Source organism: Qaidamihabitans albus (genome assembly GCF_016464705.1).
Classification (GTDB): Bacteria; Actinomycetota; Actinomycetes; order Mycobacteriales; family Pseudonocardiaceae; genus Qaidamihabitans; species Qaidamihabitans albus.
Genome location: NZ_JAEHOB010000020.1, coordinates 1 through 100,132, shown reverse-complemented (window position 1 = coordinate 100,132; position 100,132 = coordinate 1). Strand labels below are relative to the sequence as shown.

Annotated in this window: 99 protein-coding genes, 4 tRNA genes and 1 pseudogene; 82 read left to right on the top strand and 22 right to left on the bottom strand. The window is 71.6% G+C overall.

Annotation, left to right across the window (positions count from 1 at the left end; genetic code table 11):
• Nucleotides 1-132 precede the first annotated feature (132 nt).
• From JAP66_RS28315 to recN, 6 genes are all read left to right on the top strand, one after another.
• Nucleotides 133-1,248, top strand: coding sequence for a tetratricopeptide repeat protein (locus JAP66_RS28315; RefSeq protein ID WP_268963328.1), 1,116 nt, complete (start codon nt 133-135; stop codon nt 1,246-1,248).
• A complete protein-coding gene (locus JAP66_RS28310; RefSeq protein ID WP_199434909.1) occupies nt 1,241-2,242 on the top strand; it encodes an HAD-IIA family hydrolase in 1,002 nt (333 codons plus the stop codon). Before JAP66_RS28315 ends, JAP66_RS28310 begins: the two co-directional genes overlap by 8 nt.
• Nucleotides 2,243-2,283: 41 nt before the next feature.
• Entirely contained in the window at nt 2,284-2,457 is a 174-nt protein-coding gene (locus JAP66_RS28305; RefSeq protein ID WP_199434908.1) for a hypothetical protein, read from the top strand.
• A gap of 2 nt (nt 2,458-2,459) precedes the next feature.
• Nucleotides 2,460-3,275, top strand: coding sequence for a TlyA family RNA methyltransferase (locus JAP66_RS28300; protein ID WP_199434907.1), 816 nt, complete (start codon nt 2,460-2,462; stop codon nt 3,273-3,275).
• A complete protein-coding gene (locus JAP66_RS28295) occupies nt 3,272-4,201 on the top strand; it encodes an NAD kinase (RefSeq protein WP_199434906.1) in 930 nt (309 codons plus the stop codon). Before JAP66_RS28300 ends, JAP66_RS28295 begins: the two co-directional genes overlap by 4 nt.
• A 98-nt stretch (nt 4,202-4,299) precedes the next feature.
• The gene (gene recN / locus JAP66_RS28290; RefSeq protein ID WP_199434905.1) at nt 4,300-6,111 is read left to right on the top strand and encodes a DNA repair protein RecN; all 1,812 of its coding nucleotides are present in this window, start codon (nt 4,300-4,302) and stop codon (nt 6,109-6,111) included.
• A gap of 66 nt (nt 6,112-6,177) precedes the next feature.
• On the opposite strand, the gene JAP66_RS28285 is transcribed toward recN, so the two are convergent.
• Nucleotides 6,178-7,002: a putative protein N(5)-glutamine methyltransferase gene (locus JAP66_RS28285; RefSeq protein WP_199434904.1), complete on the bottom strand. Its 825-nt coding sequence runs from the start codon at nt 7,000-7,002 to the stop codon at nt 6,178-6,180.
• Between the two features lie 182 nt (nt 7,003-7,184).
• Here JAP66_RS28285 and steA point away from each other — a divergent pair, with 182 nt between their 5' ends.
• Both steA and JAP66_RS28275 read left to right on the top strand, forming a co-directional pair.
• Nucleotides 7,185-8,369, top strand: coding sequence for a putative cytokinetic ring protein SteA (gene steA, locus JAP66_RS28280; protein ID WP_199434903.1), 1,185 nt, complete (start codon nt 7,185-7,187; stop codon nt 8,367-8,369).
• Nucleotides 8,366-9,313 (top strand): copper transporter, encoded by a 948-nt coding sequence (locus JAP66_RS28275; RefSeq protein ID WP_199434902.1) that lies wholly within the window; start codon nt 8,366-8,368, stop codon nt 9,311-9,313. The genes steA and JAP66_RS28275 overlap by 4 nt, the downstream gene beginning before the upstream one ends.
• A gap of 42 nt (nt 9,314-9,355) precedes the next feature.
• Here JAP66_RS28275 and aroA read toward each other — a convergent pair whose 3' ends face one another.
• A complete protein-coding gene (aroA, locus tag JAP66_RS28270; protein WP_199434915.1) occupies nt 9,356-10,648 on the bottom strand; it encodes a 3-phosphoshikimate 1-carboxyvinyltransferase in 1,293 nt (430 codons plus the stop codon).
• An 85-nt stretch (nt 10,649-10,733) separates the two neighbouring features.
• Here aroA and pyrG point away from each other — a divergent pair, with 85 nt between their 5' ends.
• Together pyrG and JAP66_RS28260 are read left to right on the top strand one after the other, a co-directional pair.
• Nucleotides 10,734-12,434, top strand: a complete 1,701-nt coding sequence (pyrG, locus tag JAP66_RS28265; protein WP_199434901.1) for a CTP synthase — start codon at nt 10,734-10,736, stop codon at nt 12,432-12,434.
• Nucleotides 12,431-13,057, top strand: coding sequence for an NUDIX domain-containing protein (locus JAP66_RS28260; RefSeq protein ID WP_199434900.1), 627 nt, complete (start codon nt 12,431-12,433; stop codon nt 13,055-13,057). The genes pyrG and JAP66_RS28260 overlap by 4 nt, the downstream gene beginning before the upstream one ends.
• A 9-nt stretch (nt 13,058-13,066) precedes the next feature.
• Here JAP66_RS28260 and JAP66_RS28255 read toward each other — a convergent pair whose 3' ends face one another.
• On the bottom strand, nt 13,067-13,579 hold the full coding sequence (locus JAP66_RS28255; protein ID WP_199434899.1) for a DUF1707 domain-containing protein: 513 nt from the start codon (nt 13,577-13,579) through the stop codon (nt 13,067-13,069).
• A 91-nt stretch (nt 13,580-13,670) separates the two neighbouring features.
• Between JAP66_RS28255 and JAP66_RS28250 the strand changes: the two genes are divergently transcribed.
• From JAP66_RS28250 to JAP66_RS28215, 7 genes are all read left to right on the top strand, one after another.
• A complete protein-coding gene (locus JAP66_RS28250) occupies nt 13,671-14,393 on the top strand; it encodes an OBAP family protein (RefSeq protein ID WP_199434898.1) in 723 nt (240 codons plus the stop codon).
• An 88-nt stretch (nt 14,394-14,481) separates the two neighbouring features.
• Complete coding sequence (gene xerD / locus JAP66_RS28245; RefSeq protein WP_199434914.1) at nt 14,482-15,384, top strand: site-specific tyrosine recombinase XerD; 903 nt, start codon at nt 14,482-14,484, stop codon at nt 15,382-15,384.
• Between the two features lie 105 nt (nt 15,385-15,489).
• Nucleotides 15,490-16,476 (top strand): ParA family protein, encoded by a 987-nt coding sequence (locus JAP66_RS28240; protein WP_199434897.1) that lies wholly within the window; start codon nt 15,490-15,492, stop codon nt 16,474-16,476.
• Nucleotides 16,473-17,003, top strand: coding sequence for a cobyrinic acid a,c-diamide synthase (locus tag JAP66_RS32505; RefSeq protein WP_307849751.1), 531 nt, complete (start codon nt 16,473-16,475; stop codon nt 17,001-17,003). The genes JAP66_RS28240 and JAP66_RS32505 overlap by 4 nt, the downstream gene beginning before the upstream one ends.
• Nucleotides 17,003-17,875 carry a segregation and condensation protein A gene (locus JAP66_RS28225; RefSeq protein ID WP_199434896.1) on the top strand — a complete coding sequence of 291 codons (873 nt, stop codon included), beginning with the start codon at nt 17,003-17,005 and terminating at the stop codon, nt 17,873-17,875. The genes JAP66_RS32505 and JAP66_RS28225 overlap by 1 nt, the downstream gene beginning before the upstream one ends.
• Entirely contained in the window at nt 17,872-18,651 is a 780-nt protein-coding gene (gene scpB, locus JAP66_RS28220; protein WP_307849750.1) for an SMC-Scp complex subunit ScpB, read from the top strand. The genes JAP66_RS28225 and scpB overlap by 4 nt, the downstream gene beginning before the upstream one ends.
• Nucleotides 18,641-19,381, top strand: a complete 741-nt coding sequence (locus JAP66_RS28215) for a pseudouridine synthase (RefSeq protein WP_199434895.1) — start codon at nt 18,641-18,643, stop codon at nt 19,379-19,381. Before scpB ends, JAP66_RS28215 begins: the two co-directional genes overlap by 11 nt.
• Before the next feature lie 108 nt (nt 19,382-19,489).
• On the opposite strand, the gene JAP66_RS28210 is transcribed toward JAP66_RS28215, so the two are convergent.
• Complete coding sequence (locus tag JAP66_RS28210) at nt 19,490-20,686, bottom strand: cation:proton antiporter (protein ID WP_199434894.1); 1,197 nt, start codon at nt 20,684-20,686, stop codon at nt 19,490-19,492.
• Nucleotides 20,687-20,703: 17 nt separating this feature from the next.
• On the bottom strand, nt 20,704-21,186 hold the full coding sequence (locus tag JAP66_RS28205) for a cation:proton antiporter regulatory subunit (protein WP_199434893.1): 483 nt from the start codon (nt 21,184-21,186) through the stop codon (nt 20,704-20,706).
• A gap of 121 nt (nt 21,187-21,307) precedes the next feature.
• On the opposite strand from JAP66_RS28205, the gene mbhE reads away from it, so the two are divergent.
• From mbhE to JAP66_RS28145, 12 genes are all read left to right on the top strand, one after another.
• Nucleotides 21,308-23,680, top strand: coding sequence for a hydrogen gas-evolving membrane-bound hydrogenase subunit E (mbhE, locus tag JAP66_RS28200; protein ID WP_199434892.1), 2,373 nt, complete (start codon nt 21,308-21,310; stop codon nt 23,678-23,680).
• Nucleotides 23,677-24,234 (top strand): MnhB domain-containing protein, encoded by a 558-nt coding sequence (locus tag JAP66_RS28195; protein ID WP_199434891.1) that lies wholly within the window; start codon nt 23,677-23,679, stop codon nt 24,232-24,234. Before mbhE ends, JAP66_RS28195 begins: the two co-directional genes overlap by 4 nt.
• Nucleotides 24,231-24,614 (top strand): Na(+)/H(+) antiporter subunit C, encoded by a 384-nt coding sequence (locus JAP66_RS28190; RefSeq protein ID WP_199434890.1) that lies wholly within the window; start codon nt 24,231-24,233, stop codon nt 24,612-24,614. The genes JAP66_RS28195 and JAP66_RS28190 overlap by 4 nt, the downstream gene beginning before the upstream one ends.
• On the top strand, nt 24,611-26,149 hold the full coding sequence (locus JAP66_RS28185) for a Na+/H+ antiporter subunit D (protein WP_199434889.1): 1,539 nt from the start codon (nt 24,611-24,613) through the stop codon (nt 26,147-26,149). The genes JAP66_RS28190 and JAP66_RS28185 overlap by 4 nt, the downstream gene beginning before the upstream one ends.
• 4 nt (nt 26,150-26,153) lie before the next feature.
• A complete protein-coding gene (locus JAP66_RS28180) occupies nt 26,154-26,732 on the top strand; it encodes a Na+/H+ antiporter subunit E (protein ID WP_199434888.1) in 579 nt (192 codons plus the stop codon).
• On the top strand, nt 26,729-26,995 hold the full coding sequence (locus JAP66_RS28175; RefSeq protein WP_199434887.1) for an MrpF/PhaF family protein: 267 nt from the start codon (nt 26,729-26,731) through the stop codon (nt 26,993-26,995). The genes JAP66_RS28180 and JAP66_RS28175 overlap by 4 nt, the downstream gene beginning before the upstream one ends.
• Complete coding sequence (gene mnhG / locus JAP66_RS28170; RefSeq protein WP_199434886.1) at nt 26,992-27,354, top strand: monovalent cation/H(+) antiporter subunit G; 363 nt, start codon at nt 26,992-26,994, stop codon at nt 27,352-27,354. Before JAP66_RS28175 ends, mnhG begins: the two co-directional genes overlap by 4 nt.
• A 77-nt stretch (nt 27,355-27,431) precedes the next feature.
• Nucleotides 27,432-28,136, top strand: a complete 705-nt coding sequence (gene cmk / locus JAP66_RS28165; RefSeq protein WP_199434912.1) for a (d)CMP kinase — start codon at nt 27,432-27,434, stop codon at nt 28,134-28,136.
• Nucleotides 28,133-28,819, top strand: coding sequence for a lysophospholipid acyltransferase family protein (locus JAP66_RS28160; protein ID WP_199434885.1), 687 nt, complete (start codon nt 28,133-28,135; stop codon nt 28,817-28,819). Before cmk ends, JAP66_RS28160 begins: the two co-directional genes overlap by 4 nt.
• A complete protein-coding gene (gene der / locus JAP66_RS28155) occupies nt 28,806-30,239 on the top strand; it encodes a ribosome biogenesis GTPase Der (protein ID WP_199434884.1) in 1,434 nt (477 codons plus the stop codon). Before JAP66_RS28160 ends, der begins: the two co-directional genes overlap by 14 nt.
• Before the next feature lie 66 nt (nt 30,240-30,305).
• Complete coding sequence (locus tag JAP66_RS28150) at nt 30,306-34,211, top strand: Pls/PosA family non-ribosomal peptide synthetase (RefSeq protein WP_199434883.1); 3,906 nt, start codon at nt 30,306-30,308, stop codon at nt 34,209-34,211.
• Entirely contained in the window at nt 34,178-35,527 is a 1,350-nt protein-coding gene (locus JAP66_RS28145) for a M1 family metallopeptidase (protein WP_199434882.1), read from the top strand. The genes JAP66_RS28150 and JAP66_RS28145 overlap by 34 nt, the downstream gene beginning before the upstream one ends.
• 151 nt (nt 35,528-35,678) lie before the next feature.
• On the opposite strand, the gene JAP66_RS28140 is transcribed toward JAP66_RS28145, so the two are convergent.
• Nucleotides 35,679-37,007 (bottom strand): ROK family protein, encoded by a 1,329-nt coding sequence (locus JAP66_RS28140; protein WP_199434881.1) that lies wholly within the window; start codon nt 37,005-37,007, stop codon nt 35,679-35,681.
• A 134-nt stretch (nt 37,008-37,141) separates the two neighbouring features.
• Between JAP66_RS28140 and JAP66_RS28135 the strand changes: the two genes are divergently transcribed.
• The 4 genes from JAP66_RS28135 to JAP66_RS28120 all read left to right on the top strand — a co-directional run bounded on the left by JAP66_RS28135 (nt 37,142) and on the right by JAP66_RS28120 (nt 39,864).
• Complete coding sequence (locus JAP66_RS28135) at nt 37,142-38,062, top strand: proteasome assembly chaperone family protein (protein ID WP_199434880.1); 921 nt, start codon at nt 37,142-37,144, stop codon at nt 38,060-38,062.
• 275 nt (nt 38,063-38,337) lie between these two features.
• On the top strand, nt 38,338-38,895 hold the full coding sequence (locus JAP66_RS28130; protein WP_199434879.1) for an SRPBCC domain-containing protein: 558 nt from the start codon (nt 38,338-38,340) through the stop codon (nt 38,893-38,895).
• A gap of 84 nt (nt 38,896-38,979) precedes the next feature.
• Nucleotides 38,980-39,558: a dihydrofolate reductase family protein gene (locus JAP66_RS28125; protein ID WP_199434878.1), complete on the top strand. Its 579-nt coding sequence runs from the start codon at nt 38,980-38,982 to the stop codon at nt 39,556-39,558.
• Nucleotides 39,559-39,624: 66 nt separating this feature from the next.
• Nucleotides 39,625-39,864, top strand: a complete 240-nt coding sequence (locus JAP66_RS28120; RefSeq protein WP_199434917.1) for a hypothetical protein — start codon at nt 39,625-39,627, stop codon at nt 39,862-39,864.
• Between the two features lie 691 nt (nt 39,865-40,555).
• On the opposite strand, the gene JAP66_RS28115 is transcribed toward JAP66_RS28120, so the two are convergent.
• The 5 genes from JAP66_RS28115 to JAP66_RS28095 form a co-directional block, all read right to left on the bottom strand.
• Nucleotides 40,556-40,942, bottom strand: a complete 387-nt coding sequence (locus tag JAP66_RS28115; RefSeq protein WP_199434877.1) for a hypothetical protein — start codon at nt 40,940-40,942, stop codon at nt 40,556-40,558.
• Between the two features lie 41 nt (nt 40,943-40,983).
• A tRNA-Val gene (locus JAP66_RS28110) sits at nt 40,984-41,058 on the bottom strand.
• A 1-nt stretch (nt 41,059) separates the two neighbouring features.
• Nucleotides 41,060-41,131: transfer RNA gene (locus JAP66_RS28105), tRNA-Cys, on the bottom strand.
• A 182-nt stretch (nt 41,132-41,313) separates the two neighbouring features.
• Nucleotides 41,314-41,386: transfer RNA gene (locus tag JAP66_RS28100), tRNA-Gly, on the bottom strand.
• A gap of 112 nt (nt 41,387-41,498) precedes the next feature.
• Nucleotides 41,499-41,924: an SsgA family sporulation/cell division regulator gene (locus JAP66_RS28095; RefSeq protein WP_199434876.1), complete on the bottom strand. Its 426-nt coding sequence runs from the start codon at nt 41,922-41,924 to the stop codon at nt 41,499-41,501.
• A 403-nt stretch (nt 41,925-42,327) separates the two neighbouring features.
• On the opposite strand from JAP66_RS28095, the gene JAP66_RS28090 reads away from it, so the two are divergent.
• The 4 genes from JAP66_RS28090 to JAP66_RS28075 all read left to right on the top strand — a co-directional run bounded on the left by JAP66_RS28090 (nt 42,328) and on the right by JAP66_RS28075 (nt 47,100).
• Nucleotides 42,328-42,399: transfer RNA gene (locus JAP66_RS28090), tRNA-Val, on the top strand.
• A gap of 438 nt (nt 42,400-42,837) precedes the next feature.
• Nucleotides 42,838-44,337 carry a sugar transferase gene (locus tag JAP66_RS28085; RefSeq protein WP_199434875.1) on the top strand — a complete coding sequence of 500 codons (1,500 nt, stop codon included), beginning with the start codon at nt 42,838-42,840 and terminating at the stop codon, nt 44,335-44,337.
• A 155-nt stretch (nt 44,338-44,492) separates the two neighbouring features.
• A complete protein-coding gene (gene thrS / locus JAP66_RS28080; protein ID WP_199434874.1) occupies nt 44,493-46,541 on the top strand; it encodes a threonine--tRNA ligase in 2,049 nt (682 codons plus the stop codon).
• A complete protein-coding gene (locus JAP66_RS28075) occupies nt 46,531-47,100 on the top strand; it encodes an HIT family protein (RefSeq protein WP_199434873.1) in 570 nt (189 codons plus the stop codon). The genes thrS and JAP66_RS28075 overlap by 11 nt, the downstream gene beginning before the upstream one ends.
• A gap of 11 nt (nt 47,101-47,111) precedes the next feature.
• On the opposite strand, the gene JAP66_RS28070 is transcribed toward JAP66_RS28075, so the two are convergent.
• Nucleotides 47,112-47,666, bottom strand: a complete 555-nt coding sequence (locus JAP66_RS28070) for a YceI family protein (protein ID WP_199434872.1) — start codon at nt 47,664-47,666, stop codon at nt 47,112-47,114.
• A gap of 102 nt (nt 47,667-47,768) precedes the next feature.
• Here JAP66_RS28070 and JAP66_RS28065 point away from each other — a divergent pair, with 102 nt between their 5' ends.
• The 6 genes from JAP66_RS28065 to JAP66_RS28040 all read left to right on the top strand — a co-directional run bounded on the left by JAP66_RS28065 (nt 47,769) and on the right by JAP66_RS28040 (nt 52,616).
• The gene (locus JAP66_RS28065) at nt 47,769-48,287 is read left to right on the top strand and encodes a MarR family winged helix-turn-helix transcriptional regulator (RefSeq protein WP_199434871.1); all 519 of its coding nucleotides are present in this window, start codon (nt 47,769-47,771) and stop codon (nt 48,285-48,287) included.
• Nucleotides 48,288-48,391: 104 nt separating this feature from the next.
• Complete coding sequence (gene pgsA / locus JAP66_RS28060) at nt 48,392-49,003, top strand: phosphatidylinositol phosphate synthase (protein WP_199434870.1); 612 nt, start codon at nt 48,392-48,394, stop codon at nt 49,001-49,003.
• Nucleotides 49,000-49,914 (top strand): phosphatidylinositol mannoside acyltransferase, encoded by a 915-nt coding sequence (locus JAP66_RS28055; RefSeq protein WP_199434869.1) that lies wholly within the window; start codon nt 49,000-49,002, stop codon nt 49,912-49,914. Before pgsA ends, JAP66_RS28055 begins: the two co-directional genes overlap by 4 nt.
• A 3-nt stretch (nt 49,915-49,917) precedes the next feature.
• Nucleotides 49,918-51,060 carry a glycosyltransferase family 4 protein gene (locus JAP66_RS28050; protein ID WP_199434868.1) on the top strand — a complete coding sequence of 381 codons (1,143 nt, stop codon included), beginning with the start codon at nt 49,918-49,920 and terminating at the stop codon, nt 51,058-51,060.
• A complete protein-coding gene (locus JAP66_RS28045) occupies nt 51,057-52,055 on the top strand; it encodes an NUDIX hydrolase (protein ID WP_199434867.1) in 999 nt (332 codons plus the stop codon). Before JAP66_RS28050 ends, JAP66_RS28045 begins: the two co-directional genes overlap by 4 nt.
• Before the next feature lie 27 nt (nt 52,056-52,082).
• Nucleotides 52,083-52,616 (top strand): XdhC family protein, encoded by a 534-nt coding sequence (locus JAP66_RS28040; RefSeq protein WP_199434866.1) that lies wholly within the window; start codon nt 52,083-52,085, stop codon nt 52,614-52,616.
• A gap of 50 nt (nt 52,617-52,666) precedes the next feature.
• On the opposite strand, the gene JAP66_RS28035 is transcribed toward JAP66_RS28040, so the two are convergent.
• Nucleotides 52,667-54,784, bottom strand: coding sequence for an elongation factor G-like protein EF-G2 (locus tag JAP66_RS28035; RefSeq protein ID WP_199434865.1), 2,118 nt, complete (start codon nt 54,782-54,784; stop codon nt 52,667-52,669).
• A gap of 207 nt (nt 54,785-54,991) precedes the next feature.
• On the opposite strand from JAP66_RS28035, the gene pdxS reads away from it, so the two are divergent.
• On the top strand, nt 54,992-55,906 hold the full coding sequence (gene pdxS / locus JAP66_RS28030; RefSeq protein WP_199434864.1) for a pyridoxal 5'-phosphate synthase lyase subunit PdxS: 915 nt from the start codon (nt 54,992-54,994) through the stop codon (nt 55,904-55,906).
• Nucleotides 55,907-55,951: 45 nt separating this feature from the next.
• Here the strand turns inward: pdxS and JAP66_RS28025 are convergent, their stop codons facing one another.
• Nucleotides 55,952-56,608 carry a TetR/AcrR family transcriptional regulator gene (locus JAP66_RS28025; protein ID WP_199434863.1) on the bottom strand — a complete coding sequence of 219 codons (657 nt, stop codon included), beginning with the start codon at nt 56,606-56,608 and terminating at the stop codon, nt 55,952-55,954.
• A 61-nt stretch (nt 56,609-56,669) separates the two neighbouring features.
• Here JAP66_RS28025 and JAP66_RS28020 point away from each other — a divergent pair, with 61 nt between their 5' ends.
• Nucleotides 56,670-58,217, top strand: coding sequence for an MFS transporter (locus JAP66_RS28020; protein WP_199434862.1), 1,548 nt, complete (start codon nt 56,670-56,672; stop codon nt 58,215-58,217).
• Nucleotides 58,218-58,293: 76 nt separating this feature from the next.
• Here the strand turns inward: JAP66_RS28020 and JAP66_RS28015 are convergent, their stop codons facing one another.
• Together JAP66_RS28015 and JAP66_RS28010 are read right to left on the bottom strand one after the other, a co-directional pair.
• Nucleotides 58,294-58,521 (bottom strand): hypothetical protein, encoded by a 228-nt coding sequence (locus tag JAP66_RS28015; protein WP_199434861.1) that lies wholly within the window; start codon nt 58,519-58,521, stop codon nt 58,294-58,296.
• Nucleotides 58,522-58,562: 41 nt separating this feature from the next.
• Nucleotides 58,563-59,129, bottom strand: coding sequence for a helix-turn-helix domain-containing protein (locus JAP66_RS28010; RefSeq protein ID WP_199434911.1), 567 nt, complete (start codon nt 59,127-59,129; stop codon nt 58,563-58,565).
• Nucleotides 59,130-59,197: 68 nt separating this feature from the next.
• Between JAP66_RS28010 and JAP66_RS28005 the strand changes: the two genes are divergently transcribed.
• The 15 genes from JAP66_RS28005 (at nt 59,198) to JAP66_RS27935 (ending at nt 73,223) form a co-directional block, all read left to right on the top strand.
• Nucleotides 59,198-59,899, top strand: a complete 702-nt coding sequence (locus tag JAP66_RS28005) for an AzlC family ABC transporter permease (protein WP_199434860.1) — start codon at nt 59,198-59,200, stop codon at nt 59,897-59,899.
• A complete protein-coding gene (locus tag JAP66_RS28000) occupies nt 59,896-60,219 on the top strand; it encodes an AzlD domain-containing protein (RefSeq protein ID WP_199434859.1) in 324 nt (107 codons plus the stop codon). The genes JAP66_RS28005 and JAP66_RS28000 overlap by 4 nt, the downstream gene beginning before the upstream one ends.
• Nucleotides 60,220-60,313: 94 nt before the next feature.
• Entirely contained in the window at nt 60,314-60,934 is a 621-nt protein-coding gene (gene pdxT / locus JAP66_RS27995) for a pyridoxal 5'-phosphate synthase glutaminase subunit PdxT (protein WP_199434858.1), read from the top strand.
• A 45-nt stretch (nt 60,935-60,979) separates the two neighbouring features.
• A complete protein-coding gene (locus JAP66_RS27990) occupies nt 60,980-61,729 on the top strand; it encodes a YebC/PmpR family DNA-binding transcriptional regulator (RefSeq protein WP_199434857.1) in 750 nt (249 codons plus the stop codon).
• A gap of 55 nt (nt 61,730-61,784) precedes the next feature.
• Nucleotides 61,785-62,303 carry a DUF4262 domain-containing protein gene (locus JAP66_RS27985; RefSeq protein WP_199434856.1) on the top strand — a complete coding sequence of 173 codons (519 nt, stop codon included), beginning with the start codon at nt 61,785-61,787 and terminating at the stop codon, nt 62,301-62,303.
• Nucleotides 62,304-62,427: 124 nt separating this feature from the next.
• Nucleotides 62,428-63,348 (top strand): endonuclease/exonuclease/phosphatase family protein, encoded by a 921-nt coding sequence (locus tag JAP66_RS27980; protein ID WP_199434855.1) that lies wholly within the window; start codon nt 62,428-62,430, stop codon nt 63,346-63,348.
• 94 nt (nt 63,349-63,442) lie between these two features.
• Nucleotides 63,443-64,033 (top strand): crossover junction endodeoxyribonuclease RuvC, encoded by a 591-nt coding sequence (ruvC, locus tag JAP66_RS27975; protein ID WP_199434854.1) that lies wholly within the window; start codon nt 63,443-63,445, stop codon nt 64,031-64,033.
• A complete protein-coding gene (gene ruvA / locus JAP66_RS27970) occupies nt 64,030-64,629 on the top strand; it encodes a Holliday junction branch migration protein RuvA (RefSeq protein ID WP_199434853.1) in 600 nt (199 codons plus the stop codon). The genes ruvC and ruvA overlap by 4 nt, the downstream gene beginning before the upstream one ends.
• Before the next feature lie 9 nt (nt 64,630-64,638).
• Entirely contained in the window at nt 64,639-65,703 is a 1,065-nt protein-coding gene (gene ruvB, locus JAP66_RS27965) for a Holliday junction branch migration DNA helicase RuvB (RefSeq protein WP_199434852.1), read from the top strand.
• A 145-nt stretch (nt 65,704-65,848) separates the two neighbouring features.
• A complete protein-coding gene (gene yajC, locus JAP66_RS27960; protein WP_199434851.1) occupies nt 65,849-66,244 on the top strand; it encodes a preprotein translocase subunit YajC in 396 nt (131 codons plus the stop codon).
• A 179-nt stretch (nt 66,245-66,423) separates the two neighbouring features.
• The gene (secD, locus tag JAP66_RS27955) at nt 66,424-68,133 is read left to right on the top strand and encodes a protein translocase subunit SecD (protein WP_199434850.1); all 1,710 of its coding nucleotides are present in this window, start codon (nt 66,424-66,426) and stop codon (nt 68,131-68,133) included.
• A gap of 1 nt (nt 68,134) precedes the next feature.
• Nucleotides 68,135-69,394 (top strand): protein translocase subunit SecF, encoded by a 1,260-nt coding sequence (gene secF / locus JAP66_RS27950; protein WP_199434849.1) that lies wholly within the window; start codon nt 68,135-68,137, stop codon nt 69,392-69,394.
• A 31-nt stretch (nt 69,395-69,425) separates the two neighbouring features.
• The gene (locus JAP66_RS27945; protein WP_443706216.1) at nt 69,426-69,944 is read left to right on the top strand and encodes an adenine phosphoribosyltransferase; all 519 of its coding nucleotides are present in this window, start codon (nt 69,426-69,428) and stop codon (nt 69,942-69,944) included.
• An 88-nt stretch (nt 69,945-70,032) separates the two neighbouring features.
• Nucleotides 70,033-72,399 (top strand): RelA/SpoT family protein, encoded by a 2,367-nt coding sequence (locus JAP66_RS27940; protein WP_199434847.1) that lies wholly within the window; start codon nt 70,033-70,035, stop codon nt 72,397-72,399.
• 35 nt (nt 72,400-72,434) lie between these two features.
• Entirely contained in the window at nt 72,435-73,223 is a 789-nt protein-coding gene (locus JAP66_RS27935) for an enoyl-CoA hydratase/isomerase family protein (protein WP_199434846.1), read from the top strand.
• Nucleotides 73,224-73,279: 56 nt separating this feature from the next.
• Here the strand turns inward: JAP66_RS27935 and JAP66_RS27930 are convergent, their stop codons facing one another.
• Together JAP66_RS27930 and JAP66_RS27925 are read right to left on the bottom strand one after the other, a co-directional pair.
• Nucleotides 73,280-74,074, bottom strand: a complete 795-nt coding sequence (locus JAP66_RS27930) for an aminotransferase class IV family protein (RefSeq protein WP_199434845.1) — start codon at nt 74,072-74,074, stop codon at nt 73,280-73,282.
• The gene (locus JAP66_RS27925; protein ID WP_199434844.1) at nt 74,074-74,925 is read right to left on the bottom strand and encodes a peptidylprolyl isomerase; all 852 of its coding nucleotides are present in this window, start codon (nt 74,923-74,925) and stop codon (nt 74,074-74,076) included. Before JAP66_RS27925 ends, JAP66_RS27930 begins: the two co-directional genes overlap by 1 nt.
• 125 nt (nt 74,926-75,050) lie before the next feature.
• Here JAP66_RS27925 and JAP66_RS27920 point away from each other — a divergent pair, with 125 nt between their 5' ends.
• Nucleotides 75,051-75,719, top strand: coding sequence for an MBL fold metallo-hydrolase (locus JAP66_RS27920; protein WP_199434843.1), 669 nt, complete (start codon nt 75,051-75,053; stop codon nt 75,717-75,719).
• Complete coding sequence (locus JAP66_RS27915; RefSeq protein WP_199434842.1) at nt 75,716-76,384, top strand: hypothetical protein; 669 nt, start codon at nt 75,716-75,718, stop codon at nt 76,382-76,384. Before JAP66_RS27920 ends, JAP66_RS27915 begins: the two co-directional genes overlap by 4 nt.
• Before the next feature lie 15 nt (nt 76,385-76,399).
• Here the strand turns inward: JAP66_RS27915 and JAP66_RS27910 are convergent, their stop codons facing one another.
• A complete protein-coding gene (locus JAP66_RS27910) occupies nt 76,400-76,687 on the bottom strand; it encodes a hypothetical protein (RefSeq protein WP_199434841.1) in 288 nt (95 codons plus the stop codon).
• Nucleotides 76,688-76,783: 96 nt separating this feature from the next.
• The gene (locus JAP66_RS27905) at nt 76,784-78,160 is read right to left on the bottom strand and encodes a YibE/F family protein (protein WP_199434840.1); all 1,377 of its coding nucleotides are present in this window, start codon (nt 78,158-78,160) and stop codon (nt 76,784-76,786) included.
• A 304-nt stretch (nt 78,161-78,464) separates the two neighbouring features.
• Between JAP66_RS27905 and JAP66_RS27900 the strand changes: the two genes are divergently transcribed.
• Together JAP66_RS27900 and JAP66_RS27895 are read left to right on the top strand one after the other, a co-directional pair.
• The gene (locus JAP66_RS27900; RefSeq protein WP_199434839.1) at nt 78,465-80,183 is read left to right on the top strand and encodes a thiamine pyrophosphate-requiring protein; all 1,719 of its coding nucleotides are present in this window, start codon (nt 78,465-78,467) and stop codon (nt 80,181-80,183) included.
• A gap of 60 nt (nt 80,184-80,243) precedes the next feature.
• Nucleotides 80,244-81,029 (top strand): IclR family transcriptional regulator, encoded by a 786-nt coding sequence (locus tag JAP66_RS27895; RefSeq protein WP_199434838.1) that lies wholly within the window; start codon nt 80,244-80,246, stop codon nt 81,027-81,029.
• A 132-nt stretch (nt 81,030-81,161) separates the two neighbouring features.
• Here the strand turns inward: JAP66_RS27895 and JAP66_RS27890 are convergent, their stop codons facing one another.
• Entirely contained in the window at nt 81,162-82,622 is a 1,461-nt protein-coding gene (locus tag JAP66_RS27890; protein WP_199434837.1) for a benzaldehyde dehydrogenase, read from the bottom strand.
• A gap of 143 nt (nt 82,623-82,765) precedes the next feature.
• Between JAP66_RS27890 and JAP66_RS27885 the strand changes: the two genes are divergently transcribed.
• The 14 genes from JAP66_RS27885 (at nt 82,766) to JAP66_RS27820 (ending at nt 98,173) form a co-directional block, all read left to right on the top strand.
• Nucleotides 82,766-83,161: an ArsR/SmtB family transcription factor gene (locus tag JAP66_RS27885; protein WP_199434836.1), complete on the top strand. Its 396-nt coding sequence runs from the start codon at nt 82,766-82,768 to the stop codon at nt 83,159-83,161.
• A complete protein-coding gene (locus tag JAP66_RS27880) occupies nt 83,158-83,844 on the top strand; it encodes an SRPBCC family protein (protein ID WP_199434835.1) in 687 nt (228 codons plus the stop codon). The genes JAP66_RS27885 and JAP66_RS27880 overlap by 4 nt, the downstream gene beginning before the upstream one ends.
• Nucleotides 83,845-83,903: 59 nt before the next feature.
• Nucleotides 83,904-84,977, top strand: coding sequence for an Rv2578c family radical SAM protein (locus JAP66_RS27875; protein ID WP_199434834.1), 1,074 nt, complete (start codon nt 83,904-83,906; stop codon nt 84,975-84,977).
• Between the two features lie 201 nt (nt 84,978-85,178).
• Entirely contained in the window at nt 85,179-86,945 is a 1,767-nt protein-coding gene (gene aspS / locus JAP66_RS27870; RefSeq protein ID WP_199434833.1) for an aspartate--tRNA ligase, read from the top strand.
• Nucleotides 86,946-87,215: 270 nt separating this feature from the next.
• Nucleotides 87,216-88,442, top strand: a complete 1,227-nt coding sequence (locus JAP66_RS27865; protein ID WP_199434832.1) for a phosphotransferase — start codon at nt 87,216-87,218, stop codon at nt 88,440-88,442.
• A gap of 174 nt (nt 88,443-88,616) precedes the next feature.
• Nucleotides 88,617-89,483: an SGNH/GDSL hydrolase family protein gene (locus JAP66_RS27860; protein ID WP_307849752.1), complete on the top strand. Its 867-nt coding sequence runs from the start codon at nt 88,617-88,619 to the stop codon at nt 89,481-89,483.
• Nucleotides 89,484-89,534: 51 nt separating this feature from the next.
• Nucleotides 89,535-90,914, top strand: coding sequence for a replication-associated recombination protein A (locus JAP66_RS27855; RefSeq protein ID WP_199434830.1), 1,380 nt, complete (start codon nt 89,535-89,537; stop codon nt 90,912-90,914).
• Nucleotides 90,915-91,241: 327 nt separating this feature from the next.
• Nucleotides 91,242-91,652: a DUF948 domain-containing protein gene (locus tag JAP66_RS27850; RefSeq protein ID WP_199434829.1), complete on the top strand. Its 411-nt coding sequence runs from the start codon at nt 91,242-91,244 to the stop codon at nt 91,650-91,652.
• Nucleotides 91,649-91,966, top strand: coding sequence for a hypothetical protein (locus tag JAP66_RS27845; RefSeq protein WP_199434828.1), 318 nt, complete (start codon nt 91,649-91,651; stop codon nt 91,964-91,966). Before JAP66_RS27850 ends, JAP66_RS27845 begins: the two co-directional genes overlap by 4 nt.
• Nucleotides 91,967-92,119: 153 nt before the next feature.
• Nucleotides 92,120-94,789: an alanine--tRNA ligase gene (gene alaS / locus JAP66_RS27840; protein WP_199434827.1), complete on the top strand. Its 2,670-nt coding sequence runs from the start codon at nt 92,120-92,122 to the stop codon at nt 94,787-94,789.
• The gene (gene ruvX / locus JAP66_RS27835) at nt 94,786-95,280 is read left to right on the top strand and encodes a Holliday junction resolvase RuvX (RefSeq protein ID WP_199434826.1); all 495 of its coding nucleotides are present in this window, start codon (nt 94,786-94,788) and stop codon (nt 95,278-95,280) included. The genes alaS and ruvX overlap by 4 nt, the downstream gene beginning before the upstream one ends.
• A complete protein-coding gene (gene mltG, locus JAP66_RS27830; protein WP_307849749.1) occupies nt 95,277-96,869 on the top strand; it encodes an endolytic transglycosylase MltG in 1,593 nt (530 codons plus the stop codon). The genes ruvX and mltG overlap by 4 nt, the downstream gene beginning before the upstream one ends.
• Before the next feature lie 4 nt (nt 96,870-96,873).
• Nucleotides 96,874-97,737 (top strand): shikimate dehydrogenase, encoded by an 864-nt coding sequence (locus JAP66_RS27825; RefSeq protein ID WP_307849748.1) that lies wholly within the window; start codon nt 96,874-96,876, stop codon nt 97,735-97,737.
• A gap of 88 nt (nt 97,738-97,825) precedes the next feature.
• Complete coding sequence (locus JAP66_RS27820) at nt 97,826-98,173, top strand: mycothiol transferase (RefSeq protein ID WP_307849747.1); 348 nt, start codon at nt 97,826-97,828, stop codon at nt 98,171-98,173.
• A 62-nt stretch (nt 98,174-98,235) separates the two neighbouring features.
• Here the strand turns inward: JAP66_RS27820 and JAP66_RS27815 are convergent, their stop codons facing one another.
• Complete coding sequence (locus JAP66_RS27815) at nt 98,236-98,640, bottom strand: MerR family transcriptional regulator (protein WP_199434824.1); 405 nt, start codon at nt 98,638-98,640, stop codon at nt 98,236-98,238.
• Nucleotides 98,641-98,687: 47 nt separating this feature from the next.
• Here JAP66_RS27815 and JAP66_RS33085 point away from each other — a divergent pair, with 47 nt between their 5' ends.
• From JAP66_RS33085 to JAP66_RS32490, 4 genes and pseudogenes are all read left to right on the top strand, one after another.
• Nucleotides 98,688-98,888 (top strand): NAD(P)-binding domain-containing protein, encoded by a 201-nt coding sequence (locus JAP66_RS33085; RefSeq protein ID WP_307849746.1) that lies wholly within the window; start codon nt 98,688-98,690, stop codon nt 98,886-98,888.
• Between the two features lie 171 nt (nt 98,889-99,059).
• Entirely contained in the window at nt 99,060-99,581 is a 522-nt protein-coding gene (locus JAP66_RS33080) for an imine reductase family protein (protein WP_307849745.1), read from the top strand.
• On the top strand, nt 99,578-99,706 hold the full coding sequence (locus JAP66_RS32800; RefSeq protein ID WP_268963327.1) for a hypothetical protein: 129 nt from the start codon (nt 99,578-99,580) through the stop codon (nt 99,704-99,706). Before JAP66_RS33080 ends, JAP66_RS32800 begins: the two co-directional genes overlap by 4 nt.
• Nucleotides 99,707-99,768: 62 nt before the next feature.
• Nucleotides 99,769-99,969, top strand: a pseudogene (locus JAP66_RS32490) (hypothetical protein); the annotation flags it as partial.
• Nucleotides 99,970-100,132: the final 163 nt, after the last annotated feature.

The window sequence follows — 100,132 nt, the reverse complement described above, 5'->3', positions numbered from 1 at the left end:
TGCACCCGAAGGGGTGTGGGAGAGTAGGACACCGCCGTACATTACTTTGCGAAGGCCCGTTAGGGTGGCCAGGTTGGCCTTCCCTAACGGGCCTTTCGCATGTCCAAGGCAAGACAGGAAACAGGAGGACAGGTGTCCGAGTTCGGTCGACGCGGCTCAGGGGACAATGGCGAGTCCGATCGACCGCACCGGCGCGACCGTGGAAGCTCGGGTGCCCGTGGCGGCCGGCCCGAACGTCAGGGACGCCCTTCCCAGGACCGCGGTCAGAAACGTGGCGACGGCCCGAAACGCGATCAGGGCGAAGGCCGCTCGCCACGTGGCGGCAGGTTCGAACGCCGCGACGATCGGCGCAGCGCGCCCGGTGACGACCGGCGCGGATTCGGGGACAGGCGTTCCGGAACCGGCTCCCGCGGGAGCGGCCGTCCGGACCGGAGCGAAGACGACCGCTCGCGCGACAGGCGGCCGGATCGCGAGCGCAAGCCTGTCGACCGGCGCGATGACCGGCCGCGCCGCGACACCCGCCCGTCCCGGGCCGCCGCCGACCGCCCCCGCGATGACGAGGAGGTCGCCAAGGACCTGCTCGCCGCGCCGGAACTGCCGGAGGACGTCGAGTTCTCGGAGCTCGACGAGGAGGCCCGCCGCGAGCTGCGGACATTGCCGAGAGACCTGGCCGAGCGCATCGGCCGCCATCTCGTCGCCGCGGGTCGCCTCGTGGACAGCGACCCGGAAGCCGCCCTCGCGCACGCCAGGTACGCGAAGTCGAAGGTATCGAGGGTGCCGATCGTGCGGGAGGCCGTCGGCCTGGCCGCGTACCACGCCGGAAACTGGTCGGAGGCGTTGTCCGAGCTCCGCGCGGTACGCCGGATGACCCGTACCGATACGCACGTCGCCGTCATCGCCGACGCGGAGCGCGCTCTCGGCAGGCCCGAGCGGGCGCTCGACCTCGCGAAAGAGGTCGATCCCAGCACGCTCACCAAGGACGTCGCGGTCGAACTGCGCATCGTCGCGGCCGGCGCGCGCCGCGACCTCGGCCAGGTGGACGCATCGGTCGTCGCCCTGCAGGGGGCGGACCTGGACCCCGCCCGGCGGGAGCCCTGGAGCGCGCGGTTGTTCTACGCCTACGCCGACAATCTCGCGGCCGCCGGGCGCCGCGACGAGGCGGTGCGCTGGTTCATGCACGCCGCCGACGCCGATCTGGAGGAGGAGACCGACGCGGCCGAACGGGCGGCGGAGCTGGGTGATGAGTAGCGCGGCGCTGCTGAACGGCCACGACGCCCTGCTGCTCGACCTCGACGGCACCGTCTACCACGGAGCGCGCCCTATCCCCGGCGCCGCCGACGCGATCCGCCGGGTGCGCGAGCACGGCACATCGATCCGGTTCGTCACCAACAACGCGGCCAAGGCACCGGAAGCCGTCGCCGAGCACCTCCGCTCGCTCGGCGTCGGCGCGGAAGCGGCCGAGGTGAACACGAGCGCGCAGGCGGCCGCGCGGGTGCTGCGGGACCGCCTGCCCGCCGGTGCCGAGGTACTCGTGGTCGGCACCGACTCACTCACCGCGCAGCTGGACGACGCCGGCCTTCGGCCCGTCCGGAAGGCGGGGGCCACGGTCGCCGCGGTCGTCCAGGGACACTCGCCGGACACGGCCTGGCCCGACCTCGCGGAGGCGTGCCTCTGTATCCGCGCCGGGGCCGTCTGGATCGCCTGCAACATGGACGCCACCCTGCCTGCCGAGCGTGGTGAGCTGCCCGGCAACGGATCGATGGTCGCCGCGCTGCGCACCGCCACGGGCCGGGAACCGGTGGTGGCCGGCAAACCGCGGCCGCCGCTGTTCCACACCGCCGCGGAGTCCGCCGGCGCGGGCAACCCGCTGGTCGTCGGTGACCGGCTGGACACCGACATCGCTGGGGCCGTCGCCGCCGGACTCGATGCGCTTCTCGTACTCAGCGGTGTCGACACTCCGGCCGGCCTGCTCGCGGCAGGCCCGCGGGAGCGCCCGCGCTATCTCGCGGCGGATCTGGCCGCCCTGCCCGGCGGCGACGCCGGTGAGCTGGAGATCGGCCCGCGTCCTGGCTGGCGGGTGGCCGCGGACGGCGCGACGCTGACCGCGCGCAGCGAAGGCGGCCGCGACAGCGCCGATCTGCTGCGCGCACTGTGTGCCGGGGCGTGGAAGCACGGTGTCACCAGCGTTCGGGGCACCGACGAGCATGCCCGTGCCGCGCTCGCCGAGCTCGGTCTGACCTGATCCGCGCACCGTCCGCCGCCGGGATCGGTTAGCGTTGGGGAGTGCACGAAGAGACGACCCCGGCACCGCAGGAAACCGACCCTCGCGCCGGTATCGACGAGGCTGTCGCCGCGCTCGACGAGCTCGGCGACCTACCGTTGACAGAACACGTCGAGCGCTTCGACGCGGTGCACACCGAGCTCACCGTGGCGCTTTCCAGCATCGACAAGGTGTAGCCATGCCGCGCAAGGCGCGCCTGGACGCCGAGCTGGTGCGTCGGGGCCTGGCCCGTTCGAGGGAACATGCGGGCACGCTGATCCATGAGGGACGGGTGACCGTCCGTGGTCTCGTCGCGGGCAAGTCCGCCACCGGTGTCGACACCGACGCGCCCATCGTCGTACGCGCGGACGACGATCCGGGCTGGGCCTCCCGGGGGGCGCACAAGCTCCTCGGTGCCCTGCGCTCCTTCGAGGCCCGCGGGCTCGTGGTCGAGGGTAAGCGTTGCCTCGACGCCGGGGCGTCCACCGGCGGCTTCACCGACGTCCTGCTGCGGGCTGGCGCGCGCACGGTCGTCGCCGCCGATGTCGGGCGCGGCCTGCTCGACTGGCGGCTGCGCACGGACGAGCGGGTCGTCGTGCTCGACAGGACGAACGTCCGCCACCTCACCCCGGAACTGATCGGCGGCCAGGTCGAGCTGGTGGTCGCCGACCTTTCCTTCATCTCGTTGCGGCTGGTGCTGCCGGCACTGGCCGCGTGCGCGGCACCGGGTGCGGACCTGCTGCCGATGGTGAAGCCACAGTTCGAGGTGGGCAGGCAGCGGCTGGGCAGCGGCGGCGTGGTGCGCGACCCGGCTCTGCGTGGGCTCGCGGTGCGGGACGTGCTCACGGAGGCGGCGGCGCTCGGCCTGCGGACGCTCGGCGTCGTGGCCAGCCAGCTGCCGGGGCCGTCCGGCAACGTCGAGTACTTCGCGTGGTTGCGCCGTGCTGCCGGCGAGGCACCAATGGAGGACGTGGAAGAGCTCGTCCGGATCGCAGTTCGGGAAGGGCCGGTGTGACTACAGACAGCGGACGGCGCGAGGTGCTCCTCGTCGTGCACCCGGACCGGGAAGCCACCCGCGGCGCGGCTCGCGATGTCGCCGTGCGCCTGGCGGCGGCCGGTGTCCTGCTGCGGGTGATCGGCGAGGAGGTCCGCGAGCTGGTCGAGATCAGCGGCGACGGCGCGCCGTGCATCGTCGTGGCTCCGGAGGACGATCCGGCGGCCGGCACGGAGCTCGTGCTCGTGCTCGGCGGCGACGGCACGCTGCTGCGCGCGGCCGAGCTGGCCCGGCCCGCGGGCGTGCCGGTGCTGGGCATCAACCTGGGCCGGGTCGGGTTCCTCACCGAGGCCGACTCCGACGCCCTCGCCGACACGGTGCAGCGCGTCGTCGACCGGCGCTACCGGATCGAGGAGCGGATGACGGTCGACGTCACCGTGACGATCAGCGGCCAGGTCGTGGCGCACACCTGGGCGCTCAACGAGGCGAGCGTCGAGAAGAGCACCCGGGAGCGGATCCTCGACGCGCTCATCGAGGTCGACGGCAGGCCGGTGTCCTCCTTCGGCTGCGACGGGGTGCTGTGCGCGACCCCGACCGGGTCCACCGCGTACGCGTTCTCGGCGGGCGGGCCGGTGATCTGGCCGGACGTGGAGGCACTGCTCGTGGTTCCCAGCAACGCGCACGCCATGTTCTCCCGGCCGCTGGTCGTGTCGCGGGCGTCGGTGATCACCGTGCAGGTCGATCCGGACGGGTCCCCGGCCGTGCTGACCTGCGACGGGCTTCGACACATCGAGCTGGCGCCGGGTGCGCGGGTGCAGGTCGTTGCGGGGCGCGTGCCGGTGCGGCTGGCCCGCCTGTGGGAGGACCCCTTCACCGACCGGCTCGTGCACAAGTTCTCGCTGCCGGTCAAGAGCTGGCGCGAGCGACACGCCCGCTCCGGCCCGTAGTGCTATGAACGACCCGTTACTGGCGAAAAGTGCCAGTAACGAGTCTTTCATGGCAATGGCGGGCGGGGGATGTCGGCGGCAGCCGCTACGGTGGTGGCGTGCTGGCCGAGATGCGAATCCAGGGCCTGGGCGTGATCGAGGACGCCCTGCTCGAACTGCACCCAGGGTTCACCGTGGTCACCGGTGAGACCGGGGCGGGGAAGACGATGGTCGTCAGCGGCCTCCACCTGCTCTCCGGTGGCCGCTCGGAGGCGTCCAAGGTGCGCACGGGGACGGCGAAGGCGACCGTCGAGGGGCGGTTCGAGGGAATCACCGGCGAACAGGCCGTGCGGATCATCACCGACGCCGGTGGTGACACCGACGAGGACGGCAGCGTCATCGCGCTGCGCTCGGTGGGCGGCGACGGCCGTTCCCGAGCGCACCTCGGCGGCCGCTCGGTCCCCGTCGGCGTGCTGGCGGAGCTTTCCGAGCAGCTGCTCGCCGTGCACGGGCAGAACGACCAGCTCCGCCTCCTGCGCTCGGCCGAGCAGCGTGCCGTCATCGACCGTTTCGCCGGCGACGCGGTGGCGGCGCCCCTCGCCGAGTACCGCAGGGTCCGGGAGGAATGGCTCGCGGTCGCCGCGGAGCTGGCGGAGCGCTCCAGCCGTTCGCGGGAACTGGCGCAGCAGGCCGACCTGCTGCGGCACGGGCTCACGGAGATCGAATCCGTCGATCCGGCCCCGGGCGAGGACGCCGAGCTCAGCGAGCAGATCAAACGCCTCGCGGCGGTGGACGAGCTGCGGGAGGCCGCGAGTGCGGCGCACGCGGCGGTGGCCGGTTCCGCGGAGGGCGACCCCGACCTGCCCGGCGCGCTGGGCATGGTCGCCGAGGCCAGACGCCGGCTCTCCGGTACCGAGGACGCCGTCCTTCGCGAGCTCGAGCCGCGGCTCGGCGAGGCCGCTGTCCTGCTCACCGACGTGGGTGGCGAGCTGGCCGGCTACCTGGAGACGCTGGACGCCGATCCCGAGCGGCTCGAGCAGATCCTCGGCCGCCAGGCCGACCTGAAGAAGCTCACCCGCAAGTACGCCGCCGACGTGGACGGCGTACTGGCCTGGGCCGACGACGCCCGGGAGCGCCTGTCGACGATGGACACCTCCGACGAGGCGCTGGCGAAGCTCGCCGCCCGCCGCGACGAGCTGGCGGCCGAGCTGAGCGACCACGCCGGGCGGGTGTCGGCAGCCCGGAGCACCGCCGCCGCCGAGCTCGCGGGCGAGATCACGGCCGAGCTCACCGGGCTCGCGATGGGCCAGGCAGAGATCGAGGTTGTCGTGCGCGGCCGGCCAGCCGAGGCCGGAGACTCACACGCGCTGCGTGTCGACGGCGCGCTCCTGCACGCCGGTGCCGACGGGGTGGACGAGGTGGAGCTGCTGCTGCGCGCCCACGCCGGCGCGCCGGCGCTGCCGGTGCACAAGGCAGCCTCCGGCGGTGAGCTGTCCCGCGTCATGCTCGCGATCGAGGTGGTGCTCGCGCACGCCGACACCGTGCAGACACTCGTGTTCGACGAGGTCGACGCCGGAGTCGGTGGCAGGGCCGCGGTCGAGATCGGCAGGCGGCTCGCCCGGCTCGCACGCAGTCATCAGGTCCTCGTCGTCACCCACCTTCCGCAGGTCGCCGCGTTCGCCGACCGTCATCTCGTCGTGGACAAGGGCACCGCGGAGGGCGTCACCCGCAGCGACGTGCGGGTCCTCGCGCAGTCCGACCGCGTGGTGGAGCTGGCCAGGATGCTCGCAGGCCTGGAGGGAACGGAGACCGGGCGTGCGCACGCCGAGGAGCTGCTCGCGGCGGCCGCGGCGGACAAGAGCGCGCCGGAGCCCGCGCCCCGGTCGGCCCGTCCGGCCAAGAAGAAGGCGCCCGCCAGGAAGAAGTCCTGAGAAGCTGTCCTCGACCCTGCTGGACCGGTCGTGAGTGCGTAACAGTGTTCTCACTCGCGTGCGCACTCACGAGGTGACCGCAGCCCCTTCGGGCCAGGTGCCGGTGACGACGGTGGCGCCCAGCTCCCCGGAGCGGCTCACCCGGGGCTCCAGCCCGCCGCGGGCGAGCGCGTCCGCCGTCCACGGTGCCTGCCGTTCGCTCGTCTCGATCAGCAGGTGCCCGCCCGGTGCGAGCCAGCGCGGTGCCGCGGAGATGACCCGCCGCTGGATGTCCAGGCCGTCCGGGCCACCGTCGAGCGCCACCTTCGGCTCGTGGAGACGGGCCTCGGGCGGCATCGTCGCGATCGCGTCGGTCGGTACGTACGGAGCGTTGACGACCAGGATGCCGACCCGGCCCCGCAACGGGGCGGGCAGCGCGTCGTAGAGGTCGCCCTGGTACACCCGGCCACCGGCCGCGGCGACGTTGCGGCGGGCGCATCGCACCGCGGCGGGGTCGACGTCGGCGGCGGACAGCTCGATCCCGCCCGTGAACGACGCCAGGGCGGCGCCCACCGCGCCCGTGCCGCAGCACAGGTCGACGACGACGGCTCGCGGGTGCGCGAGCGCGGCGGCCTCGTGCACGAGGAACTCGGTGCGGCGGCGGGGCACGAAGACGCCGGGGTCCACGGCTATCCGCAGGCCGCAGAACTCCGCCCAGCCGAGGACGTGCTCGAGTGGCTCTCCGGCGACCCGCCGGTCCACCATCGCGGCGAGCTCGGCCGGCATCCGTGCCGCGGCGAGGAGTAGCCGGGCCTCGTCCTCGGCGAAGACGCAGCCCGCGGTCCGGAGCGTGGTGACGATCCCGGACGGTGCGTCGGCTGGCTCGGCTGGCTCGGCTGGCTCGGCTGACATCGGAGCGCCTCCCGGACGCTGATGGGGCGCTCACTCGGTCCACGCGCGCGCGGACCGAACGGCCTTTGTCCATGCCGACATTACCGGATCTCGGGCGGCGCCCACCCTGACAGGTATTTCAGCCGTCGGAGTTTCGGCGTGGCGGCCACGTTTTCGCGTGTCCATTTGTCACCATCGGATTCATGAAGCTCACCGGCCTGCTCTCGCGGAACAAAGAGGCTTTGCCCGGAATTACCGGCATTGCCCGGGTCGACCGGCGCACCCGGGAACTGCTGCGCAGGGTGGGGCCCGGTGACGTCGCGGTACTCGATCAGATCGACCTCGATCGGGTGACAGCCGATGCGCTCGTGCAGGCGGGAGTGGCGGCTGTGGTGAATGCCTCACCGTCCATTTCGGGCCGGTTCCCGAATCTGGGCCCGGAAATTCTTGTCAGCGCGGGAATTCCGCTCCTGGATCGTGTCGGCGGGGAGATCCTGCACAGCGTCAAGGACGGCGGCCGGGTGCGCGTGCACGAGGACGCCGTCTACGTCGGCGACCGCAAGGTGGGCACTGGCAACGTGCAGACGCCGGAGAGCGTCGCCGACCAGATGATTGAGGCCAAGGCCGGGATGTCGACACAGCTCGAGGCGTTCTCGGCGAACACGATCGAGTTCCTGCGCCGCGAGCGGACGCTGATCCTGGACGGGGTGGGCGTGCCGGAACTGCGGCTGCCCATCCGCGACCGGCACGTGCTCGTGGTTGCACCGGGCAACGGGCACGCCGATGACCTCAGACGGCTCAAGAAGTACATCGCCGAACACCACCCCGTGCTGGTCGGTGTCGACGCGGGTGCCGACACGCTCTGCGCGCACGGCTACGAGCCCGACATCATCGTCGGCGATCCCTACGGCATCGAGGCGGACTCGCTCAAGTCCGGCGGCGAGGTCGTGGTGCCCGCGCAGCCGGACGGCCACGCGCCCGGCGTCGAACGCATACAGGACCTCGGCATCGGGGCGGTGACCTTCCCCGCATCGGGCAACTCCGAGGACCTCGCCCTGCTGCTCGCGGACGCACATGACGCCAGCCTGGTGGTCACGGTCGGTTTCCAGGCGACCCTCCAGGAGTTCCTCGACCACGGCCGGTCCGGATCGAACCCGTCGACCTTCCTCACCCGCCTGAAGCTGGGCACCAAGCTGGTCGACGGCAAGGCCGTCGCAACCCTGCATCGCAGCCGGGTCTCGATCGGCGCGGTGGTGCTGCTCGTACTCGCCGCGATCGTGGTCGTGGTCGCCGCGCTGCTGGTCTCCGATGTCGGTGACGTCTACCTCGACGGGGCCAGGGACGCCTGGCAGTCCTTCACAAGCTGGGTCAAGGGGCTCTTCACGTGATTTCTCTGCGGTATCACATCGTTTCCATCGCGGCGGTCTTCCTGGCGCTCGCGGTCGGCGTCGTGCTCGGCTCCACGGCGCTGAACGGGACGCTGCTCTCCGGGCTCTCCGACGAGAAGAGCGAGCTCGCCAACCGGGTCACCGACCTGGAGGCCGAGCGCAACACCCTCAACGCGCGCCTGGCCGACGCCGACGCCTTCGCCGGTTCGGTCGGCGGCAAGGTGGTCGACGGCCTGCTCGACAAGCGCTCCGTCATCCTGGTGACGACCGAGGGGGCGAAGCCGGCCGACCGGGACGCGATCAAGGAGCTGGTCGGGCAGGCGGGTGCCTCCGTGACCGGCGAGGTCCAGCTCACCTCGTCGTTCGCCGACCCGGGCAAGGCCGATCAGCTGCGCGAGGTCGCGACCCGGTTGCAGCCCGCCGGGGCCCAGTTCCCGACGGCCGGCGATCCGGGCACGCTCGCGGGCGCCCTCCTCGGTTCCGTGCTGATGCTTGACAAGGACAGCGCCGACCGCCAGTCGGCCCCGACGGAGCTGACCGCGGCACTGTCCGGGCTGGCCGACGGCGGTTTCATCAAGCCACCCGAGGATGTCGCGCCCGCGCAGCTGGCCGTCGTGCTGACCGGTGGCAAGGCCAGCGGCGACGGCGCGGGCGACCGGGCCGCGACGCTCGCCCGCTTCGCCACCCAGCTCGACCGGGCCGGAGCGGGAACGGTGCTCGCCGGGGACCCGGCGTCGGCCGAAGGCACCGGTGCGGTCGGCGTGGCGCGGGCCGACACGGCGTCGACCTCCATCATGTCCACCGTGGACAACGTCGGCTCGTCCGCGGGCCGGGTGGCCACCCTGCTCGCGCTCCGGGAGCAGCTCGAAGGCAACGCGGGACGCTACGGCGTCGCGGGCAATGCCGAGGCCCCGGCTCCCGGCGTGGAGCAGGAAGGCCGCTAGCGACCGCCGAGCCGGCACGCGGCTCGTGAGTGCGTACCCGAGTTAGAACTCGTGTGCACACTCACGAGCGGCGAGCAGGTCTTCCCAGGCGCGCACGAAGCCGGGGAACGTCTTGCCGACCGTGCCCGGGTTCTCCACCCGGACGCCGGGAGCCCGCAGGCCCAGCACGGCGCCGGCCATCACGAGCCGGTGGTCGTCGTAGGTGTGGAACGTGCCGCCGTGCAGGGTCGCCGGACGGATGCGCAGGCCGTCCGTGGTCTCGGTGACGTCGCCGCCCAGCGCGGAGAGCTCCGTGGCCAGCGCGGCGAGGCGGTCGGTCTCGTGCCCGCGCAGGTGGGCCACCCCGGAGATGAGCGAGGGGCCGTCGGCGAAGCACAGCAGGGCCGCGATCACCGGGGTCAGCTCGCCGACCTCGTGCAGGTCCAGCTCGGCGCCGGGCAGCCTGCCGGCGCCCGTGACGGTGAGGCCGCGCTCGTCGAGCGTCACCTCGGCCCCCAGCTCGCGGACCAGGCTGCGCAGCCAGTCACCCGGTTGGGTGGTTTCCTTGGGCCAGCCCGCGATCCGCACGGTGCCGCCCACGGCGAGCGGCGCCACGACGAACGGGGCGGCCGTGGACAGGTCCGGTTCCACGCTGTAGTCGGTCAGTGACAGAGTGGTCGCCGGTACGTGGAACTCCACGCCGTCGCGTTCGGGCACGGCGCCGAAGCGGCGGAGCATGTCGAGCGTCATCGCGATGTGCGGTTCGCTCGGCGGCCGGCCCGTCAGCCGCACCGTGGCCCCGGCATCGAAGGCCGGTGCCGCGAGCAGCAGGGCGGAGAGGAACTGGCTGGACGCCGAAGAGTCGAGGTCGACGGCGCCGCCACGCAGCCCACCGTGGCCGCGAACGGTGAAGGGTGGCGCGCCGCGGCCACCGTCGTCGATGTCGGCGCCGAGCGCGGACAGCGCGGCGAGCAGCGGAGCCACGGGCCTGCGGCGGATCGCCGTATCGCCGTCGAAGTGCACCGTACGCGCGCCGAGCGCGGCCAGCGGCGGCGTGAAACGGGCGACCGTGCCCGCGTTACCCAGCGCGACGGACACCTCACCCGTCCCGCGGGTGAGAGGCTGCACGAGCACGCCGTCAGCGGTGTGTTCGGACGTCGCACCCAGCTCGGCCAGCGCGGCGAGCATCAGCCGCGCGTCCCGGGAGTCGAGCGGCTCGCGCACGAGTGTCGGCCCCGCCGACAGCGCGGCCAGCACATACGCCCGGTTGGTGATCGACTTGGAGCCCGGCACACGGACGTCACCTTCGACCCGGCCCCCGGCGACCGGCGCTGTCCAGGTGTTCTCCTCGGCCACGTCGCTCACTCTCGCACAACACGCGTCCGCCTCCGTCGGCGAGGCCGCCGCGCGGCTGCGGCGAGGTGGGATAAGGTGGAAGCCCGTGGGACTTCAGCCGCGGACAACCAAGTACGTTTTCGTCACCGGAGGCGTCGCCTCCTCTCTGGGTAAGGGGCTCACGGCGTCCAGCCTGGGACAACTCCTTACCGCCCGTGGGCTTCGCGTCACGATGCAGAAGCTCGATCCATACCTCAACGTCGATCCGGGAACGATGAACCCGTTCCAGCACGGCGAGGTCTTCGTCACCGAGGACGGCGCCGAGACGGATCTCGACATCGGGCACTACGAGCGATTCCTCGATCGCAACCTGTCCGGCTCGGCCAACGTCACCACCGGGCAGGTGTACTCCTCGGTCATCGCCAAGGAACGGCGCGGTGAGTACCTGGGCGACACCGTGCAGGTCATCCCGCACATCACCGACGAGATCAAGTCGCGGATCATGGCGGTCGCCGAGTCCGACGGCACGGACAAGCGTCCGGACGTGGTGATCACCGAGGTCGGCGGCACGGTCGGCGACATCGAGTCGCTGCCGTTCCTCGAGGCCTGCCGGCAGGTCCGGCACGACGTCGGCCGGGACAACTGCTTCTTCCTGCACGTCTCGCTGGTCCCGTATCTCGCGCCGTCCGGCGAGCTGAAGACCAAGCCGACGCAGCACTCGGTGGCCGCGCTGCGCAACATCGGTATCCAGCCGGACGCGCTGGTGTGCCGGGCCGACCGCGAGCTCTCGGAGGACCTCAAGCGCAAGATCGGGCTCATGTGCGATGTCGACACCGAGGCGGTGATCGCGTGCCCGGACGCGCCGTCGATCTACGACATCCCCAAGGTGCTGCACTCGGAGGCGCTGGACGCCTACGTCGTGCGGCGGCTCGGCCTGCCTTTCCGGGACGTGGACTGGACGGTGTGGGGTGACCTGCTCGACCGGGTGCACAACCCGGCCGAGACCGTGCGGGTCGCGCTGGTGGGCAAGTACATCGACCTGCCGGACGCCTACCTCTCGGTCACCGAGGCACTGCGCGCGGGCGCGTTCGCCCACCGCGCCAAGGTGGAGATCGTCTGGGTGCCCTCCGACGAGGCCACCACGCCCGCCGGCGCCGCGGCCGCGCTGTCCGGTGTGGATGGTGTGCTGGTGCCAGGCGGGTTCGGCGTGCGCGGTATCGAGGGCAAGATCGGTGCGATCACCCATGCGCGTACCCAGAGCATCCCGGTGCTCGGCCTCTGCCTCGGCCTGCAGTGCATGGTCATCGACGCCGCCCGCAACCTCGCCGGGCTGAAGGACGCGAATTCCGCGGAGTTCGACGAGAACACCGGGCATCCGGTGATCTCCACGATGACGGACCAGAAGGACGTCGTCGCGGGGGAGCGCGACATGGGCGGCACCATGCGGCTCGGTGCCTACCCCGCCAAGCTGGCGCCGGGCACGCAGGTCGCCAGGGCCTACGGCTCGCGGGAGGTCTCCGAGCGGCACCGGCACCGCTACGAGGTCAACAACGCCTATCGCAAGCGGCTCGCCGACGCCGGGCTGGTCTTCTCGGGCACCTCCCCGGACGACCGTCTCGTCGAGTTCGTCGAGCTGCCGGAGAAGGTGCACCCGTTCTTCGTCGGTACCCAGGCACATCCGGAGCTCAAGAGCAGGCCGACGCGCCCGCATCCGCTGTTCGACGCGTTCGTCCGCGCCGTGGTCGCCTACCGCACGGCGGACCGGCTCCCGGTCGAGCTGCCCGAGACCCCGGTCGGCGCGCGGTGACCGGACCGGGCTCGCACGAGTTCACCGTGGCGTCCTCCGAGGACATCCACATCGGACGGGTCATCGGCCTGCGGATCGACGACGTCGTCATGCCCGGTGGCGGCCGGGCCCGCCGGGAGGTCGTCGAGCACCTTGGCGCGGTGGGCGTCGCCGCGGTGGACGACGAGGGCCGGATCACGCTCGTCCATCAGTACCGCCATCCGCTCGGCAGACGGTTGTGGGAGCTGCCCGCCGGTCTGCTCGACGAGGAAGGCGAGGACCCCGTCGACGCCGCCCGCCGCGAACTCGCGGAGGAGGCCGGCCTGGCCGCGGGCCGCTGGGAGACCCTGGTCGACGTCGCCGCCTCCCCGGGATTCACCGACGAGGTCATCCGCGTCTTCCTCGCTCGCGAGCTGTCCGAAGTGGACCGGGACGTCCATGGTGAGGAGGAGGCCGACCTGGTGATCGACCGGGTGCCGCTGGATCGCGCCGTGCGGATGGTGCTGGCCGGGGAGATCGTCAACGGCGCGACCGTGGGCGGCGTGCTGGCGGCGCACGCCGTGCTCAGCGGTGCGGCGCCCGCGCGGCCTGCACGCGCGCCGTGGGACGTGCGGCCGACGGCGTTCGCCGCCCGCCGGCGGTGAGCGCGGCGGTCAGTCGCGCAGCGGGCGGCCCTGCGGGTCGCGGCCGCCGTTGATCAGCAGCAGGATTCCGTCGATCAGCGGCCAGACGGCGCCGACGCCGAAGGTGAGCAGCGTGCACAGCAACTGGGCCACGGCCATGCCCGTGTGCCCGGTGTAGAAGCGGCCGATGCCCAGCGGGACGACGATCTGCAGGACGCCTGCGATCGTCTTGGACCGGTCGGACACCACCGCGGGATAGGCGGGCGCTGGCTGGGCCGCCGGGGCGTACGGGTACGGCTGTGCCGGCTGTGCCGGTGCCGGCGGTACGGGTGGACGCAGGAACGCCGGATGCGGTGCGGGCAGGTCCTCGAAGAGCGGCCGCAGCTCGGCCCTGGTATGCGCGGCCATGGCGGTGGCGGCCCGCTCCTCGTACTCGTCCATCGTCAGACGGCCCTCGGCGAGGTGATCGCCGAGCACCCGGCCGGCCTCCTCGCGCTCCGCCGTGCCGATCCGCAACGTGTCCGGGTCCGGCTGGCTCGACATGGCTCCACGTTACCCGTGTCCGGGGGTGTTTCGTCCGCCGTGGCGCGGTCAATGCAGGAGCGACCGACGAACCCATGCGAAAGGCCTGCGGATGAATCCGATGATCAAGGACCGGCCGGCGCCGCTGCGCCCGGCGGGCGGCGGCAAGGGGCCGGGACCGGCGATTCTGGAGAAGGGCGCCGACCTGGTGCAGGAGGCGGCGCCGCTGCGGGACTTCGACGTCTACGTGGTCGGCTTCCACTGCGCGAAGGGCGAGCCGGACACGCAGATGGAGGCGCACCACTACTGCCGGATGGTGAACGCGGATCTCCTGCAGTGCGTGTTGTTCGACGGCAACACGCGTGCGGCCAACCTCATCGGGATCGAGTACATCGTCTCGGAAATGCTCTTCGAGTCGCTGCCTGAGGCGGAGCGGGCCTACTGGCATCCGCACAACTACGAGATCCTGTCCGGCCAGCTGGTGGCACCGGGACTGCCCGACACCGCCGAGAAGGCGTTCCTCGAGCTCCTGGTGAACAGCTACGGCAAGACGTGGCACACCTGGCACACCGGGCGGCACGACAGCGGGCCAGGCGACCCACTGCCGATGGGCGAGCCGAAGCTGATGTGGTCCTTCAACCGCGACGGTGAATGCGCCGAGAGCCTGCGCCGCGATCGGGACGAGGCGATGGAGCTGGACACGGCGGCCAAGCGCGAGCAGCGGCGGGAGTTCGCCCGGCTCGCGCGCCCGCAACACGGCGTGGACGCGATGCGGGACCAGTTCACCGGCACCACGAGCGTCGCAGGGGTGGTCGACGTCCGGGAGGCCGGCTGACCCGCGGGGCACGAACGTCGTTGGGAACGCGCCCGCCTTCTCCTAGAGTGTGCGCGTGGCACAGCCCGGCGGTACCCCGGTGGCGAAGGTGATCGGTGCGTACCTCGATCACCTGCTGGTGGAGCGGGGCACGGCCAGGAACACCCTCGACAGCTATGCGCGGGATCTGCGCCGTTACCGGGAGCACCTGGACAGGTCCGGGATCAGCGACTTCGCGCGCATCGGGCCCGAGCAGATCACCGCGTTCGGCGTGGCCCTGCGCGAAGGCGACGACGAGCATCGGCCGCTGGCCGCGTCGTCGGCCGCCCGCGCGCTGGTGGCGGTGCGCGGCCTGCACCGGTTCGCCCACGCCGACGGCATCACCGAGCAGGACCCGGCCCGTGACGTCCGCCCGCCCGCGGCGGCCAGGCGGCTGCCGAAGGCACTGCCGGTGCACGACGTGCTGCGCCTGCTCGACATCCCCATGGCCGAAGGTGAGCGGCCGCTGCGGGACCGCGCGCTGCTCGAACTGCTCTACTCCACCGGCGCCAGGATCTCGGAGGCCGTCGGCCTCGACCTCGACGACATCGACGACGACGAGCGGACCGTGCTGCTCGACGGGAAAGGCGGCAAGCAACGGCTCGTCCCGATCGGCAGGCCCGCGCTGGAGGCCCTGGCCGCCTACCTCGTGCGCGCCAGGCCCGCGCTCGCCGGGCGTGGCCGGGGCAGCAGCGCCGTCTTCCTCAACGCCCGCGGCGGAAGGCTGTCCAGGCAGAGCGCGTGGCAGGTGCTCAAGACCAACGCCGAGCGTGCCGGACTCGCCGCCACGGTGTCGCCGCACACGCTGCGCCACTCGTTCGCCACACATCTGCTCGAGGGCGGTGCCGACGTACGCGTCGTGCAGGAACTGCTCGGCCACGCCTCGGTCACGACGACACAGGTGTACACGTTGGTGACAGTGAACACGCTGCGTGAGGTTTACGCGACGGCGCATCCGCGCGCGCTGGGTTGAGCCGGCCGAAAAGTACTCCGGTCGTGCCCGGCGAGCCGCTTTGCCGGTGCTCTACGTGCCCGAATAGGCTGGCGCGGTCCATGCCGAACGAGGAGCTTTCGCCCCATGTCGACTTCCCAGAAACCGGCGAGGAAGGCCCCGGACAGCCTCAGCCGGTCGAGAATCGCAACCGAGACAGGCGGCGATACCGGGGAGTCCGAGGCCTCCGAGGCTTTCGAAGTGACCGGCCGTAACGGTGCCGGCGGTACCGGTGGTGACAAGCCGAAGCTCGGCCCCACCGGGCGCCCCGTCCGCGAGGTTCCGGAGCCGCCTGAGCTCGACCGGCACGGCCCTGCCCGCGTGATGGCGATGTGCAACCAGAAGGGCGGGGTCGGCAAGACCACCTCGACGATCAACCTGGGCGCCGCGCTCGCCGAGTACGGTCGCCGTGTCCTGCTCGTGGACTTCGATCCGCAGGGCGCGCTGTCCGTCGGCCTCGGCATCCAGCCGCACGAGCTCGACCAGACCGTCTACAACGTGATCATGGAACGTTCGGTGGACATCACCGACGTGGTCCGCAAGACCTCCGTGGACAACGTCGACCTGGTTCCGAGCAACATCGACCTGTCCGCCGCGGAGGTGCAGCTCGTCGCCGAGGTGGGGCGTGAGCACACGTTGCTGAGGGTCCTGCGACCGGTCATGGACGACTACGACTATGTTCTGGTCGACTGCCAGCCGTCGCTCGGACTGCTCACCGTCAACGCGCTTACCGCGTCCGACGGTGTGATCATCCCGCTGGAGTGCGAGTTCTTCAGTCTGCGCGGCGTGGCGTTGCTGATCGACACCATCGAGAAGGTGCGCGAGCGGCTCAATCCCAAACTTGATATCACGGGGATTCTCGCCACGATGTTCGATCCGAGAACCCTGCATTCGAAGGAGGTCATGGCGCGCGTGGTGGAAGCATTCGGTGACACCGTGTTCGACACGGTGATCAACCGCACCGTGCGATTCCCCGAGACGACGGTGGCCGGCGAGCCGATCACTCGCTGGGCGCCCAGGTCGGCCGGTGCTACGGCGTATCGCACGCTGGCGCGCGAGGTGATCGCCCGGTGAGCAGGCGAGCTTCCCTGCCTGGTGCGTCGGAGCTGTTCCGCCGGACGAGCAGCCCGGCCCTCGGCCAGCCGTCCACGGCAGGTTCCGCCGGGACCGGAGCAACCGGCGGCAACGGTGACGGTGGCCGGTCGTACGGTAACGGCAGGGCCGACGACCACGACCGTGGTCATGGCGGCAGTGGTGATCGCGGTGGCAGTAATGACGGTAGCGACGGCGGTGACCGGGGTGAGGGCGGCGGCAGCCGGGCCGAACGGCAGCTCGCCCGCACCAGCACCGCGCGGCGTGGCTCCGGCCGGAAGAAGCACGACGCCAAGATCACGGTGTACGTGTCCGGCGACGAACTGCTCGCGATGGAGCACGCCAGGCTGGCCCTGCGCGGAACACACGACCTCGTGGTGGACCGCGGGCGGATCGTCCGCGAGGCGGTGGCCGTCCTGCTCGCCGATTTCGACCAGCACGGCGAGGACTCCGTACTGGTGCAGCGGCTGCGCAACGGTGAGCTCGACTCCGAGGAAGCCAGGGGCTGATGGAAGAGGGGGCGCAGCCCCAGCCCGCTGAGCAGGCACCGGAGGAGTTGGCGGCCGGGGAAGGTGGCTCGTCGAGCCGCTTCCAGGTGCGCCTGGCGAACTTCGAGGGCCCTTTCGACCTGTTGCTGCAGCTGATCTCGCAGCACCAGCTCGATGTCACCGAGGTCGCGCTGCATCAGGTGACCGACGACTTCATCGCCTACACGCGCGCGCTGGGCGCCGAGTGGGACCTGGACGAGACCACCGAGTTCCTGGTGGTGGCGGCCACGCTGCTCGACCTCAAGGCCGCCAAGCTGCTGCCGTCGGCCGAGGTGGAGGACGAGGACGACCTCTCGCTGCTGGAGGCCAGGGACCTGCTGTTCGCCCGGGTGCTGCAGTACCGGGCGTACAAGCAGGTCGCGGCGCTGTTCGGCGAGCTGGAGGCAGGCGCGCTGCGCCGGTACCCGCGGTCGGTGACGCTGGAGGAGCGCTATGTCGGCATGCTCCCCGAGGTGATGCTCGGGGTCGACCCGCAGAAGTTCGCCGAGATCGCGACGTCGGTGTTCCGGCCCAAGCCGCCGCCCACGGTTTCTCTCGACCACCTGCACGCGGGCAATGTGTCGGTGCGCGAGCACGCGGCGACCCTGCGGCTGCGGCTGGCCAGCGTCGGGCGGGCCACCTTCGGCGAGCTGATCACCGACTGCGAGCACACGATCGAGGTGGTCGCCCGGTTCCTGGGGCTGCTCGAGCTCTACCGGGAGTCCGCGGTGGCCTTCGAGCAGACCGAGGCGCTGGCGGACCTGCACGTGCGCTGGACGGGCGGCTCCGTCGACGAGGCCGCCGCCGAGGCCGAGCAGGAGCGCGCGCGCACCGAGGACGAGGAGTACGGGTGAGCGAGGAACCGAACGAGCAGGCCGCGAGTGAGCCGGTGGTCGAGCCGGACGTCGCACCGGCCGCCGAACCGGTGGAAGCTGCCGATCCGGGCGAGGCCGCCGGATCCCGGGAGCCTGCCGAGGACGCCGAGAGCGGCTGGGCCGCCGAAGGCCCCGAAGGCCTCGAAGACCCCGACGGTTCGGGGGAGGACGGCGATTTCGTCGCCGCGTCGGCGGAGCGCGCACTGCCCGACCTGACCGACGACGCCGCGCTCGAGTCCGCGCTCGAGGCACTGCTGCTCGTCGTCGACTCGCCGGTGACCGAGGAGTCCCTGGCCGAGGCCGTCGGCCAGCCGGAGCAGCGGGTCACCGAGACGCTGCGGTCGATGGCGACTCGCCTCACCGAGCGTGGCAGCGGCATCGACCTGCGCCGTGGCGGTGAGGGCTGGCGCCTGTTCACCAGGGACACCTACGCCCCGTTCGTGGAGAAACTGCTGCTGGACGGGCAGCGTTCGAAGCTGACCAGGGCGGCACTGGAGACCCTCGCGGTGGTCGCTTACCGCCAGCCGGTGACCCGGTCCCGGGTCGCGGCGGTGCGCGGCGTCAACGTGGACGGGGTCATCCGGACGCTGCTCTCGCGGGGGCTGATCGAGGAGAGCGGGAGCGACTCCGAGACGGGTGGCACCCTGTACGTGACGACGGAGCTCTTCCTGGAACGGCTGGGCCTCTCGTCGCTGAACGACCTGCCGCCGATCGCACCTTTGCTGCCCGAAGTGGATTCCATTGATGACATCTGAGAGAGCCGAAGGGGTTCGCCTGCAGAAGGTGCTGGCGAAGGCGGGCGTCGCCTCCCGCCGTGCGGCGGAGGACCTCATCGCCCGCGGGCGGGTGAGCGTGGACGGCGAGGTGGTCCGCGAGCTCGGCAGGCGCGTCGACCCCGACAGTTCGGTGATCCACGTCGACGGGACCCGTGTCCTGCTGAGCGAGGACCTCGTTCACCTGGCGCTGAACAAACCGCGGGGCGTGCACAGCACGATGACCGACGACCAGGGCAGGCCGTGCGTGGGCGACCTCGTGCGAGGCCGCCGGGAGCGGCTGTTCCACATCGGCAGGCTCGACGCGGACACCGAGGGGCTGCTGCTGCTCAGCAACGACGGCGACCTCGCGCACCGCCTCATGCACCCCTCGTTCGAGGTCCGCAAGACCTACCTCGCCGAGGTGGAAGGCACTGTGCCGCGCGGGCTGGGCAAGCGGCTGCGTGCCGGGGTGGAGCTGGCGGACGGACCGGTCAGGGTCGACGAGTTCCGGGTGAAGGACGCCCGCCCCGGCCGCACGCTCGTCGAGATCGTGCTGCACGAGGGCCGCAAGCACATCGTCCGGCGGCTGCTCGCCGAGGTCGGCCACCCGGTGCGCAAGCTCGTGCGGACCGCCATCGGGGAGGTGCAGCTCGGCAGCGCCAAACCGGGCAGCGTGCGCCCGCTGACCCGCGCCGAGGTCGGCTCCCTCTACCGCGCTGTGGACCTCTGAGTGCCTGTCCTTGGTCGCAGGCAGGCGCGGCGTTGTGCCTGGTCACCTCTCGTGAGTGCGTGCGCGAGTTAGAACACGGCTGCACACTCACGACCGGTGACCTGGGGATCAGGAGGGCTGTTCGGCGGCGCGGGAGAAGCGGTTGCCGCGCCGCTGGAGTGAACGGGCGACCGGTTCCACCACGCGTGCCGCGATCGGGCCGAGGATCGCCATCAGCAGGACGTAGGCCGTTGCCAGCGCGGCCAGCTCGCCCTCCACCGCTCCGGCGGCGACGGCGAAGCCGGCGATCACGATCGAGAACTCGCCGCGCGCCACCAGCGCGGCACCCGCTCTCGCCTGGCCGAGCCTGCCGATTCCGGCGCGGCGGGCGGCCCACCAGCCGGTGCCGATCTTCGTCAGCGTGGACACCACCGCGAGCACCACCGCCCACAGCAGGACCGGCGGGACGGACGCCGGGTCGGTGTTGAGCCCGAAGACGACGAAGAATACCGCCGCGAACAGGTCCCGCAGCGGTTCCAGCAGCCTGGTCGCGTTCTCGGCGGTCGAGCCGGAGATCGCGATACCGAGCAGGAACGCACCCACGGCGGCGGACACCTGCATCGCCGAGGCGACCCCGGCGACCAGCAGCGCCGTGCCGAACACCTTGAGCAGGAAGACCTCGCGATTCTCACTGTCCACGATGGCCGAGACGTAACGACCGTACTTGAGTGCCACCACCAGCACGACCGTGATCACGCCGAGGGAGATGCCGACCGCCTGTAGCCCGCCGAGGAAGCTGATGCCGCCGAGGATCGTGGTCAGGATCGGCAGGTACAGCGCCATCACGAGGTCCTCGAAGACCAGGATCGAGAGCACCACCGGCGTCTCCCGGTTACCGAGCCTGCCCAGGTCGCCGAGGACCTTGGCGATGATCCCGGAGGACGAGATGTAGGTGATCCCGCCCATCGCCAGCGCGCCGACCGGTCCCCAGCCGAGCAGCAGTGCCACCGCCACCCCCGGTGCGGCGTTCAGCACGATGTCGACGATGCCGGCCATCCACGACCGGCGCAGTCCCGTGAAGAGCTCGGCCGCCGAGTACTCGAGCCCGAGCAGCAACAGCAGCAGTACCACGCCGATCTCGCTCGCGACGTCGGTGAAGGCGCTGATGCCGCCGAGCGGGATCAGGCCGCCCTGGCCGAAGGCCAGGCCGCCGAGCAGGTACAGCGGGATCGGTGAGAGGCCGAGCTTGCCCGCGAACCGTCCGAGCACACCGAGGGTGAAGAACACGGCGCCGAGTTCGATCAAGGACAGTGCGGTGTGGTCCACGACGCGTGCGTCCTGCCTCAGCCGTGCTGGAGGATCTTGGCGGCCGAGTCGAGCCCTTCCGACGTGCCCACGGCCACGAGCAGGTCACCGGAGGTGAACGTGAAGTCGGGATTCGGGGAGGGGTGCACCTGGCCCGCGCGCATCACGGCGACCACGGAGGCGCCGGTGCGCGTGCGCATCGCTGTCTCGCCGAGCGTGCGGCCGTCGTAGGGCGAGCCGCTCTTGATCGGCAGCTGCTTGGTGTTGATGCCGGGCAGCTCGCGATGCTCCTCGGTCAGCTGCGCGACGAGCTGCGGCGCCCCGAGCAGGTTCGCCAGCGCGCCCGCCTCGTCCGCGGTCAAGGGAAGCGAGGCCAGGCACGCGTCCGGGTCGTCCGCCTTGGACACGATGAGCTCGGTCTTGCCGTCCCGGTGGGTCACCACGCCAACCCGGCGGCCGCTGCTGAGGGCGAAGTCCTTGCGGACGCCGATGCCCGGCAGCGGGGTTACTTCGACGTTCACGCCTTTCACGGTAGCTCACCGCCCGGCCACTCAGTTTGCGCATATCACGGTCCGGGTAAGCGACCGGCTGCATGCAGGCGCGGACAGGCGGGAAAGGGCGCGGAAAGGGGCGGTGAGACACGTGCTGATCGCGATCGCGGCGCACTTCGTGGTCGCCGCGATGCTGCCGGTCGCCGCGCGCTGGTGGGGGCGCCGCGTGTTCGCGGTCGGTGCCGTCGTGCCCGCGGTGGCGCTGGTGCTCGCGCTCACCGAACTCGGCACCCTGCTCGGCGGCGAGCCCGCCACCGAGTCCGTCGCGTGGGCCACGGGCATCGGACTGGAGTTCACCGTCCGCCTCGACGCGCTGGCGATGCTGATGACTCTGCTCGTCTCGGGTATCGGCACCGTCGTCCTGTGCTACTTCGCCCGCTACGCCGGGCCGGACGAACCGGGCAGCGGCCGGGACGCGGCACTGATGGTCGTGTTCGCGGGGGCGATGCTCGGTCTGGTCCTCGCCGACGACGTTCTCTCGCTGTACGTCTTCTGGGAGATCACCACGGTGTGCTCCTTCCTGCTCGTCGGCGGGGCGGGCGACAGCGACGAGGCCCGGCGCTCGGCGAAGCAGGCGCTGGTCGTCACCGTGCTCGGCGGCCTGGCCATGCTGCTCGGGCTCATCGTGCTCGGGGTCGCGGCGGGCACGTTCCGCGTGTCCGAGATCGTCGCGGACCCTCCCGGCGGTGCGGCGGTGACCGCCGCCGTCGCGCTGATCCTCGCCGGGGTCGTGACCAAGTCCGCGCAGGTGCCGTTCCATCCGTGGCTTCCCGCCGCCATGGTCGCTCCCACGCCGGTCAGTGCGTACCTGCACGCGGCGGCCATGGTGAAGGCGGGCGTCTACCTCGCCGCCCGGTTCGCGCCCGGCTTCGCCGACCGGCCGGTCTTCTGGGTGCCGCTCGTCGCGCTCGGACTGTGGACCATGGTGCTCGGCGGTGTCCGGGCGCTGCGGCAGCACGATCTGAAGCTGCTGCTGGCGTACGGCACGATCAGCCAGCTCGGCTTCCTGCTGGTGCTCTTCGGCGCAGGCACCTACACCGCGGCACTGGCCGGGGCCGCGATGCTGCTCGCGCACGGCCTGTTCAAGTCCGCCCTGTTCCTCACCGCGGGTGCGGTCGACAAGGGCACAGGCACCCGGGACATCCGGGAGCTGTCCGGCCTCGGGCGCCGCTGGCCGGTGCTCGCGACGCTCGCCGGGCTCGCCGCCGCCTCGATGGCCGGCGTCCCGCCGCTGGTCGGCTTCGTGGGCAAGGAGGCCGCGCTGAAGGCGTTCAGCCACGCCGAGCCGAAGGACTTCGTGGTGCTCGCCGGGCTCGTGGGCGCGTCCGTGCTGACGGTCGCCTACAGCCTGCGGTTCCTCGTCGGGGCCTTCGGGACGCGGGCGGGCCCGGAGCCGGTGCGGCCCAAGGCACCTGGTGCTGTGTTCACCGGCGCGGTGGCGCTGCCCGCGCTGGCCGGCCTCGTGCTCGGGCCCGGCGCCGCGTGGGTGGAGGCGCTCGCCGCCCGCTACGCGGACGCGCTGCCCGGCTCCCGGTCCTACCACCTCGCGCTGTGGCACGGGTTGTCGCTGCCCCTGCTGCTGTCCGCGGTGATCCTGGCCGGCGGGTACGCCGTGTACCGCAGCGGTGTGGTGGCCGGGATGCCCGGCTGGGTGCCAGGGCCGTTACAGGCACAGCGGGGCTACGACGGCACCGTCACCGGCCTGCACGCGCTGGCGCACGGCCTCACCGGCCGGGTGCAGACCGGCTCGCTGCCGGTCTACCTCGGCATCATCCTGCTGAGCGTCGTGGCCGCCCCCGGCACGATGCTGCTCCTTCGCGGCGTGCCCCCGGTGGACATGCCGTGGTCGCGGTCGTGGTTGCAGCTGCCGCTCGCGCTCATCGTGCTGGCGGCGGCCGCCGCGGTGCTGCGCGCGCGCCGGAGGCTCACGGCGGTGCTGCTCACCGGGATGATCGGCTACGGCATCGGCGGGCTGTTCCTGGTACACGGCGCGATCGACCTCGCGCTCGCACAGTTCCTGGTGGAGACGCTGACCCTGGTGGTGTTCGTCCTCGTGTTGCGCCGCCTCCCGCCACCCTTCGCGCGGCCACGGCGAGAGGGAGCGGGACAGCGCAGGCCCGGTCAGCCTGCGCTGCGCCGCCGGGAGTGGCCCAAGGCCATGATCGCGGTCCTCGGCGGGACCTTCGTCGCGCTGCTGGCCACGGTGTTCTCCGGCAGCCGCATGCGGCTGCCCGAGGCCAGCTCGGCCTATGTCGAGCAGGCGAAGCCGGACGCGGGGGCGACCAACGTCGTCAACGCCATCCTCATCGACTTCCGCGCCTTCGACACGATCGGCGAGATCACCGTGCTGGTCGTCGCGGCGACCGGTGCGGCCAGCCTCGCACTCGCCGCCGGGAGGACGCGGCACCGCTCGATGCCCCGCGCCGAGCAGGACCAACCCGAGGGGGAGGAGGTGCGCAGGTGACCGGCTCCGGCACCGGGCCCGTCGACAACGGCTCCGAATGGGAGAGCTGGGACGTGCCCAAGCAGCAATGGCTGCGGGCCGAGCACGGCCCGCCCGGCTGGCCGCGCTCGCTGCTGCTCGAGGTCGCCGTCCGCGTCGTGTTCCCGACCGTTCTGGTGCTGTCGCTGTACCTGCTCTTCGTAGGTCACTACGCGCCAGGAGGCGGGTTCTCCGGCGGGCTCGTGGCCGGGCTGGCGTTCGTGCTGCGCTACGTCGCGGGTGGCAGTGTCGAGCTGGCCGCGGCCGTCCGGATCAAGCCACCCGCGCTGATCGGCACCGGCCTCACCGTCACGGTGGTCACCGCGCTGGCGCCGCTCGCGTTCGGGTACCCGGCGTTGCACAGCGAGCAGTGGCACCCGCACCTCCCCGTGCTCGGCGAGCTCAGCATCGTCAGCAGCCTGTTCCTCGATATAGGCATCTACCTGCTGATCGTCGGGCTCGTGCTCGACCTGCTGCGCAGCCTCGGCGCGGGCATCGAGACGCGCGACCTCGAGGAGGAGGAGGCGTCCCGATGAGCATCGACCTCGTCACCATCGTGCTGCTCGGCCTGCTCTACGCGGCCGGCTTCTACCTGCTGATGCAGCGCTCACTGATGCAGATCGTCCTCGGCTTCGTCATCGTCGGCCATGCCGCGAACCTGTTCCTGCAGGCGGCAGGCGGCCCGCCGGGGGAGCCGCCCTTCCTCGGAGTCGTGCCGGAGTCTGCGATGGCGGATCCGCTGCCGCAGGCCCTCGCCCTGACCGCGGTGGTCATCACGTTCGGCCTCACCACGTTCCTGCTGGCGCTCGTCTACCGGGCGTGGGTGCTGCTCGGGCACGACGAGGTGCAGGACGACCTCGAGGACCGCCGCGTGCGGCGCGCCGAGATCGCCGCGGAGCGGGAGGAGAGCGGATGAACGCGCTCGTCCCGCTGCCCGTGCTGCTGCCGCTGCTCGCGGCTGCGCTTTCCCTGGTGGTCGGGCACGTCCCGGCCGTGCAGCGGCTGCTCAACGTGCTCGTGCTCAGTGGCATCGTGGTCGTCGCGGCCATGCTGCTGGTGCGAGCCGACAGCAGTGGTCCCGTCGTGCTCCAGCTGGGCGGCTACGCGCCGCCGTTCGGCATCACGCTGATCGCCGACCGCCTCTCCGCGCTGCTGCTGCTCGTCTCCATCGTGGTGATGCTCGCCGTGCTGGTCTTCGCCATCGGCCAGCGGATCACCGACCGGGGGCGGGCCTCGACGTCCACGGCCTTCCACCCGATGTACCTGGTGCTGTGCGCGGGCGTGTCACTGGCCTACCTCACCGGCGACCTGTTCAACCTGTTCGTCGGCTTCGAGGTGATGCTGTCGGCGTCGTACGTGCTGATCGCGCGGCGGAGCAACGCGCAACGGGTGCGGCCGAGCATGACGTACGTGATCGTGAGCCTCACCTCGTCGTTGCTGTTCCTCACGATGGTGGCGGTCGTCTACGCCGCGACGGGCACCGTAAACCTCGCCGACCTGACCGAGAAGGTCGGCGCGCTGCCACCGGGTCTGCGCGGCGGCCTCGCGCTGTTGATGGCCGTGGTCTTCGGGATCAAGTCGGCCGTGGTGCCGCTGCACTTCTGGCTGCCGGACAGCTATCCCACCGCGCCGGCCCCGGTCACCGCCGTGTTCGCCGCCCTGCTCACCAAGGTCGCCGTTTACGCGCTGATCCGCACCCAGACGCTGCTCTTCGGCGACGCCACGAGCGGGGCCTTCCTGCTCGCCGTGGCGCTGCTGACGATGCTGGTGGGCGCGCTCGGCGCGATCGCGCAGAACGACCTCAACCGCATGCTCTCGTTCCTGCTCGTCAGCCACATCGGTTACATGGTGTTCGGGCTGGGGCTGTTCACCGAGATCGGCCTCAGCGGCGTGATCCTGTACGTGGTGCACCACATCGCGGTGCAGGGAGCGCTGTTCCTCGTCAGCGGCCTCGTCATCCGGCATGCGGGCACCCCGTCGCTGCGGCACATCTCCGGGCTGGCCAGGACCAATCCCGTGGTGGCCGTGCTCTTCGCGATACCCGCGCTGAACCTCGCGGGCATCCCGCCGCTGTCCGGGTTCGTCGCGAAGGTGGTGCTGCTGCGTGCGGGCGCCGAGGCCGCGTCGCCGCTGGCCTACGCCGCCGCGGCCGGTGCGGTGCTCACCAGCTTCCTGACGCTCTACGCGCTGAGCAAGGTCTGGGTCGGCTCCTTCTGGTGCGAGCCGCGTCCGGCGGTGCCCGACGTGGATCCGACCGACGACGTCACGGTGGGCACCCGGGCGACGTCGCGGCCGATGCTGCTCTCCGCGGGCAGCCTGGTCGCGGCCGGAGCCGTCATCGCCGCACTGGCCGGGCCGCTGTCCGCGGTGAGCGACCGGGCGGCGGCGGACCTGCTCGACCGGGGGCCGTATCGCGTCGCGGTGCTCGGCGCGGAGAGAGCGGGGGGCTGATGCGATGAGTTCCCGGTTCTCGCTGCCGCTGTTCGGCTGGCTCGTACTGGTGTGGCTCATGCTGTGGGCCAGCCCGAAGCCCGTCGTGCTGGTGTCCGCCCCGCTGGTCGCGCTCGGTGTGCTGCTGCTGTTCCCGCTGCCCACCCGCCGGTTGCCGACCCTGCGGCCGGTCCGGCTGCTCCGGCTTGTCGGGTTCGTCCTGGTCGACCTGGTGACGTCCGCGGTGCGGAACTCCCGCGAGGTGCTGCAGTACGGCGGCGATGTCCGCGCCGCGGTGGTCGCGGTGCCCGTGCTCTCCGACACCGACCACGTCATCGCCACCGCGGCGAACCTGGTCACCCTGACCCCGGACAAGTTCGTGCTGCAGGTCGACCGGCGCGGTGGCGTCTACTACGTGTACTCGCTGGGTGTGCGGACGCCGGAGCAGGTCAACCGGGCCCACGACCAGGTACTCGATCTGCAGGTCCGGGCGGTGCGCGCCCTCGGGCCGCCGGATGAGGCGCGGGACGTCCGGGAACGTGCAGGCCGGGTGTACCGGCGGGGGGCCGTCTCACCCGAGAAACCGCCGGAGGAGGCATCGTGACGATCGTGTTCGTGGTCACCTTCGGCCTGCTGTCGGCGGCCGCGATGCTGACCCTGCTGCGGCTCGTGCGTGGCCCGCGCACGCTCGACCGCATCCTGGCCCTCGACGTGCTGCTCGTGCTCATCGTCGCGGGTGCAGGGGTGAGCATGGCCGTGACGATGCGCGGGCTGATGCTCGCACTGCTGCTGTCCGTCGCGCTGCTCAGCTTCATCGGCTCGATCAGCGCCGTACGGCTCGTCGAACGCTGGGAGGGACACCGATGATCGTCCGTGACGCCGCCAGCGCGCTGCTGCTGCTCACCGGCGCGGTGTTCTGCCTGCTTGGCGCGCTCGGCCTGGTGCGTTTCCCGGACCTGCCCACCCGGTTGCAGGCGGCGACGAAGCCGCAGACACTGGGGCTGCTGCTGGTGCTGGCCGGGGCCGCGGTGCGGGTGGAGCCCAAGTACATCCCGGGTCTGCTGCTGGTCGCGCTGTTCCAGGTGATCACCGCTCCGGTGCTGGCGCAGATGTTCGGCCGGGCCGCCTACCGGACCGGCGACTACGAGTCCTCGGTGCTGGTGGCCGACGACCTCGCCGAGCGCCTGCGGGAGCAGGGCGGGCGGCCGACTGATTCACCTGGGTGACCGGCAGGCAGAATGCTTCCCGCAGGTGTCGGACGAGGTGACGAGGAGAACGGTCCGTGGCGGGAGCCCTACGCGGCGTGGTCGCACTGGACGGCCCATCGGGAACCGGGAAGACCACCGTGGCGCGCACGCTCGCCACCAGGCTGGGCGCCGGATATCTGGACACCGGCGCGATGTACCGGGTGGTCACCCTCGCGGTGCTCCGCGCCGGCGCCGACCCGGCCGACGCGACGGCGGTCGCGGCGCTGGCCCGGCAGGCCGAGATCGGGATCGGGACGAGTCCGGAGCGGCCGCGTGCGCTGCTCGCCGGCGAGGATGTCGGTGAGGAGATCCGCGCCGAGCCGGTCAACCTGGCGGTGTCGGCGGTCTCGGCGGTGCCCGAGGTACGGGAGCTGCTCGTCGCGAGCCAGCGCCGGATCATCGGCCAGGTGCTCGCCGCCACCGGTGGGATCGTCGTCGAGGGCCGGGACATCGGGACCACCGTGGCGCCGGATGCTCCGCTGAAGGTCTTCCTGACCGCCTCGGCCGACGTCCGGGCCGCCCGGCGCAGTGCCCAGGATTCGGCCGCGGGCAGGGCGTCCAGCCGGGACGCGGCCAGGGCCTCGGTGGACCGGCGCGACCAGCTCGACTCCACGCGCACGACCTCGCCGCTGCGCGCCGCGGACGACGCGGTCCTGTTCGACACCTCCGAGCTGACGATCGACCAGGTCATCGTCGCGCTCAGCGAGCTGGCCGGGCAGCGGGGCCTGCTCGGCTGCGCGGCGGTCGAGGCCGGTCCGTGAGCACGAGCGGGCTGCCCGAGGGCTCCTGGCCGTGGCTGCACGACATCGGCCGCGGCATCGCCCGCTACCTCTACCGGCCCACGTACCGGGTCCGTACCGAGGGGCTCGGCCGGGTGCCCCGCACCGGGCCGGTCGTACTGGTGGCCAACCACAGCTCGATGATCGAGCCGCAGCTGATCTTCGGAATGCTTCCGCGCCGCGCGGTGTTCCTCGTGAAGGACGAAATGTTCACCGGTCCGGCCGGCTGGGGGTTACGCCGGATTGGCCAGATCCGGGTGACCCGCGGCGCGCCGGACCGGGCGGCGCTGCAGGCCGCGGTGCGCGTGCTCCGGGACGGCGGCATGGTCGGCGTGTTCCCCGAGGGCACCCGGGGGCCAGGGGACGTCGCGCAGGCGCAGCAGGGTGCGGCGTGGCTGGTGCGGGCCACCGGCGCGATCGTGCTTCCGGTCGCCGTGCGCGGCACGCTGCGCCCGCCCGGCCACCGCAGGCACCGCCGCCGGTTCCGGCCGGTGGTGGACCTGCTCGTCGGAGAGCCGTTCGCACTGGACGTCGGCCGAGGCCGGACCGGGCTCGAGGAGGGCACCGAGCGGCTCCGCTCGACGCTCGCCGCGCTCGTCGACCGGCTCGATCGACAGCGACAAGACTTACCGGCAAAGGGAAAGAGAAACGATGACCGAGGCTGATGGGGCTGATGGGGCTGATGGCACGTGGTCCGACGAGTCGGAGTTCACCGTGACCGATACGCAGCTGACCGGTGCGGACACCGATGAGGAAACCCAGCTCGCGCAGCCGGTGCTGGCGGTGGTGGGCAGGCCGAACGTCGGCAAGTCCACCCTCGTCAACCGCATCCTGGGCCGCCGCGAGGCCGTGGTGCAGGACGTGCCGGGTGTGACGCGTGACCGGGTCGCCTACGACGCGCTGTGGAACGGCAGGCGGTTCACCGTCGTCGACACCGGCGGCTGGGAGCCCGGCGCGACCGGGTTGCAGGCATCGGTGGCCGCGCAGGCCGAGCTCGCGATGTCCACCTCGGACGCCGTGCTCCTCGTCGTGGACGCCACGGTCGGCGCCACGGCGACCGAGGAGGCCGTCGCGAGGGTGCTGCGCCGGTCGAAGCTGCCGGTGCTCGTCGCCGCGAACAAGGTCGACGACGAGCGGCTGCTCGCCGAGACCGCCGCGCTGTGGTCGCTCGGGCTCGGTGAGCCGTATCCGGTCAGCGGCCTGCACGGCCGCGGCTCGGGCGACCTGCTGGACGCGATCGTCGAGGCGCTTCCCGAGGCACCGCGCGACGGTGACCGGGTGGCCGGGCCGCGCAGGGTCGCGCTGGTCGGCAAGCCCAACGTCGGCAAGTCGAGCCTGCTGAACAAGCTCACCGGCGAGGAGCGCGCCGTGGTGGACGCCGTCGCCGGTACCACCGTCGACCCCGTCGACTCGCTCGTCGAGCTCGACGGCCAGGCCTGGCGCTTCGTGGACACGGCCGGCCTGCGCAAGCGGGTGCAGACGGCCAGCGGCACCGAGTACTACGCCTCGCTGCGCACCAAGACCGCGATCGACGCCGCCGAGGTCGCGATCGTGCTGCTGGACGCGAGCCAGCCGCTGTCCGAACAGGACCTGCGCGTGGTGTCGATGGTGGTCGACTCGGGCCGCGCGTGCGTGCTCGCGTTCAACAAGTGGGACCTCGTCGACGAGGAGCGGCGGCACCAGCTGAGCCGGGAGATCGACCGGGGGCTCGTCCGGGTGCCGTGGGCCGAGCGGGTCAACGTCTCCGCCCTCACCGGCCGTGCGGTGCGCAAGCTCGCACCGGCACTGCGCACCGCGCTGGCCTCGTGGGACCAGCGCGTGTCGACCGGGCAGCTCAACGGCTGGCTCTCCGACCTGATCGCGGCCACCCCGCCGCCGGTGCGCGGAGGCAAGCAGCCGAAGGTGCTTTTCGCGACACAGGCCGGCATCCGCCCGCCCACGCTCGTGCTGTTCACCACCGGTTTCCTGGAGGCCGGGTACCGGCGGTTCATCGAGCGGAAGTTCCGGGAGCGCTTCGGTTTCGAGGGCAGCCCCGTGCGCATCAACGTCCGCGTCCGGGAGAAGAAGCCCCGTAAGGCCCGCTGACGCTCGTGAGTGAGAAACAGCGTTAGAACTTGGTTTCTCACTCACGAGCCCTGAACGAGGAGCTTCGTGACGCTTGCCATCGACAGGGCGGCCGTTCCCGCGCCCACTCCCGCGATCGACCGCGCACTGTTCTGGTCCGGCCTCGCTCCCAGCGAGCGGACCCTGCTGGACATCCTCGCCGACACCGCCGCGCGGTATCCGAACGCCGCCGCGATCGACGACGGCGCGGTCGTCCTGAGCTACCGCGCGCTGGCCGGTGAGATCGAGCGGGTCCAGCGGCGGCTCGTCGCCGCCGGGGTCGGCGCGGGCGACCGGGTCGGCGTGCGGATGTCCTCCGGGACAGCCGGGCTGTACGTCTCCGTCCTGGCCGTGCTGACCCTCGGTGCGGCCTACGTCCCCGTGGACGCCGACGATCCGGCCGAACGCGCCGAGCTGGTGTTCGAGGAGGCCGCGGTCTGCGCGGTGCTCGGTGACGGCGGTGTGCTGACCGTGCGTGGCACGCCACGCGGCCGCAGGCGCCGCCCTGCCCCCGGCGACGATGCGTGGATCATCTTCACCTCCGGCTCGACCGGCAGGCCCAAGGGCGTCGCGGTGACCCACGCGTCGGCCGCCGCGTTCGTCGACGCCGAGGCCGGTCTTTTCCTGGCCGACGAACCGCTCGGCCCCGGCGACCGCGTACTCGCCGGCCTCTCGGTTGCCTTCGACGCCTCGTGCGAGGAGATGTGGCTCGCCTGGCGGCACGGCGCCTGCCTTGTCCCCGCACCCCGTTCGCTCGTGCGGACCGGGGTGGACCTGGGGCCGTGGCTGGCGGAGCGGCGCATCACCGTGGTCTCCACCGTGCCGACGCTCGCGGCGCTGTGGCCTGCCGACGCGCTGGAGGACGTCCGGCTGCTGATCTTCGGCGGGGAGGCGTGCCCGCCCGACCTCGCCGAGCGGGTGGCCGTCGAGGGCCGCGAGGTGTGGAACACCTACGGTCCGACGGAGACCACCGTCGTGGCCTGCGCCGCCCGGCTGACCGGTGACGGTCCCGTGCGGATCGGCCTGCCGCTGCTCGGCTGGCAGCTCGCCGTCGTCGACGAGGCCGGCGAGCCGGTGGCGATGGGGCAGACCGGCGAGCTCGTCATCGGCGGGGTTGGTCTCGCGCGCTATCTCGACGAGGCCAAGGACGCGGAGAAGTTCGCACCGCTGGCCGCGCTCGGCTGGCAGCGGGCCTACCGCAGCGGCGACCTGGTCCGAGCGGAACCGGAAGGGCTGCTGTTCGTCGGTCGCGGCGACGAACAGGTCAAGCTGGGCGGCAGGCGGATCGAGCTGGGGGAGATCGACGCGGCCCTGCAGGCACTTCCCGGGGTCGCGGGGGCCGCGGCCGCCGTCCGTGAGAGCGGCGCGGGCAACCAGGTCCTCGTCGGCTACGTGCTGCCGGCCTCCGGCACGGCGTTCGATCCCGCGGCCGCCACGGCGCGGCTGCGGGAAACGCTGCCCGCCGCGCTCGTGCCACTGCTCGCCGCGGTCGCCCACCTGCCGACCCGCACCTCCGGCAAGGTCGACCGCGCCGCGCTGCCGTGGCCGCTGCCCACGTCCTCCGCCGGGCGGCGCGGCGCGGCCGGGCTCTCGCCGACGGAGGCGTGGCTCGCCGGGATGTGGACCGAGATCCTCGGCGTCACGGTGCGTACCCCCAAGGCCGACTTCTTCGACCACGGCGGCGGCAGCCTCACCGCCGCCCAGCTCGTCACCCGTATCCGGACCCGGCATCCGCAGGTGTCGGTCACCGACGTCTACGAGCATCCGAGGCTGGGCGCCCTCGCCGCAGAGCTGGACGCGCTGGGCGGGGCGGAGTCGAGCCGGCGGGACGTCACCCCGGTCCGCCGCCGGACCGGGCTCGCGCAGATCCTGCTCCTGCTGCCGTTGCTGAGCCTCGCGGGGCTGCGCTGGAGCACCATCGCCGCCGCCGTCTCGACCGTGCTCGCGGGGTTCGGCGTCGGCTGGGCGCCTGCCGTGTCCTGGTGGGCGATCCTGTCCGCCTGGCTCGTGCTGTTCAGTCCCGTTGGCCGGATCGCCATCGCCGCGGGTGGTGCGCGGCTGCTGCTGCGCGGCGTGCGGCCGGGCAGCCATCCCCGCGGGGGTCGCGTCCACCTGCGGCTGTGGGTCGCGGAGCAGCTCGCCGAGCGCAGCGGTGCCGCCGGAGTGGCGGGCGCGTCGTGGATGACCCACTACGCGAGGGCGCTGGGCGCCGACATCGGCAAGGACGTCGACCTGCACGCGCCACCGCCGGTGACCGGGTTGCTCAAGCTGGGCCGTGGCGCGGCGGTGGAACCCGAGACGGACCTGTCCGGCTACTGGGTCGACGGCGACCTCGTGCACATCGGCAAGATCCGGATCGGAGCCGGTGCCCGCGTCGGTGCCCGCAGCACCCTGTTCCCGGGCGCACGGATCGGCAAGGGCGCCGAGATCGCCGCCGGTTCGACGGTGCGCGGTGCGGTGCCCGCCGGGCAGCGCTGGGCCGGTTCACCGGCGCGCCGGGCGGGTAAGGGAGCGCCGGACCGGCCGTTCCGCAGGCCGCGGCGTGTGCGCCGGTGGGCGCTGGCCTACGGTGCCACCTCGCTGCTGCTCGGACTGCTGCCCGCGATCGCGGCGCTGCCCGCCGTTGCCGTGCTCAGCGGCATGGCGGGGAACACGCCCACGCTCGGTGCGGCACTCGGTGGCGCGCTGCTCGCCGTGCCGGTGGCGACGCTGGTCTACCTCGCCTGCTACGCGCTGCTCGTGCTGGCGGGCGTCCGCGCGCTGAGCGTCGGCATGCGTGCGGGCCACCACCCGGTGCACAGCAGGCTCGCGTGGCAGGTGTGGGCCACCGAGCGCCTCATGGACGCCGCCCGCATCGCACTCTTTCCGCTCTATGCCAGCCTGTTCACGCCGGTTTGGCTGCGGTTGCTCGGCGCGCGCGTCGGCAGGGGCGTGGAGGTCTCCACGGTGCTCGCGCTGCCGAAGATGACCAAGGTCGACAGCGGCGCGTTCCTCGCCGACGACACGATGGTCGCCACCTACGAGCTCGGCAACGGCCGGCTCCACGTCGCCCCGGCCCGCATCGGCAAGCAGGCGTTCCTCGGCAACTCGGGGATGACCGCGGCGGGTCGTTCGGTGCCGAAGCGCGGGCTGGTCGGCGTGCTCTCCGCCACCCCGCCGAAGGCGAAGAAGGGCTCCTCGTGGATCGGCATGCCGCCGATGCCGCTGCGCCGGACCGTCGAGGCGGCCGACACCAGCCGGACCTTCGACCCGCCGCTCCGGCTCAGGCTCGCCAGGGCCGCGGTCGAACTTTGCCGCGTCGTGCCGGTCATGTGCGCGGTCGCGCTGTCGGTGCTCGTCGTCGCCGCACTGCTGGCGTTGCACGCCGTGGGCGGACCCTGGCTCGCCGCCGCGCTGGCGGGAACGGTGCTGTTCGCGGCGGGCGTGCTCGCCGCGGCGACGGCGACGGCCATGAAATGGTTGCTGGTAGGTCGCTTCCGCCCGGCCGAGCGTCCGTTGTGGAGTTCGTTCGTCTGGCGCGGTGAGCTGGCGGACACCTTCGTCGAGGTGCTCGCGGTGCCGTGGCTGGTCGGCTCGCTCAGCGGTACCCCGCTGCTGCCGATGTGGTTGCGCAGCATGGGCGCCCGGATCGGCCGGGGCGCGTGGCTGGAGACGTACTGGCTGCCCGAGGCCGACCTCGTCCGGGTCGGCGACGGCGCGACGATCAACCGGGGTTGCGTCGTGCAGACCCACCTTTTCCATGATCGGGTGATGAGCATGGACACCGTGGAACTCGGCGCGGGCGCCACCCTGGGGCCGCACGGCATCGTGCTGCCCGGTGCGAGCATCGGCGCGCGCACCACCGTCGGCCCCGGCTCGCTCGTCACCCGTGGCGACACGGTGCCCGCCGGTTCGCGCTGGCTGGGCAACGCCATCGCGGCATGGCCAGCGGACCCGGCGGGCAGCGGCCGGTGAGCGAAGCCCCGGCACCGGGCGCGGAGACCTCGGGCGATCCGTACCTGCCCGAGCACGGCAACGGCGGCTACCGCGTCCGGCACTACGACCTGGACCTGGACTACCGGCCCGCACCCAACCGGCTATCCGGCCGGGCCCGGATCACCGCGGTCGCCACGCACGGGCTTTCCCGGTTCAGCCTCGACCTCGCCGGTTTCCAGATCGGCCGCGTGCTGGTGGACGGGCGGCCCGCGCGCTACACCGTGCGGCAGCACAAGCTGCACGTCCGGCCCGCACGACCGGTGCGGGCAGGGGCGGAGTTCGTCACGGAGATCCGCTACTCCGGCAACCCCCGCCCCGTCACGTCGGCGCACTGGGGGGACATCGGCTGGGACGAGCTGACCGACGGCGCGCTCGTGGCGAGCCAGCCGATCGGGGCGCCGACCTGGTTCCCGTGCAACGACCATCCCGCGGACAAGGCCACCTACCGGGTCAGGCTGACGGCGCCGTCGCCGTACTCGGTGCAGATCACCGGGAACCGGGTTTCCCGTCGCCGTGCCGCCAGCACCACCACGTGGACCTACGAGCGGCCGGAGCCGACCGCCTGCTATCTGATGAGTGTCCAGATAGGACGCTATACCGAGATCGATCTCGGCGGCGGGCAGCGGGCCGCCGTGCCGCACCGGCTGCGTGCCGAGTTCCTGAACGACTTCGCGGCCCAGCCGCGGATGATGGACCTGCTCCAGCGCCGCTTCGGCCCTTATCCGTTCGGCGAGTACGTCGTCGTGGTGACCGACGACGACCTCGACGACCCGATCGAGGCGCAGGGCATGGCGGTGTTCGGCGCGAACCACGTCGACGGCGCTCGCACGCACGAGCGGCTGATCGTGCACGAGCTCGCTCACCAGTGGTTCGGCAACAGCCTCACCGTCGCCGACTGGCGGCACATCTGGCTCAACGAGGGCTTCGCCACCTACGCCGAATGGCTGTGGTCGGAGGAGTCCGGCGGCCGCGCCGCCGACGGGCACGCCCGCGACTGGCACACGGAGCTCTCGGCCCGGCCGCAGGACTTGCGGCTCGACGACCCCGGTGTGGCGCGGATGTTCGACGAGCGCGTCTACCGGCGGGGCGCGCTGACGCTGCACGCGCTGCGGCGCGAACTCGGTGACGACGTGTTCTTCGGCCTGCTCCTGGCGTGGACGGACACGTACCGGCACGCGACGGTCACCACCGCGGACTTCACCACCCTCGCCGCGCGGCACGCCGGCAGGCCGCTCGACGACTTCTTCGCCGGCTGGCTCGGCAGGCCCCGGCTACCCCCGCTGCCCGGCACCTAGCGCGAGTCCCCCGCTCAGGCCCGCGAGTCCCCCGTCCAAGCCCGCGAGTTGCCCGCTCAGGCATGCACGAGTCGCGACCAGCGGGCGTGGAGGCAGAACTCGCGGCTTCGGGTGGGGGACTCGCAGGTTCGGGCGGGGGACTCGCGGTCGGTCAGAGCAGGGGGGCCCGCAGCGGCACGTCGACCAGCTCCGGCGCACCGGCGGGCGAGCCCGCGTCCACCCAGTGCGCCAGCCGTTCCGGCAGGAACAGCTCGTCGATCGCCATGAACGCCGCGCCGACGAGCCCGGCCTGGTCGCTCAGCGTGGAGCGGGCGATCCGCAGCTCGCGGGTCGCCAGCGGCAGCGACCGCCGGTACACGGACTCGCGCACCGCCGCAAGAAGCAGGTCGCCCGCGCTCGCGACGCCACCTCCGATGATGACGAGCGCCGGGTTGTAGAAGCTGACCAGTGTCGCCAGCAGGCTGCCGACCAGCCGCCCGGCACGGGTGAGCAGCTCCACCGAGGTGCGGTCACCGCTCTGTGCCGCCCGGGAGATGTCCGCCGCCGTGATCGTGCCGGTCCCGGCGAGCACGTCGGCCAGGAACCGGCTGCCCCCGTCCCGTGCGGCGGCCAGCCCGTCCCTGGCGAGGGCCGCGCCACCGGCGTAGGCCTCCAGGCAGCCGGTGTTGCCGCAGCGGCAGACGACCGCCTGGTCGTCGGCGACCGCCGCGTGCCCGATGTCGCCGGCGCAGCCCTGGCTGCCGCGATGCAGCCGGCCACCGGACACGAGCCCGGCCCCGATACCGGTGCCGATCTTGACGTAGAGGATGTCGCGCTGTCCCCTGGCGGAGCCGGCCCGCAGCTCGCCCAGCGCCATCGTGTTGACCTCGTTGTCCACCCACACCGGCGCGCCGAAGCGCTCCGCGAGGCGGTCGCGCACCGGGTAGCCGTCCCAGCCGGGCATGATCGGTGGCGCACTCGGCCGTCCGGTGGCGAACTCCACGGGCCCGGGCAGCCCGATGCCCACGCCCCACACCGCGGGCCGCTCACCGGGGTGCGCCTCCCGCACCTCTTCGAGGAGCTGCCCGAACAGTTCCTCGACCCGGTCCAGTACCGGCTCGGGGCCGAGCGCGATGTCGGTGGGCTCCTCGCGCTCGGCCAGCACGCTGCCCGCGAGGTCGGTCACGCCGACGCCGATGCTGGTGGCGCCGAGCTCGGCTGCCAGGATGACGCCGGCGAGCGCGCGGAAGCGCAGCTCGCGTGGTGCCCGGCCGCCGCTCGACGGGCCCAGCGCCCCCTCCTCGACCAGGCCGCATGCGGCGAGCTGGCTGACGCGCTGGGTCACCACGGTCCGGCCGAGACCGGAGCGCCTGCCGATCTCGGGCCGGGTCCGCGCGGTGCCCGTGCGCACGAGATCCAGCACGGCGGCGAGGCTGTCGAGGTGGTCGGTCGTCATCGCGGCCGGGTTCGGTCCTGTCTGTGGCACCTGCACCTTCCACATCTTCCACTACGCGCGGCCACAAGGCAGGTGGACCTCGCCTCGGCCGTGTCGCCGCGCCGTGGTGGGATGGAATCGAGGCCGGCGCGCGTTGCTAGTGGCGATTGCCGGTTCAGGTGACGTCAGGAGGTTGTGTAGTGGTGCCGGATCCGGAAGACCTGTACGAGGTGGATTCCGACGTCCCGGTTCTGGACGGTGCGGTGCTGCTGCACCACTTCGACGGTTTCATCGACGCCGGGTCCGCGGGCCGCGCGGTCGCCGACCACCTGCTCGACCAGCTCGGCGGGCCGGTAGTCGCGCGGTTCGACGTCGACCGGTTGCTCGACTACCGTTCGCGGCGCCCGCCGATGACCTATGCCACCGACCACTGGGCCGAGTACGAGGCGCCGGAGCTGGCCGTCCGGTTGTTGCACGACAGTGACGACACGCCGTTCCTCCTGCTCACCGGCCCGGAACCCGACCGGGAGTGGGAGCGGGTCGCCGCGGCCGTGCGGACGCTGATCGAGCGGTGGGGCGTGCGGCTCACGGCCGGGTTCCACGGCATCCCGATGGGCGTCCCGCACACCCGGCCGCTCGGCGTCACCGCCCACGCCACCCGCTCCGAGCTGGTCGGCGGATTCCAGCCGCTGTTCAACCGGATGCAGATTCCGGGCAGCCTGGCTGCGTTGCTGGAGCTGCGGCTCGGCGAGGCCGGGCACGACGCGATGGGCTTCGCGGCGCACGTGCCGCACTATCTCGCGCAGGCGACCTATCCGGCGGCGGGCCTGACGCTGCTCGACTCGATCGAGCGGGCCACCGGGCTGAGCCTGCCCGGCGATGCGCTGCGCGAGGCCGCGCACCGTACTGACACCGAGATCGAACGGCAGGTGGCCGAGTCGGACGAGGTGGCCGAGGTGGTGCGGGCGCTGGAGCAGCAGTACGACGCGTTCGCCTCCGCGAGCGAGAAGGGCAGCCTGCTCGCCGACTCGGAGCAGATGCCGACCGCGGAGGAACTGGGCAGCGAGTTCGAGAAGTTCCTCGCCGAACAGCAGGGCCGCGGCGAGTCCGGCGAGTCCTGATCGGAGTGCTCGCCGCCGGCCTCGCTCGCCGGCGGAGAGGGAACGTGCCCGCCCGGCTCGCCCGGCCAATGTCGCCTGCTGGTCGCTCTGCCGGGCTGGGTCGTGATCAGCCTCCTTGTTGATCTTCGGCCTGGTACGGCCCTGTCGCCTCGGACGCGGCCGGAGTGAGTACGTCCTCCGAATTTTCCGCGGTGGTGTCGAATGGCGTCGAGCCCGTTCGTCGCCAAGGTGAGAGGCCCGGCAACGGGCCGGTCGTCACCCACCGGAGGCCCACGATGTTCATCACCACCGCTCCCGCGAAGCCCACGACCAACCAGCCCACGGTGGATCACGAGAACGTAAGCGCCACCCTGACTGTCGCCGCGCCCGCCACGAGGGTGTTCGCCGTGCTAGCGGACCCGGCGACCCATGCTGCGATCGACGGCACCGGTTGGGTTCAGGAATCTGTCGACCGGGCGCCGCTGACCGAGGCGGGACAGATCTTCCGGATGGACATGCATCACCCCGACCATCCGAACGGTGACTACCAGGTGGTCAACAAGGTCCAGGTGCTCGACCCGCCGCGCGCCATCGCCTGGCTGACGGGGCAGGAGAAGGACGACGGTCACCTGGAGTTCGGCGGCTGGATCTGGCGCTACGACCTGGCGCCGCTCGGTCCGTCCGAGACCGAGGTCACGCTCACCTACGACTGGTCGGCCGTGCCGCAGTTCATCCGCGAGCGCGGCATCCGGTTCCCGCCGTTCGGCCCTGAGCATCTCACCAACTCGCTGCACCACCTGGCCGAGCTCGCCGCACCGACGACCGGCGGCCAGACACCTGGTGGGCGACCGTAGGAGGAATAGTCAGGGCCGCTGACCACACTCACCTTCGCCACCGTCTCTTTTCACACCCGATCAACCGCACTCGAGGAGAACATCATGACCGCTACCTACACCTTCGACGTCTTCACCAGCCTCGACGGCTTCGGCGCCGCCAGCGGCAACTGGACCGGCTACTGGGGCAAGCAAGGCCCCGAGCTGCTCGAGCACCGCCTCGCCCTGTACCGCGAGGAGCAGCGGATGGTCCTCGGGGCGAACACGTATCGGGCATTCGCGCGGATGCTGGCCTTGAGCACCGAGGAGTCCGAGGTGCGTGACCCATGGGTCACCCGGATGAGGAACCTGCCGGCAACGGTCGTGTCGACCACGGTGCAAGGACCGCTCGACTGGCCGGACGCAACCGTAGTGAGCGGCGACGCCGTCGACATCGTCGCCCGGCTCAAGGAGGAGTCCGAGGTGCCGTTGCGCTCGCACGGCAGCCTGTCGCTGAACCGGGCGCTGATGGCCGCCGGTCTGGTCGACCGCGTCCAGGTGACGCTCTTCCCTGTGATCACCGGTCAGACCGGGCTGGACCCGATCTTCCAGGGTGGGGCCGACTTCGACCTCGAGCTGATCGAGAGCCGGACGCTCGACGGCCATACCCAAGAGCTCATCTACCGGCCAACCCTGCATGTCTGAGTCCATGCTTGCCCCGTTACCTTCTTCGTAGCTACTGATCAAGGAGCTGTGGTCGCCAGGTCCGGCATGGCTGATGTCCCAGTCGAGTCCATGATCCAGGGGGTGCCGGCACTGTTCGACAAGCTCTCCGCGCACGGGCCGCTGCTGGTCATCGTCGACCAGCCCGCCACGATCGGCGGTGTGACGACGTACCAGGACCCGGATTTCCCGGAGCGCGAACTCACCGTCAGCCTCCGGGATGGTCTGGACGAGAGCTTCGTGAGGGCGCCGAGGTCCCCGCTGGGCGGAGCGGTCAGGCCACGGTGAACGGCGAGCCCGCTGACGCCGACGGGCACTGTTCGCGGCGCTGGCCGGCACGCGCGCCCAGCCGGTCGAGCCGGCCATCGTGCTCGGCCGCTTCCTGCGCGCGCTGGGCTTACCCGCTACCGCGGTGCCGGATGATCCGGAGGGGCGTGCGGGCTCTACCGGAGCCTGCTCGCGGAACGCCGGGTCCTGGTGGTGCTCGACGACGCGCTCGACGAGGCGCAGTTGGTGCCTTTGATACCGTCACCGGACGGATGCGGCTGGGCGCTCTCGGTGGTGCGCGCAGAATTCAGCTACGCGAGATGTCCGAAGTCGACAGCCTGGCTTTGCTGTGCAGCAGCATGGGAGACCGACTGGACTCGGCGGCTCGCGCGGAGCTGTCCACTCTGGTGCGGCTGTAGCATGCCGTTGGTTCCCCGGTGCTTCGGTGGCGAGTCGGCGCAGCCGTCCTTGGTCAGCACTCCCGCCGGTGGGTTCGAGCCGCGCGGCCGGAACCGCAGAACTCCCACCGAGACAACGGAGATCACCACCTGGCTCGACGTGCACCGCGTTAGATGTGCGGGAGCGGCGAGCCGAGCAGCGTTCGGGACTGGCGAGGTAGATGCCCGTGAGGTGGCCGGCACCGCCGACGCGGTCACGTAGCCGACTCGCCCGTCCTGATGTCCTCGCCGCTGCGCCAGAACTGCGTGCACGCCTACAGGCCGAACGCCATCGCCGGCACGCCGATCGAAAGCAGCACGATCGTGACCACGGTCGCCTGCTGGATGTCGTTGGCATCGCCGAAGTCGTCGGCCGGGAGGTACGCCAGGTTCCACCAGATCAGCGCGCCGGCCACGATCATGACTATCGCGGCCCCGCAGATCCACAGGTCGAGCCGCCACCGGTAGGAGAACAAGCGCCAGAACGGCCGCGCCTTGCGCATGACACGACCGTTCGGGCTCTTCGCCGCCTGCCGTTGGTACCAGCGGGCGTAGGAGATCTTCTTGACCAGCGAGCCGAGAACGGCGCCGTTCACGGGTGTGATGAGGGCGCCCCACAGGAACCAGACGAAGAAGATGTCGAAGTCCCGATCCATGGTCACCGGTGATGATCACCGTTGGGTGTTTGACCTGGAAAGACAGGTGGTGCGCGATACTGGGATCGAACCAGTGACCTCTACCGTGTCAAGGTAGCGCTCTCCCGCTGAGCTAATCGCGCGAGGCGGAGACGGGAATCGAACCCGTGTACAGGGCTTTGCAGGCCCTTGCCTGAACCACTCGGCCACTCCGCCGTGAGTCTGAACCGGATTGCCGGACCGCTTCTCCGTGAACCCGGTTCAACTGCGGGGTGCCGCCGCAGTCNGCTTTGCAGGCCCTTGCCTGAACCACTCGGCCACTCCGCCGTGAGTCTGAACCGGATTGCCGGACCGCTTCTCCGTGAACCCGGTTCAACTGCGGGGTGCCGCCGCAGTCGAGCGGACGACGGGATTCGAACCCGCGACCCTCACCTTGGCAAGGTGATGCGCTACCAGCTGCGCTACGTCCGCATTCCGCGACCCCGTGTCTCAGGGACCCGTTGTCGTGGTGTGTGCAGGAACTGTATCGGACCGCGAGGCCGCGTGTGAACGGGGGGTGTCTCCCACGCCACCGGGCTCGCCATCAGCCCAGATCGTGCGGGATCAGGCGGGTGAGCGCGTCGTCCACGTCCACCCACAGGTGCTCGTTGCCCGGAAGCACGACGTCGTAGGTGCGGTCCAGGAAGTCGGCCAGCTCCTGCGCCGATGCCTCGAACATCGCGTGCCCCGAGGGGGAGTTCAGCTCGATCAGCACCGATTCGGGGTCCTCGACCGAGGGTCGGATCCGGACGTCGCCGTCACCCGCCTCGGCCAGCAGACCGTCGGCGAGGAGGTCGCGTGCGTACACCCATTCGACCCAGCCGGCCCGGCCGGTGCGGAACGCGGCCACCACGGCGTACGGGTCGCGGGTGTCGTAGCGGAGCTCCACCTTCACCGGCACGGCCGGGGTCCGAGGCGCAAGCAGGTCGAAGACCGCCGTGGACCGGAGCGTCACGTGATCGTTTCGCATCGTCTTACCCTTCTGCTCCCTTCCCGGCCGGGCTGGCCGAGCTCGACACTGAGACGTGCCCGGGTGCCGGCTCGCTCGCCGTTCCGCTCGAGATCACCCTGACGTGTGTCCCGGGCCCACCCGTTCGTCTCATCATCGCTCCCGGCTCGTCGGCCCTCGCGCGCGACCATGCTGATCGTCCACCCGGTACATACTGCTCGGTTTAACGCGTGGGCGATAGAACCGTCGCGCGAATGTCGGAGGTGACCTCGATCCCCTTCCCGTGCCTGCCGCCGGTGGCACGCTCGCTAGCTCGCTGTTGTTCGCTGCGTACCGATACGTGTGCGCAGCGTGTGTGGGTTCGAACCACCCGTTTGTCGGCGGCCGAACGGGCTCCGGTACAGTCTGTTCTCACAACCGCGAGGGGCGATTAGCTCAGCGGGAGAGCGCTTCGTTCACACCGAAGAGGTCACTGGTTCGATCCCAGTATCGCCCACGCAGATCACGGTCCAGGCCCGGCAACGCCGGGCCTTTTCCGTCTTCCCCGTGTTCCCCTCATTCCTCTTTTTCAACCCGCGCGCCGGGGAGCCGATTCCTGCCGTGATCCGCCTCACGTCGCGCTGAGTGCGTCCGGTCGGGTGATACGCCCGGCCGCGTGATGTCATCGATCAACTGATCACTTTCGGTAGTTGGTGGCCCGCTCACCTTGATCACCGTTCGTAACTTCCTGCTATCCGATCGCATGATCGATCTGCTTTGGACGGTGCCCCTCCGGCGTTGGTCACCTGTAACGCTGTGCCGAGCGTCACCGATACCACCGCATGTATTCCTCGATCGGCTACTAACTGTGCACTACGGCCGATTACTCGGTGGAGTCATCTCCGGAACGCGTTCGCGTGCGGAAGATCCACAACCGAATGACGCGGGAGGCTCCATGACAGAGTCGGTGCGGCCGTCATCGCGACCATCGGACGAGGTGCCGCCGCTCGGCCTTCACGCAGTCTCCGCCGCCGGGGATCCCCGCCGTGGCACCGTGCCCGCCGGCCCCATGATGGCCTGGGAACGGCGATATCGCGGCTGGGTGATCGCTGCCGACTCGCTGGCCGCGCTGGCCGTGATCGCGGTGGGCACCGTGCTGATCGGCGGTCCGGGCCGGGTGGACGAGCCACACGCGATCGGGACGCTCGCCGCCGTTGTCGGATCGTTGTTCGTCGGCAGGGCGTGGAGCCGGCGCGGGCTCGGCGAGGGCGCCGAGGAGTTCCGGCTGCTCGGCCGCGCCCTGATCTCCGCGGCCGTGCTCGTGGCGTTCGGCGGGCTGCTGGCCGGCGCGCTGGAGGTGCAGCCGTGGGTCTTCTACGTGGTGCCCGCCGTCGCGCTGGTCGTCTTTCCCGAGCGGTTCCTGCTCCGCAGGGTGCTGCACCGGGCGAGGCGGCGCGGGCAGTGCCTGCTGCCCGTCATGGCCGCCGGACATCCGGGCACGGTGTCCGGCCTCATCGAGCGCACCCGGGCGGCATCGCACGTCGGCTGGCGGGTCGAGGCCGTCTGCACTCCCGCCGGTTCCGAGGGCTGCGGTGAGGTGGAGGGCGTTCCGGTCGTCGGACGGCTCGACGGGCTCGCCGAGCAGGTACGCCGCGGCGGCTATCGCGTGGTCGCCGTCACCGCGGACCAGTACTGGACCCCCGACCGGTTGCAGCGACTGGCCTGGGATCTGGAGGGCACCTCCGCCGAACTGGTCGTCGCGCCGGTGCTCATGGACGTCGCCGGGCCGCGGCTCAACGTCACCGGTGTGCTGGGAATGCCGCTGCTGCGGGTGACCGCGCCGACGTTCAGCGGCGGCCGCCGGTTCGTCAAGGAGATCGTCGACCGGGTGGGCGCGGCGCTCTTGCTGCTGGTGGCCTCGCCGCTGATGCTCGCCATCGCCGTTGCGGTCAAGCTGGGCGACCGTGGTCCCGTCATCTACCGGCAGCGCCGGGTCGGCCGCGACGGCGACGTGTTCACGATCCTCAAGTTCCGCACCATGATCGTCGACGCGGAGCGGGTGCGGCTGCGCCTGGTGGGCGACAACGAGGGCGCGGGGCCACTGTTCAAGATCCGTAAGGATCCGCGGGTGACGAGGGCGGGGGCGCTGCTGCGGCGCTACTCGCTCGACGAGCTGCCTCAGCTGTTCAACGTGCTCACCGGGCAGATGTCACTGGTGGGGCCCCGGCCGCCGTTGCCGGAGGAGACCGCGCAGTACGCGCCCGAGGTGCACCGGCGCCTGCTCGTGAAGCCCGGCCTCACCGGGTTGTGGCAGGTGAGCGGGCGCAGCGAGCTCTCCTGGGAGGAGAGCGTCCGGCTGGACCTGCGCTACGTCGAGGACTGGTCGCTGGCGCTGGACATGATGATCATGTGGAAGACCGCGCGCGCCGTTCTCGTCGGGCGGGGCGCCTACTGACTCGTGAGTGGCGACCCGCGTTCTAACTCGTGTGCGCACTCACGAGGGCTCGGCGGGGTAACGGTGGACGGCGGATAGCATCGGCAGGGTAGGACAAACCCGCGCACGACCCTGCGCAGCTTTCAGCACAGCTCAGCCAGCCGAAGGAGCCCACCGTGTCCCAGCCGTCGTCAGTCCCGGCCGTGCCCGCCGAGCGCGTGGTGGTACCGGCAGGCACTACGGCGGGTACCGCGGTGCGCGAGGCCGGGCTGCCGGTCAAGGGCGCCGAAGCCGTCGTCGTGGTGCGGGACCCGGAGGGCGCGCTGCGCGATCTGGCCTGGACCCCGGCGGAGGACGTCGAGGTGGAGCCGGTCGCCGCGAACACCGAGGACGGCCGCAGCGTGCTCCGGCACTCGGCCGCGCACGTGCTCGCGCAGGCCGTGCAACAGCAGTTCCCGGACGCGAAGCTCGGCATCGGGCCCCCGGTCAGGGACGGCTTCTACTACGACTTCGCCGTGGAGACCCCGTTCACCCCGGAGGACCTGCAGGCGCTCGAGAAGCGCATGAAGCAGATCGTCAAGGGATCCCAGCAGTTCTCCCGCCGCGTGGTGGATTCGGTCGAGGCGGCCAGGGAGGAGCTGGCAGGCGAGCCGTTCAAGCTGGAGCTCGTCGACCTCAAGTCCGAGGCAGGCTCGCTGGACACTGTGGACACCTCCGAGGTGATGGAGGTCGGCGGGGGAGAGCTGACCATCTACGACAACCTCGACCCGCGCACCAGGGAACGCGTGTGGAGCGACCTGTGCCGCGGCCCGCACGTGCCGACCACGAAGCACATCCCGGCGTTCAAGCTGACCCGCGTGGCGGCGGCGTACTGGCGTGGCGACGAGAAGAACCCGCAGCTGCAGCGGATCTACGGCACCGCATGGGAGTCGCAGGAGGCGCAGGACGCCTACCTGGAGCTGCTCGCCGAGGCGGAGCGGCGTGATCACCGCAAGCTCGGCGCCGAGCTGGACCTGTTCTCTTTCCCCGAGGAGATCGGCTCCGGGCTCGCCGTGTTCCACCCGAAGGGCGGGATCATCCGCCGCGAGCTAGAGAACTACTCGCGCAGGCGGCACGAGGAGTCCGGCTACGAGTTCGTGAACACCCCGCACATCACCAAGAGCGGGCTGTTCCACACCTCCGGCCATCTGCCGTACTACGCGGACACGATGTTCCCGCCGATCCCGTTCGAGGGTGAGGACTACTACCTCAAGGCGATGAACTGCCCGATGCACCACCTGATCTTCCGGTCCCGCGGGCGGTCCTACCGTGAGCTTCCGCTGCGGCTGTTCGAGTTCGGGACGGTGTACCGGTACGAGAAGTCCGGCGTCGTGCACGGCCTCACCCGCGTGCGCGGGCTGACCATGGACGACTCGCACATCTACTGCACGAAGGAGCAGATGCCGGGCGAGCTGCGGTCGCTGCTGCGGTTCGTGCTGGACCTGCTGGCCGACTACGGCCTCTCCGACTTCTACCTGGAGCTGTCCACCCGGGGCGAGTCCGGGAAGTTCATCGGCGAGCAGCAGGAGTGGGACGAGGCAACCGAGACCCTGCGCCAGGCCGCGGAGGAGTCCGGCCTCGAACTCGTCCCCGACCCGGGTGGCGCGGCCTACTACGGGCCGAAGATCTCGGTGCAGGCCCGCGACGCGATCGGGCGTACCTGGCAGATGTCCACCATCCAGCTCGACTTCAACCACCCCAGGCGGTTCGAGCTGGAGTACACGGCACCGGACGGCTCCCGGCAGACCCCGGTGGTGATCCACCGGGCGCTGTTCGGCTCCATCGAGCGGTTCTTCGGAGTGCTCACCGAGCACTACGCGGGCGCGTTCCCGGCCTGGCTGTCGCCGGTTCAGGTGGTGGGCATCCCGATCGCCGACGAGCACGTGGACCATCTGCTCGGCGTGGAGAAGGCGTTGCGGGCGAAGGGGATTCGCGCCGAGGTGGACACCGGCGACGACCGGATGCAGAAGAAGATTCGCAACCACACCACGCAGAAGGTGCCGTTCATGCTGCTGGCAGGCGGAAAGGACGTCGAGGCGGGTGCCGTCTCCTTCCGGTTCCGGGACGGCGGCCAGATCAACGCCGTACCCGTGGCCGAGGCGGTGGACGCGATCGCGGGCTGGATTGCGCGCCGGGAGAACGCGTCGCCGAACGCCGAGGCGCTGGGAGCCCTCGTTGGCCGGTGAGGGCGAGCGGGGCCGGCCGGACACCGGTCCGGAGATCGTCGGCCAGGACGGGGTGGGGGTCCCGGACCCGCTGCAGCGGCTGTGGACCCCACACCGGCTGGCCTATGTCCAGGGCGAGAACAAGGCCGAGGGCGACGAGCCGACCGGCTGCCCGTTCTGCAGGCTGGTGAGCCTGGAGGACGCCGAGGCGCTCATCCTCGCGCGCGGGCGCACGGTGTACGCGGTGCTGAACCTGTATCCGTACAACCCCGGGCACCTGATGGTCGTGCCGTACCGCCATGTCGCGGACTACACGGACCTGGCCACCGAGGAGACCCTCGAGCTCGCGGAGTTCACCCAGCGCGCGATGCGGGTGGTGCGCTCGGTCTCCGGCGCCCACGGGTTCAACATCGGGATGAACCAGGGAGTCATCGCCGGGGCGGGCATCGCCGCCCACCTGCACCAGCACGTGGTGCCCAGGTGGGGCGGCGACGCCAACTTCATGCCGGTCGTCGGCCATACGAAAGTGCTGCCGCAGCTGCTCGGGGACACCCGGCAACTGCTGGCCGACGCCTGGTAGGTTCCGGCTCCTCAGGCCTGCAGCCCGGCCTCGATGTTCAGCTCGATCCTGATCTTCTCGCTGACGACGGCGGCCGGGATCGTGGCGCCGACGCCGAAGTCGCTGCGGTTGATCTCCGTCGAGGCCGAGACACCGAGCACCGTGCTGCCCTCGGTCATGCCGGGGCCGAAGCCGCCGAGCTCGGTGCGCAAGGTCACCGGCCTGGTCACGCCGTGCAGGGTCAGCTCACCGTCGACGAGGTAGTCCTCGCCGTCGGTCCGGACACCGGTCGAGCGGAAGGTCAGGGTCTCGAACTGCTCGATGTCGAGGAAGTCGGCGCTCTTGACGTGGCCGTCGCGCTGCTCGTTGTTGGTGTCGATGCTGCCTGCCTGGATCGTCGCGGTCACCGAGGAGCCGGCCAGGTCGCTCGCCGTGACGATCTCGCCCTCGAAGATGCTGAACCGGCCGCGGACCTTCGATACGCCGAGGTGGCGGACGGTGAACGTGACGTCGGAGTGCACCGGGTCGATCACCCAGGTGCCGACGGTGTAGCCGGGAATCTCCGCGGTCGCGGCGCTGGTGGTCATCTGTTTCCTCCAAGAGATCTGCGGCGAGCTCGTTTGTTGAGCTCTCAATCAGGACTCTAACCGAAGATGATTGAGGGCTCAACTAGGGGTAGTATGGATCTCATGTCCGGAACCTCCTGGCTGAGCGACGAGGAGCAGCGCGTCTGGCGTGACTTCTCGGCGGCCGTCAACATGCTCAGGGCGCATCTGGAGGCGCAGCTCCAGCGCGACGCCGGGATGCCGCACGCCTACTACGAGATCCTCGTCGTGCTTTCCGAGGCGCCTGGCCGCGTCCTGCGGATGAGCGAGCTCGCTTCGGCCACGCGCTCGTCGCGCAGCAGACTCTCCCACGCGGTCGCCAGGATGGAGGCCAGCGGCTGGGTTCGCCGGGAGTCCTGCCCCACCGACCGGAGGGGCGCCTTCGCGCACCTCACCGCCGCCGGCCTCGCCGCGCTCGAAGACGCCGCGCCCGGGCACGTCGAAGCCGTGCGCGCCAGCCTTTTCGACGCGTTGACCCCCGAGCAGATGCGCCGGCTCGGTGAGATCAGTGCCGCGATCAGGGACAGGCTCGCACCCCGGTGCGCCGAAGCCGAGGCCGAGGAGATGGAGCGGCTCGAGGACGGCGAGCGCGCCGGCGGCTGAGCGGCGACGGCGTTTCGGCGGCATACGTGCAGGTTGTGTCGGTGCGACTCGATAGGGTTCATCCGGCAACCCGACCACGCAGCAACCTGCCACCCGTAGGACCGATGCTCAACATCTTCGCGCGCGCTTCCGTCTCGCGTGTCACCGATCCGATCGGTGCCGCGCTGGTCCGGGTCGGCCTCACGCCCAACGTCATGACCGTGCTCGGCACCGTGGGCGCGGTCGCCTGCTCGCTGATCTTCTTTCCCCAGGGCATGTTGCTGGCCGGCACGTTCGCGGTCTGGGGCTTCACGATGCTCGACCTGCTCGACGGCGCGATGGCCAGGGCCCGGGGGACGGGCACGCCGTTCGGCGGTGTGCTCGACTCCACCTGCGACCGGCTCGCCGACGGTGCGCTGTTCGCCGCGATCACCTGGTGGTCGTTCGCGGTGGCGGACAACCAGCGGGCGGCCGCCGCCGCGCTGATCTGCCTCGTGCTCGCGCAGGTGATCTCCTACGTCAAGGCCCGCGCGGAGGCGTCCGGCCTCACCGCCGACGGCGGCCTCGTCGAGCGGGCCGAGCGGCTGATCATCGCACTGGCGGGAACGGGGCTGCAGGGCTTCGGCGTACCGCATGCGGTGGAGGTCTCGCTGTGGCTGCTCGCCGCGCTTTCGGCCGTCACGCTGCTGCAGCGGCTGGCCGCGCTCGCGGGCTCCGCGCGGGAGGCACGGTCGTGAGCGGCCTCGGCGGGCGGCTCGGCGATATGGGTTACGGCGTCGGCTGGCGGCTGGTGCGGGCGCTGCCGGAGACGCTCGCGACCGCGGCGTTCTCGCTCGGCGCGGACATCGCAGCCCGGCGGGACGGTGAGAAGGTCCGGCAGCTGCGCAGCAACCTCGCGCGCGTCGTGCCGCAGGCGGGCCCGGTCGAGCTGGACGAGCTCACCCGCCGCTCGCTGCGCTCATACGCGCGTTACTGGCAGGAGGCGTTCCGGCTGCCGTCGATGGACCTCACGGCGGTGTACCGGGAGGCGGACCGGACGATCAGCGGGGTGGAGAACCTCGACGCCGCACTGGCGGAGGGCAACGGTGCGGTCGTGGCGCTGCCGCACAGCGGCAACTGGGACGTGGCCGGAGTGTGGCTCGTCGGTCACTCCGGCCGCTTCACCACGGTCGCCGAGCGGCTCGAGCCCGATTCCCTGTACCGGCGTTTCGTCGCCTACCGCGAGTCGCTCGGTTTCGAGGTGGTGCCCGCCGACGGCGCCGCGTCGTTCCGGTTGCTGCTCCAACGCCTGCGGGAGAACCGGGTGGTGTGCCTCGTCGCGGACCGCGACCTCACCACCTCCGGTGTCCCGGTCACCTTCTTCGGGGCGGAGGCGCGGCTGCCGGGCGGCCCGGCCCGGCTCGCCGCGAGCACCGGCGCCGCGCTGCTGCCGGTCGGATCCTGGTTCAGCGACGGCGGCTGGGGGCTGCGAGTGCACCCGCGGATCCGGGTCAACGACCGGGCCGAGGTGCCCGCGGCCACCCAGGCGCTCGCCGACATCTTCGCGGGCGACATCGCCGCGCACCCCACCGACTGGCACATGATGCAGCGGTTCTGGGTGGCCGACCTGCCGCGGGAGCACCCGGTGCGCGCGCGGAAAGCGGGCTGAGCGATGAACATCGGCATCGTGTGCCCTTACTCCTTCGAGGTGCCGGGCGGAGTACAGGGCCACGTCGTCGACCTGGCGAAGGTCCTGCTCTCCCGCGGGCACCGGGTGTCCGTGCTCGCGCCGGCCGACGAGGACGCCGAGCTGCCCGAGTTCGTGCATCCCGCGGGACGTGCCCTCGGCATCCCGTACAACGGCTCGGTGGCGCGGCTGCAGTTCGGACCGGTCTCCTACGCGCGGGTCCGCCGCTGGATCCGGGAGAACTCGTTCGACGTGCTGCATCTGCACGAACCGGCCGCGCCCAGCCTGTCGCTGCTGGCGCTGAAGGTGGCCGACGGTCCGATCGTCGCCACCTTCCACACCTCGACTCCGCGCTCCCGCACGCTGTCGGCGTTCCAGCCGGTGCTGCGGCCCCTGCTGGAGAAGGTCACGGCCCGGATCGCGGTGTCCGCGCTGGCCCGGCGCGTGCAGGTGGAGCATCTCGGTGGCGACGCCGTGGAGATCCCCAACGGCGTCGACGTGCCGTTCTTCGCCGCCGCGCGCCCGCTGGAGGGCTACCCGCGCGAGGGCGGCACCATCGGCTTCGTCGGCCGGTTCACCGAGTCCCGCAAGGGCATGGGCGTGCTGCTCGACGCGCTGCGGAGCCTGGCGCCCGAGCTGCCCGGGCTGCGGCTGCTCGTGGTCGGCAGGGGAGAGGCCGACACGCTGCGCCGCCAGGCCGGCCCCGGGCTCGCCGACCGGATCGACCTGCTCGGCCAGGTCGACGACGAGACCAAGGCCAGGGCGCTGCGCAGCGTGGACATCTACTGCGCGCCCAACATCGGCGGCGAGAGCTTCGGCATGATCCTCACGGAGGCGCTCGCCGCGGGTACCCCGGTGGTCGCCAGCGCGCTGGACTCCTTCCGCCGGGTGCTCGACGACGGCCGCGCCGGGGTGCTGACGCCGGCCGGTGACGCGGGGGCACTCGCCACCGCGCTGCGGGAGCTGCTCGCCGATCCGCCGCGGCGCGAGCGGCTCGCCGCGGCGGGGCGCGAGCGGGTCGCGATGTTCGACTGGGGCACCGTCGTCACGCAGGTGCTGCGGGTCTACGAGGCGGCCGTCGCCGCCGACCCGCGCACGGTGAGCGCCGTCCAGGACGGGCCACGATGAGCGCACTGCTCGTGCTCCTCACCGTGCTTGCCGTTGTCGTCGTGCTGGGCGGTCTGTGGCTGGTGGCCACCGCCAACCGGCTCGACCGGCTGCACGTGCGGATGGACGCGGCCTGGGCGGCGCTGGACGCCGCGCTGGCCCGCCGCGCCGTGGTCGCCAGGACGGTGGTGGCCGCCGCGGGGCTGCCTGCGGGGCAGGCGGAGGCCCTGCGGGTGGCGACCGAGGGCGCCGAGATCACGCCGAGGCCCGAGCGGGAGCTCGTGGAGAACGAGGTCACCCGCCTGCTCGCCGATGTCGACCGGCACCGGCTGCCAGCGCCGCTCGCCGCCGAGCTGACCGACGCGGAGCATCGCGTGGTCATCGCGCGCAGGGTCTACAACGACGCCGTGCGCGACACGCTCGCCCTGCGCCGCAGGCGCAAGGTCCGCTACTTCCGGCTGGCCGGCAAGGCGCGGCTGCCCGAGTACTTCGAGATCGCCGAGCCTTCACTGGTCACCGAAGGCGGCAGGCCGACGCCGAGGACGGCGGCACGTGTGCTGCTGGTCGACGAGAAGCGGCGGGTGCTGCTGTTCAACGGTCGGGATCCGGGCCGCGTCGGCGAGTCCTTCTGGTTCACCACGGGCGGCGAGGTGGCGGACGGTGAGGACCTGCGCTCGGCCGCGGCGCGCGAGTTGCGCGAGGAGACCGGCCTGGACATCCCGGGAGACCGGCTGGTCGGCCCGGTCTGGCGCCGCCGGGTGGAGTTCAGCTTCGACGGGCGCCGCTACGAGGGCGACGAATGGTTCTTCGTCGCCGAGCTCACCGGCGCGGCCGAGCCGCGCATCGACACGTCCGGCTTCACCGAGCTCGAGGTCTCCACGGTCGACGAGTACCGGTGGTGGAGTGCCGAGGAGCTGTGCGACACCGCCGAGACCGTCTACCCGGTGCAGCTGGCGGAGTTGCTGCCGGAGCTGCTCGATTCCGGCTGGGACGGCAGGCTGCGGTCGATCCACTAGGGACGGGACCGTGGCAGACTGGCCGGCATGGCAGCCAGCGGAGCCCACGACCCGGCGTGCGACGTGGCGCACGGGGACACCGAGCAGCCCGCCACGGCGCGGACACTGATCGCCGTCTTCGCCTCGCCGGTGGCACGGTACCTGCTCACGTACGGCCGTGACCTCGGCTTCCGGCCGGTCCTGGTGGAGCCCGACGCCGATCGGGCCCGGTCGGTGCAGGACTCTTTCGACATCGTCGCCGGTGTACCACGGCTCGACGAGGACACCGATGTCGTCGTCACCGACCATCACCGCGCGGAGCTGGGTGAGGTGCTCCGCGACGCGCTGGCCGGGCCGGCCCGCTGGATCGGCGTCATGGGCAACCCGCGCCACCCCGGTCCGCACGTCGGCGCGCTCGCCGAGCTGGGCGTCGCCCCGGACGACATCGCCAGGGTGCACCGGCCGGTCGGCCTGAACATCGGCTCCCGCACACCACCGGAGATCGCCGTCGCGACCCTGGCCGGCCTGCTCGCCGACCGCAACGGCCGCACCGGCGGATTCGACTTTCTGAGTGCCTGGTGACCGGTCGTGAGTGCGCAGGCGAGTTAGAACTCGGGTAGGCACTCACGAGGTCAGCGGGCGGCGAGGCTTTCCGGCAGCGGATCGTAGCGGGCGTGGCGGCGGGTGAAGGTCGCGCTGCCCGAGGTGAGCGACCGCAGGTCGATGGCATAACGGAGCAGTTCGGTGGCCGGCACGTCGGCGCGGACGATGGTCCGCCCGCCCGGAGCCGTCTCGGTGCCGAGCACCCGGCCGCGACGGGACGAGAGGTCGCCGAGGACCGCGCCGACGTGCTCGTCCGGCACGTCGACCGTGACCTCGTCGAGCGGTTCGAGCAGCACGACACGACCGTTCGCGGCGGCGTCCTTCAGCGCGAGCGCGCCCGCGGTCTGGAACGCGGCGTCGGAGGAGTCGACGCTGTGCGCCTTGCCGTCGACGAGCGCCACCCGCACGTCCACCACCGGGTGGCCTTCGACGAGCCCCTTCTGCAGCTGCGCGCGGACGCCCTTCTCGACGCTCGGGATGAACTGATGCGGCACCGCTCCACCGACCACCCTGTCCACGAACTCGAAGCCCGCGCCGCGCTCGAGCGGCTCGACCTCGATGTCGCACACCGCGTACTGGCCGTGGCCACCGGACTGCTTCACGTGCCTGCCGTGCCCGGTCGCCTTGCCTGCGAACGTCGAGCGCAGCGGTATCCGCACCTCTTCCGTGCCCACGTCCGCGCCGCCCGCGCGGAGCCGGGAAAGCACCACGTCGGCGTGTGCCTCGCCCATGCACCACAGCACGAGCTGCGCGGTCTCGGCGTTGCGTTCCAGCCGCAGCGTCGGGTCGCCCGCGACGAGCCGGGAGAGGTTACGGGCCAGCGCGTCCTCGTCGCTGCGGGTCCTGGCCAGCACGGCCACCGGGAGCAGGGGCTCCGGCATCGTCCACGGTTTCATGAGCAGCGGATCGTCCGGATTGGACACGGTGTCGCCCGTCTCGGCCGTGCCGACCTTCGTGAGCGCGCACAGGTCGCCTGCGACGCAGTACGGCACCTCCCGCAGGTTCGTCCCGAGCGGCGAGTACAGGTGCGCGACCCGCTCGTCGGCGTCGTGGTCCTCGTGGCCGCGCTCGGCGAGGCCGTGGCCGGACACGTGGACCGGCCGTTCGGGCCGCAGGGTGCCGGAGAAGACCCGCACCAGCGAGACCCGGCCGACGTAGGAGTCGACCGCGGTACGGACGACCTCCGCGGCGAGCGGGCCGCCGGGGTCGGCGGTCAGCCGGGGCCGCGGGACACCGTCGGGTGAGCACACCTCCGGCACCGCGTGTTCGAGTGGGGAAGGGAACGCGCGGGCGATGCCGTCCAGCAGTTCGGCGAGCCCGACGCCGGTCGTCGCGCAGACCGGAATCACCGGATGGAACGAGCCCCGCGCCACGGCCGTCTCCAGATCGGCGATCAGGGTCGACTCCGCGATCTCCTCACCACCGAGGTAGCGGTCCATCAGGGTCTCGTCCTCGCTCTCCGCGATGATCCCCTCGATCAGCTCGTTGCGCGCCTCGGTGAGCCTGGCGAGGTCGGCGGGACCTGGTTCGCCGACGGTCGGCGGATAGCCCGCGGAGTAGTCGAAGAAGCGCTGCGTGAGCAGTCCGACGAGGCCCTGCCGGTCCCCTTCGGCAGGCAGGTACAGCGGGAGCACACCCGCACCGAACGCGGCCTGGCACGCGGCGATCTCGCCGTCGACGTCGGCCCGCGGATGGTCCAGCCGGGCGATCACGACCGCGCGCGGCATGCCGACGTCCGCGCACTCCTGCCACAGCGCCACGGTCGCCGGGTCGACGCCCTCGCCCGCGCAGACGACGAAGAGGGCCGCGTCCGCGGCCCGCAGCCCCGCGCGCAGCTCGCCGACGAAATCGGCGTAGCCGGGGGTGTCGATCAGGTTGATCTTGATGCCGCCGTACTCGATCGGGGCGACCGCGAGCCCCACCGACCGCTGCTGCCGCACCGCGGCCGGGTCGTGGTCGCACACCGTGGTGCCGTCCACCACCGAGCCAGCGCGGCCGAGCGTGCCGGACGCGACGAGCAGTGCCTCGGTCAACGTCGTCTTGCCGGAACCGGAAGGGCCGACCAGCACGACGTTGCGCAGCTTGCGCGGATCGTCCACAGCGACCGCGGCTCCGGCGTCCCCGTTCTTCGCTTGCTTATCGGCCATCGCGGGCCTCCTTGCGCCGACATGGTCCGGGCGGGTGTTTCCGAGGGTGTGCCCTCGATCACACACCCGATCCGGGTCACCGGCAAGGGGTGCCGGAACAAGTGGAGAAGTGGACTGCTGAGATTGCCGCGCAATGGCCTGTGTCAGCGGTCCACGTCACACGTATCCTGGGAAAAAGGAAAGCCCCCTTTCGTGAAAGGTCCCGCCGTGTCAGACGCCCTGTCCCAGCACTCCTCCCTGCCCGAGACCGGCACCGCGCGCGTGAAGCGCGGCATGGCGGAAATGCTCAAGGGCGGCGTGATCATGGACGTCGTCACACCCGAGCAGGCGAAGATCGCCGAGGACGCCGGTGCGGTCGCGGTGATGGCGCTCGAGCGCGTGCCCGCGGACATCCGCGCGCAGGGCGGCGTGGCCAGGATGAGCGATCCCGACCTGATCGACGGCATCATCTCGACGGTGTCGATCCCGGTCATGGCCAAGGCCCGCATCGGTCACTTCGTCGAGGCGCAGGTGCTGCAGTCCCTCGGTGTCGACTACGTCGACGAGTCCGAGGTGCTGACCCCGGCCGACTACGCCAACCACATCGACAAGTGGGCGTTCACCGTCCCGTTCGTGTGCGGCGCCACCAACCTCGGCGAGGCTCTGCGCCGGATCAACGAGGGTGCGGCGATGATCCGGTCGAAGGGTGAGGCCGGTACCGGTGACGTGTCCAACGCGACCACCCACATGCGCAAGATCCGCACGGAGCTGCGCAGGCTCGCCGCGCTGCCCGAGGACGAGCTCTACGTGGCGGCGAAGGACCTGCAGGCGCCGTACGAGCTGGTGAAGGAGATCGCCGCGACAGGCAAGCTGCCGGTGGTGCTGTTCACGGCGGGCGGCATCGCCTCGCCCGCGGACGCGGCCATGATGATGCAGCTCGGCGCCGAGGGCGTGTTCGTCGGTTCCGGCATCTTCAAGTCCGGGAACCCGGCCCAGCGGGCCGAGGCGATCGTGAAGGCCACCACCTTCCACGACGACCCGGACGTGCTGGCGAAGGTGTCCCGTGGCCTCGGTGAGGCCATGGTGGGCATCAACGTCGACGACGTCCCCGAGCCGCACCGGCTCGCCGAGCGCGGCTGGTAGTCCGTCCGGACCGGCCCGGCGTCCCGACGGGATGCCGGGCCGTCGTCATGTGTGCAGCTGGTGGGTCGCTGAGTCGCCCGACTGTTCGCGGCTGTGCTCCAGCAGGCGCGGGTAGTCGGTGGCGATGCCCCGCAGGAGGGTCTCCACGGCCCGCTCGATCTCGGCGTCGCTGATCGGCGCGTGACCGAACAGGACCCGGTAGTGCACGAGTGACCCGAGCAGGTCGAGGGTCAGGTCCAGCTCGACGTCCTCACGCAGGTCCCCGCGCGCGATCGCGCTGGTGAGCATCCGCTCGACGGCGGCGCGAGGCGGGTCGAACAGCATGGTCATGAAGTCCGCACGCAGCTCGTCGCGCGTCGCGCAGTCGGCGAGCAGCGGGCCGAGCACGTCCGGTGGCATCCGCCGGAAGGCGGCGACGAAGACGCTGATGCCCTCGTTGAGGTCGCACATCGTGCAGCCGGTGTCGGGGACCGTGACCTCGCCGAGCCGCCGCGCGAGGGCGGCGAGCACGAGGTGCTGGCGGGTGGGCCAGCGGCGGTAGATCGCCGGCTTGGTGGTGCCCGCCCGCCGCGCGACCTCCTCCAGGGTGAGCCGGCCGTATCCCGACTCGTCGAGGACGGCGAGCGTCGCGTCGAGCAGGGCCACGTCGATCTGCGAGTCCCGTGGCCTGCCCGCTCGCGTGGCTGCGCGACTGGGTTGCATGGCAGCGATCCTATCTATAAATTACGTTACGACACGTAATGTTATAGAGAAGGTGGTGCGAATGACGTCGGATGCCTCCGCCGAGGCCGTACCGCGGGCCGGGAGGCGCGCGTGGGCAGGGCTCGCGGTGCTCGCCCTGCCCACGCTGCTGCTGGCCGTCGACAACACGGTGCTGTTCCTCGCGCTGCCGCACCTGAGCGCCGACCTGCGGCCGACGCAGACCCAGCAGCTGTGGATCATGGACAGCTACAGCTTCCTGATCGCGGGCTTCCTGGTGACGATGGGCGGCCTCGGCGACCGGATCGGCAGGCGCAGGCTGCTGCTGATCGGCGCGACCGCTTTCGGTGCGGCGTCCGTGCTGGCCGCCTACTCGGTGAGCGCCGAGATGCTCATCGCCGCCCGCGTGCTCCTCGGGATCGCCGGGGCGACGCTGATGCCCTCGTCCCTCGCGCTGATCAGCACGATGTTCCAGAACCCACGGCAGCGGGGCTTCGCCATCGGTGTCTTCGTCAGCTGTTTCATGGGTGGTGGCGCGGTCGGGCCGGTGGTCGGCGGCGCGCTGCTGGAGTGGTTCTGGTGGGGCTCGGTGTTCCTCCTCGGCGTCCCGGTGATGCTGGTGCTGCTCGTGTCGGCGCCGTTCGTGCTGCCCGGTGGTCGCGGCACCGGCTCCGGCCGCCTTGACCTGGCCAGCGTCGCGCTGTCACTGGCGGCGATCCTGCCGGTGGTATACGGCCTCAAGGAGCTGGCGAGCGAGGACGCGGGCTGGCCGGCGATCGTGGCCACGGTTGCCGGGGTGGTGTTCGCAGTGGTCTTCGTGCGCAGGCAGCGGCGCCTTGCGGACCCGTTGCTGGATCCACGGCTGTTCCGCAACCGGGCCTTCAGCGCCGCGCTGGTGATCCTGCTGCTCGGCATGGTCCTGCAGGGCGGGAGCTATCTGGTCGTCAGCCAGTATCTGCAACTGGTGGAGGGACTGTCCCCGATGCGGGCCGGGCTGTGGCTGATGCCGCCCGCGCTGGCCCTGGTGGCCGGCTCGCTGATGGCCCCGCTGCTGGCGCGCCGGGTGCGGCCCGCCATGGTGATCGCGGCCGGGCTGGTCGTGTCCGCGCTCGGCTTCGCGCTGCTCACGCAGGTCGACCGTGGATCAGGGCTGATGCTGCTGACGACCGGCCTCGTCATCGGCTTTCTCGGTGCGGCGCCCGTGGGTGTGCTGGGGATCGACCTGATCGTCGGCTCGGCGCCACCCGAGAAGGCGGGCTCCGCGTCGTCGGTGGCCGAGACCAGCGGTGAGCTCGGCGTCGCACTTGGTGTGGCGACGCTCGGCAGTGTGGCCGCGGCCGTCTACCGCGCCCAGGTCGTCGACGGGCTGCCGGCGGAGGTGCCGGAGGAGGCGGCCGAGGCCGCCGGGGAGACCCTGCCGGGTGCCGTCGCCTCGGCCGGAGAGCTGCCGGCGAACCTGGCCGCCGAGGTGCTCGCCGCCGCGGGCGACGCCTTCGCCACCGGTCTCAACGTGGTCGCCGGGGTCGCGGCCGCGGTCTCCGCCGTGCTCGCCGTGCTGGCGGTGACCATGTTGCGGCGGCTGCGCCCGGGTGGCGGGGACTCCGCCGGCTGAACGCGGGAGGTCGCGACGTGCTTGCAGGCCGGGACCACCCTCAGGGGCGGCGTCCGCGCGGAGGCCGGCCCGTTCTTCATGACGTCGGGAACAGCTCGATCTTCGCGGTGTGGCCGTTGGCGCCGGCGAGTTTGGCGTCGCAGGTCACGAGGGGCACGGCGGCTAGCCATCCATCCATGGTGGGGCCTTCGGCGGCCAGTCTGGACTCCTCGCGCTCGACGTACGACGCGATCGTGAGCGCACCACGCGTCCGTGGCCGTCGGCTGCGGGGCTCCCGAGGGGTCCGATCTGCGTTGTCGGACATGCGCCAAGGCTAGCGCCGGAGCCGACGAGAACCGGCTCATTTCACACGTGTTCGGAGACCATCACCGCCACCGTGTGCTGTTCCAGCGCCTCGAAGACGTGCGCCTGGTCGCCCGGATAGGCGATGTAGTCACCGGGGGCCAGCTCGACCGGGTCGTCGGCCACGCCGATCCGCGCCCGGCCCGCCGAGAGTACGACATGCTCGACCACACCGGGCATGTGCGGATCGGACTCGCGCGGCGTACCGGGCTGCACGGTGATCAGGTAGATGTCCCGGCGCGCATTCGGCGGGCAGGACGCGAGCAGCGTCGCCACGTAGTCGGCGCGCTCGGAGAACACCGCGGGTCCCTCACCGGCCCGGATCACCTGGACCTGCGGGCGCGGCGGCTCGACCAGCCGCGCGAACGGAACGTCCAGCGCGACGCCCAGCGCCCACAGTGTCTCTACGCTCGGGTTCCCGGTGCCGGACTCCAGCTGGGAGAGGGTGGACTTCGCGATGCCCGCCCTGCGGGCCACCTCGGTCAGGGAGAGTCCGGCCCGCTTGCGCTCGCGCTGCAGGGACGCGGCGATCGCGGCGAGCGGGGCGCCGCCGTTGCTGCCCTCGGCCATCTGTTCGCTCCAGAAGTCGTTCTGTTCGGCTTGACGAACGTGCGCGTCGTTGTCCAATATACGATGCTATGCGTTCGATATGGCGAACCCTGGATCGAGACCTCGCCAGGGACATCGGTCTGGTCTGCGTCGCCGACGGCGTCGTCGGCGTCTCGTTCGGCGCGATCGCCGTGAGCTCGGGCTTCCCGCTGTGGCTGCCGATGCTGCTCTCCCTGGTGGTGTTCGCCGGCGCGGCGCAGTTCATGTTCATCGGCATCGTCGCCTCGGGCGGCAACCCGGTCGCCGCCGTGCTCGCGGGCCTGCTGGTCAACACCCGGCACGTCCCGTTCGGTTTCGCCGTCGGCGACGTGCTCGGCGGGGGCTGGGCGCGGCGGATCGCAGGCAGCCACCTGATGATCGACGAGACGGTCGCCTTCGCGCTCGCGCAACGGGACACCGAACGGCGCCGCGCCGCCTACTGGGCGTGCGGGGTCGGGCTCTTCCTGAGCTGGAACGTGGGTGTGGTGCTCGGCGCGTTCGGCGGGACGGCCGTCAGCGACACCGCCGTGCTCGGTCTCGACGCCGCGTTCCCCGCGGTGCTGCTCGCGCTTCTCCTGCCCTCGCTGCGGGAACCAGCGACGCGCAGGGCCGCCCTGGTGGGTGTGGCGATCGCCCTGGTCACGGCGCCTTTCCTGCCCGCGGGTCTGCCGGTCCTGCTGGCGCTCGCCGGCGTGCTGGCCGGGCTCGGCTCCGGGGGCCGGACGAAGAGGACGGAGGTCGCGGGCCGATGAGCACCCCGCTCGTTCTCGTTCTGTGCACCGTCGTGCTCGCCGCGGGCACGTTCGCCTTCCGCATCGCCGGTCCGTTGCTGCGTTCCAGGATCGAGCTCTCGCCGCGGCTGGAGCGGCTGATGGCCGTCGCGGCTGTGGTCCTGCTGGCCGCGCTCGTCGCGACGACCGCCCTGCTGGAAGGGCACGAGTTCGCCGGGTTCGCCCGTCCCGCCGGGGTCGCCGCGGGCGGGGTGCTGGCCTGGAAGAAAGCCCCGTTCGTCGTCGTTGTACTGGTAGCGGCAGGGACGGCGGCCGGGCTGCGGCTGCTGGGGGTGCCCTGATCGGACGTCCCGGTGGTACCTCGGGTCCCCTCATCGGTGTCCGCGCCGCGCCATTAGGGTTGACCAGCGGAATCGCCGGAAGGATGGATCTCGGGTGTCGAACGTGCGGCCGGTCGTCGGGGTGCTCGCCCTGCAGGGTGACGTGCGCGAGCACGCCGCGATGCTGGAGCGCGCCGGGGCCCGTGCGGTGCCCGTGCGCAGGCCGGAGGAGCTGTCCGAACTGGATGGCATCGTGCTGCCGGGTGGTGAGTCCACCACGATGTCGCGCCTGCTCGCCACATTCGACCTGCTCGAACCGCTGCGCGAGCGGATCGCGGGAGGTCTGCCTGCCTTCGGGTCGTGCGCGGGCATGATCCTGCTGGCGAAGCAGGCGCTCGACGGAAGGCCGGACCAGCACCAGCTGGACGGGCTGGACATCGTCGTGCGGCGCAACGCCTTCGGCCGTCAGGTGGACTCCTTCGAGGGCGATCTCGACTTCACCGGCGTCGACGGCGGACCGCTGCACGCCATCTTCATCCGCGCGCCGTGGGTCGAGAAGACGGGCGAGGGCGTCGAGGTGCTCGCCCGCATCCCGGACACCGGGGACGCGGGAGCGGCGGCGGCTAGGATCGTCGCGGTCCGGCAAGGGACGGTGCTCGCCACCGCGTTCCACCCCGAGCTCACCGGCGACGAGCGGGTGCATCGGCTGTTCGTCCGCGTCGTGCGGGACACCTAGGGTGCCGTACGGTCCCGCGCAAGCACTGATCCAGATGGAGGAGAGATGAGCGGCCACTCCAAGTGGGCGACCACCAAGCACAAGAAGGCCGCCCTCGACGCCAAGCGTGGCAAGCTGTTCGCCAGGCTGATCAAGAACATCGAGGTCGCGGCACGCACCGGCGGGGGTGACCCGGAAGGCAACCCCACGCTGTACGACGCCATCCAGAAGGCGAAGAAGAACTCCGTCCCGCAGGACAACATCGAGCGTGCGCGCAAGCGCGGCGCCGGTGAGGAGGCCGGCGGCGCGGACTGGCAGACGATCATGTACGAGGGTTACGCCCCGAACGGCGTCGCCGTGCTGATCGAGTGCCTCACCGACAACAAGAACCGTGCGGCCGGCGAGGTGCGCACGGCGCTGACCCGGCACGGCGGCTCGCTGGCGGACCCGGGCTCCGTGGCGTACCTCTTCAACCGCAAGGGGGTCGTGCTGATGTCGAAGGCGGACCTCTCCGAGGACGACGTGCTGATGGCGGTGCTGGACGCCGGCGCGGAGGAGGTGAACGATCTCGGGGAGAGCTTCGAGATCATCTCCGAGGCGGGCGACCTGGTCGCGGTCCGCACCGCGCTGCAGGAGGCCGGCTACGACTACGAGTCGGCCGACGCCAACTTCATGCCGTCGGTGAACGTGCCACTGGACGCCGAGGGCGCCAAGAAGGTGTTCCGGCTGATCGATGCCCTCGAGGACTGCGACGACGTGCAGAACGTCTACGCGAACTTCGACGTCTCCGACGAGGTACTGGCCGAGGTCGGCTGATCGGCGGCGAAAACCCGGGCGCGGGTCCTGTGCGCGGCCACCGCGATACGGCACAATGTCCGCCGTGACCGAGACCGTTGCGGACAACGACGAGGAACTGCGCGAGTGGATCGTCGCCCAGGGCCAGGAACACGGCAACGCGATCATCGCGGTCGCCGCTGACCAGAACGGTGCCGGGTACTCGTTCACCGTCTGCGCGTGGGCGCTGCACGGCGTGCCGGAGGCGGTCGTGGTCGGGCTGCCCGGCGACATGGCGCAGGTACTGCTCGACGCGTACGTGGACCGGGCCGCGGCGGGGGAGCGGTTCGAGTTCGGCAGGCTCTACCACGACTTCTTCGACGGCGTCCCGATCACCTTCGAGAAGGTGGCCAGTGGCCACTACCCGGAGTTCTTCGGCAGCGCGTTCCTGGTCTATCCCGACGGCGACTTCCCCGCGGTGCAGATCATCGTTCCGACGCCGGAGGGACACTGGCCGTGGAGCCGGGACGCGCCGGAGGGCTTCGCGCAATGGCAGCCCGTGCTCACGGTGAGCGGTGCGCCGGAGAGCTGGACGCCCGGCGGCAACGGCCCCTGACCGTCCATAGTGGACGTTCCTTGAGTTCTGCCGCCGTTCGCCTTTCCTTCGCCCGCTCGCGGCTCGCCGCACACGATCACCGGACAGAGTCCTCCTCGAAGCAGCAGAGACCGAGGAGGTTGTCATGGACGTTTCGCGGCGGAGCGCGCTGGGCATGGCCGGCGTGGCCGGGGTCGCCGGACTGCTGGGCGGTGGTGTCGCCCGTGGCGGGACCAGGGGCGGGCCGGGCCGGGCGGTGATCGGGGAGGCGACCGGTGACCGGCTGCACGTGGTCTCGTTCAACATTCGCTACGACACCGGCGCTGCGCCGGGCTCCGCGGACTCGTGGGCGGACCGCAGGCCGGTGCTCGCCCGGTACCTCGAGATCGAGCGGCCCACGGTGCTCGGCGTGCAGGAGGCGCTGTACCACCAGGTCGGCCAGGTTGCCGAGGACCTGCCGCCGTACTTCGACTGGATCGGCCTCGGCCGGGAGGGCGGTAGCCGCGGCGAATTCATGGCGGTGTACTTCGACACCCGCCGGGTGCGGCCGGTCGCCTTCGACCACTTCTGGCTGTCCGACACGCCGGAGGTGATCGGCTCGACGTCGTGGGGCAACACGGTCGTCCGGATGGTGACGTGGGTGCGCTTCCGCGACCGCCGCACGGGCAAGGAGTTCACGCACGTCAACACCCACTTCGACCATCGGTCGGAGAACTCGCGCGTGCGCAGCGCCGAACTCGTGCGCGACCGGATCGCCGGCTTCGATCCCGCCGTCCCGGTGGTGCTGACCGGCGATTTCAACACCCCGGCGCCGGGATCGGAGTCCTACCGCGTCCTCGTCACCGACGGCGGGCTGGTCGACACCTGGGACGCGGGTGAGCGGCGCACTCCCGCGTGGGGGACGTTCCCGAACTACCGGGACCCGGTGGAGGGCGCGAACCGGATCGACTGGGTGCTGGCCGGGTCCAGGGTCGAGGTGATCGCCGCGGCGATCAACCCCTTCCGGCTGGACGGCCGCTACCCCTCGGACCACCTCCCGGTGCAGGCACTCGTCCGGCTGCCCTGATCCTTCCGCGGCGCTCCGGCGAGTCTCGGCGGAGGCGGCGGGGGAGACCGGTAGCCTTCGTGCTCGAACTGGTGTTCGTTGCGAAGGAGACCCGGTGCGAGTGCTCGGCGTGGACCCCGGGCTGACCCGCTGCGGCCTCGGTGTGGTGGATGGCGGTCTCGGCCGCACGATCACCTGCGTCGCCGTGGACGTGGTGCGAACCGACGCCGACGCCGACGTCGCGGCCCGGCTGCTGCGGATCTCGGACACGGTCGAGGAGTGGCTGGACACCTACCGGCCCGGGGCCGTCGCGGTCGAACGCGTGTTCAGCCAGCACAATGTGCGCACGGTGATGGGCACCGCCCAGGCCGGTGGCGTGGTGGCGCTGAGCGCCGCCCGCCGCGGGCTGCCGGTCGTCTTCCACACGCCGAGTGAGGTCAAGGCGGCGGTCACCGGTTCCGGCAGAGCCGACAAGGCGCAGGTCACGGGCATGGTCACCAGGCTGCTCAAGCTCGTGGAGAAGCCGAGCCCCGCCGACGCCGCCGATGCCCTCGCGCTGGCCATCTGCCACCTGTGGCGGGAGCCGATGCGCGCGCGGCTGGAGGAGGCGGAGGCGCGGGCCGCCGAGCTGGCCCGTGCCCACCGGGCCCGGCTGGCCGCGGCCCGCCGGAGCGCGAAGGACGGGACGACGGGAGCGAAAAGATGATCTCCTCGGTGCGCGGCGAGGTGCTCTCGATCGGGCTCGACCACCTGGTGATCGAGGTCGGCGGGGTCGGCATGGCCGTGCAGGCCACCCCGGCGACGCTGGCGACCCTGCGCCGCGGCGAGCAGGCGCGGCTGCACACCTCGCTCGTCGTCCGGGAGGACTCGCTCACCCTGTTCGGGTTCGCCGACACCGACGCGCGCGACCTGTTCACCCTGTTGCAGACCGTCTCCGGGATAGGGCCCCGGCTCGCACTGGCCGCGCTGGCCGTGCTGGAACCCGACAAACTGCGGACCGCGCTCGCCGAAGGCAGCATCACCGTGCTGACGCAGGTCCCCGGTATCGGCCGCAAGGGTGCCGAGCGGCTCACGCTGGAACTGCGGGACAAGGTCCTGGCCGCCGAGCCCGCGGCCGCACCGGACACGGCTCAGGCACCCGCCGGCTCCGCCATGCGGGCCGAGGTGGTGGAGGCGCTCGTCGGGCTGGGCTTTCCCGTCAGGCAGGCCGAGCAGGCCGTGGAGAAGGTCGCGGCCGACGGTGCCGGGGACACGTCGAGCGTCCTGCGCGCCGCGCTGGCGACCCTCGGCCGCAAGCAGTAGCGGGCGCCGATGCACGATGAGGACATGACCGAGGAGCCGGCCGCCGCCCCGCTTTCGGCGCTCCCGGAGACGGGCGAGCGCGAGGTGGAGACGACGCTGCGCCCGCGCAAGCTGGACGACTTCGTCGGGCAGCCGAGGGTGCGCGAGCAGTTGCAGCTGGTGCTGGAGAGCGCGCGCAGGCGCCGCGTGCCGCCCGACCACGTGCTGCTCTCCGGGCCGCCCGGCCTCGGCAAGACCAGCATGGCGATGATCATCGCGGCGGAGCTCGACGCGGCCATCCGGATCACCTCCGGCCCCGCGCTGGAACGGGCGGGCGACCTTGCCGCGATGCTGTCCAACCTCGCGGAGGGCGACGTCCTGTTCATCGACGAGATCCACCGGATCGCCCGGCCGGCCGAGGAGATGCTCTACCTCGCGATGGAGGACTTCCGGGTCGACGTCGTCGTCGGCAAGGGGCCGGGTGCCACCAGCATCCCGCTGGAGATCGCGCCGTTCACGCTGGTCGGCGCCACCACCCGGTCGGGAACACTGACGGGGCCGCTGCGGGACCGGTTCGGCTTCACCGGCCAGATGGAGTTCTACACCGCCGCCGAACTGGAGCTCGTCGTCGCCCGTGCCGCCTCGATCCTCGGTATCGTGGTCGAGGACGAGGGCAGGGCCGAGATCGCGCGGCGTTCGCGCGGCACACCCAGGATCGCCAACCGCCTGCTCCGCCGGGTGCGAGACTACGCCGAGGTCCGCGCCGACGGCCGCGCCACGCGGGAGGTCGTCAGGGCGGCGCTGGACGTCTACGACATCGACGAACTGGGCCTCGACCGGCTCGACCGGGCGGTGCTCACCGCGCTCGTCCGCTCGTTCGGCGGCGGCCCCGTGGGCGTGTCCACCCTCGCCGTCGCGGTGGGGGAGGAGACGACGACGGTCGAGGAGGTCTGTGAGCCGTATCTCGTGCGCGCGGGTATGCTCGCGCGCACTCCGCGCGGTCGCGTCGCCACGGCGTCCGCGTGGGAACATCTCGGGCTCTCGCCGCCCGCGGAGTTCGCGCGGGCGGAGGGTGCGCCGACGTTGTTCGACTGACACGTTGTTCGACTGACAGGGCATCTGCGGGTGCGGCTATACCAGGTGCTGGCTTTCTCGGCAGCACCTGGCACACTCGATAGAGCACATCCAGACAAACTCGGGACGTATCGCCCAGGCGGCGGCGTCCTTCGAATGGAGAATTATGGAAGGCCTTTTCCTGCCGCTGCTGCTCATGCTGGTTGTCGCCATCCCGTTGGTGATGGGCACGCGCAAGCAGAAGAGGTTGCAGGCCCAGCAGCAAGAGCTGCAGAACAGCCTGACCGAGGGCGACCGGGTCATGACCACGTCGGGTATGTACGCGACGGTGGCGGACGCCAGCGACGAGAGCACGATCGACCTCGAGATCGCCGACGGCCTGGTCACGACGTGGCTGCGGCAGGCGGTGCGCGAGAAGATCAACCCGATCGACGAGGACGCCGACACCGACGAGCTCTCCTCCGCGGACGAGTCCGAGTCCGCCGCCGAGACGGCCGACTCGGAGGACGACTCCAAGCAGAGCGCCCAGGTCGCACCGCCGCTCGAGCACGGCAAGAAGTAGGGCAGACGCACCCTTCGCATCACCGGTGCGAACCGCACCGGTGAGGGTCGAACACTGTGTTCACGCAGCGCCGAGTACTGTCTCGGTGCTGCGTGTGTTCGCTGTCTCACGAACGGCGGCCGAGCACCGGCACGAACGACCCGTAAGCTGCTGAACCAGTTCGAGGAGACCGACCGACCGTGGCACCTCCCGCCGGGCGCGTCCGCCCGGGACGCTATCTCGCCTTTTTCGCCCTGATCGTCGTGGCGCTGTACTCCCTGGTGTTCTTCACCGGCGACGGCAAGCCGACCCCGAAACTGGGCATCGACCTGCAGGGCGGCACCCGGGTCACGCTGACGGCCCGTACGCCGGACGGCGCCGAGCCCTCGCGTGAGCAGCTCAACCAGGCCCGGCAGATCATCGAGACCCGCGTCAACGGCATCGGTGTCAGCGGCGCCGAGGTCGTGCTCGACGGGCAGAACGTGATCATCACCGTTCCCGGCGAGGAGGGCGAGCAGGCCAAGAGCCTCGGCCGGACCGCCAAGCTCGGCTTCCGCAAGGTCATCACCGCCCAGCCCGCTGCGGCGGTGCCGCAGCAGCAGGGCGGTCAGCAGCAGGGCGAGGCCGGGCAGCCGTCCGGCGAGCCGTCGGCGACGCCGGATCCCCCGCCGACCGGCGGTGGTAGCGCTCCCGGCGCCGCTCCGGCGCAGGACCCGAGCCCGCCACCGGACTCCGGCAACGTCCAGGACGAGATTGCCGCCGAGATCCAGGCGGCGAAGGAGGTCCGGCAGAACCCGGCGCTCGTTCCGGCCGACCCGAACGACCAGGCGGCCATGCTCGCGGCGCAGCAGGCGCAGCAGCAGGCGATGGCCCAGCTGAACTGTGCCGCGCAGGACCCCCTCGTCGGCAACGACGATCCACAACTGCCGCTGGTGACGTGCAACGAGGACGGCAGCGAGAAGTACGTCCTCGGGCCGGTCTTCCTCGAAGGCACCCAGATCGAGGACGCCTCGGCCGGCTTCAACGACCAGCGCGGGGCCTGGGTGGTCAACCTGAGCTTCAAGAGTCAGGGCGCGGATACCTGGGCCGACTTCACGTCGAACAACATCAACGAGCGCGCCGCGTTCGTGCTGGACACCCGGGTCGTGTCGGCACCGAACATCACCGTGGCCATTCCCGACGGCCGCACGGAGATCACCGGCCAGTTCGGGCAGCAGGAGGCGAAGAACCTGGCCGACGTGCTGAAGTACGGCTCGCTGCCGTTGTCGTTCTCGTCCTCGGACGCGACCACGGTGTCGGCCACGCTCGGCCTCGCGTCGCTGGAGGCGGGCCTGATCGCAGGCGCGATCGGCATCGCCCTGGTGTTCATCTACTGCCTGTTCTACTACCGGATGTTGGGTGTGCTGACCGTGCTGTCGCTGATCCTGTCCGGGGCGATCGTCTACGCGGTGCTGGTGCTGCTCGGCCGATGGATCGGCTTCACCCTCGACCTCGCGGGCGTCGCCGGGTTCATCGTCGCCATCGGTGTCACCGCCGACTCGTTCGTCGTGTACTTCGAACGGCTCAAGGACGAGATGAGAGAGGGCCGGACGTTCCGCTCCGCGGTGCCGCGCGGCTGGGTCCGCGCACGGCGCACGATCCTGGCCTCGGACGCGATCCTGTTCCTGGCCGCGGCCGTGCTCTACGCCCTCGCGGTCGGCGAGGTGAAGGGCTTCGCGTTCACCCTCGGCATGTCCACGGTGCTGGACCTGACCGTCGTCTTCCTGGTGACGCATCCGCTGGTGGCACTGGTCGCGAAGTCGAAGAGGCTGTCCAGTCCGAAGCTGTCCGGTCTGGGTACGGTGCAGAGACTCGGCGAGCAACGGCGCCGCGCCACCGGCCGCGTCGGCGCAGCCGTGAAGGAGGCCTGACGTGGTCGGCGAGAACGGGAACGGGACGAGGGCCGCGGAGTCCGGGCAGAAGGCACCGACCACGGACGCCACCGGTGGATCACCGAGCGCGTCCGGTACGAAGTCCACGCTGCACCGGCTCTACACCGGCACGGGCGCGTTCGACATCGTCGGCAACCGCAGGCGCTGGTTCGGCTTCTTCGCGGTGCTCGCGCTGATCAGTATCCTGGGGCTCGGGGTACGTGGCTTCAACCTCGGCATCGAGTTCGAGGGCGGCACGCAGATCCAGATGCCTGCGCAGGGCGCGCAGGGGCCGATCACCCCGGACGAGGCCAAGAGCGTCTTCGCCGACGCGCTGGGTGAGCCCGCCTCGGAGGCCCAGCAGGTCGGGCTCGGGGACGCGGCCGCCATCCAGGTTCGCTCCAACACCCTGAACGCCGACGAGGTGGCGCAGGTCAAGCAGGCGTTCTTCGAGGAGCTGCAGCCGCTGGCGGGCAACGGGCAGCCGAGCGCACAGGTGATCAGCGACAGCGCCGTCAGCGCGTCGTGGGGCGGGGAGATCTCGAAGCAGGCCCTGATCGCGCTCGGTGTCTTCCTCGTGCTCGTGACGATCTTCCTCGTCATCTACTTCGAGAAGTGGATGGCGATCGCCGCGCTCGTCGCGCTGCTGCACGACATCCTGGTGACCGCGGGCGTCTACGCCCTCGTCGGGCTCGAGGTCACGCCGGCGACGGTCATCGGCCTGCTGACCATTCTCGGGTTCTCGCTGTACGACACGGTGGTGGTGTTCGACAAGGTCAAGGAGAACACCCGTGGCCTGCTCGGGCTGACCAGGCGGACCTACCCCGAGGCGGCCAACCTCGCGCTCAACCAGACCCTGATGCGGTCGATCAACACCACGGTGATCGCGCTGCTGCCCGTCATCGGCCTGCTGGTCATCGGCTACATCCTGCTCGGCGCAGGCACGCTGCAGGACCTCGCGCTCGTGCTGCTCACCGGCATGAGCGCCGGAGTGCTCTCGTCGGTGCTACTGGCCACGCCGCTGCTGAGCGCCCTCAAGATGCGGGAGCCGAAGTACCGCGAGCACGCCGAACGCGTGCAGGCCCGGCGGGCCGGTCAGGCCCGCAGGGCGGCGGCCGAGGCCGAGCTCGACGTGACCGACGACGAGGCGCTGGACGCCGAGCTCCGCAAGGAGAAGGCCTACGCCGCGGCGGCCAGCGTGCCCGCGCGGCAGCCCAAGGCCCAGCGAGGCGGGCGGCCGACCGGCAAGCGCAAGAGGTGATGACGACGCGACGCCGCTGCGGGCGGACATGGTGAAGCTGGACGAGGCCCTCGACCTGATCGCGGAGATCCCCGACTTCCCGGAGCCGGGCATCTGCTTCCGGGACCTCACTCCGCTGTTCGGCGACGCCGCCGCCTTCGCCACGGTGATCGACGCCCTCGGTGAGGCGGTCGGCTCCGAGGTCGACATGCTCGCCGCCGTGGAGGCCCGTGGCTTCGTGCTGGCCGCGGCCGTCGGCTACGCGCGTGGCCTCGGGGTGGCGCTGGTCCGCAAGCCGGGAAAGCTGCCGTCGGTCGCCGGCCGGGTCGACTACGCGCTCGAGTACGGCACCGCGACGCTGGAACTGCCGACCGGGTCGTTGCGGGCGGGGCAGCGGGTCGCGATCGTCGACGACGTGCTGGCCACCGGCGGCACCGTGGCGGCCACCGCGAAGCTCGTCGAGAGCGCCGGTGCCCACGTGACCGGCGTCGCGGTGGTGCTCGAGCTCGCGGCGCTCGGCGGGCGATCCGGGCTGTCCGGCACCCCCGTGCACGCCCTGCGCAGCTGCTGAGGGAGGGCCCCGGCCGCCCGCGGGCACAGATCGCCACCCCGCCGCGTTACGCTTGGTGTCTATCAACCGGCAAGTGCTGGAGGTGCGGGTGAGCCAAGAGCTCGATTCCGTCGTGTCCGGCCGGTCGGATGCCGAGGCGCCGGAGCCACAGCCGGCGCAGTCCGCCCAGGTCGCGCGCGCCGGGCAGCCCGGTGGGGGCACGCGAGCTCCCTCGGCGACCCGGCGTGTGCGCGCCCGGCTGGCTCGCCGGATCACCGCGCAGCGCCCGGCTTCGGTCAAGCAGGTGCTGGAGCCGCTCGCCGCGATCCACCGCGAGATGCATCCCAGCGCCGACCTGGCGCTGCTACAGCGTGCGTACGACGTCGCCGAGGAGCTGCACCGCGAGCAGCGCCGCAAGTCCGGCGACCCGTACATCACCCACCCGCTCGCCGTGGCGACCATCCTCGCCGAGCTCGGCATGGACACCACGACGCTGGTGGCCGCGCTGCTGCACGACACCGTCGAGGACACCGGCTACTCGCTGGATCGGCTCGGCTCCGAGTTCGGGCAGAAGGTCGGCGAGCTGGTCGACGGGGTCACCAAGCTCGACAAGGTCAAGCTCGGCACGGCCGCTGAGGCCGAGACCATCCGCAAGATGGTCATCGCGATGGCCCGTGACCCGCGCGTGCTGGTCATCAAGCTGGCCGACCGGCTGCACAACATGCGGACCATGCGTTTCCTGCCGCCGGAGAAGCAGGCTCGCAAGGCCAAGGAGACGCTGGAGGTCCTCGCGCCGCTCGCGCACCGGCTCGGCATGGCGACGGTGAAGTGGGAGCTGGAGGACCTCGCGTTCGCGATCCTGCAGCCCAAGAAGTACGACGAGATCGTGCGGCTCGTCGCCGACCGCGCGCCGTCGCGCGACACGTACCTGCGCTGGGTGATCGGCGAGCTGACCACGCAGCTGGAGGGCTCCCGGATCACGGCGAAGGTGGAGGGCAGGCCGAAGCACTACTACTCCATCCACCAGAAGATGATCGTGCGCGGGCGCGACCTCGACGACATCCACGACCTCGTCGGCGTGCGGATCCTGGTGGAGGACCTGCGCGACTGCTACGCCGCGATGGGTGTGGTGCACGCGCTGTGGCAGCCGATGCCCGGCCGGTTCAAGGACTACATCGCGCAGCCCCGCTTCGGCGTGTACCAGTCGCTGCACACCACCGTCATCGGTCCGGACGGCAAGCCGCTCGAGGTGCAGATCCGCACCCACGAGATGCACCGCACCGCCGAGTACGGCATCGCCGCGCACTGGCGGTACAAGGAGACCAAGGGAACCCACAACGGCAACGCCGTCGACGTCGACGAGATGGCGTGGATGCGCCAGCTCCTCGACTGGCAGCGGGAGGCCGCCGATCCCGGCGAGTTCCTCGAGTCGCTGCGCTACGACCTGGCGACCCGCGAGATCTTCGTGTTCACGCCGAAGGGCGATGTGGTCACCCTGCCCGTCGGCTCGACGCCGGTGGACTTCGCCTACGCCGTGCACACCGAGGTCGGCCACCGCTGCATCGGCGCCCGCGTGAACGGCAGGCTCGTCGCGCTGGAGCGCAAGCTGGAGAACGGTGAGGTCGTCGAGATCTTCACGTCGAAGGCCGAGGGTGCGGGGCCGACCCGGGACTGGCTGTCCTTCGCCGGCTCGCCGAAGGCCCGCGCCAAGATCCGGCAGTGGTTCGCCAAGGAGCGCCGCGACGAGGCGATCGAGGCGGGCAAGGAGGCGATCACCAAGGAGGTCCGCAAGGTCGGGCTGCCGTTGCAGCGCCTGGTGTCCGCCGACTCGATGGGCGCGGTGGCGACCGAGCTGCGGCACGGCGACATCAGCTCCCTCTACGCGGCCGTGGGGGAGAGCCACACCAGCGCCAAGACCGTCGTCCAGCGCCTGGTGGCGCTCATCGGCGGCGTCGAGGAGGCCGAGGAGGAGCTGGCCGAGCGGGCGACCCCGTCCACGGTCACCCGAAGGCGCGGCTCCAACGACGTCGGTGTGATCGTCAAGGGTGCCGGCGACGTCTGGGCCAAGCTCGCCCGTTGCTGCACGCCGGTGCCGGGGGACGAGATCCTCGGCTTCGTCACCCGCGGCGGCGGGGTGAGCGTGCACCGGACCGACTGCACCAATGCCGACGACCTGCGGGCGCAGCCGGAACGGCTGGCGGAGGTGGAGTGGGCGCCGTCGGAGTCTTCGGTGTTCCTCGTCGCCATCCAGGTCGAGGCGCTCGACCGGCACCGGCTGCTCTCGGACGTCACGAAGGTGCTCGCCGACGAGAAGGTGAACATTCTGTCGGCGTCGGTCACCACCTCCCGCGACCGCGTGGCGGTCAGCCGGTTCACCTTCGAGATGGGCGACCCGAAGCATCTCGGCCACGTGCTGAAGGTCGTGCGCAACGTCGAGGGCGTCTACGACGTGTACCGTGTCACCTCCGCATCCTGAGGCCCGCGCCGGCCCAACCGCTAGGGTGCGAGGCTATGAGCGAAGGGACCGAAGGGGTCGAGTTCGAGCGCGACGGTGAGGTCGCGCGGCTGACCTTCGCGCGGCCGGAGAAGAAGAACGCGATCAGCTACGGGATGTGGTCGGCCGTTCCGGAGATCGTCGCCGATGTCGAACACGATCCCGCGGTCAAGGTCCTGGTGCTCGCCGGGGCCGGACAGGACTTTTCCGCGGGCGCCGACATCAGCGAGTTCTCCGACCTGCGTTCGTCTGCGGAGGGCGCGGCGGCCTACGACCGGGCGGTCGAGGGCGCGGTCCGCGCGCTCACCGGGATGTGCAAGCCGAGCGTGGCGATGATCCGGGGCAACTGCATCGGCGGCGGCTGCCAGCTCTCGGTGGCCAGCGACTTCCGGTTCGCGGCGAGCGATGCCCGCTTCGGGATCACACCGGCCAGGCTCGGCATCGTCTACGACTTCGTGTCGACCCGCCAGCTCGTGGCGCTCGTCGGGCCCGCGCACGCCCGCTACTTCCTGCTGTCCGGCGGGTTGATCGACGCCACGCGGGCCCGCGAGATCGGGCTCGTCAACGACGTCTTCGCACCGGACGAGCTGGAGGAGTGCACGATGGAGTTCGTCCGCACGCTGTGCTCCCGCTCGCAGGCCTCGATCCGCGGCATGAACCGGATCATCGAGAAGATCCTCGCCGGGCACGAGGAGAGCGACGACGAGGTTGCCGAGATCCGCCTCTCCGCCGTGCACGGCGAGGACTACGCGGAAGGGGTCGCCGCCTTCCTTGAGCGCCGCCCACCCACCTTCACCTACCGCTGACCGGCCACCGCTCGTGAGTGCCTGCGCGAGTTAGAACTCGCGCAGGCACTCACGAGCTAGACGGGCTCCCAGGGGTTGGTGTCGTAGGCTCGCTCCAGCAGGGCGGTGAGCTCCGGGTCCACGGTCAGCGCGGTGTCGTCGATGCCCGCGACGGGACGGCAGGCACAGCCTGCATTGCAGAGGAACGCGGAGCGCAGCGTGCGTGCCTCGGCCAGCGGCACCGGCCGCGTCACCGTGGGCACCCCGAGCCGGTCGAGGCCGCGGCTCAGCAGTGCCTGCGTGACGCCGCCCAGCATCGGCGCCCGCGGCCAGATCACCGTGCCGCCGTCGAAGAAGCCGGCGTTCCAGACCGACGCCTCGGACACGTGCGCGTCGCTCGTGACGAACAGCGCGTCGTCGTAGCCGGCCTGCCGAGCGGCACGGGTGTGGTGGAACAGGCCGAACGTCCCCACGTGCTTCACCCGCGGGAGCACACGCTCGTAGTGCACCGAGCGCAGCCGCAGCGGCCCTGCGGCCGCCTCGCTCGGTGGCCGCAGGGCCACCAGTACGTCCGGCGGCGCCGCGCTGCCGGGCTCGCCGCCCCGGGGTGCCGCGAGGGAGAAGATCGTCACCCGCGCGGTGACCGGGCCCGTGCCGGTGACCGCGTGCCGCAGGTACCGCCGCACCAGCCCGGTGTCCAGCTCACCGCCGAACAGCAGCCGGGTTCCCTCGGCCAGCCGCCGCAGGTGGGCTTCCAGCCCGCGCACCCGGCCGCCGCGTACCTGCATCGACGTGAAGTGCCCGTAGTTGACCACCGCGGGCACCGCGAGCTGCTCCGCGGTGGCCGGAGCGCCGTTGACCTCCGCGCGCACTACGCCCCGACGGTCACACCGGTGAACTTGATCTCCATGTTGGGCTTGCCGCCACCGGGACTCGGGTCGAAGCTGCCGTCGTCGCCGGCGCGGGCGACCTTGTCCAGCACGCTCAGACCCTCGTCGGAGATGGTGCCGAACACGGTGTAGCTCGGGTCGAGCGGCGCGTCGCCGTAGACCATGAAGAACTGGCTGCCGTTGGTGTCCGGACCCGAGTTCGCCATCGCCAGTACGCCACGGCCGTACTTGAGCTCGGGGAAGACCTCGTCGGCGAACTGGTAGCCGGGGCCGCCGCTGCCCGTGCCGCTCGGATCGCCGCACTGCAGCATCTGCAGGCCGGTCGTGCCGAGCCGGTGGCACGCCGTGTCGGTGTAGTAGCCCTGCTCGGCGAGGCTGACGAAGCTGTTCACCGTGCACGGCGCCAGGGCCCGGTCCAGGGTCAGCGGGATGTCGCCCGCCGTCGACTGCAGCGTGACGTCGACCGTGCCCTCCGCGGGGACGTTCGCGCCGTCCGGCGGCTCGACCTCCTTCGCGGCGGGCTGGTCGGAGGCCGGGTACTCGCAGTTCACCGGGCCCGCCAGCGGTTCCGGCCGCTCGGGTACGTCGATCCGCTCGGTGGGGATCTGCAGTTCCTGCTCGCCCGCGGAACTCGGCGGGGACGCGTTGTCGGCGGCGGCGTCGTCGTTGCCCCTGGTCGCGAAGAGCACGACCAGCCCGGCCACGACCACCACGACACCGACGGTCACCCCCACGCCGATGATCCGGCGCCGCTTGGCCCGCTCCGCCCTGCGCGCGAGCTGCCGCTCGAGCTTGCGCTTGGCGGCTTCGCGGCGTTGCTGGTTGGTCGCCACCTGCCCTCCCAGATTCCTCTAGATGTCAGCAGCTCCGGTGGCGGCAGTCTATGGGCACAGTCTGTGAGGACCCCGTACAGGGGCCGCTAGGGTGGTCGGCAGGTCAACAGCGGAGGTGGAGTGTCGTGCTCGTCGTCGGGTTTCCGGCCGGCGCGTTCCAAGCCAACTGCTATCTGCTCGCCACGGCCGAGGGCCACGACTGCGTGATCGTCGATCCAGGTGAAGGTGCCGCCGAGCCCGTCGAGCGGGCGCTGCGCGAGCACCGGCTAAGCCCCGCGACCGTGCTCGCCACCCACGGCCACTTCGACCACGTGTACTCGGCGGCCACCATCGCGGACGCGCACGGCGTGCCCGTGCGCATCCGGCCCGAGGACCGGCCGCTGCTCTCGGATCCGCTGCGCGGGCTTGGCCCGGAGCTGTCCGCCGCGTTCGGCGAGGTGACGCTCAGCGAGCCGGACGACGTGGCGGAGCTGCGCGAAGGACCGCTGGAGCTGGCCGGACTCCGGATCGCCGTCGACCACACTCCCGGGCACACGCCGGGATCGGTCGTGTTCCGCGTCGAGAGCGAGGAGGGTGGTCAGCTCGCGCTGACCGGCGACACGCTCTTCGCCGGATCGGCCGGGCGCACCGACCTGCCGGGCGGCGACCCCGCCGGACTGGTGCGGTCGCTGCGCGGCGCACTGCTGACGCTCGCCGACGACACCGTCGTACTGCCCGGGCACGGGCCCACGACGACCATCGGCCGAGAGAGAACCACGAATCCTTTCCTGCGAGAGGACCTGACGACACCGTGAACGACCCAGAGCCCGTCGAGCGCAAGCCCGCACCGGAGCCCGAACGCATCGCGCTGCACGGGGACAACCCCGCCGCTCGGCGCCGCCGTGGCCTCTCCGGACTCGTGGGAGTGGTGCTCTTCGCCGCCGCGTTCGGCGGGATCGCCGGACTGATCGGCGGTCAGGTGGCCGGCCTCGTCGTGGCCGGTGTCGTGGCGCTGCCGCTGCTCTACCTCGTGTCCTTCAACGCGCGCAGGCAACTCTGGCTCGAAGGCAGGACGGTCGTGGTGCGTACCTGGCGCACGCGGCGGATCGACCTGGTCGCGGCGCAGCGCATCGACGTGCTGGTCACCGACGTGCGGGGCACGCGCACGGTGAGCCTGCTGGTCAACGCCCGGCAACGGGGCCAGACGGCCAAGATCGACCTCGCGCTGTACGCCGGCACCGGCGGCCGGGAGCTGGGCATTCTCGCGTTGCGCAGGCTCGCCGACGCTCTGGTGAACAACATCGAGGCCAACGGCATGGTGTTCTCCGAGCTGCTGGTGGCCCAGCTCCGGTCGGAGGCGCGCGGTGACGCCGCGCCGGATCGCCCGCTGTACCGTCTCGCGTCCGCGGCCCCCTCGGGCAAGTTCGCGCAGCGCTTCACGATGGATGCCGTCAGCCGGTTCGTGGCGACCCTGGAATGACCGTGCGGTACGGCGTCACCGGAGTTCGGCCCCGGTCTCCCTGCCGCTCGACGCGGCCAGGTTCCGCTCGATCGCGGCGAGCCGTTCCCGGATCTCCTCCAGCTGGTAGACGATCTCGGGCAGTTCCTGCGCCGCGAAGGTGACGAGCCGTTCCAGCTGCCTGCTCGTATCGCGCACGTCGCCGAGCACGGCGACGATCCTGGGCAGTGCCTCGACGGCGTCGCGCACGGACCGGCCTGCACGGCGGGCGGCGGTCAGTGCGGAGCGGGGAACCCCGAGAAGGGCGGCAGCGGAACCCGGCATCGCGCCTCCTGCCCGGATGGTGGCCAGTGTCACGCACTTCGTACCGCACCGGGCGGGCGTCCACCGAGCCGGGCTCCGGCGTTGTGGCGCGTGTGATCAGGGGTTACCGCTGTGACTGCTGTGGTCGCCCGTCCCGGCGGGCACCCGCTCGCGGCCGGCGATCAGCGCCGCGAGCACGGTGGTCACCGGAACGGCCGCGATGATGCCGATGCTGCCGGCCAGTGTCCGCACGATCTCCTGTGCGATGTCCTCGGAGGTCAGGATCGAGCCGACCCCGACATCGGAGAGCGCCCCGATCAGCAGGACCGGCAGTGCCGCGCCCGCATAGGCCATGACCAGGGTGTTCACCGCCGAGCCGACGTGGTCGCGCCCGATGCGCAGCGCCGCGGAGTACAGCTCGCGCCAGCTCAGCGCGGGATTCGCTCGCCGCAGTTCCCAGACCGCGCTGGTCTGGGTGACCGTGACGTCGTCCAGGACGCCGAGGGCGCCGATGACCACCCCGGCGAGCAGCAGACCGCGCGCGTCGATGCCGTGCCCAAGCGAGGCGATCAGGCTGGACGTCTGGTCACCGAGGCCGGTGAGCGCCGCGGTCGCGGAGAACACGGCGGAGATGACGCCGATGAGTGCGAGGCTGACCAGTGTCCCGAGCACGGCCACGGACGTCCGGGCGGAGAAGCCGTGGGTGAGGTACAGGGCGACGAACATGATCAGGCCCGCGCCCGCGATGGCGACCAGCAGCGGGTCCTCGCCCGCCAGGACGGCGGGCAGGATGAACAGGGCGATCACCGCGAAGCTCAGCCCCAGTGCGGTCAGCGCGGCCAGCCCCTGCCACCGGCCGAGGACGACGACCGCGACCGCGAACAGCGCGGCCAGCACGGTGAGCGGCATCCCGCGCTGGAAGTCGACAACCTGGTAGGAGTCCGGGTTCGCGGCGCCGGCGCCGCTGTAGGACAGCACGATCTCGTCGCCGGCGGCGAACCTCGGGGTGCTCGGCTCGACCGCCACCATCTTGCGGATCGTCCGTCCGGCCGCCTCCCCGTCGGTCAGCGAGACCTCCAGGTCGAGGCACTGCCTTGCGTCGGCAGGCGCCTCGCCGACCTGCACCTGCCCGGGCGCCAGGCATGGCCCGAGCGCGGCCGTGGTGATTTCGCCGTGGACGGGCGTGCCCGCGCCGGTCTCGCTGACCGGCGGCTCGCTGCCCCACGGGTAGAGCAGCGCCACCCCGGCCACGGCTGCCAGCGCCAGCGGAGCCAGCAGCGCGGTGAGCAGGATGCGGATGCGGCGCGAAGCGGGAGCGGCCGGCCCGTGCCCGTGTCCGTGCCCGTGATCCGTTGCCGGGGACGGCTTCCGGGCCGGTGCCCGCTGGCGGACGGCCGGGCGGCGCTCTCGCCCTTCGCGCGGGGAGGCCGGTGACGCCGTGGCCGGCACCCGGCGGATCGGGCCGGTCTCGTCGGCGGAGTTGTCGCGCGGCACCGGGCCATCCTCCTGCACTCCGCCCCGGATGGGCGGGGCGGCTCCGCGATTGGCGGGCGGGGTGACGTGGTGGCGCACGGGCAGGCCCCACGTCCGACCCCCAGCCGGACGTGTCCGCCGACGGCCGCGGCCGTCACCACGTCACCCGCGGAAACGATGTGCTCGCATCCGCTCGGACGTACCGCGCCGGGGCTCGGTTCCGCGGTGTCGCCGGTGATTCCGGTGACCGAAACGGGACCGTTGCCGCCCGGTGGCGCGGCCGCGATAGGGTCCGTGCGGCGGCTCCGGAGCAGAAAGTGGTGGCGTGAGCGGATACACGACGAGCAGGGCATTCCTGGAGGCGCTGGCCGAGGCCGGCGTCCGGTACGTGTTCGCCAACCTCGGCAGCGACCATCCCGGCCTCGTCGAGGCTTACGCGCGGGCACGGGCCGAAGACGGCGCGGACGCGCTGCCCGAACTCGTGATCTGCCCGCACGAGAGCGTCGCCATGTCGGCAGCGCACAGCTACGCCCAGCTGACCGGCGTGCCGCAGGCCGTGGTCGTCCACGTGGACTGCGGCACCCAGAACATCGGTGGCATGCTGCACAACGCCGCCAAGGGCAGGGTGGGCGTCCTGCTCTACGCGGGTGCCTCGCCGTTCACCCAGGAAGGCGAGCTGCTCGGCAGCCGCAACGAGTTCATCCAGTGGATCCAGGACGTGCACGACCAGCGCGGCATCGTGCGCGGCTACACCAAGTACGACAACGAGATCCGCACCGGCCACAACGTCAAGCAACTGGTGCACCGCGCGCTGCAACTGGCTCGCAGCGAGCCGGCGGGCCCGGTCTACCTGGTCGGTCCGCGCGAGGTCATGGAAGCCGAGGTACCCGAGCAGCACGCCGACCCCGCGCTGTTCAGCCCGGTGGCACCCGCGGCGCTGGCGCCCGGTGTGGTGGAGAGAATCGCGGAGGCGCTCGCCGGGGCGCGCAACCCGGTCGTCGTCACGTCCTATCTCGGCCGCGATCCGCACGCGGTACCCGCCCTCGTCGAGCTGTGCGAGTCGCTGGCATTGCCGGTGATCGAGTCCGTGCCGATGCACCTGAACTTCCCGGCCGACCACCCCCTGCACTGGGGCTACCAGTGGAACGCCCAGCAGGCCAACCCGCTGCTCGAGGCCGCCGACGTCGTACTGGTGCTGGGCAGCGACGTGCCCTGGATCCCCACCCAGAACCGCCCCTCGGCCGGCGCCCGCCTGTTCGTGGTCGACATCGACCCGGTCAAGGAACAGATGCCGCTCTGGCACGTGCCCGCCGAGTGCTTCGCGCGCGCCGACCTGGGCACGGCAGTGGCCCAGCTCCGCGAACGGGCGCGCGAGCTCGCCGATCCGGATGTCGTGGCCGGGCGGGCGGAGACCGCGGCCGCGGAGCACGAACGCCAGCTCAGCGAGCTGGCCGGCCGGGAGCACCCGGACGGTGAGGTCATCACGCCTGAGTACCTGGTGGCCTGCGTGCGCGAGGTCATCGACGACGACACGCTCGTGCTGACCGAGGCGATCACCAACTACCAGGTGGTCAACGAGCACCTGCGGCGTACCCGGCCGGGCTCGCTGCTCGGCTCGGGCGGTGGTTCGCTCGGCTGGTCCGCGGGCGCCGCGATCGGCGCCAAGCTCGCCGCGCCGGACCGCACCGTCGTCTCGCTCGTCGGCGACGGCTCGTACCTCTTCGGCGTGCCCTCGTCAGCCCAGTGGGTCGCCCGGCGCTACGGCACGCCGAGCCTGACCGTGATCTTCGACAACCAGGGCTGGAAGGCGCCGAAGCAGTCCACGCTCGGTGTGCATCCGGACGGGGTGGCCGCCGAGCGCGACGACTTCAACGTCAGCTTCGCCCCGGAGGCCGATCTGCCGGGCATCGCCGAGGCGGCGGGCGGCGCGTGGGGCCGCACGGTGCGGGTGGCCAGTGAGCTCAAGGGTGTGCTGGTGGAGGCGCTCGACGTCGTGCGCTCCGGCCGCTCGGCTGTGGTGAGCGTGCACGTTCCCGCGGTGTGAGCTTTCGGTGAATGAAAACCCTGCTTGTCCGGGGTCGCCGCGATGGCCACCATCGCGCAGATGAGCGCGCAGAGTGGCCAGGCCGAGGAACCGGCACCGAAGTCGGTGCTCGCCAGAGGGCTGTCGCTGCTGGACGCCTTCCTGCCGGGCGAGGCGGACCTCGGGCTCGCGGAACTCGCGGCGCGCAGCGGCCTGCCCAAGCCGACGGTCCACCGGCTGCTCGGTGAGCTGGTGGAGTGGGGCGCGCTCGAGCGGTCCGGACCGGGGCACTACCGGCTGGCGGCGAAGCTGTTCCGGCTGGGCCAGCTGGTGCCCCGGCACCGGCTGCTGCGCCAGGCGGCGCTGCCTTACCTCGAACAGTTGCACGAGGCCAGCCACGAGAACGTGCACCTCGCCGTGCCGGACAGCGTCTACACGCTCTTCGTGGAGAAGGTGACCGGCCGGGAGTCGATGGCGGTGCGCTCACGCGTCGGCGGGCGGATGCCGTCGCACTGCACGGCCACGGGCAAGGTGTTCCTGGCCTGGGGCGGGCGGGACCGGCTGCGGCGGGTGGTCGACGCGGGGCTGTCCCGGCTCACGCCCAACACGATCGTCCTGCCCGGCCTGCTGCACCAGGATCTGGAGCGCACCGTCGCCAGGGGAGTGGGGATCAACCACGAGGAGGCCGAACCCGGTGTCTCCGCGATCGCGGCGCCGGTGCTCGGCGATCACGGGCAGGTCGTCGCGGCGCTCTCGGTCACCGGACGATCGCAGCGAATGGACGTCGACCGGCTCAGCAGGGTCGTGCGGGCCGCGGCCGGCGCCATGTCGGCTCGCCTGCCTGCGCTGTCGCGGGGAGCGTGCTGACAGTCCTCTCCCCGCGACAGCGCTCGTGGTCGTGGTCGTGGTCGTGAGTGCGTAACAGTGTTCTAACTCGTGTGCGCACTCACGAGAGGTCACCAGGCACAAGGCCGCGCCGCCCTGGTCAGGGACAGGCGTTCAGAACGGGTAGCCCGCGACGTCCCCGCGTACGGTGACCCAGCGGGTCTCGGTGAACGCCTCGACATTGGCCGCCGCGCCGCCGAACCGGGAGCCGGTGCCGGACGCGCGCACGCCGCCGAAGGGCGCGTGTGCCTCGTCGTTCACGGTCTGGTCGTTGATGTGCGCGATGCCGGTCGGGATGCGGTCGGCCAGGGCGAGGCCCTTGTTCACGTCCCGGGTGAGGATGCCGAGGGAGAGGCCGTACTCGCTGTCCGCGGCCAGCGCGGCCACCTCGTCGACGCTGCCGAACCGGGCCACGGGCGCGACCGGGCCGAACACCTCCTCGTCGTACGCGGGCACCGACGACGCGGCCGCCGCCAGTACCGTCGGCCGGTAGAACAGGCCGTCGTACTCCCCGCCGGTGACGAGGCCTGCCCCCGCCTCGACGCTGGCGGTCACCAGCCGGTGGATCTTGTCCCGCTGCGCGGCGTCGATGATCGGCCCCAGTGCGACCTGGTCCGTGGCGGGATTACCGACCGGGAGGTGGGACGCCGTTTCGGCCAGGCGCGCGACGTAGTCGTCGTAGAGCGACTCGTGCACGAGGTGGCGGCCGGTGGTCATGCAGATCTGGCCCTGGTGGAAGAACGAGCCCCAGGCCGCGGCACTGGTCGTCTGCTCGATGTCGGCGTCGTCGAGCACGATCAGCGCCGAGTTGCCGCCCAGTTCGAGGTGCGCCCGCTTCAGGTGCCGCCCGGCCAGTTCCCCGACGGCGCGCCCGGCCGCGGTGGAGCCGGTGAACGAGATGATCCGCACGTGCGGGTCCTCGATCAGCGCCTGCCCGACGTCCGCGCCGCCGGGCAGCACGTGCAGCAGCCCTGCGGGCAGCCCGGCCTCCTCGAAGACCCGTGCCAGTGCGACGCCGCCGCAGACGGCGGTACGCGGGTCCGGCTTCAGCACGACCGCGTTGCCCAGCGCGAGCGCGGGCGCGACCGACCGGATCGACAGGATGAGCGGGGCGTTGAACGGCGAGATCACGCCGACCACGCCCGCCGGAACCCGGCGCGCCATGCTCAGCCGGGGAGCCTCGCTCGGCAGGAGCTCGCCCAGCGAATGTGAAGGCAGCGCGGAGGCCTCGTAGCACTCCTGCGCCGCCACGTGCAGCTCGAAGTCGGCCTTCCCCGGAATGCTGCCCGACTCCCGCACGAGCCAGTCCCGCAGCTCGTCGGCGTGCCGGCTCCACAGATCGCCGGCCCGGCGGAGCACCGCGGCCCGCTCGTGGAACGGGGTCGCCGCCCACTCGCGCTGAGCCTCGGCGGCGCGGGCCGCGGACCGGGTCACGTCGCCCGCGGTGGCGCCGCCGATCCGGCCGAGCTCGTCGCCGGTGGCGGGTTCGGTCACGGTGGACTCGCCGCCCTCCGCTGGTACCCACGAGCCGGTGAAGACCCGGCCGTGCCACTTCTCGCCGTCGAGAAAACCCACAGTCACTCCTCAGTGTGTCGTTGCGCGATGGCGCCATCATGTGCCCCGCTGCGGCGCCGCCCACAGCGCGCCTTTCCACTGGTTGAAACGGAAGCCTGGTATAAAGATTGACTTATATAAGTCTCCTCTGATTCACTTGGCCGGTGCACGCGTTCGACGTTCTCGGTGATCCGGTGCGGCGCAGGATCCTCGAACTGCTCGCCGACGGCGAGCGGACCTCCGGCGCCGTCTGCGCGGTGATCCAGCAGGAGTTCGGCATCTCGCAGCCCGCGGTGTCGCAGCACCTCAAGGTGTTGCGCGACAACGGGTTCGCGAACGTGCGAGCCGAGGGGACCAGGCGTCTCTACGCGGTGAACTCCGCGCCGTTGCGGGACGTCGACGCGTGGCTCGACCACTTCCGCCGCTTCTGGACGCCCCATCTCGACGCGCTGGCGACCGAACTCGCCCGCGGCAAACGCAGGCGACGGCTGAGTTCGCCGAGTTCGCCGAGTTCCCCGAGGGGCCACGGAGAAGAACCCGAGCAGAGGAGAGACACATGATCGACGTCGATCACCAGATCAGCGCCGTCCGGCGGCAGGTCGGCAGCCGCACGCTGGAGGCGGGGGAGGCCCGCACCGTGACCGTGCGGCAGACCTACGACGCCACCGTGGAGGACGTCTGGGACGCGTGCACCAACCCCGAGCGTATCCCGCGCTGGTTCATGCCCGTCTCGGGTGAGCTGCGCCTGCACGGGCGCTTCCAGATCGAGAACAACGCGGCAGGCACGATCGAGCAGTGTGATCCGCCCAAGAGCTTCGCGGCGACCTGGGAGTACGGCGGAGAGGTGAGCTGGATCGAGGTCCGCCTCGCCGCCGCTCCCGAGGGCGGAACCCGGTTCGAGCTGGAGCACGTCGCGCACGTGGACGACGAACGGTGGGCCGAGTTCGGGCCCGGCGCGGTCGGCATCGGCTGGGACCTGGCGCTGATGGGGCTTGCCCTGCACCTGTCCTCCGGTGAATCGGCCGAGGACCAGGACACCATGGCGTGGATGATGTCCGAGCAGGGCGGGCGGTTCATGGCGGCGAGCAGCGAGCGGTGGTACGAGGCGAGCGTCGCGGCCGGGACGGCCCCGGAGGCCGCGCGGGCCGCGGCCGACCGCACCACCGCCGCCTACACCGCCGAGCCCTCCGAGTCGTCCGAGTCGTCCGAGGATGCGGAGGGGCCGAAGGCTGACGCCACCTGACGCCACCTGATCGGGCGGCAGGATTTGACCGATGATCGAACGTGTGTTCGAATATCAGGGTGCGATGGGATGGTCAGCGGGCCGGAGACCAGTCCGGACAGTCCGAGCAGGCGCTGCTCGGACTGTCCGGGCTGGTCCGCTCCGTGCAGCCACCAGACTTCTCGGGGGTCACGTTCCACGAGGTCCACGCCCGCTCGGTGCTGAACAAGGTGCCGGGCGGGTCGCGGGTGCCGTTCGGCTGGACGGTGAACCCGTACCGGGGTTGCTCGCATGCGTGCGCGTACTGCTTCGCCCGCAAGTCGCACACGTATCTCGACTTCGACGCGGGCCGTGACTTCGACACGCAGGTCGTGGTGAAGATCAACGCGCCGGAGGTGCTGGCGGCACAGCTGCGCCGCCCTGGCTGGAACCGGGAGCACGTCGCGATGGGCACCAACACCGACCCGTACCAGCGGGCCGAGGGCCGCTACCGGCTCATGCCGGGGATCATCAGGGCGCTCGCCGGTTCGGGCACCCCCTTCTCGATCCTCACGAAGGGCACGGTGCTGACGCGGGACCTGCCGCTGCTGGAGTCGGTCAGCGCGGACGTGCCGGTCGGTCTCGGGGTGTCGATCGCGCTGCTCGACCGCGAACTGCAGCGCACCCTCGAACCGGGTACCCCCGGCCCGCAGGCACGGCTCGACCTCGTTCGCCGCGCGCGGGACGCCGGCCTGCCGTGCGGGGTGTTCATCGCACCCGTCCTGCCGTGGCTGACCGACTCCACCGAGGCGCTCGACGGTTTGCTCGGCGCGGCGGCCGACGCCGGAGCGACCGGTGTCACGGTGATCCCACTGCACCTGCGCCCCGGTGCGCGCGAATGGTTCGGACGGTGGCTATCGGCCCGGCATCCGGACCTCGTGCCACGCTACCGGGAGCTGTACGCCCGCGGCAGCTACGCCGACCCGGGCTACCGGCGCCGCCTGGCCGCCCGCGTCGCCCCGCTCGTGCGGCGGCACGGACTGGGTCCGCGTTCCGGCGGCGAGGAGCGCGGAGTCCCCGGGGACGAGAAGGCCGAGTGGCCGGAGGGCAGCATGCCTGCCGGCCTGCCGCGAGATGGTCCCGGCCGCGAGGGAGAGCAGATGACGCTGCTCTGAGAGCCGGCCGGACTTTCCGCCCCGGCAGGACGGTGGCCGTCCCCGGGGCGGACCGACGTGTGCCGACGTGTGCCGGGGCGGGGCCGGGGAAACCTGGTGGCGGAAGCCCCCGGCCGGTTCGTTAACCTGTGCCGTCGGGCGGAATGCCGCTGAACAGACCGTGACCGCCGAGACCACCGCTTTCGAGAGGATCCTGCGACAGTGCTCCGCACTCACGACGCCGGCACGCTGCGTGCCGAGCACGCTGGCCAGACCGTCACCCTGACCGGCTGGGTGGCCCGGCGGCGCGATCACGGCGGGGTGATCTTCATCGACCTGCGGGACGCGAGCGGTGTCGCCCAGGTCGTGTTCCGGGAAGGCGAGATGGCCGAGCGGGCGCATCAGTTCCGCGCGGAGTACTGCCTCAAGGTCACCGGCGAGGTCGCGCGGCGTCCGGAGGGCAACGAGAACCCCGAGATCTCCACCGGAGACATCGAGGTAATGGTCACCGACCTCGACGTGCTGTCGGAGTCCGCGGTGCTGCCGTTCCCGATCGACGAGCGCGTCGAGGTGGGCGAGGAGGTGCGCCTGAAGCACCGCTACCTCGACCTGCGCCGCAGCGGTCCGGCACACGCGCTGCGCCTGCGCAGCGAGGTCAACCGCGCGGCCCGCGAGGTGCTGCACGAGCAGGGCTTCGTGGAGGTCGAGACACCCACGATGACCCGGTCGACGCCGGAGGGGGCGCGGGACTTCCTCGTCCCGGCCCGGCTCCAGCCGGGCTCGTGGTACGCGCTGCCGCAGTCGCCGCAGCTGTTCAAGCAGCTGCTCATGGTCGGCGGCCTGGAGCGGTACTACCAGATCGCCCGCTGCTACCGCGACGAGGACTTCCGCGCCGACCGCCAGCCGGAGTTCACGCAGCTCGACATCGAGATGAGCTTCGTCCAGCAGGACGACGTGCTCGCCCTCGGCGAGGACGTGCTGGTGGCGCTCTGGAAGCTCGTCGGGCACGACGTCCCGCGGCCGTTCCGCCGGATCACCTACGCCGAGGCGATGGCGAAGTACGGCACGGACAAGCCGGACCTGCGCTTCGACCTCGAACTCACCGAACTGACGGAGTTCTTCGCCGACACGCCCTTCCGCGTGTTCCAGGCGCCCTACGTCGGCGCGGTCGTCATGCCCGGCGGTGCCGACCAGCCGCGCCGCCAGCTCGACGCGTGGCAGGAGTGGGCCAAACAGCGCGGCCACAAGGGCCTGGCCTACGTGCTCGTCGGCGCCGACGGCACGCTCGGTGGCCCGGTGGCGAAGAACCTCTCCGAGTACGAGCGGGACAACCTCGCCGCGGCCGTCGGCGCCGGGCCCGGCGACTGCGTGTTCTTCGCCGCGGGCAAGCCGAACGACGCCAGGCAGTTGCTCGGCGCGGCCCGCGTGGAGATCGCGCACCGGCTCGGGATGGTCGACGAGGACGCCTGGTCGTTCGTGTGGGTCGTCGACTTCCCGCTGTTCGAGGCGGCCGAGGACACCAGCGACGTGACGGTCGGCGGCGGCAGGTGGACGGCACTGCACCATGCCTTCACCTCGCCGACACCGGAGTGGATCGACAAGTTCGAGTCGGACCCGGGCAACGCGCTGGCCTACGCCTACGACATCGTCTGCAACGGCAACGAGATCGGCGGCGGCTCCATCCGTATCCACCGTGCCGACGTGCAGCGGAGGGTCTTCGAGATCATGGGCCTTTCCGAGGAGGAGGCGCAGGAGAAGTTCGGCTTCCTGCTCGACGCCTTCCAGTTCGGGCCGCCGCCGCACGGCGGCATCGCGTTCGGGTGGGACCGGATCGTGATGTTGCTCGCCGGTGCGGACTCGCTGCGGGAGGTCATCGCCTTCCCGAAGACCGGCGGTGGCTACGACCCGCTCACGGGCGCCCCTGCGCCGATCACCGCCGCGCAGCGCAAGGAGGCCGGGGTCGACGCGGCCCCGCCGCCGCGCGCCTGACCGAGCACCGGGATACGGAAGACGCGCCGGCCGCAGTGGGCCGGCAACGCGCGCCGAGGGCCCGGTATCGCGGCAGCAGGCGCCCGGCTTCGGAAGGACACGGGTCGGTATGTAGGCAGCGGTGGCCTGCCGGGGTGACGCGTTCGCGCACTTCGGACAGGTCTTGACACACCTGGTTCCAGCCGTTTGTCGAGCAACGGCCACACGTCGGTTACGTTCACCGAATTCGCGGTGGTCTTCGTTGCTCGCTCGCTAGTAAGGTCGAGAACGATGACAGTGGACACCTCCTCTACCGACGATTCGACCGTCGGAGCAGGAGCGGAACTTCTGGCAATCGAGGCTGCGGTCGCCGCCGCCGAGTCGGTGCTCGCGCACCGCTTCGGCAGCACGATCACGCTCGTTGATGCGGAGGACCTCGCGGGGAGTGGCCCGGCCGTCGTGGTCAGGGCCCGGGTCGCCGCATCGCCGTTCGCGCTGCCGCGCACGTTGGTGATCAAGCACTACCCCGCCACGCCGGGGCCGGGCGATACGGATCCGTTCGCCCAGGAGGCGGCGAGCTACCAGCTGTTCACGGCACTGCCGCCGGACGAACGGATGTGTCCCGAGCTGCTGGCTCACGACGGCGGGCACCGGGTGCTGGTCATCGACGACCTGGGCCGCGCGCCGACGCTGGAGGACAAGCTCCACGGCTCGGACGCCCGTGGCGCGGAGACGGCGCTGCTGTCGTGGGCGCGCTCACTGGGCAGGCTGCACTTCAGCACGGCGAACCGGGAGGCGGACTTCAACGCGCTGCTGCGCAGGCTGGGTGGCCGGTCCAGGCCCGTCGAGGGGCCCGTGGCGCGGCCGGTCGTCGGGGACGACACGGACACCACCCCGGTCGTGGCGTGCGCGCAACTGCCCGCGGTGCTCGAGGACACGCTGGGGGTGCCGACCCCGGAACCGGTGCGCGCGGCGGCCGAGCGGGCTGCCGAGCACTCCCGTTCGGCCTGCTGCCGGGCATTCAGCCCGGTGGACCTGTGGCCGGACAACAACCTGGTGACCGACGACGGTGTCCGGTTCCTGGACTTCGAGCGCGGCCGTGTCCGCAGCGCGCTCGTCGACGCCGCGCACCTGCGGGTGCCGTTCGTGTCGAGCCCGGACTCGCTGGCGCTGCCCGCCGGGATGAGCGAGGCCATGATCGCGGCCTGGCGGTCCGAGGTGTCCGAACTGTGGCCCACGCTGGCCGACGACGACGAACTGTCGGCGCACCTGCTCGACGCCGAACTGCTGCTCGTCTGGCTGGCGACGTGGGAGCTGCTGCCCGGACTCGCGAAGGTCAGGACGGCGTCGCCGACCAGCAGGCCCGCGGCACTCGTCACCTGGTGGCGGGAGCTCGCCGGGCACGCCGAGCGTGACGGTGCCGAGGCCGTGGCCGAACACGCCACCACCGTCGCGGACGCGCTGGACGCGCGGTTCGGGCCCGGCCTCGCACTCGCCCTGTACCCGGCCTTCCGCTAGGGGCGCTGGAAGCACGGCCGGCACCGAGCATTCGCCGGCGCGCCCGCGGGCCGTTACCCGGGCATCATCGAGGGTGAGCCTGGGTGCCCGATCGTCGTACCCGTGGGCGAGGACATCGGGTACGGCAACGGCACCGCGAGCAACGGCACCGCGAGCGGCGCGGACCGCGGCGTCGTGCCGCGCAGGCTGGCGGTACTGGGCGACTCGACGGCGGTCGGCCTCGGCGACCCGTTGCCGGGTGGCGCCTGGCGCGGGGTCGGCCCCCTGGTCGCGGGAGCACTGCGGATCGAGCCGGCCGCCTATCTCAACTGCTCCTTCACCGGCGCCCGCATGGGCTGCGTGCGCACCGGGCAACTGCCCGCCGCGCTGGCCCACCGCCCGGACGTCGCGCTGGTGATCGCCGGGATGAACGACACGCTGCGCTCGGACTTCGAGCCACGGTCCGTTGCGGCCGACCTGGATCGGGTGGTGACCGGGCTGACCGCCGCGGGCGCACTGGTGCTCACCGTGCGGTTCCATGATCACGGCAGGGTCTTCCGGCTGCCCGGATCCCTGCACCGGGCGCTGCGGTCCCGCATCGACGCGCTCAACCACGTCATCGACGTGGTCACCGCCCGGCACGCGGCGCCCTGCCTCGATCTCGGCGGCCTGCCCGGCGCCTACGAGCTGACGTCGTGGAGCGTGGACCGCCTGCATCCCTCGGAGTTCGGTCACCGGCTGCTGGCCAGTGGTTTCACCGGCCTGGTCGCCGAGGCGGGGTACCGGGTTCCCGAGCCGGTGAGCCTGACCTGCTCGGGCGGTGCGGCCCCGAGTACCGCGGACCACGTCGGGTGGCTCGTGCTGAAGGGCGTCCCGTGGCTGTACCGGCGCGGGCGGGACCTGGTGCCCCACGCAGCCGGCGTCATGCTGCGGGGAGCCCTGCGGCGGGCCTGGCCCGGCGGTGGCGGGCCGCCGGTGTCCGGTGCCGCCCCGGCGAGGGACCCCGGTGACGGGCAGCGAGTCGCCCGCAGGCCCGAGGCGCCCGCACCCGCGGGGGCCTGACGGCGGCCCGGCGCCTCCGCGGGTGTCGGTGGGGCCGACTACCGTCGGGGTGTGCACCAGGACGAACTCTTCACGGTGAACCCCGACGTGGCGCCGCCCCCCGAACCCACCGAACCGGCGCAGCCCGCCGTGCCCCGGTCGGTACCGGCCGGGGCGCCGCTCGCCGTGCGGATGCGGCCCCGGACGCTCGGCGAGGTCGTCGGCCAGCAGCACCTGCTCGGGGAGGGCGCCCCGCTGCGCAGGCTCGTCGAGGGCGCCGCACCCGCCTCGGTGCTGCTGTACGGTCCGCCGGGCACCGGCAAGACCACGCTGGCCAACCTGGTGTCCACGGCCACCGGACGGCGGTTCGTCGCGCTCTCGGCACTGTCCGCGGGGGTCAAGGAGGTACGCGGTGTCATCGAGGAGGCCCGCCGCCGGCGCCGCTACAACGCCGAGAACACCGTGCTGTTCATCGACGAGGTGCACCGGTTCTCCAAGACACAGCAGGACGCGCTGCTCGGGGCCGTGGAGGACCGCACCGTCCTGCTCGTCGCCGCGACCACGGAGAACCCGTCGTTCTCGGTCGTCTCGCCGTTGCTGTCGCGCTCGCTCGTGCTCCAGCTGCGGCCGCTGACCGATGACGACGTCCGCGACCTGATCCACCGCGCGCTCGCCGAGGAGCGCGGACTCGGCGGCGAGCTGGAGCTGACCGCCGAGGCGGAGGACCATCTCGTCCGGCTGGCCTCGGGCGATGCCCGCCGCGCGCTCACGGCGCTGGAGGCGGCGGCCGACGCGGCCGGGGCGACCGAGCACCGCACGATCGATCTCGGCACAGTGGAGTCCACCGTGGACAAGGCCGCGGTCCGCTACGACCGCGACGGTGACCAGCACTACGACGTGATCAGCGCGTTCATCAAGTCGATCCGCGGCTCCGACGTCGACGCCGCGCTGCACTACCTCGCGCGCATGATCGAGGCGGGGGAGGATCCGCGGTTTCTCGCCCGCAGGCTGGTCGTGCACGCCAGCGAGGACATCGGCATGGCGGACCCCACCGCGTTGCAGTCGGCGGTCGCCGCGGCGCACGCGGTGCAGTTCATCGGCATGCCGGAGGGCAGGCTGGCGCTCGCGCAGGCCACGGTGCACCTGGCGACCGCGCCGAAGTCCAACGCCGTGATCACCGCGATCGACTCGGCATTGGCCGACGTCCGCGCCGGCCGCATCGGCACCGTGCCCCCGCACCTGCGGGACGGCCACTATGCGGGGGCCGCGAAGCTCGGCAACGCCCAGGGCTACCGCTATCCGCACGATGTCGCCGAAGGCGTGCTGCCCCAGCAGTACCCGCCGGACGAACTGGTCGGCGAGGACTACTACCACCCGACGGCACGCGGCGCCGAGCGAACGCTCGCCGAGCGGGTACCCAGGCTGCGCCGCACCATCCGCGGCGACGGGTGACCCATCCGGAGGGAAAGGAGCGGCGAACGGCGGAGCAGCCGACCGTTCGCCGTACTGGGCACCGGCGTGATGGGGCCGCCGATACCGGCCCCGGAGACGGTGCGGTTGCAGATGAGCACCGTGCTCGGACGAGACAGCCCGCCGAGAAGGGTGAGCTGATCGTGCTCGGATCCGGTCCGGAGGAACCGCGGGACAGCGGCGCTGTACCGAAGCGTCGTGGTGCCGAAGCGCTGAGTGATGGCAACGCCAGGCCCGCCCGGCCGCACGCGGCGGAGCGCGGTAGCCTGACCGGCAATTGGCGTCGCCATTGAACTTGGAGGAGGGCACGTGTCGGCAGGGCAGATCGCCGCGTTGATCGCCGCAGGCGCCTTCGTGCTGCTGGTGTTGTTGCTGGCGATCCCGTTGATCAAGCTCGGTCGCACGCTCGACGAGGCGACGATCGCGATCCGTAAGGCACACGAGAACACCGATCCGTTGCTGCACGGAGCGAACGACACGATCACGCACGTCAACACCCAGCTGGAGCGGGTGGATGGCATCACGGCCAACGCGCAGACGGTGTCGGGCAACGTCTCGGCCCTGTCCTCGGTGTTCACCGCGACGCTCGGCGGCCCGCTGGTGAAGACGGCGGCGCTGTCGTACGGCATCAGCAAGGCCGTGCGGGCGCGCCGGAACGGGGGCAAGGCCGCCGCCGACGGCAAGCACAAGCGCCGCGGGCTGAAGGGCAGGAAGCGATGAAGCGGCTGTTCTGGCTCGGCGTGGGCGTCGCCGCGGGCGTCGCACTGTCCCGGAAGGCGACCGAAACCGCTCGTCAAGCCAGCCCGGCGGGGTTAGCCTCGAACTTGGGGGAGGCCATCAGCGAGCTGGCCGGCGCCCTCGGAACTTTCGGCGCTGACGTGCGCGCCGGAATGAGTGAGCGGGAGCAGGAGCTGAACGACGTGGTGGAGCAGCGCTCGGGGTTGCCGCGGACCGTGACCCCGCGCCGGGATGTGCCCGCCGGACGGCACGCCGCCGAGTCCGCCGCCCGGCGAGCGCGCCGGGCGGAGGGCTGATCCGGCCGTAGCGCCGCGCGCTCTCCGCCGCCGTCCCGACCGCCCTGCCTGCCGGAAGCCCCGGCGACCGGATCGCCTCGCGGGCTTGGGAAGGCACCGAGAATCCGGCACGGCGCACGACGCGTGCCGCCCAGCCTCACCGCAAGGAAGACAGTGGAAACTCACGAGATCAACAAACGGTTCCTGGAGCACTTCGAGAAGCACGGGCACACCAGGGTGCCCAGTGCCTCGCTGATCCTGGACGACCCGACCCTGCTGTTCGTCAACGCCGGGATGGTGCAGTTCAAGCCGTACTTCCTCGGCGAGGTGCCGCCGCCGTACCCGCGGGCGACGAGCGTGCAGAAGTGCGTGCGCACCGGCGACATCGACGAGGTCGGCAAGACCACGCGGCACAACACGTTCTTCCAGATGGCCGGGAACTTCTCCTTCGGCGACTACTTCAAGGAAGGCGCGATCGAGCGTGCCTGGGAGCTGATCACCGGCTCGCAGGACGAGGGTGGCTTCGGCTTCGACCCCGGCCGTATCTGGGCCACCGTGTACGAGCACGACGCCGAGACGGCCGCGCTCTGGCGGGACATCGCGGGGCTGCCGTCCGAGCGCATCCAGTTCCGCGGCGCCGAGGACAACTACTGGGACATGGGCGTGCCCGGCCCGGGCGGCCCGTGTTCGGAGATCTACTACGACCGCGGTCCCGAGTACGGCCGCGAGGGCGGCCCCGTCGTCGACGAGGACCGCTACCTGGAGATCTGGAACCTGGTGTTCATGCAGGACATCCGGGGCGAGGGCAGCCCGAAGAAGGGCCACCCGGTGATCGGTGAGCTGCCGAAGAAGAACATCGACACCGGCATGGGCGTCGAGCGGGTCGCCTACCTGCTGCAGGGTGTGGCGAACGTCTACGAGACCGACCTGGTCCGGCCGGTCATCGCCCGCGCCGAGGAGTTCTCCGGCCGCCGTTACGGCGCCGACCACACCGACGACGTCCGGTTCCGGGTCATCGCCGACCACGCCCGCTCCGGCGTGATGCTCATCGGCGACGGCGTCACACCGGGCAACGAGGCCCGCGGCTACGTCCTGCGCCGGCTGCTGCGCCGCATCGTGCGCTCGATGCGGCTGCTCGGCGTGCACGAACCGGTGCTGCCGGAGTTCGCCGCGATCGTCCGCGACGCGATGGCCCCGTCGTACCCGGAGATCGCCCGCGACTACGACCGGATCAGCGACGTCATGCGCGCCGAGGAGGAGACCTTCCTGGCGACGCTGACCAGCGGCTCGCGCATCTTCGACCTCGCCGCCGAGCAGACCAAGCGGTCGGGCGGGGACGTGCTGGCCGGGGACAAGGCCTTCCAGCTGCACGACACCTACGGCTTCCCGATCGACCTGACCCTCGAGATGGCCGCCGAGCAGGGGCTCTCGGTCGACGAGGACGGTTTCCGCACGCTGATGGAGGAACAGCGGCAGCGGGCCAAGGCCGACGCCGCCTCCCGTAAGGCCGGGCACGGCGACCTGTCGGTGTATCGCCAGGTGCTCGAGGACCACGGCGAGACCAGGTTTCTCGGCTACACCGACCTGCAGGCGAGCACGCGGGTGATCGGCCTGCTCTCCGACGGCGTGCCCGTGCGCAGTGTCGGCGAGGGCGGCAAGGCCGAGCTGATCCTCGACCGCACCCCGTTCTACGCGGAGAGCGGTGGCCAGATCGCCGACACCGGTGTGCTCGTCGGGGGCGGTGTGGAGCTGAAGGTGCACGACGTGCAGCGGCTCGTGCCCGGACTGTTCGTGCACCGGGTCGAGGTGCTCGCCGGTGAGGTCGGCGTGGACACCGAGCTCACCGCCTCGGTCGACGCGACCCGGCGGTCGGCCATCGCGCGCTCGCACTCGGCCACCCACCTGGTGCACGCGGCGGTGCGTGGTGCCTACGGCCGCCGCGCCACGCAGGCCGGTTCGCTGAACTCGCCCGGCCGGATGCGGTTCGACTTCACCACACCTGGTGCGGTGTCGGCCGACGTGCTCACCGAGGTCGAGGAAGAGGTCAACGACTACCTGCAGACCGACGTCGAGGTGCAGGCCTACACCACCACGAAGGACAAGGCGCTCGAACTCGGCGCCATCGCGCTATTCGGCGAGAAGTACGGCAACGAGGTGCGGGTCGTCGACATGGGCGACTACTCGCGCGAGCTGTGCGGTGGGACGCACGTCGAGCGGATCGGCCAGCTCGGGCTGGTCAAGCTCGTCGGTGACTCGTCGATCGGGTCCGGGGTCCACCGCGTCGAGGCGCTCGTCGGGCAGGACGCGCTGCGTTACGTCCGCAAGGAGCAGCTGCTGGTGTCGCAACTGGCCGGCACTCTGAAGGTGCCGACCGACCAGCTCCCGGCGCGGGTCGACGACATGATCCAGCGCCTGCGCAGCGCGGAGAAGGAGATCGAGCAGCTGCGCGTACAGCAGGTGCTCGGTTCCGCGGGCTCGCTTGCCGAGAAGGCCAAGGACGTCGGCGGGGTCGCGCTGGTGGCGGAACGGCTCGCCGACGGCATCGACGCCGGTGGAGTGCGTGCGCTGGCGGGCGAGGTCCGCAACCGGCTCGGCTCGCGGCCGGGTGTCGTCGCGCTGTTCGCACCGTCCGGCGAGAAGGTGAGCTTCGTCGTCGCGACGACCGCTGCGGCGCGGGACAAGGGACTCGCGGCGGGCAGCCTGGTGCCCGCGTTCGCCGGGGCGGTCGGCGGCCGCGGCGGCGGCAAGGCCGACATGGCACAGGGCGGCGGCACCAACCCGGCGGGCGTCGAACAGGCCATCGAGGCGCTGCGGAACGCGGTCAGCGCGGCGTCCGCGGGGTGAGCGAGGATGTCCGGCCGGATCGGCCCGGGGAGCAGGATCCCGGGGCCGGCCGACGGCTCGCCGTCGATGTCGGTTCCGTCCGGGTCGGTGTCGCACTGAGCGATCCCGCGCCGATCCTGGCCAGCCCGCTCGTTACGCTGTCGCGTGATGCGGACAACGACAGTGACGTCCACGAGCTGGCGAGGCTTGTCACCGAACACGAGGTGGTCGAGGTGATCGTGGGACTGCCGAGGACGCTGGCGGACCGGCACGGCGCCGCGGCCGTGACCGCGGGCGAGTACGCCCGGCGTGTCGCGGAGCGGATCGCTCCCGTGCCGGTGCGGCTGGCCGACGAGCGGCTGAGCACCGTCAGCGCGAGTCGGATGCTGTCCCAGCGTGGCGTCAAGGGCCGCAAGCAGCGCGCGGTGGTCGATCAGGCCGCGGCGGTGGAGATCCTGCAGGGCTGGCTCGACGCGCGTGGCGCGGCGATCGCGAGGGGAGCGGGCTCGTGACCGACCCCTACGACCGCAACGGCGGCCGGCGGCGCGCGCGTCCGCCCCAGGTGCCGCCGCCAGGTGACCGGCCGCCTCCCGAGCGGCCCATGCCTGCGGAGCCGCCGCCCGCCGCGCGCCGCCCGCCGCCCCGGCGGCCCCGGCACGGCGCTCCGGAACCCGGGCACCCGCCCGCGGAACGGCCGGTCCGGCCGCCTGCCCGGCGCCCGGATGCGCCGCGGCGCCGCCGCCGGTCGGCCAACGACGGCGTGCCGCCGGACGAGAACCCCACCGAGGTGCTCGACCTCGGCCCAGACCTGTTCGCCGACGAGGAGTACGACGATCTGCTCGACGAGGAGATCGTCGACGACCGCTACGGCGACCCCGACGACTTCGGCGACTATGACGACGAGGACGGCTTCTACGACGAGCGCGCCGAGCCCGAGTACATCGACGACGAGCGCCCCGATCGACGCGAGCGCAGGCCGCGGCGCGGGAAACGGTTCCTCGGCTGGATCGCCGCGCTCGCGGTGATCGTGCTGCTCGGCGTGGGTGCCTTCTACGGCGCCCGCGAGGTCCTCGGCTTCGGCTACGACGACTACGAGGGCGCGGGGGAGCGGGACGTCCTGCTCGAGATCGAGGAGGGCGACTCGACCCGTGCGATCGGCGACAAGCTCGCCGAGCTTGACGTGGTCGCCAGCGCGAAGGCGTTCGTCGCGGCGAGCGAGGAGGACAACCGCATCCTCAGCATCCAGCCCGGCTACTACGTCATGAAGACCAAGTCGTCGGGGGAGAACGCGGTCAACCGGCTGGTGCAGCCCGACACGCGGGTGGGCGAGCTGCAGCTGCGGGCGGGCACGCAACTCGACGACATCACGCAGCCCGACGGAACGGTGACCGACGGCGTGTACTCGCTGTTGTCCAAGGCTTCCTGCACGGACCTCAACGGGGAGAGCACCTGCGTGCCGGCCGAGGAGCTGCGGCAGGTCGCCGGCACGGCGGACCTCGCCGAGCTGGGTGTGCCGGAATGGGCGGCGGGCGACGCGGCGGCGGCCCCGGAGGGCCGCAGGCTGGAGGGCCTGATCGCGCCCGGCGTGTACCACGTAAGGCCTGGCTGGGACGCGCGGACACTGCTCACCGAGGTGCTCCAGAAGTCCGCGCTGCGCCTGCAGGCCGCGGGGCTGCCGGATGTTGCCGGCGACAGCGGCTACAGCCCTTACGAGATCCTGGTGATCGCCTCCGTGATCGAGCGAGAGGGCGTGAAGACCGACTTCGAGAAGGTCTCCCGCGTCATCTACAACCGGATGGACGAGGGCATGCGGCTGGAGATGGACTCGACCGTGAACTACGTGCTCGACCGCCCCGCCGTGCGGACGACGCCGGAGGACCGGGCCAGGGCCGGTGCGTACAACACGTACCAGAACACGGGGCTGCCCCCGACGCCGATCTCGGCGCCGAGCAACGAGGCGATCACTGCTGCCACCCAGCCTGCGGACGGGGACTGGGTGTTCTTCGTGAAATGCGAGGAGAACGGTCTGTCGTGCTTCTCGTCCACTCTGGAGGAACACCAGAGAAACGTGGCGGACGCACAGGCCCGCGGTGTCTTCTGATCGGGTGTCGGAGACGGGCAGCGTGCGCCGCGCGGCCGTTCTCGGCAGCCCGGTGGCGCACTCGCTGTCACCGGCGCTGCACGGTGCGGCCTACCGTGCCCTCGGCCTCGGTGGCTGGAGCTACGACCGCATCGAGGTGGACGCCGAGGGCCTGCCCGCTCTGGTGAGCGGGCTCGGCCCGGAGTGGGCCGGGCTGTCGGTGACGATGCCGGGCAAGCGGGCCGCGCTGGAGTTTGCCGCGGAGGCCACCGAGCGCGCTTCGGCCGTGGGGGCGGCCAACACTCTGGTGCGCCTCGACTCGGGTGGCTGGCGCGCCGACTGCACCGACGTCGACGGGGTGGTGGGCGCGCTGCGGACCGCGGGCGGATTCCGGCCGGACGGTGACACCGCGGTCGTGCTCGGCGCGGGCGGCACCGCCGCGGCGGTCGTCGCCGGCCTCGCCGATCTCGGGCTGACGCGGGTGCGGTTGATCGTGCGGGAGCCCGCGCGAGCGGCGGAGACGGCCACCGCCGCGGCGCGGGCGGGGCTGTCGGCAGAGGTCCTGCGCTGGTCGGACACTGACTTCGCCGAGGCCGTGGCAGGTGCCGCCGCGCTGGTGAACACGGTGCCGCCGGACGCCGTCGTCCCGCATCTCGCGCAGCTCGCCGCGGTGCGGTGCGTGCTCGACGTGATCTATCACCCTTGGCCGACGCCGCTCGCGGAGGCGGTCGGCGATCGTGGCGGCCGCGTCGCCACCGGGCTGGACATGCTGCTGCATCAGGCCTTCGGCCAGGTCGAGCAGTTCACGGGTCTGCCTGCCCCCCGCGTGGCGATGCGGGATGCGCTCCGGGAGGCGACGGGCGACGTGCTGCCGCTTCCGCTGGACTGAGCCGGAGGCTACCGCGCGGGCGAAGACCGGCGGCGCGGTCGGACCCGGCTGCTACGTCCGCGGATGAGCCGCCGAGTGCCGTTCACCGGTGCCGAGAAGGAAAGCCTGCACGCAAGCCTGGAGCGGCACCGCGACGTGGTGCTGTGGAAGCTCGACGGCGTCGACGACGAGCGGCTGCGGAAGCCGACGACACCGTCCGGAGCCGCACGAGACGACGGCCGACATCCCCCGGTTCTACGGGCGGGCACGGGCCGCCGCAGACAGGGTGATCGGCGAACTCGACGTCGCGGGCGTCGGCACGGCCTCGTTCGGCGAGAGCGTGTCGATGCGGTGGGTGCTCATCCACATGATCGAGGAGACGGCCCGGCACGCGGGCCATCTGGACATCCTCCGCGAGCTGATCGACGGGGCGACCGGCGACCACCCTCCGGACTAGGTGTTGCGGAGCAGGATGTTGATGCCGTCGGATCTGGTCGATAGCCGGGTCTGTTGGCCTGCTCAGGCGGGGGTTGGCTCCGGCGCGGTCGCGCCGAAGGGGCCGTAGGTCTCGCTGCCGATTCGTGCGGCTTCGTCGATGTAGTGGGCTAACGCCTCTCGGGAGCGGGTCAGCGTGTCTACCTGGTCGTCCAAGCGACGCAGCCGGGTTCGCATGGCTGCCAGGAGCTCGGGGCAGCCGGCGAGTTCGGGGGTTTCTCCGGTTGCACATGGCAGCAGGTAGGCGATGTCCTCGGTTGACAGTCCGGCGTTGAGGAGGTGCCGGATCTGCTTCACCTTGACGACATCCGCCTGGTACACGCGGTACCCGGCCCCGGTGCGGTCCGGCGCCAACAGTCCTTGTGCTTCGTAGTACCGCAACTGATGGGCGTTGACCTCAGTCCGACGGCTGAACTCTCCGATATGCAACGTTCCTCCTTGACCTTCACACCGGTATCAACGTCCACCATGCCGCTATGGCTTCCCAGACGGATTCTGACGTGACAATCATCGGACTCGGGCTCATGGGCAGGGCGCTGGCGGGCGCGCTGCTCAAAGCGGGACATCGGGTCACCGTGTGGAACCGCACGGCCGCCAAAGCAGGGGAACTGATGTCTCGGGGGGGGGGGCACTGCTTGCCGACTCAGCCAACAGTGCGGTCAACGCGAGCCCGGTGACCATCACTTGCGTCTCTGACTACCAGTCACTCCAGCAAGCGTTGGCCCCAGTCGCCGACGAGCTCGACAGTCGACTCCTGGTCAACCTGACGTCGGGTGACTCAGCGCAGGCCCGCGAGATGGCCCGATGGGCCGAGCAACGAGGTGCCTACTATCTGGACGGGTGCGATCATGGCCATCCCACCGACCATCGGCACCGCCGAGGCAGTGATCCTGCTGAGCGGCTCCAAGACCGCCTTCGACAGTCAGCAGTTCGTCCTCGACGCGCTCGGAACCGCCAGCTATCTCGGTGAGGACCACGGCTTGTCTGCTCTGTACGACGTCGCCGGCCTGAGCATGATGTGGGGCGTCTTGAACGCCTGGCTCCATGGAGTGGCCCTGCTCGGTACCGCTGGCGTCGACGCGTCCACCTACACGCCGTTCGCGGTGCAGATGGCGCAGGGAACGCTCGGGTGGCTGGCAGGTTATGCCGACCAGGTGGACAGTGGCACCTACCCGCCCGACGACGCGACGCTCGCCACCCATGCGGGCGGAATGGCTCACCTTGTCGAGGAGAGCAAAAGACTGGGCGTCAACGCGGACCTCCCCAGGCTGTTCAAGGCGCTGGCGGACCGGGCGATCACTGCCGGCCAAGCAGGAAAGGGCTACGCCGCTCTGGTCGAGCAGTTCACCCCGGAGCCGAGGACATCATGACGGGTGAGAACGGCGACACCCCAGACGCGTACTACGTCGACCCCAACACCTCGGCAGCCACGGGCGGGGATGTCGTGGTGATCGAGCAGGGCCGAATCAGCAAGATCTACGGCTTCTTCGGCTAGATGCTGAGGGCAAGAACGTGGTTCATCCGAATGCTCCACTCAGCGAAGGATGCTGACAGCTCATCGAGCGCTGCGAGACGCGCCCCGATCGCTCAGTGGCCACAGAGCGCGGCATCTCCCGTGCCTGCACGTCAAAGTGGGTCAACCGGTGGCGCCGCTATCGCATCTCCGAAGGGGGCGGCTGGCGCGTCCACGGCCGCGACAGCGAGCAGACCAAGAGGGCGGGCCGAGCGAAGTCAACTGGCGCGAAGCACGGTGACGTTCGAAGGACGCATCCGTCCCGCACAGCCAGCTAACCACCCAAGACCGCTTACACCGTTCGATCGACACTCCCTCCGGTGTGAGAGCGGGCACGGGAAGAGAGACCTCACCAGCTAGCACCAGCTAGAAGGGTGGTCCGGTGTTGGGTGGGTTGCCGGTTCGTTG

What these genes read in the sequence shown, in the direction of transcription:
- JAP66_RS28310 (WP_199434909.1), top strand. Translation starts at nt 1,241, where the DNA reads ATGAGTAGCGCGGCGCTGCTGAACGGCCACGACGCCCTGCTGCTCGAC.
- JAP66_RS28300 (WP_199434907.1), top strand. Translation starts at nt 2,460, where the DNA reads ATGCCGCGCAAGGCGCGCCTGGACGCCGAGCTGGTGCGTCGGGGCCTG.
- JAP66_RS28285 (WP_199434904.1), bottom strand. Translation starts at nt 7,002, where the DNA reads ATGTCAGCCGAGCCAGCCGAGCCAGCCGAGCCAGCCGACGCACCGTCC.
- steA (WP_199434903.1), top strand. Translation starts at nt 7,185, where the DNA reads ATGAAGCTCACCGGCCTGCTCTCGCGGAACAAAGAGGCTTTGCCCGGA.
- JAP66_RS28255 (WP_199434899.1), bottom strand. Translation starts at nt 13,579, where the DNA reads ATGTCGAGCCAGCCGGACCCGGACACGTTGCGGATCGGCACGGCGGAG.
- JAP66_RS28250 (WP_199434898.1), top strand. Translation starts at nt 13,671, where the DNA reads ATGAATCCGATGATCAAGGACCGGCCGGCGCCGCTGCGCCCGGCGGGC.
- JAP66_RS28240 (WP_199434897.1), top strand. Translation starts at nt 15,490, where the DNA reads ATGTCGACTTCCCAGAAACCGGCGAGGAAGGCCCCGGACAGCCTCAGC.
- JAP66_RS28225 (WP_199434896.1), top strand. Translation starts at nt 17,003, where the DNA reads ATGGAAGAGGGGGCGCAGCCCCAGCCCGCTGAGCAGGCACCGGAGGAG.
- JAP66_RS28215 (WP_199434895.1), top strand. Translation starts at nt 18,641, where the DNA reads ATGACATCTGAGAGAGCCGAAGGGGTTCGCCTGCAGAAGGTGCTGGCG.
- JAP66_RS28190 (WP_199434890.1), top strand. Translation starts at nt 24,231, where the DNA reads ATGAGCATCGACCTCGTCACCATCGTGCTGCTCGGCCTGCTCTACGCG.
- JAP66_RS28185 (WP_199434889.1), top strand. Translation starts at nt 24,611, where the DNA reads ATGAACGCGCTCGTCCCGCTGCCCGTGCTGCTGCCGCTGCTCGCGGCT.
- JAP66_RS28180 (WP_199434888.1), top strand. Translation starts at nt 26,154, where the DNA reads ATGAGTTCCCGGTTCTCGCTGCCGCTGTTCGGCTGGCTCGTACTGGTG.
- mnhG (WP_199434886.1), top strand. Translation starts at nt 26,992, where the DNA reads ATGATCGTCCGTGACGCCGCCAGCGCGCTGCTGCTGCTCACCGGCGCG.
- der (WP_199434884.1), top strand. Translation starts at nt 28,806, where the DNA reads ATGACCGAGGCTGATGGGGCTGATGGGGCTGATGGCACGTGGTCCGAC.
- JAP66_RS28145 (WP_199434882.1), top strand. Translation starts at nt 34,178, where the DNA reads ATGGCCAGCGGACCCGGCGGGCAGCGGCCGGTGAGCGAAGCCCCGGCA.
- JAP66_RS28140 (WP_199434881.1), bottom strand. Translation starts at nt 37,007, where the DNA reads ATGTGGAAGGTGCAGGTGCCACAGACAGGACCGAACCCGGCCGCGATG.
- JAP66_RS28130 (WP_199434879.1), top strand. Translation starts at nt 38,338, where the DNA reads ATGTTCATCACCACCGCTCCCGCGAAGCCCACGACCAACCAGCCCACG.
- JAP66_RS28125 (WP_199434878.1), top strand. Translation starts at nt 38,980, where the DNA reads ATGACCGCTACCTACACCTTCGACGTCTTCACCAGCCTCGACGGCTTC.
- JAP66_RS28120 (WP_199434917.1), top strand. Translation starts at nt 39,625, where the DNA reads ATGGCTGATGTCCCAGTCGAGTCCATGATCCAGGGGGTGCCGGCACTG.
- JAP66_RS28095 (WP_199434876.1), bottom strand. Translation starts at nt 41,924, where the DNA reads ATGCGAAACGATCACGTGACGCTCCGGTCCACGGCGGTCTTCGACCTG.
- JAP66_RS28085 (WP_199434875.1), top strand. Translation starts at nt 42,838, where the DNA reads ATGACAGAGTCGGTGCGGCCGTCATCGCGACCATCGGACGAGGTGCCG.
- JAP66_RS28070 (WP_199434872.1), bottom strand. Translation starts at nt 47,666, where the DNA reads ATGACCACCAGCGCCGCGACCGCGGAGATTCCCGGCTACACCGTCGGC.
- JAP66_RS28065 (WP_199434871.1), top strand. Translation starts at nt 47,769, where the DNA reads ATGTCCGGAACCTCCTGGCTGAGCGACGAGGAGCAGCGCGTCTGGCGT.
- pgsA (WP_199434870.1), top strand. Translation starts at nt 48,392, where the DNA reads ATGCTCAACATCTTCGCGCGCGCTTCCGTCTCGCGTGTCACCGATCCG.
- JAP66_RS28050 (WP_199434868.1), top strand. Translation starts at nt 49,918, where the DNA reads ATGAACATCGGCATCGTGTGCCCTTACTCCTTCGAGGTGCCGGGCGGA.
- JAP66_RS28045 (WP_199434867.1), top strand. Translation starts at nt 51,057, where the DNA reads ATGAGCGCACTGCTCGTGCTCCTCACCGTGCTTGCCGTTGTCGTCGTG.
- JAP66_RS28040 (WP_199434866.1), top strand. Translation starts at nt 52,083, where the DNA reads ATGGCAGCCAGCGGAGCCCACGACCCGGCGTGCGACGTGGCGCACGGG.
- JAP66_RS28035 (WP_199434865.1), bottom strand. Translation starts at nt 54,784, where the DNA reads ATGGCCGATAAGCAAGCGAAGAACGGGGACGCCGGAGCCGCGGTCGCT.
- JAP66_RS28025 (WP_199434863.1), bottom strand. Translation starts at nt 56,608, where the DNA reads ATGCAACCCAGTCGCGCAGCCACGCGAGCGGGCAGGCCACGGGACTCG.
- JAP66_RS28020 (WP_199434862.1), top strand. Translation starts at nt 56,670, where the DNA reads ATGACGTCGGATGCCTCCGCCGAGGCCGTACCGCGGGCCGGGAGGCGC.
- JAP66_RS28015 (WP_199434861.1), bottom strand. Translation starts at nt 58,521, where the DNA reads ATGTCCGACAACGCAGATCGGACCCCTCGGGAGCCCCGCAGCCGACGG.
- JAP66_RS28010 (WP_199434911.1), bottom strand. Translation starts at nt 59,129, where the DNA reads ATGGCCGAGGGCAGCAACGGCGGCGCCCCGCTCGCCGCGATCGCCGCG.
- JAP66_RS28005 (WP_199434860.1), top strand. Translation starts at nt 59,198, where the DNA reads ATGCGTTCGATATGGCGAACCCTGGATCGAGACCTCGCCAGGGACATC.
- JAP66_RS28000 (WP_199434859.1), top strand. Translation starts at nt 59,896, where the DNA reads ATGAGCACCCCGCTCGTTCTCGTTCTGTGCACCGTCGTGCTCGCCGCG.
- JAP66_RS27990 (WP_199434857.1), top strand. Translation starts at nt 60,980, where the DNA reads ATGAGCGGCCACTCCAAGTGGGCGACCACCAAGCACAAGAAGGCCGCC.
- JAP66_RS27985 (WP_199434856.1), top strand. Translation starts at nt 61,785, where the DNA reads ATGTCCGCCGTGACCGAGACCGTTGCGGACAACGACGAGGAACTGCGC.
- JAP66_RS27980 (WP_199434855.1), top strand. Translation starts at nt 62,428, where the DNA reads ATGGACGTTTCGCGGCGGAGCGCGCTGGGCATGGCCGGCGTGGCCGGG.
- ruvA (WP_199434853.1), top strand. Translation starts at nt 64,030, where the DNA reads ATGATCTCCTCGGTGCGCGGCGAGGTGCTCTCGATCGGGCTCGACCAC.
- ruvB (WP_199434852.1), top strand. Translation starts at nt 64,639, where the DNA reads ATGCACGATGAGGACATGACCGAGGAGCCGGCCGCCGCCCCGCTTTCG.
- yajC (WP_199434851.1), top strand. Translation starts at nt 65,849, where the DNA reads ATGGAAGGCCTTTTCCTGCCGCTGCTGCTCATGCTGGTTGTCGCCATC.
- JAP66_RS27935 (WP_199434846.1), top strand. Translation starts at nt 72,435, where the DNA reads ATGAGCGAAGGGACCGAAGGGGTCGAGTTCGAGCGCGACGGTGAGGTC.
- JAP66_RS27910 (WP_199434841.1), bottom strand. Translation starts at nt 76,687, where the DNA reads ATGCCGGGTTCCGCTGCCGCCCTTCTCGGGGTTCCCCGCTCCGCACTG.
- JAP66_RS27895 (WP_199434838.1), top strand. Translation starts at nt 80,244, where the DNA reads ATGAGCGCGCAGAGTGGCCAGGCCGAGGAACCGGCACCGAAGTCGGTG.
- JAP66_RS27880 (WP_199434835.1), top strand. Translation starts at nt 83,158, where the DNA reads ATGATCGACGTCGATCACCAGATCAGCGCCGTCCGGCGGCAGGTCGGC.
- JAP66_RS27865 (WP_199434832.1), top strand. Translation starts at nt 87,216, where the DNA reads ATGACAGTGGACACCTCCTCTACCGACGATTCGACCGTCGGAGCAGGA.
- JAP66_RS27845 (WP_199434828.1), top strand. Translation starts at nt 91,649, where the DNA reads ATGAAGCGGCTGTTCTGGCTCGGCGTGGGCGTCGCCGCGGGCGTCGCA.
- JAP66_RS33085 (WP_307849746.1), top strand. Translation starts at nt 98,688, where the DNA reads ATGGCTTCCCAGACGGATTCTGACGTGACAATCATCGGACTCGGGCTC.
- JAP66_RS33080 (WP_307849745.1), top strand. Translation starts at nt 99,060, where the DNA reads ATGGCCATCCCACCGACCATCGGCACCGCCGAGGCAGTGATCCTGCTG.
- JAP66_RS32800 (WP_268963327.1), top strand. Translation starts at nt 99,578, where the DNA reads ATGACGGGTGAGAACGGCGACACCCCAGACGCGTACTACGTCGACCCC.